The organism is Cupriavidus basilensis OR16 (assembly GCF_000243095.1).
Taxonomy (GTDB): Bacteria; Pseudomonadota; Gammaproteobacteria; order Burkholderiales; family Burkholderiaceae; genus Cupriavidus; species Cupriavidus basilensis_D.
The window spans coordinates 1-99387 of the sequence record NZ_AHJE01000050.1 but is presented as its reverse complement, the minus strand read 5'-3'; the positions used below and the strand labels follow the sequence as shown (position 1 = coordinate 99387).

Sequence of the window (99387 nt, the reverse complement as noted above, 5' to 3'; positions counted from 1 at the left end):
GAGCGTTCGAAGGGAAAAGCTACCCGGCGATTTGACCTCTCCAGCCAAGACGCTGCCCCATAACGACTGCATTTGCTCTGATGATACGGATGCAGCGCTATCCCTCCAACGGTACATCCAGTCATCATTGATGCTCTCAGCCGGTACTGGGCTATCGTCGCGTGAAAGCGTCGCTTCAGCGTGCAGTAGCGCCTTGGCCACATTGACCTCCTCGCGGATGGCATTGGCAGTGCGCGCATGTGTAACACTGCTTGCCAGAGAGTCAAGGTCAAGCGTGGGTTCCACCTTCCCATCAGGCTTTGGAGCCACCGTACCGATAAGCCGCATCGCCGTGCCCGAACCACTGATGATTTTCAATCCCTTCCGAATGTCGTCAGCGTCCTTCTCCGCCTGTGCGAGGAGCAGCGTCTCCTGCCTACGGACTTCTACCTGGGCTAGCCCCTCGCGCTTAATCTGCCAGGGCTTCAATAGCGAACCAATCGCCCTGTCCGCGCACGACTCCCACAGCTTGATGATGAGCTTCTCCCCCGGAATATCCATGTGTTTGCCCTTCGGTCCCGTTAGTTGATTGCAATGGTCGTATGCGCAGCCAATGTTCCGTAACTTGGAATCTTAGCGCACCAGCCTGGAGGGGAGCGGCCAGCTTGAGGAACGCTCAGGGGTGTCTGAATGGCACTACAGAGCCGCTGGACCAAGCCATCAGGGTGGCGTAGAAGGTCTCCAGCAGGGTGAGCCTGTGGGGACAGCTCCGCCCTACTCCCTTGAAGCCCTGAGCATGGCCCTTGAGAACTCCAAATCCTCCCCCCTGAGCAAGGACCATGCAGCGAACATTAGCCGGTCCTTCCTCTCCCACTGGCTTGCATGCAGGACACAGCGCGGGAAGACCTCGGAGTAGGCCAGCCAGAGTGGCCGGTAGTCTTCCGCATTGCCGAGCCTGGCAAGCCGGTACTTCTCCTCAGGGCTGAGCCGCTGCATCAGGCAATCGATGGTGTCTGCGTCTTCAACCTGTCTCGCTACCTGCCGCTGTTCGGCCACCAGCCAGGCTCCCGCAAGCCACACTGCGACGCCTGCTGCTGCCCAATAGCTCCACGCCTTCACTGCCATGCCCCCCCCGCTTGGATAGCCCTGTACCTGCGCGCGATTCTAGGGGCGATGGCGCAGCGTCGGATGAGAACTCATACCCTCACGAAGAGGGATTCATCCGGTCATGGCTAATGTGTACGCGCACGGGCGTCTAATCGACTGCGCGCGTCTGGTTGGCGCGGGCGCGTACGCTGGCGCGCGAGGGGGCACGGGGGGAGTTCCGGCTTGGGGGCTTATCAGTAGGGTTCTCGGATTTTTCTGCCAAACATTTCGGACCCCTCCCGCCGCGCCATCACCCCACTACAGGCGGACTTACACGGGAGAGCCCGCGCGGTACGATAGGTACTCATTCGTGAACCGAGAAATGCCATGTCGTTCCTGCACAAGCGAGAGTATCTGGATGAAGGTGATATTGTCGTGGTCAACTGCTCGCACCAGTGCAACATCCATTTGACTGATGACAGCAACTTTCAGAACTATCGGGGTGGCAGGCAGTACCGTTACTTCGGGGGCTTCTATAAAATGCTCCCGGCCAGAATCGAAGCACCCCACGCGGGCTACTGGAATATTGTCCTAGACCTCGGAGGCGGCCAGGCCACGGTAAGGCACTCCATCAGCATCATCAAGCGGGGCTAGAGCGCTGTCATGGGTAGCGCTGGGGGTGCATCAAGTTTTCCGCATTACTGATTGCGGGCGTGCTGAGTTTCCACTATATTGAGTTGGCTCACCGGTTTAGCCGCTGAGGAACATCACAGGTTGTCAACACGAATCGTGCCGCGCAAGCAGACCGAAATCGATGACAGCAACCAGACTGCGAGCTGCGCCATGCGTGCCTCCATGTCTATACTGAGATGATACGTCATTTCTAACATTAAGCGGCCAAAGCCCATGCAAATGGGTGAGATGATGCGAAGAGCGTTTGTGTATATCCGGGGGAGTGGCCTATAGGAATGCCGCCAACCTTCATTCCCCCGGTTTGCTAGGACTTTCAAATGGGTTTCAAGAAGAGAAGTTCGGATTGGTTCAGGCGCAGAACGTATCTTCACTTTGACTTACCCATTGGCCGCGAAGCCGCGACAGCATTGGTCACTGATCCTGTACGCGTAAAAACTCATGCTTTTTACCCACTAATTACCTTTGATATCCACACCACCAAGGTAAAGTGGGACAAGAAGAGTAGCAAGCTGATTTCCTCTCCGAAAATCCGCCCTATCCGATACGCGGCACACCTCGACAGCCATATCTACAGCTATTACTGCGAGCGCATCTCTGCCCTGTACGAGCAATACCTGAAGAAATGCTCCTACGAAAGCTCGGTACTTGCATTTCGCAAGCTCAACAAGAGCAATATTGACTTCGCAGCAGACGCCTTCCTTGCGATCAAGACCATGGGGAATGCTGACGCAATTGCGCTAGACATTTCCGACTTCTTTGGTAGCCTAGACCACGGAATTTTGAAGAGGTCATGGGCAAAACTTCTCGGCCAAACCACCCTCCCTGCCGACCACTACAACGTATTTAAATCCTTGACACGGTATGCCTATGTGAGCAGAGATTCCGTATATGGTCGGTTCAAAATCTCGGTCCACAACCCCAAGGCTAGCAAGAAGAGGATTTGTGAGCCTGAGGATTTCCGCTATGTAGTTCGTGCAGGCGGCTTGATCTCTCGGAACGAGGAGCCCAAAGGCATCCCGCAAGGTTCACCCATCAGTGCATTGCTGTCCAACGTGTACATGATGGACTTCGACTTGGCTATGGCCGGCGCGGTAGACAGTGTCGGGGGCAAGTACTTCCGATACTGCGACGACATGCTGATCATAGTCCCAGCCGGTAAAGGTCCCTCACTGAAAGCCCTTGCTGAAAGCCAGATTAAGAACTTCGGTCTAGAGATACAGGCCAAGAAAACGGAAGAGCGCACATTCACCAAGACCGGAGCAATCATTACGGCAAATCGCCCACTCCAGTATCTCGGATTCCTGTTTGATGGTCAGCGCATCCTACTTCGCTCAGCATCTCTAGCGAGATACTCCGAACGTATGAGGCGCGGTGTTCGCCTGGCGAAAGCCACTGCACGAAGTAGAAATGAGAAGCGCAAGGAGCGGGGAGAGGCAATAGTTCCGCTCCGACTTCGCAAGCTGTACAAGCGATATTCGTACCTCGGTCGCAGGAATTTTATCTCATACGCCACGAAGGCAGCTCGAACCATGGATGCCGAAGGCATACGGAAGCAGATCAAGCCTCTATGGAAGCGGCTCGCGACTGAGATAAAGCCAAGCCCGTAAGACCTCGACACCATGCCCGTAACGCGGTCTATATACGAAGCCACCGAACACGCTAGGGCCTGGCTCCAGCGGATACACCGCATCGCTAGAATCTCCCTCATGGGTCCCGTTCTGGGTAGCGTATGGGGCTTCCCGCCCTTCGTATCGGGAATCACCAGCCCCCCCTATAGGTCTACATGCTGTCGCTGGATGGCCCCGCGCTATCCACAACAGCCACCCAGAAGTACATCCACGTATCCGCTACCGGACTTCGTGAGCTGGCCAATGTCCTCACCAAAGCGTCTAGCGCGCCCTTGAACACTCCCCCCCTGATTCGCTACAGTCACCCTCGGATGAGCCGCTGGGCTTGTCCAAATTCTGTCCAAGTCAATCCTAAAAACCACTGGACAAGTCAGGTTGATAGCCTAGGTAACTCATTGATTTATAAGCACTGCGCCTTTCTCCGGGCACATGTGCAAGGCGGCTGACCAGACGATGGCGATGGGAAATACGCTGCCGATGGAGATGCACGGCGGGCATTCCGGTCCAGGCTTCTCTACAGCCCCACGTTAGCGACTGTCCCAGGCGTCCTCAGCTTGGGTACAATCAGGGCACATCAGGAATGGGACAACTCCCGTTCACGCTTCACTGCGAGACGCGCCAAGAAACAAAAAGGGCCACCCAAAGGCAGCCCCAGTTGTTTGCAGAAAAATGACTGCTCAGCCGTCAATACCCTGCGACTCCAGGTACTCGTCATACGTACCCAGGTAATCGGTCAGCGTGCCATCGTTGCGCACTTCAATCACACGCGTGGCCAGGCCACTCACGAACACGCGGTCGTGCGAGACGAAGACCAGCGTGCCGGTGAACTTGTCCAGCGCGATCTGCAGCGACTCGATCGATTCCATGTCCATGTGGTTGGTCGGCTCGTCGAGCGCCAGCACATTGTGGCGGCCCAGCATCAGCTTGCCCCAGATCATGCGGCCCTTCTCACCGCCGGACAGCACCTTGACTGACTTCTTGATGTCATCGGCGGAGAACAGCAAGCGGCCCATGGTGCCGCGCAGCGACTGGTCATCGTCACCGGCCTGGGTCCACTGGCTCATCCAGTCGATCAGGTCGCGGTCGGCGGGGAACTCCTCGAAGGTGTCCTGCGGCATATAGCCGACATTGGCGTTCTCGGCCCACTTGATGGTGCCGCGATCGACTTCCACGCCGCCCTTGACCGTGCTGCCCAGCAGGCTGCGCAGCAAGGTGGTCTTGCCGGCACCGTTCTCGCCGACGATGGCCACGCGCTCGCCCGCCTGGATCGCGAGCGACAGGTTGTTGATGACCTTGCGATCATAGGTCTTGGTCACGCCCTCGGCTTCCACGGCCAGGTTGTGCAGCTTCTTGTCGAATTCGAAGCGGATGAACGGGTTCTGGCGCGACGACGGCTTGATGTCCTCGACCTTGATCTTGTCGATCTGCTTCAGGCGCGAGGTGGCCTGGCGGGCCTTGGACTTGTTGGCCGAGAAGCGGCGCACGAAGTCCTGCAGCTCGCCGATACGATCCTTGGCACGGGAGTTGGCCGCCAGCTGGCGCTCGCGCGCCTGCATGGAGGCTTCCATGTAGTCATCGTAGTTGCCCGGGTAGACCTTGAGCGTGCCGTAGTCCATGTCGGCCATGTGCGTGCACACGGAGTTCAGGAAGTGGCGATCGTGGGAAATGATGATCATGGTGGAATTGCGCTCGTTGAGCACTTGTTCCAGCCAGCGGATCGTATTGATGTCGAGGTTGTTGGTCGGCTCGTCGAGCAGCAGCACGTCCGGGTTCGAGAACAGGGCTTGCGCCAGCAGCACACGCAGCTTCCAGCCCGGCGCCACGTTGCTCATGGTGCCCTGGTGCTGGTCGGTGGGGATGCCCACGCCCAGCAGCAGCTCGCCGGCGCGCGCTTCGGCCGTGTAGCCGTCGTACTCGGCATACTTGGCCTCCAGCTCGGCGGCCTTCATGTAGTCTTCGTCGGTGGCTTCCGGGTTGGCGTAGATGGCGTCGCGCTCGGCGGCGGCGGCCCACATCTCGGTATGGCCCATCATGACCACGTCCAGCACGCGCATGTCTTCATAGGCGAACTGGTCCTGGCGCAGCTTGCCCAGGCGCACGCCCGGCTCCAGCATGACGGTGCCGGCGGATTGCTCGAGATCCCCGCCCAGGATCTTCATGAAGGTGGACTTGCCGCAGCCGTTCGCGCCGATCAAGCCGTAGCGGTTGCCCTCGCCGAACTTGACCGAGATATTCTCGAACAACGGCTTGGGGCCGAACTGCATGGTGATGTTTGCGGTAGAAAGCACGTCTGGGACCTTGTATGGATGATGAGGCGCGAAAAATGAGGCGCGAAAACTCGCGCTTGCCCTGGGGCTGCCGCCTGTGAAGTGCCAAGTGCCGGCCAAGATGCCAAGCGCTTAGCCACGAGGACGGCACAAAGCCAGGCATGGCAACCTGGCGGCGCATTGGCGCGGGGCCCGGGCAGGGAAATCGGGAAACAACCAACGATTTTACCACTGGCGGGCAAAGGAACGAAGCGCTAAGCCTCAGATGTGGGCGGAAGGCGCCGCTTTCAACACCGGGTAGCCCGACAGCGACAGCGAAAATCCATCCGCGCGTGCGCTCAACTGCGCCTGCCCGCCAACCGGCAAGGTCAGCTTGCGCGGGCAATGGCCAAATGGCAACCCGGTGAGCACCGGCACCGGCAAGCGCTCCTGCAGGTACGCCACCACCGCGGGCAGGTCGTAGCCGTTGTCGTAGTCGGTGACGCGGTAGTTGGAAAAATCGCCCAGGAGGATGGCGCGCTGCGTGCCAAGCACGCCGGCCTGGTCCAGTTGCAGCAGCATGCGCTCGACCCGGTACGGCGGCTCGTTGACGTCTTCCAGGAACAGGATGCCGCCCTCCACTGCCGGCATGAACGGCGTGCCCAGCAAGCTGCATAGCATCGCCATGTTGCCGCCCCACAGCGTGCCCGAAAGCTTGCCGCTAAATGGCTGGCCACCGGCCTGCGGTGCTTCCACCTCGATGATGTACGCTGGATCACGCAGCACGCCGTTGAAGTGCTGCCACATGAAGGTGTCGACCACCTCCGCGCCAAAATCCGCCAGCAGCATCGGGCCGGCAAAGGTGACGCCGCCGGTGGCGGCCAGGTAGGCCAGCTGGAAGGCCGTGAAATCGCTATGGCCGACGATCGGCGTCTGGCTGGCGCGCGCCTGCTCGGCGATGCGGGCGAAATCCACTTGCTCCAGCAGCCGCGCGATGCCATAACCGCCGCGCACCGCCAGCGTCAGCTCGTGCGCCGCGCCGGTGCCGATGGCATGCAGGTCGGCCAGGCGCTCGGCATCGCTGCCGCCAAAGCGCAGGTAGCGGCGCGCCAGCACATCCGGGTTACCCACATGAAAGCCCTGCCCCTTGAGCCAGGCACAGCCGCGCGCGGCGATGGCGATGTCGTGCGGATAACCGGAAGACGCGATCAGGCGGACTTCGGTGGCTGGCGTGGGCGTGGGCTGGCTCATGCGTCGGGGCTTTGGCTTGGGTCGGTGTCGGTGGAGGCAGTGGTTGCGCCAGTGTCGCAATGGGCGCAATGGGCGCAGGCAGGCGCATCGCTTGCCCCCGCATCCTGCGCGGCTTCCTGCTCCGCTTTCTGTGCGGCCTTCTGGGCCCGGCGCCGGCCGCCGAAGAAATCCTTCAACATGCGCGAGCACTCGTCGGCCATCACGCCGCCGGCAATGGTGGTCTGGTGATTGAGCTGCGCCTCGCCGAACAGGTTGAGCACGCTGCCCGCCGCGCCGGTCTTGGGATCGGTGGCGCCAAACACCACGTGGCGAATCCGCGCATGCAGGATGGCGCCGCTGCACATCACGCAGGGCTCCAGCGTCACGTAGAGCTCGCACTCCGGCATGCGGTAGTTGCCGATCACGCGGGCGGCGGCGCGCAGCGCCTGCATTTCAGCGTGAGCGGAAGGGTCAACCGAGCGGATCGGCAGGTTATGGCCGCGCGCGATGATGGTGTCGTTCCACACCACGACCGCGCCCACCGGGACTTCGCCGGCGGCTTCGGCCAGGCGCGCTTCGTCGAGTGCGGCCTGCATGTAGCGGCGGTCGCGCGCAAGCGCCGGATCCATGGGGAGATCCGGGCTTTCCAGGCTGGCCTCGAGCGGGAGGGTCGGCTCGGTCATCGCGGTGGCATCATCCGGCGGGTCAGTCCTGCGCCGGCAGGCTGAAGGCGGCGCTGACCTCGGCCCAGCAGTTCGGGGTCTCGAACAGGACCAGGCGGGTGAGCTGCAACTGGTGGCCGAAGCAATCCTTGAACACCGGCGCGAGCATGTCGAAAGCGATCTGCGCCAGGTTCTCCACGGTGGGGATGGCATCCAGCACCACCGTCTTGTGCCCGTCCATGGTCTGCAGGAAGTTCAGCAGCGCGGTATCGCCGCGATGGATCAGGAAGGCATGGTCCCACTTGGATACCAGATGCTCCGTCGCCAGCGCCTTGATATCGCTGAAGTCCAGGATCATGCCCTCATCCGAGGCACCTGCGCGATGCAGCACCTCGCCCGACAGCGTCAGGTCCAGGCGATAGCGATGGCCATGGATATTGCGGCACTGGCCGCCATGGTTGGGGATGCGGTGGCCGGAGTCGAATTCCAGCCGGCGGGTAATGGATACTTGCTTGTTCATGTGGACCAATGGGTGCCGAGGTGTGCCGGCTCATACCGGCGCGATTTGCGCGATCTGCCTACCGGATGCCGAGCAACTTGTGGGTCTGCAGCGAAAGGCGCCAGAGCGGAATTCCACCGCCAGCGCGGTATTTTGCCGTGCCAGCGGGCCATCCATGGCCTGCACCAGGAAATAGCGGAAATCAAGGCGCTCATATGCGGCGAAGTCCTGGCCATCCTGCGGAATCACCACCTTGAGCTCGTCGCCGCGCGTGACCACCAGCTCGGAGCCCATCTTGGGGCTCACGCAAACCCAGTCGATGCCGTGGGGCACCGGCAGCGTGCCATTGGTCTCGATGGCAATCTCGAAACCACGCGCATGCAGCGCATCGATCAGCGGCGCATCCAACTGCAGCAGCGGCTCGCCGCCCGTGCAAACCACCAGCGGGCGCCCGGCGGCAGCGCTATCCACGGCCTGCGGCCATTGGGCCGCCACCTTGTCGGCGAGCGCCTCGGCGGTGCGGTACTTGCCGCCCTCGGTGCCGTCGGTGCCGACGAAATCGGTGTCACAGAACTGGCAGACCGCGCTGGCACGGTCTTCCTCGCGGCCGCTCCAGAGATTGCATCCGGAGAAGCGGCAAAACACCGCTGCGCGGCCCGCGTTGGCGCCTTCGCCCTGCAGTGTGTAGAAGATTTCCTTGACGGCGTAAGTCATGCTGGCTGGTAAAGCTGTAGTAGCTCTTGTAGGTGGTGCTGTGGGGTGGTGCGGTGATGCAGTCATCATGCGCCACGGCGGCAAGGCATGCTGGCCTGGCCGTGTGGCGGCCAGCGCGGGCAGCGTCTCGACCGTTGCGGCCGCTGCGCGGCGCGCGGCGAATACCCGGCGGGCAACTAACAACTGGCGACGAACGGCGGCTCAATGGTCAGGCTCAATGGTCAACCGCATGGCCAAAAAACCGCGGCCAACTCGCTATTTTCGCACAGGAGCGCAATCTGCTCCAGCCGCCTCCTTGATTTCCCCTATTGCCAAGGCCCAGCTTAGCCGCAGGCCTGGGCCCGCGCCGGCTAAAGCTGCGCCCAGGCCACCTCGCGCAGCTTGCCGCCGACGAAATCCAGGAAACTCGCGATGCGCGCCGAAAGCTGCGTGTTGAGGTAGTAGACCGCGTTGATCGACTGCCGCTCGTCGATGGTGTCCCTCACCAGCACCTGGACCAGGTCGCCACGGCGCCGGTCCGTGTCGGTCATGAAATCCGACAGGCAGACCAGGCCCTCGCCCGCCAGCGCCAGCTGACGCAGGGTTTCGCCGCTCGATGCCGACAGATGCGGCGTGATCTGCACCTCCTCCCCCGTGGTGCCGCGCAAGGGCCATCGATTCAGCGATTCCGGCTGGTTGAAGCCGATCAGGCTGTGGCCGGCAAGGTCCGCCACGCGCTCCGGGCGGCCCCGCGCCTTGAGATAGGCCGGGCTGGCCAGCACGCGCACCCGGCTGCTGGCCAGCGGCCGGGCGTGCAGCGTCGAATCTCGCAGCGGGCCGATGCGGATTGCCACGTCGGTGCGATGCTCGAGCAGGTCGATGATCTGATCATTGGTGTTGAGCTCCAGCTCGATTTCCGGATACGCACGCCGGAATTCCCCGATCAGCGGCACGATCACATGCAGCATGAAAGGTGATGCTGCATTCACCCGCAACCGCCCCGCCGGCCGCTGCCGGCGCACCGCCATCTGCTCCTCGGCCAGTTCCACCGAGGCCAGGATGGCGCGCGCATGGGCCAGCAGGGCATCGCCCTCCTCGCTCAGCGCCAGCCGGCGCGTGGTCCGATGCAGCAAGGTGGTGCCCACCTTGTCCTCCAGGCGGCTCAGCGCGCGGCTGATGCCGGAGACGGTCTGCCCCAGTTGCTCGGCCGCAGCCGTGATGGACCCGCTGTCCACCACGGTGGCAAAGGCCTGCAGTTCTTCGAGTGTGATCTTCATTGTTGAATACTAATCAAATATCTTATCCAGATCACCCACTTAATCCGCAAAAAAGACAGCGGCAAACTGCGTCCATCCTAATTCCGGACGCTCCTGGAGCCCACCATGCCCATTGCCCTGTTCGCGCTGACCATCAGCGCGTTTGCCATCGGGACCACCGAATTCGTCATCGTCGGCCTGATCCCCACCATCGCCGCGGATCTGCACATCACCCTGCCGTCGGCCGGCCTGCTGGTCAGCCTCTATGCGCTCGGCGTGGCCATCGGCGCCCCGGTGCTGACCGCCCTCACCGGCCGCCTGCCGCGCAAGGCGCTGCTGCTGTCGCTGATGGCCCTGTTCACGCTGGGCAACCTGCTGGCATGGAAGGCGCCGGGCTATGAATCGCTGATCCTGGCGCGCATCCTGACCGGACTGGCCCACGGCGTGTTCTTCTCGATCGGCTCGACCATCGCCACCAGCCTGGTGCCGAAGGAAAAGGCCGCGAGCGCCATCGCCATCATGTTCACCGGCCTGACCGTGGCGCTAGTGACCGGCGTGCCGCTGGGCACCTTGATCGGCCAGCATTTCGGCTGGCGCGAGACCTTCCTCGCGGTGTCGGCGCTCGGCCTGGTCGCCTTTGTCGGCAGCCTGATGTTCATCCCGGCCAATATCCGCCATGGCGCCCCGGCCTCGTTGCTGCAACAGGCAAAGGTACTGGCCGAACCGCGCCTGCTGCTGGTCTACGCCAAGACTGCGATCGGCTACGGCGGCTCGTTCATCCCTTTCACCTTCCTGGCCCCCATCCTGCAGGACGTATCAGGCTTTAGCGCTGGCGCGGTCGGGCTGGTGATGCTGGTGTACGGCGTATCGGTCGCAGCCGGCAACATCTCCTGCTGCTGGCGATCGTGCTGTTCGCACTGACCTTCACCGCGCCACACCGCTGGCTGGTGATCGCCACCGTGCTGGCCTGGGGCGCGGTCGCCTTCGGCAATGTGCCGGCCCTGCAGGTCTACGTGGTCAAGCAGGCCGAACGCTATACGCCGGGCGCTGTCGATGTGGCTTCGGGCCTGAACATCGCGGCCTTCAACCTGGGGATTGCCGGCGCGGCCTGGGCCGGCGGCCTGATCGTGACCCACATGGGCCTGATGCATACACCGTGGATCGGCGCGCTGGTGGTGCTGGTGGCGCTCGGCCTGACCGTGTTGAGCGGGCGCCTGGACCGGCTCGAAGCGCAGCCCGCGGCCGGTGGCAAGCTGGCCGCTGGCGGGGCCTGAGCCCAGCACGCCTGGCTGGCTATTACGGTATTACCGCGGGGATTCAAGCGACGGCATGCCGACCCGGCGCCAGAAGCCAAGGTAGGGCAACAGGCTCAGGACCCCGATCATCGCCAGCCCGGCGCCGACCCACAGCGGCGAGCGCAAACCGTAGCCCGCACCGATGCCAAGCCCGCCCAGCCAGGAACCCACCGCCAGCCCGATATTGATGACCGACGTATGCACGGTATTGACCAGCGGACCAGGATGGGCGGCCCGCATGGCGCGGGCCATCATGGCCGGGTTCATTGGCACGCCGGCCAGGCCGATCATGATCAGTCCCGCCACGCTGACAACCTTGTTGCCGGCGAAGCTTGCGAAGATGGCTAGCGTGATCGCCAGCACAATCAGCCCGCCCAGCAGGATGGGCATCGTGTACTTGTCGGCAAACCGGCCCACGATGGCATTGCCGACCACATTGGCGATGCCATAGACCACCAGCAAAACCGGCACCGCGCCGGCCGGAAAGCCCGCAACTTCCGTAACGATGGGCGCGAAAAAGCTGAACGCGGCAAAGGTGGCGCCGATGATCAGCGCGCTGGTGGTGAAGGCCGCCCACAGGTCGCGGCTCCTGAACGCCGCGAGTTCCGCGCCGAGGCTGGCGCCTTGCGCCTTGCGCGACGGCGGCACCATGGCGGTAATGATGGCCCCGCACAGTATCGTCAGCGCCACCACCAGCCAGAAACTGGCGCGCCAGCCAAAATGCGCGTCAACCACCGTGGCAATCGGCACCCCGCAGACGGTGGACAGCATCAGCCCGCCCAGCACGATCGAGGCAGCGCGGCCGCGCGCTTCGGGACCCATGATATCGGCGCAAATCGCCAGCGCCACGCCGAAGCAGGCCGACCCGGCCACGCCGGTCACGACCCGGGCCACGGCCAGGGTGCCGTAGCCCGGCGCCATGGCGGCCATCGCCCCACCGACGGTGTAAATGGCCAGCAGCCATAGCAGCGCCCGCTTGTGCGGCACCTGCAGCTTCAGCAGGCCAACGGTCAAGAGCGGCCCTCCGACCACCATCCCCGCCGCATAGAGCGAGATCAGGTAGCCGATCTCGGTCACCGTCACGCCGAAGGCCGCGGTCAGGGACGGCATCATGCCGGCCACCATGAACTCGGACGTGGTGAGCGCAAAGATGGTTGCGCCCAAGATGTAAATCACTATTGGCATTGCAGAATCTCTCCGTGAAAGCGTCGTCCCGAATCTCGGGCAAAATTTTTGCCAAATCTTTACCAATCAGTACAAAATAGACCAAAGAAAAGCGGTCACGTGGACCGCGGACCCACCACGCCAAGCCGGCGCGGGCAACCCGAATCTATCTACAACCGCGCCATCGTCCCCTCCAGCACGTCATGCAGGAAGGCACTGTCGGCCATGGATTGCCCCAGGACACGCAGGCCGTAATAGCTGCTCATGAAGGCGCGGGCCTGCTCCAGCGCGGGCCGCTCGGCGGTGAACTCCCCGGCACGCTGCCCCAGCGCGAAGACATGGCAGAGCGCACCCTCGAGGCGCGCGGCGTAGGCGCGCGTGATCTCGCTCACGGCGGGATCCTTGCGGCCGCGCTCCATGGCGGCGAACAGCGCCATGCAGCTACGCCGGTTGTCGGCCTCGAGGTCTTCGCCGATGCCCCATTCCAGCAGGCGCCGCAACCGCTCCCTGGCCGTGCCCGGACCGTTCAGGATGCCGTTCTGCGTGTGGATGGCGCGTTCGTGGTAGAAGCGCAGCGCCGCCATATAAAGCGCCTGCTTGTTGCCAAAGGCGTTATACAGGCTGCCGCGGCCCAGGCCGGTGCGCTCGCACAGTTCCTGGGTGGAACTGCCCTCATAGCCGTGCGACCAGAACACGTCCATCGCGGCTTCGATGACGTCCTCACCTTCGAATTCACGGGGCCTGCCGCTCATGCCAATGCCTCTCCATGGTGACTGCGCGTGCAAGCGCGTGCCGCCACGACAGACCGAGGTAGTCGCGCTTGCCGATCTGCACACCCTTATGGCGCAGGATGTCGTAGGCGGTGGTCACGTGGAAATAGAAGTTCGGCAGCGCAAAGCCCAGCAGATAGGATTTGCCGTCGAAGGTGACGGGCTCGGGGCGCAGCTTGAGCTCGATGGTGCGCGTCTCACTCCCCTCAAGCTGGGCCGGCTGGATGGCTTTGAGGAAAGCCACGGTCTTGGCGATGCGCTCCTGCAGTTCCGCGAAGGTGGTCTCGGTGTCGGCAAAGGCGGGCATGTCGACGCCCGCCAGCCGCGCCGCGCAGCCCTTTGCGGCGTCGCTGGCGCGCTGCACCTGTGCCGACAGCGGGTCCATGTCCGCCACCAGGCGGGTCTGGATCAGGTCGGCCGGATCCATGCCCTGCGCCTGCGCGAATGCGGCGCCCTTGTCCAGGATGGCCGACAGGCTGCCGAAAGCCCGGATAAAGGCCGGGATCGATACTTCATACATCGAGAGTGACATGGGGGTGTCCTTGGATGGTGATTGCCAGACGCGGCGGGTCGCGCGACACGGCGAGGATAAACCTTCCGGCGATTTCTCGCCCGCCGGCCGCTGGGGGCCGCGGGCGGGCGCAAACCGGCGAGCGGGCATGAAACCGCATGGGTAACCGAGCCGGCGCGTCTCTTGCAAATCGGATGACGTTCAACCCATCCCGGGGCCATGGCGCCTGCAAGCCTCAGGCCGGCCCCCGCCACTCGCGGACAAAGCCCTCGGGCGCCGGCCTGCTGGCCGGGCGCACTGCTTCCTTGGGTGTACCGACATACAGGAAGCCAAGCAGCGTTTCCTCCTCGCCAAGGCCGAGTGCCTGCCGGACGCTTTCGTCATAGCTGTTCAGGCCAGTTGCCCAGAAGCCGCCGTAACCCAGGATATGCAGGGCGTTGAGCATATTCATGGTGGCCGCGGCCGTAGCCAGCAACTGCTCGATCTCCGGCACCTTGTGCCCACGCTCCACGTGCACGCCAAGCGCAATCAGCATCGGTGCAGCCATGGCCTTGACCCGGAAGCGCTCGCCATCGCTTTGCGGGTCGCGGGCCTGCGCCGCCCGCACGAACACCTCGCCGAGCGCGGCGCGCGCCTCGTCGCGGATCACGATAAAGCGCCAGGGCTGGAGCTGGCCATGATCCGGCGCCCGCAAGGCCGCCTCGAATACCAGGTCCAGCTCCTTCGGCGACGGCGCGGGCGCACCCAGCGGCCACGGCGATTGCCGCGTCAGCAGGAAACCAAACGCCGTCCGCTGCGCGTCGGAAAGCGCCAGTTCGGCCAGATCGGCCAAATCGATATCGGCTGACATTACATCCTCCCCATAGGGTTCCATGGCACGCTTGGCGCGCCGGTCATTCCTGCTGGCTCGCTTGCGGCGTTTGCGCGCCGCGCACGAACTGCATGGCCTGCGGCTGCTCGACCAGCACGCATTGCTTGCCCGTCCGCGTGCAATGGTCCCGCACGCGCCAATAGGCATTGTGGCTGACGCAGCCTGCCTGGCAGATCACCAGGTCGGCTGCGATCAGGCTAGCCTCCAGTGCCGCCCCGTCGTCGGGATCGGCGGCGTCGCCGCCATCGTGGTGCAGAAACCGGCCACCTGCCATCTCCACCACACGCTGCGCGACCGCAGGCGCGTCCACAGCGCGCGGCCGCGGCCACGCCAGCTCATGCGTCCATGGCGGATCGGCACCGCGCCATCCTCGCGCGCATAGGCCAGCGCCGTGTCGCGCACGATCACCGCGGCGCGAAGGCGCATGGCCTCGGCCTGCAAGCGCGCGATCTCGGCGCCCTGCGCAAGCAGCAGTTCGCTGCAACGCGCCTGCGCATCGCCATATTGCAGCATCAGCACACCATGCTCCTGTGCCAGGCATTCGAAGTCCCGGGCCTGGGTCATGCGCTATACGCGCTGGCGGCGTCCGGTGCGGGCGTGTGGGCGGGTTGGAATACGGGCATGGGAGGCCTCAAGTGAAAGCCGGGCATGGCGGCCAGGGGCGCGCCGCCAAGATCCGGGCGGTGTCGGTCCGGAGAATTATAAATGAGAATCATTATCGTGACTTAGGCATTGGGAACGCATGGCGAGCCGCCTTGGCTCGCGCCGGCCTTGCGTGGTTCCGTCGAAGCGGCACTGCACGCTAATCATCCGGGCACGATGGCCGGGCTCTGCCGTTGCGCCGATAGGGCCAGCGCCCGGTTGGCCTCTTGATTTAAGATATCCCCTCCCCCTCCGGATGAGGCGCACATCGCCTCGACGACATGAACGTCCCTTTTCCGATTCGCAAGGAGTGTCCGCCCGGCGCCTGCACATGCGGTCGCGAAGCGCTGCTGGACGACCCGCAATCCGACATGCGGATCCTGAAACTGACCCGGGAAGAGGAAAAGCGGCTGATCGCCCGCCTGGAAAGCCTGTCGAGCCTTGCCGAACTCAAGGACATGGAAAAGCGCATGCATGCGCAACTGGGCATCGTGCTGACCATCACGCCCAGCATCCACGAAGTGCGCACTGTGCGCGGCATCAGCATCCAGGTCGAGGAGCAAACCGGCTTGTGCCGCAAGACCAAGCAGGCTATTCCCGCGGCAATACGCCGTTGCCTTGAGACAAAGCCCGATATAGCGTACGCGATCCTGAACGCGAACGACTTGCTGGACGGCGCCTGAGGCCGCCCCCCCCCCACTGATCACTGCGCCACGATCTTCCTGTCGCTGGCGATATGCTTCCACTGCGCAAGATCCTGCCTCATGCGCGCGCCGAATTCGGATGGACTCATTGCCTTGGGCACCGAGCCGTCCGGTTCCAGCACGACACGCACATCCTGCGAAGCGGCGATCTCATTGATCTCGCGGTTCAGCCTCTGGACCAGCGGCGCGGGCGTGCCGGCGGGCGCGAGGACACCGACCCAGATCTCGATCCCATAGCCCGGCACCGATGCCGCCAGCGAAGGCAATTCGGGAAACGCCGGGTTCGGCCGCGGCGAGGTCACCGCCAGCGCCCGTACCTTGCCGGACTTGAGCTGCGTCACCAGCGAACTGTAGTTGGACATCATGACGTCGATCTGCCCCGCGGCCAGGTCGATCATCGCGTTGGAAGCCCCTTTGTACGGGACATGCATCATCTGGACTTTCGAGATGTCGCACAGCAACTCCGTCGCCAGCTGCGCCAGCGAACCGATTCCCGCCGAGCCGTAGGTCAGCGCGCCCGGCTTGGCGCGCGCTGCCGCAATCAGCTCGGCCGGCGACTTGATCTGGGTCGAGGACGAGACCGCCAGCAACAACGGCCCCTCGGCGACCATGGACACCGGCGCGAACGCGGCCAGCGGATCGTAGGGCGAGCGAGGCTGGGTGGCGGCAGCGGTCAGGAATGTCGATGACGTCAGTAGCAGCACGGACCCGTCCCGTGGCGCCTTGGCAACCGAATCGGCACCAACGACGCCGGCCGCCCCGGGCTTGTTTTCCACGATGACCGTAGTCCCCAGGCGCTTTGCCAGCCCCGGCGCGATCGCACGCGCGATCACGTCGTTGCTCGCGCCCGCCGAGAACGGCACGACGATTCTCATCAAAGGCGGCACCTTGGCATCGGTCTGGGCCGCCACCATGGTTACCGCGGACATCGCGGCAAGCAACAACGCAATGTGGGCTAACGTCTTTCGCATTCGGCGCTCCTATCTCAATGGGTAGAGCAGCATGGCTGTCAGGAACAGGGTGCCGGGTGTCCACCCGGGGTCCCGCGGAATCCGGCGATGTCCTGCCTAGGCAGGGATATCAAGGTCCAGCAGCGGCGCGTACTGCTGGGCGCCAAAGATGTCGCCATCGCCGGCGCTGCCGCTGGGGCGGGTGCGATAGATCGTGAACTTGATGGCATACGCAGGATCGTATTCGACGAAATCCGAGATCCGTTCGAGCGGAATCGCGTAAAGCGCGGCCATGCTTTCCCGGCTCAGCACGCGCGAGCGCTTGACCCGTTCGTACTCGGCCGCCTCGCGAAAGATGATATCGAAGGTGATCTTGTTGACGCCCGCGTTCTTGCTGCGGATGGTCTTGGCGAGTTGATGCAGTTTTTGCGTTGTCATCGTTGTCGTCGTCGTTGTCGTGGTCATCGTGGTCTTTTGCGGCTCCAGGCTCAGACGCCAACTTCAATGAGGTGGGTGGGGAACAGCGCCATGGGGTCTTGCACCTCCACCGTGTGGTTCAGCGTCCAACGGTAGGCCGCGCTGGCGTGCAGGACTTCATCCAGCGGGAACGACACCGAACCGGCCGTGCCTTTGACGTCAGGCAGCCGCGCATAGAACATCTGGCGCAAGCCGATCATCGTCACCTCCTCAGCCATCTCGCGGGTCGGGGCGACCCCTTGCACCAGCACGCAGAGCTCATGCCCCGGCCGGTCGCGCAGCGGCTCCAGCTCGCCCATCACGCCATCGCGGCCGTACACGTTGTAGTGCAGTTGATAGCCGCTGTCGCCAAAACGCGCGCGCACCTGCTCGCGCGCCCACGCAATCACCCGGTCCACATTGGCCACGGTGTAAGGGTCGCGGATGCCGCACAAGCCGACGAAGCGCTCGCCCACCTTCCCTGCCCCTTCCAGCTTGACCCGGACCGTTTCCGCCTCGATAAAGCGCGAGCCCGTGATGCGCGTGGTGCGATCGCCCATCTGCTCGTAGCGGCAATGCGTCATGTCCAGCTTGCCGCCAGCGACGAACTCCTCGAACGGATTGGAGCGCTCGTACATTGCATGGCCGGATACCGAGGCGACGGTACAGCGCTGCTCTGGATGCATCGCCGTGACCTGGACGTCCTCGTGCGAGATTACGCCCATCACGGTCTCCTTGCCGCCATAGGGCTCGGCACAGAACGACGCGCACTCGAGCACCTTGCCCAGGTAATAGGAATGATCGGCGGAAAAACCGTGGTGTAGCGCCGGCGCGGCAAAGACCGCGGCATCCGAGCTGCGCCCGCCGATGATCACGTCGGCGCCCTGGCGCAGCAGCTCTACATAGGGATGGACACCGGCCATGGCGACGATACGGTCGGTCGCATCGAGCTCGCTTTCGGTCAGGTCTGCAAAGCCGTCGAGCCCGCTCACCGCCCTTCCCGCCCGCATCGACTCGCGCAGAAAGGCCTTGTCCACCTCGGAATAGAAGTAGCCGACCCGGAACTTCTTCAGGCCATGCCTGGCGGCCAGTTCGCCGATGATCCGCACGTACAGGTCCACGCGGCTGTTCGATCCCGTATCGCCGGCCGAGCCGATGATCATCGGCACGCCAAGCCGGCGCGACGCCAGCAACATTTGCTCCAGATCGTGGCGTTGCCACGCTTCGGGACTCGTCGAGACCCAAAACTCTCGGTGCGCAACGGCGCGAAGCCGAGATGGCCATTGGGGCAAATGATCTTCAGGGACTGCATGCAGGGTTCTCCAGATGGTGTCTTCCCCGAGCCGGGCTTGACAGATCATCTACAGCAGGTTGCATGCCAACTTGCAGGGCAGCTAAATACTCTTGTTTTTCAGTGAGTTAGCGAATAATTGGTTTGCGTGATGCGTGGCTCACACGCAACTCGGAGCCTATCATGCGTGAAATTCACGCATTCCCTGCGTCGTTTCCCGCCTGCGAAGCCGCCAAACCCAGCTTCATCATCTGGTGCCGCAGCGCGTGCCGGCTCAGCCCCAGCCTCTCGGCCGTCGCGCTGAAATTCTGCTGGCACGAGGCCAGCGCCTGCTCGATCAGCCCGCGCTGGAAACGCGCCGTCGCCTCGTGATAATCCTGCCCCCGATCCAAAGCCGCATGCCCGTTCATTGCAGCCAGCGGCAACACCGCATCATCCTGGGCATCCGAGAGGCGCTCCACGTCGCGCAGGATGCGCGCCGGCAGATGACACGGCCGGATGCAATCGCCTTCCTCGAGCAGGCAGATGCGCTCCAGCAGGTTCTCGAGCTCCCGCACGTTGCCCGGCCACCGGTACGCGCGAAAGATACGCTCCACCTCCGGATCCAGCCGCTGGATATGGCTGCCGTACTGCGCGTTGTACTTCGCCAGCGCGCTGCTCGCGAGCAGGAAGATATCGTCGCCGCGCTCGCGCAGCGGCGGGATATTGATGGCGATCACCTGCAGCCGGTAGTACAGATCCTCGCGAAACTTGCCGGCCTTGACCTCGCTCAACAGGATCTTGTTGGTCGCGGCGATAAAGCGGGCATCCACGCTGATGGGACGCACCGCGCCGACCCGGCGGAAACGCCGCGTGTCCAGCAGCGTCAGGATCTTTGACTGCATCACCGGATCCAGCTCGCGGACTTCGTCCAGGAAGACCGTGCCGCCATTGGCCGCCTCGATCAGTCCCTCCTTCCTGCTGACCGCGCCGGTGAACGAACCGCGTTCATGGCCAAACAACTCGGATTCGAGCAACTGGGCCGGAATCGCAGCGCAATTGATATCGATGAACTCGCGCCCGGCCCGATTGGATTGCGCGTGGAGCATGCGCGCCACCAGGCTCTTCCCCGTCCCGGTCTCGCCATAGATCAGCACGGTGCTAGCCTGGCTGCGCCCGACGCGGGCGACCAGTTCACGCAGAGCGACGATGGAGGAATGCTCCCCAACGAGCTGCGGGCGAGAAGGTTCGTTCATCATGGGATACGAGAGCCGGCGCCGGGGCGGAGGACGCCCCGGCGCCGAGAGGTTGAGGCCGGTCATCTGCGCGGAAGATTAACCTATTCCGGCGCGGCGACGGGGGTCCGGCGGATGGGTGCCGGCGCCACGGGGACAAACACCGCGGCGGCAAGGGCTGGGACAGATGGGAGTGCTGGCTTGCGCGTGGTCCGGGTTCACCACCTCCCGGCGACGGCCGCGACACTCCATAGTAGTTGATGTCGAGTGGCCCCGAGCCGTGGATCTGGACGACGGTCGACGTCTTGGAAAACGCATAGTGGTGCGCCTTGCCCGGCAAATAGTGGAAGCCCCCCGTCTTCAGCGCATGTGCCTGGGCGGCGTCCATATTGTCGCCTGCGCCAAGATAGAGCACCCCCGAGATAACAGTCAGATACTCGGATTGGGTGTGCCAGTGGGGCGGTATCTTGTAACCGGCCGGCGTCTTGAGCCGAATCACGAACGGGCCTTCCTTGCCGGGGTCGCCATAGAGCACCGCGAGCTTGGCACCCTTGGGCAGCGATTCGGGTGCATCGCCCCATTTCACGGCAGATGGATTGACCATCTCCATCCCGCCCATGGCAGGCTCTTCGGCGCAAGCCGGCATGGCGGCGCCCAACGAGAGCAGCATGCCCGCCGCCAGTGGCGCAAGCTGCAGGGAACACGTCTTCATGGTCTTCTCCTTCTTGCTTCGGCGCCTGCCCGTGGGCGGCAGGTAGCGGCCGCCACATCGCTTCCGAGGGTACCTTGCAATCATCGTAGTCAAGCGCGCGGGGCTTACAAGCAAACCGCAGCATATACCGGCAAATCTAACGATGCCAGTAGCCACCTTAAGTCGACAACTTCTGAAAGCAGAAAGGACGAAACCCGCACCGTGGCGCGGGTTCCCGGGTGGTTCGCTCCTCGAGGCGAGGGTGTCGCTTGCCTCTTCTTGAGCGTTCAACCTCGCTCAATGATGCGCAGGAGCGCCTGCAGCAGGCAGACGCACATTCCACAAAATGACGCGCAGTTCCATGAGCAGGCTGTCGGGGCGAAGCAAGCCGCCCAGAATGCCACGAATCGCAAATGGCGCCGGACCGGCCGCGATGTCCGCCCCCAGGAGCGCCGCGAGCACGCAAGCCAGCAACAGCAGCGCGGCCTGGCGACGCGCGGCGACCGCACGGTAGCGCGTCCTGAGCGATGGACGCGAGGCCCGGAACTGCATGCTCATGCCGGCGCTCCGATTGACGGCGGGGCGCAGGCTATGCTGACGGCCAAGGCAGCGCTGGGGAGAACCAGGCTGCCGTGGTCCTCGCCCTCCAGCAGACGGAACTCGGCCCGCAATCCCTGCACGCCCTGCAGGCTCTGCGTGAGGGCGCGAGCGGAGCTAACCTGCTTGCGCGCCTGCTGGCGGCGCGCGCGTTCCGGATCCGCGTTCGGCATGCCTTCTTCAAGGCTGCCTGCCGTGATCAGCAAGCCGGCGGACTGCTGAAGCGGCGACGCCTGCCGCACGAACTGGTCCCGGAATGGCAGGATGGCGCGATCGCCCCACCAGATGGACGGGCTGGCCGCGATGTAGCTCTGAAACATGCGGCTGCGGGTGAACAACGCGTACAAGGTCAGCAATCCGCCATAGGAGTGGCCGAACAGGATCTGCCGCTGTGGATCGATGGGTAGCTGCCGCGCCAGCCACGGCTGCACATCATGCTCGAGGAAGGCCAGGAATCGATCTGCGCCGCTGCGGCTCGCTCCGGGCGTCGGGCCAGGCGTCGCGGCCAAGGTGTAGTCGTCGGTGCGGCCCTGCATGTCGTAAGGGGCATCCGTGGCATATCCCAGCCCGACCACTACCGGCGTGCTGGCCTGCGCGCCATCGGGGCGCGCGGCACGGTTGCGCGCCAGCTGCGCGAGCAAGGGAAACAACGCGTTACCGTCCAGCACGTACAAGACGGGATATCCCTGCTGCGGCGCGGGCTCCGGCGGCAATGCGACGAAAATGCGCCGGCGTTGCCCGGCGATCGTCACGTCGAGCTGCCGGCTCGCTGGGACCTGAACGGGCGCCGAGGCGGCGAGGCTCGGCAAGTCACGGGACGAGGCGCTGGATTTCATGAATGTGACGCAACCGGAGAGCGCGCTCCCCAGGCCCGCCGACAACAGCGTGCGGCGCGTGATGGATGCGGATATGGATACGGATATCGGCATGTCAAAGCCCGAGGCTCCTCCAGTACTCGCCCTGCAGCGCGACCGGCTGGATGCGAGCGGTGCCGGCGGAGTTGCGGACGCTGCGGCCTGCCAGATCGGTGACGGTCTCCTGTGCCTGCGCTGCGCTGAGCGCGCAACACAGCACCACCGCGCAGATCCGCAACAAAAATTTGCTTGTCTTTCTCACGCTCACCTCGATAATGCTAATGATTCTCATTTAATTCTATCCTGAAAGGGATGTGCGATGTGGCGCCGTTTGTTTGGCAAAGCAACGAAATGGTTTGCGCTGCCCCGCCGGATACGCGGCCGGCGCCGCCAAGCTCAAAAGGGTAGGCAGCATGGATGCGCTCGAAGACCGTCTTCCTGATCCCAGCAAGCCAGGATTTGCTGCACACATTGCCAAGATCCGTGAAGTGCGACCAGGCCTGCAAATGCACGCCGATGACGCGACGGACGAATTCGATGGCACCGCCTCCGGGCGCTGCGCCCCCGGCCTACACCTGGTGCTGCTGCTCGAGGGAAATCTGGACCTGTCGTATGGCAACCGGCGCGTGGTACTGACGACCGCCTGCCCACGCAGCGCACACGAGATTTCCCATGGGTGGCCGAGCTGCGCTCAGGCATTCCTGATGAACGCCATCGAGCCCGAAACCTTCAGCCGTCGAATCCATAGAGGAAACTATGCGCGACGACTTAGTTTCGTCATCTCCGACCAATGGCTGCAGCACCTCCAGGAGGCCAGTTGTGCGGCGATGCCGGCGCGCTTGCGTTCCCTGCTGTCCTCCCACCTGCTGGCGCAGCCTTGGCAACCTACGCCACGCGCGATAGCCCTGGCCGAGCAGATCGTCCGACCGCCTGCCTATGAACCGATCTTGCAGGCCATTTACCTGGAAAGCCGCATGCTGGACTTGCTGGCAGAGGCATTAGCGCCGCCCCGGGGCAGCCAGAGCATCATCCACAACATTGCGCAGACGAATACGACAGGCCTTAGCCCAAGAGGGTATTGCCGCATGGCGGAGCTGCGGGCATTCCTTAGCGGTGCGGCAGCCAACCAGCTTTCGCTCGAGGATATGGCGCGCCAGATGGGCATGAACGCCAATACCATGCAGCGGCAATTCCGTAGCGCCTACGGCACGACCATCTTCGACTTCTTGCGCGAGAGCGCCCTTCAGCGAGCCCGGCTGGCGCTGGAGCGCGATGCCCTCAGCATCAAGCAAGCGGCGGCACTAGCCGGCTACACCAGCCCTGCAAATTTCGCCACTGCCTACAAACGGCGTTTCGGGGTAACACCGAAACTTGCCCAGCGCAGCGGTCAGCGTTGAAGACAGGCGCGCAAACAAGTTCGTTTCTTGCGCAAACACTTCGCATGCTTTCAACCTAGATAATGCAAACGCGAATGCATCTCATTACCTAAATTGAAATCATGTCACATTCCTTACCCTGTTTTGCCCTCAAGTCCGCGGTGGCTGCCGGCGTCCTGGGTGCATCCAGTGCCTGGGCGCAGATACAGCCGGCGAAGCCATCAGATGGCGACGTAACGCTGGGGACCGTGGTCGTGACTGCCAGTCAGCGCGAGCAGGCCATCCAGGAGGCCCCGGCCAGCATTTCCGTGATCACTCGCAAGGACATCGAGGCCAGACCATACAACTCGCTGGCCGACATCATGCGTTCCGTGGAAGGCGTCAGCGTGGTGGGCGCCGGCCCGAACGACCAAGACATCGCGATCCGCGGAATGCCGGGCGAATACACGCTGATGCTGGTGGACGGCAAGCGCCAGAACACCCGGGAGACGATGAATCGGAGCACGGCCGGCGTTCAAGGCAATCTGCTACCTCCGTTGAGCGCGATCGAGCGCATCGAGGTGGTGCGGGGCCCGATGTCGTCCCTGTACGGCGCGGATGCGATGGGCGGCGTGATCAATATCATCACGCGCAAGGTCCCCGAGACATGGGGCGGCACAGTCACCGTCGGCGGCGTGTTGCAGCAGGAGAAAAACCAGGGCGACACCCGGAGCATCGATTTCTGGGTCGGCGGCCCGGTCAAGAAAGATGTGGTCGGCTTGCAGGTATCGGGCAAGGCGTTGCATCGCGGCGAAGACAATATCTATTACCCGCTCAATGGCACCAGCGGGGCAAACGGTCAACGCGACCTCAGCTTTGACGTCAAGCTGGCGGTCAAGCCGGCGCGCAATCAGGATTTCAGCCTGAACGCGGGACGAGAGCAACTGACCTATCTCAGCACGCCTGGACGGAGTATCGCGGCCGCAACGCCACGCAATGCGCCGACGACCATCGTCGAGACTCGCCATGCACGCGAGTACTGGGGCGTCACGCACGATGGGCGATGGGACATCGGCAACTCCACCTTGTCCCTGTATGGAGAGCGGGGCACGCAGGACCAATGGACGGCATCGGGCCAGACTCCGATCAGGCCCGCCATCACGGACACGGTGCTCGAAGGGAAGCTGGAGGTGCCATGGGCAGGAGAACGCAATATCCTGACCGCGGGCGGTCAGCATATCTGGGCCCGGCTATCCGGCGTGGGAAGGCAGGATGCGGTACCGAAGGGCCATGCGCCGAATTCGGACAACATCAAGCGCGATGCCTGGGCCCTGTTCGGCGAGAACGATTATTTCGTCAACAGTAGATTCACGCTGACCACCGGCGTGCGGCTCGACCATGACGATCGATATGGCAGCCATGTCAGCCCGCGCATTTACGGCGTATACAAAATCAGTCCAGCATGGACGATGCGCGGCGGCGTGTCCTCCGGCTTCAAACCCCCTACTTTGCGTCAGAGCACCGCTGGCTATTGCATGACAACTGGCGGCGTGGCGGGCGCTGTCCCCGGCACCTTGTGCGGAAACGCGAACCTCAAGCCCGAAACCAGCCTCACGCAGGAGCTGGGCGTGCGTTACGACCAGGGCAGGAGTCAAGTCAGCCTCACCCTATTCAACAACCTGCTCAAAAACAAAGTAACCAGCTACGACACAGGGGTCGCTGACCCCAACTCCCCTGGCCGCAATATCTACGCGTACAACAACATCGACAAGGTCAAACTGTACGGCCTCGAACTTGGCGCCGGCACACATCTGGCCACGCAATGGAAGATCTCCGGGTCGTACACGATGACCCAATCGCGACGCGAGGGCAAAGCGGAAAGAGCATTCAATGGCAGCTCGCTGAACGGTTACCCATTGGATAAGACACCAAAACACAAGCTCAATATGCAGGTGAATTGGACACCCCTGCCCCAGTTGAATCTCTACGCCGACATCAACTACATCGGCAAGGAGCAATGGGCAGCATTCCGCAATGGCGCCCAGGGCGTACGCGAAAGACCCTCCACCACCACGCTCGATCTAGGCGGCATGTATCGCATATCCAAGAATCTCGCGATCAATTTTGCCGTGCTGAACCTGACCAACAAGATGGTGCCCGTGGACGAGCGTAGTCGCGCCAACGGCTTGAGCGGCAACTGGATGGTGGACCAAGGCCGCCGCTTCGCGCTGAGCCTGACAGCTCAGATGTAAAGAGCTTCTATCGCACACACGATCTGACTTCTGATGATTTTTTTAGTGACGCGATCCAATCAGATTGTTCACATGCGGGAGGCCACCAAAGATGTCGAACTTGTGATCGCCATGTTGCGAGACGATGAGGCGTCGCATCAAGTCTGGCTGGATGTCGATAGTGGTGCGCTCGCGGGTATGGCATCCGACACTGTCGCTGATCGTTAGGGCAGCCTCAGTATGCATCCAACATCCCTTAGACTGACCATTACGACCGCCGAGAGCTGAATGACCGGAAAGGGACGAGTAGATGCCTGTCGGAGACCAGCGCTCCCACATCAACGCCTTCTGGGTTTCCGAGTAGTAGATCCGCCGTCTTTGCTTCATTTGCAACACCCCGCTCACAGAGCCTCTAGGGTGTTGCATCGACCGGTTGAATCCACAGCCATTTTCGGTCGGTCAACCAGGCAAACCAATGACCGTACCGGCCGACGAGAAGGCGATCGGCAACGTCAGCTTGGATGACCGCTCACAGCCGCTCGCCGGACCTGCGGCAGGCGGAGGCCAGCGGGCCGCAATTAAGACCCGCGTGGATTCTCGGCGCCGCAAGCGCCTATCCAGTGCCGCCTTTAACCGGCAATCGATAATACGGACTTCCCAATCTGCTGTCGTTGGAAAACCACTGGTCCAAAAATCAGTCTATTGAATGTCTTAGGGCCTCGAAGCTACGGCGCACACAGTCTGTTAGTCGATTCGCCAGGAATCCCACTGGAAAATGGTCCGATGTCACGGCGTAGCTATTGAACGGAACCACTTCAGAAAAAGGGATCTCGACAACATTTTGCATTCGAAGCGCTCGGGAATCTATCGGACTTACGATAGACGAGCCGAGGTCCTTGCTAACCATCGTGCAAATTGTCGAGGCGTATGGCGTCTCGATAGAGAGATGCCTGAGGTCATTAGGGAAATGACGATCTATCTGGTTTCGGTTTGGGCTACCCATGGGCAGCGATATGAAGTGTTCATTCTCAAAATCGCTTGGATACACGACATCATGCGCGGCCAGCCTATGCGAACTATTGACAATTACCACACCCCGAGCAGTATTGATCAGTTCAAAATCCAGGCTCGGCAAATCAGTGATAATAGAGCAGAATCCAACATCACAAAAACCAGTCGCCGTCCATTTTGCGACGACATCGGACCGCCCCAGATTAACCACAATCGGTATGTCTGGAAACATACTCCTGAAAATCTGAAGGGCGTCCGGCAACACGCAGTGTGCAATCGAGCCTACCGCGCCAACGCGGAGCAAGCCGGTCCCTCGGCGGCGAATCGAATCCGCGCTTTCTCCCAGGGACTCCAGGCCGAGAAATGCGCGTTCCACGTCGGCATAAAACGCCTCCGCTTCCGCCGTCGGGACCAGCCGCGTCCCGATTCGTTGGAATAGTGTGAACCCAACTGTCTGCTCCAGGAGCGAGATCCATCTACTGACATTCGGCTGAGAGGTGTGGAGGAGTCCGGCTGCCGTGGTCATCGAACGCGTCGTCATCACGGCCCTGAACGCCTCGACTTGCTTGAAGTTCATGTGAGGTCCTCAAAAGCACACATTTTGGCCGATCCGCTCCGGCCGCGCGCACCGGATCCTATCATATCAATTTTGTATGAATAGCAGTAAAACGCTGATTTGACGCATGGTCCGCCTCATTCCAAACTTGTCGTACCCTATTAACAGAGTGCTGCCATCATGGAATCGAAAGTTAGCCGCCGACTCAAACAACCTCCCGCGAAAGAGGTTATTGATTACATTTTCCAGCCCCGCACGACCAGGGAATTCTTCGCGAAAAATTTCGCGATTCTGACTCAAATCAATTTCTCTCACCTGTTGATGCTTAACGACCAAGGCATTCTCGACCGGGAGACGTCGATTCAACTGGCCAATGCTCTGATAAAGATGCAGGAGGACGGCCCCGAAGCGGTTGAGCTCGACGCAGCGCGAGAGGATGCTTATTTCAACTACGAAGCTCATCTGATTAGGCTGGTAGGTCAGGACATCGGTGGTCGCTTGCATACGGCACGCAGTCGCAACGATATGGGCGCCACCAACGATCGTATTCGCGCTCGTGATTTCATTCTACGCATCAGTCGGGCATTGACCGATGTCGCTGGCGCTGCGGCGGCGCAAGCGGAGAGGTTCGCCACCTATGTGATGCCTGGCTACACGCACATGCAGGCTGCGCAGCCCATCACCTATGGGTACTATCTGTCGGGACTGGTCGATGCCTGGTCCCGGGATATTGATCGCCTCATGCACGTCCTGGAAACGACAGACAATTGCCCACTTGGCGCCTGTGCCTTGGCCGGCACCTCGTTCCCCATCGATCGGGCGTCGACCAGTTCGCTGCTGGGCTTCTCCCGGCCCATGGCGAACTCGCTGGACGGGGTTGCATCACGCGATTTCGCATTGGAACTGAGCGCGGTGCTCTCGATCATGATGATCACTTGCAGCCGGATGGTGCAGGATTTCTACATCTGGTCGACGCCGGAGTTCGGATTCCTGTCGTTCCCCGACAGCATTTCCGGCACGTCCAGCATCATGCCGCAAAAGAAGAATCCGGTCGTTCTGGAGTATCTGCGGGGAAAGACATCCTATCTGATCGGACTGACGTCGGCCGCACTGACGGCAGTCAAATCTACCCATTTTTCGCACTCGGGCGACAGTAGCCGGGAAAGCACGAGGACGTGCTGGGAGAGCTGCGAGGAGGCCGTAAAGGCTCTCGAACTGATGAAACTGCTTGTGGAACGCGTTGAGCCAAATCGGCTGCGCATGGCAGACCGTGCGGCGCAGGACTTCTCGGCTGTCACCGATCTGGCAGACCTGCTGGTCCGAAAAGCCGACCTCTCGTTCCGAGACGCGCATCACATCATTGGCGCTGTCGTTCGGCAAGCGCTTGATCAAGGAATCCCTGCTACGGGGATTACTGTCCAAATGATCGATGCCGAAGCGCTCGAACAGGTGGGGCGAAGGGCCTCCCTATCGGAAGACGATATCGGCGAGTGCCTGGATCCGGTTCGCAACGTTGCCGCGCGCCGGTCGTATGGCGCACCGGCTCCGGATGGCGTCCTCCAGCACATTGGCGAGCAAAAGCGCTCACTCAAACAGAAGACAGATGCAATCGATGCGGTTGGTCACCGGCTCGTCGAAGCACAAACGTTGTTGGAACGACGTACCCGCGCGCTCGTTTCCCCTGAGTCCGAGCAAGGCGCGTAGTTCCTACGCCTATTCACCGAGGAATCGAGCGATGTCCAAGTTCGTCGTAGTTCTCGCCTTTGCCATGGGTGTCGTTTCGGCAGCAAACGCTGAAACCTACCCGGACAAACCAATCAATCTCGTAGTGCCGTTCGCGCCCGGCGGCACCGTCAATCTCACAGCGCGCCTTCTTGCCACACGGATGTCGGCAGTGTTGGGGCAGCCGGTTGTTGTCGACAACAGGGCCGGGGCCGGAGGGAACATCGGAGCCGCCTACGTTGCGCGCGCGAAATCCGATGGCTATACGCTCTTGTACGCAACGCCGGCAAATCAAGTGATTCAGCCACTGCTATCCAAGAACCTGCCTTTCTCGCCGTCGAGAGATTTCAAGCCGGTCGCGCTATTTGCTACCGTCCCAAATGTGTTGGTGGTGTCAGAAAACACCCCTGCCAGGAATATGGCCGAATTGCTGCGGTATGCCAAGGCAAATCCCGGAAAGCTGAACATGGGATCGGCCGGGATGGGGTCGGCAAACCACATGGTCGGCGAACTATTCATGCTCAGGACCGGCACGGCGTTCACCCATGTTCCCTACAAAGGTGCTGGCCCTGCTACTGCGGATCTCCTGGCGGGTCAGGTACAGGTGCTCTTTGTCAATCTCCCAACGGTGCAACCCTATATCAAGCCGGGCAAGGTTCGCGTACTAGCCATTGCGAGCAAGGAGCGAAGCCCGGCGATTCCTGACATTCCGACTTTCGACGAGTTGGGTATCAAGGATGCGAACACAGAATCGTGGTCTGCCCTGATGGCTCCGGCTAATACGAGTCCGCAAGTGATCAAGAAACTCCAGGACACCGTGATCTCGATTGCGAACGACAAGTCCACGATCCAGCAATTGGCTGCTCAGGGCGCACGCCCTTTGCCAGGTACGGCTGCGGACCTCCAGAAGCTGATCAATGAAGACACCAAGCGTTGGACTGAAGTCATTCAGCATGCGAAGGTCCAGATTGACTAGCCGCCGCGGATGAATCTCTTCGGCATCGTGCTGATGGGTTAAGCACGCGGTATCACTAAGTCTAGGGACCACGCCTGCGGCATTGCAGGCGTGGTCAGCCGCGTTTTCCGACGACGCCCGTCCCATCGAGCAAAGATCAACACGCAGCGCGGCACGGAATGCCTTGCGTAATCCTGAGATGTGTCAAAGAAATGCATGGCCTTACCAACAAGTGTTCGACTCCGGCCGTTTGCTTCGCTTCGGAGAGTCTTCTGCTGCACTTCGAACAACCATGTCGCGGCGCCGCACCCATCAGAATCGATAATTGAGGCCCAGCTTGAAGGTTTGCGCCGAGACATTCCCCGTACGGATCAGCGTGTCGTAACTCGCCTGCAAATCCAGCGACTTGCGCAGCGGCAGCGCTAACGACAGGCCGGCGCTCAACATGCCACGCGACGACGTCGCGCCCGGGATCACGAAACCGGTGCCGTCGGCGGACGTCACCGCCACCTCGCGGCCCGTCCCCAGCGTCTCATAGGCATACCCCAGGCGCGCCTCGATCAGCGCTGGCCGCTCGGCCTGCATGAGGAGCGGGTAGCCTACGGTCAGGCCCACATACGGCTGCAGGCTGCGCAGGTTCTGCGCTCCCACCGTCAGGCTCTGGCTGGTGGGGCCGGTTTCGCTGAAGGTCTGCCCGTGGAAATACTGGTAGCGCACCCCCGCGCGCGGCGTGACCACCAGCGCGCCCGCCGGCAGCGGCACGGCGGCCTGCACGCCAGCATGCAGCTCCTGCCCATGGGCGCTGCCCTCGGCATTGCCCAGGCCGGCGAAGGACCGTTTGGATGACAGGAAGTCATAGGCATAGCCCAGCGTGCCCGCCAGGTTGACAGGGCCTAACGCGCGGCCGCCATAGCCGGCCACGCGCAGCGTGTCGAGCGAGCCCCTGCTGCCCGTGCCATCTTCGGAGACATCCCCGTGGCTATAGCCGGCCGCGACACCCAGCGTCCAGTCGCCAAGCGGGTGGTCGAGTCCGGCCAGGAACCCGTAGCGGCGGTCGTCGTAGCCGGGCGCGTCGTGGTTGCCGTCGACCCGCGTGATGTTGCCGGTAGCCTGTGCCCAGCCCTGCTCGCCCGGCCTCGCACACTGGATGGGCCAGGCAGGCGCATCCGCGCATGCCCCACCGAGCCGATCGAGAAGCACGCCATTGATGCGCTGGCCTTCGCGAACGACGGCCGAGCCCAGCGCGCCGAAGACGGTCGCGTTGCTCGGAGCGACCACCATCGGGTTGGCCGCGATCAAGGCAAGCTCGACCGCGCCGGCGCCCATCGCCACGCTCTGGGTGAACCCTTGCGGCGTATTGCCAGTGACCGTTGCGAATCCGCCGTTGACGGCGCCGGCATTGATGATGCGGTAGGTCGTTGTCCGGTATGTGCCCGGGCCATACAGGAGCGACAGCGTGCCAGCCAGCGAGGCGGTACCGCCCACGGTCAGCTGCGAGGCTGCCGTGGGACTGACATCGATCATCAGCTTGCCGCTGGGCGCCTGCGCGTAGTCACCGGCGACGCTGAGCACGCCGATGGAGCCCCCCGGCCACACGGCGCCGTAGTTGGTGACGCTCGCGCCCACGGTCCCGTGGCCGCGCAGCGTGCCGTTCGGGTCGACCAGGACATTGCCGGCCACGCGGGCGGTCGGATGGCCTTGGTCACCGACTTCGAGCGTGCCACTCTTGACCGTCGTGTCGCCGGTGTAGGTGTTGGCGCCTGTCAGCGTCAACGTGCCGGTGCCGGACTGCACCAGCGCGCCGTTACCGGAGATTGTGCCGCCGAAGGTGATGTTGTCGCTGCGGTTGAAAGCCAGCGTGCCTTTGTTGACGACATTGCCCGTGATGGCGCCAGAGGTACCGCCGTTGCCGACCTGCAGCGTACCGGCGTTGATCGTGGTGCCGCTCGTTGAGGCCAGCACGCCCGTCAACACCATCGTGCCCGACGACGAAGACAGGTTCACGCTGGAGCCGGAGACATTCCCGCTCAGCGCCATGCCGGCGCCGGAAGACAAGCTGACGGCGCCGCCGCTGAGGTTGCCATCGGCGCTTAGCAAGCCGCTGCCGGCACTCAGCGCCAGATCGCCGGTACCGGTGGTGATGCCGCTGGCGGGAAGCGTCAAGGCGCCGCCTGCGGTCAGACTGACATTGCCGTGATTGCTGCTGGTCAAGGCCGCAACGTTGAGATTTCCGGAACTGGCTAGCGACACCCAGCTGCCCGAAGCCGACACCGCGCCGCCGAACATGTTGCCGGCGTTGGTCAGGATGACCGCGCCACTGCCTGCATTGAGCGCGCTTGAACCGCTGATCGACAAGGCGCCCGTCTGGCTGATATCGCCCTGGCTGGTCGCGTTGAGTGCACCGCCGACAACCCCCGTACCGAGATTGAGGCTACCGCCACTGGTCGCCGTCAACGCGCCGGTGTTCACCGAACCGAGGGTCAATGCGCCGCCGCTGGTCAGTTGCGCGTTGCCGCCGGCCAGGTTCACCGCACCGATGAATACGTTGCCGGCATTGCTCAGGGTGATCGCGTTGCTGCCCGCGTTGAGGGTCGTCGCTCCGCCAACGATCCATGAAGCGCTCTGGCCGATGCTGCCGCCTGTGGTGGTGATCGACAGTGAGCCGGTGACGTTGATTGTGCTGCCCGCGCTGAACGTGCCACTTGTGGTAGTCACGCTGTTCAGCGCCGTCGAGGCACCTAGCGCACCGGCGAAACTGACGGCGCCCATCGTCGGTGCGGTGAGATTGTGTGCGCCGTCCACGGCCGAGTTGAACGCGATGTTGCCGCCGTTGGTGTCGGACGCCGCCACATCCGCGCCCAGCGTCACCGCGCTGTTGTAGGTCTGCCCTCCGCCGGTCGTCACGTTGCCGTTCAGCGTGGTCGCCACGCTGTCGGTCAGCGAGCCGACGCCCACGGTGCCGAGCATCAGATGGTCGCCGCCGGTGTTGTTGCCGGTCGCAGTCAGCGCGCCGCTGCCGGAAATGCTGCCGGAAATGGTCAATGCGTTGCCGTTGGTATTGATCGTCGTCGCGCCGTTGACGATCAGTGCGCGACTGCCGGACGAGCCGCCGGTGACATTCAACCCGAGGGCACCTGCCGTAATCGTCGCGGTAGCGCCGGTCGCCACGTCCACAGCACCGTTCAGGACGGAGCCGCTGTTCAGCATGAGCGAATTGGTGCCGCTGGTGAATGTGATGGCGTCAGCCTGCGTATGACCATCGCCCGACATGCCGCCAGCAATCGTACCGCCGTTGATAACCGTGAGACCGGCGCCGATGACCCCGGCTCCTCCTGCGCCGGTGACCGTCGACGAGCCTCCGAATCCGGCGCCTCCGCCATTTCCGCCGATGATGACACCCGAATTGACGAGGATGTCGTTGCTACCGGAAACCTTCATGCCCGCGCCGCCGTCGCCGCCGCTGGCGCTGGCGGTCGAGGACGCCGTTCCACCATCCTGGCTCAATCCGCCACCGCCACCACCGCCGCCCGCGACGGTCCCTGCGTTATTGAGTGTCTGAACGCTGCCCGTCCACGAGACGCCCGCTCCGCCGACGCCGCCGTTGGCAACATTGTTCGTGACGAGACTACTCATACTGGCTCCGCCGCCACCACCGCCACCGCCTACGATCGTGCCTGCCGCGGCATTCGAGTAGTTGCCGCTCGTCCCGCTCAGGGACAGGCCCGTGCCGCCGGCGCCCCCGTTGGCACTTCCAGCCGTGCCGCCGCCAAAGGCACCGCTCGTCCCGCCGCCGCCCCCGCCGCCACCTACGATCGCGCCGGTATTGCCACCACTGCCGCCAGCGCTGGCCGAGGACGCTCCGGCAGCGCCGTCTTCCGCGGCCGTGTTGGTACTGTCCGAGGCTAGTGATGTACCGCCGCCTGCGCCCCCTGTGCCGGCAAGCGTTCCGGCCATGCCGGCGCTGCCTCCAGTCAAATAGCCGCCGCTGCCGCCATTTCCGAAAGTGCCGGCCCCCGTTCCCGCACCGCCATCCGGACCGGAAACAGCTTGGACGCCTTGCCCCCCCGCGCCATCGGCCAAGGCCGCGCCGGATGCAAGCGTCATGACGAGCGCGCAGGCAATCATGCGGGCGTCCGCAAGCGCATGGCGCCCGCGCCCGCCTTTGCCGCGCGAACGGGCGCTTTCCGAAACAGGCTGCAAGATATCCAATACGGGATTCCAGACGACTCGATAGACGCGATTCATTTGCTTCTTCTATTTTCCCGAATGCTGCGCCAGCAGCGCGGCGCGCGACTTCCCCGTGCCAATAGACGTTTGCCTCCGCTACACCGAGAGGCACCGTGACCACAAAACGATCTGCCCTGATCAACCCGCTATGGCGCAGCCGACATCTGCTCAATAGTGGTGTCGATCGTGCCGGCGAGTTCGCGCAAGGCAAGCCGGAACGCTGCCTCCGCGAGCCGAAAGCCACAGGCAAGACGGTGTCATGGCGCTGGCTATGAGATGGACTCCCCGTACGACGCGCTCCGTTGTTGTTCTCTATTCCCCTGTCTTTTGGAGACTGACAGGCAGCGTCATCCGCGTAGCGATAGTAGGACACCGGACCCCGACCACAAATACCTAAAAACTGGTAGGAGCTGACCGGTATCACAAGCCCCGGTTCGCGTGAGGATCGACAGGTTGGCAGTACGAGATCGAGGTCCAGCCAATCCCGCAAACGAGGTATTGCGCCTTGCGCGCCCCCGGCTAAGCTTCTGCCGAAGTGCGACAGAGTCTTTGCTTGCAGTAACCCCAGGCTTGCCTTCCCATAAAACACACATGCGTTGCCAAAGTGAGCGGACAATCAGCAACGCCCCGATGTATACTGCCGAACTCGCCCATGACGAACGTCTCCTCAAATCCCGACGACTCACTGCTGCCCGGCCCGATACTGATCGTCGAAGACGATCCGCTGACGCAGATGCGCTTGCGCGACTTGCTGATGTCGCTGGGCTACGCGAGCGAAACGTTGAAGTTTGCCGGCAACATTGCCCAAGCCCAAGCGCTTATCGCCGAACAGCCCATCGCGATGGCGCTGGTCGACGTCGGCCTGCCGGACGGGAACGGGATCGACCTCATTCGCGTTCTCCACCAGAGTGATACGGCGTTGCCGATTCTGGTAATCTCTACGTGGAATACCGAACAGACAGTCGTGACGGCACTGCAGGCTGGCGCGACCGGCTATTTGCTCAAGGAGCGCGACGACGTCGAGATCTCGCTGTCGATCCGCAGCGCGCTGCGCGGCGGAGCACCGATTGATCCGTTTGTCGCGAAACGGATTCTTGAACTGATCGGTACCGGGGGAACACTGCTCGCGAATCAAACGGCCAGGGCATCGCGACAAGCCGAGACGTCACCGCTTAGCGCACGCGAGATCGAGATTCTCTCGCTGGTGTCCAAGGGGTTGACCAATCGCGAAATCGCCGATGTCCTGTCACTGTCGAAGCTAACGGTCGGATGCCACATCAGAAATATCTACAAGAAGCTCGCCGTCAATTCACGCACGCAGGCGATCTTCGAAGCGCGCTCGTATGGCTGGCTGCCATAATTTGCACGTGCGTGCTCACGCCTTCATCGTGGGCCGCGGCACCAGCAACCCAGCCGGCTGAAGCGCTTTCGTTCGTCAACGTCCAAGCTGTTCGCGCCTACCCGCTGGACGCACAACCCGCAATCCCCATCGAGCAGGATCACCCTCCTGCCGCCGGTTGGGTCGACGTCAAGCTTCCCGACGTCTGGTCGACGCGCTGGCCTGAATTTGATGGCGTCGTATGGTACCGGCTGAGCTGGCAACAGGCGCGCGTCGACACGCCTGCCGCAGTCTTGCTCGACTACCTCAATTTGTCTGGTGCGATCTATCTGAACGGCACCCTTCTCGATCGCGATGCCCACCTCTCCGAGCCGCTGTCGCGCGCCTGGAACATGCCGCGCTATTTGCTGCTGCCGTCCGCGCTCCTGCATGAAGGCACCAACACGATGCTCGTGCGCGTGTCCGGGTTCGCTATCTATCAGTCCGGATTGGGAAGCGCGACAATCGGGCCTCCCGCGCTCCTGCAAGCACGATCTAACTACGCTCGCTGGATTCGGATTGATTTGCAGTTGTTCAGTCTTGCGGTCACCGCCACGTTGGGATGTTTCTTCCTGTCGATGTGGCTGATGCGACGTCGGGAAACCGTCTATAGCTGGTTTTCCCTCATGTCGCTTACGTGGTGGATTTTCGGCTGCAACCTAACCGCGACCAGCCCCTGGCCGTTCGCGGGCACGGACGGATGGGAAATCGCCAACGTCATCGCATTCTCGGTGTACTGTACCTCATACACCGTCTTCACCTTGCGGTTTTGTGCGCGGCGCTGGCCGCGCTTCGAGCGTATTCTTTGGCTCATCGTCATCCTTTCCAGCGCGGTACAACTATGCGTGCCACACCAGCGGATTCATGACGTACGAACGGTGCTGTATATCGGGCAGGCCATCCATTTCTTTGCGACCAGCCTGGTCTTCATCTTCTTCGCGTGGCGACAAGGGCGCACCGAGCACCGTATCCTCGCCTGTTGCACTGCGGTTTTCGTGGTCGCCGGCGTTCACGATCTACTGACCTTTCTCACGATCATCGGCGGTTTTGTTTTCTACACTGCGCTAACGTCGCAAGGAGGCACACTGGTAAGCAGTATCGTGGCGCTCGAACGCGCACCCCAGGATGTCCCACCTCAACGCTTCTTGTCCATCCTGAAGGAATTGCGTGACGATCTGCGCCTTATCATCGACTCGACCGCAAGTCAGCATTATGGAGAGACAACGTTGGCCGAGCAGATCGCGCCGCTGCGGCACCGCCTGACGCGTCTGCTCGAAACACAAGGCATCGAATGTCGCTGGCACCCTTCCGGCATTGAAGCCTGCATGCTGCCGTCCGCTAAAAGCACGGAGATCATGCGAATCGTGCAAGAGGCGTTGACGAACGTGTTCAAGCACAGTCGCGCAAGCCAAGTCGAAATCGGGATGCGCTATGACGAGCAGGGCTTACGAGTCACCGTCCACGATAACGGCGTGGGCTTCATTCCCCGCGGCGATGGAGAAGACCATGGAACGGGCATGCGCAGTATGCGCGCGCGTGTCGGCAGGCTTGGGGGCATCTTCGATATCCAGTCATCGCCAGGTGCGACGCTCCTCATGGTGCAACTTCCCCCGTTTTCCGAGTAGACGTGACAGGGCAGGCCGCCTTTGCTTCATTTGCAACACCCCTCACTGCTCACGCAGACTTTAGTGTTTTGCATCGACCGGTTGAATGCTCAGGCGCTCACCGGACGCCCCGAACTCGAAGGCTGAGTGTGCACGCGGCCCGCGCGGCCAGCTCCTCCATTGACCTGGGCTGGTACTCCAATGCATCCGCATTACCTTGTCGACCCACAGCGAAATTGCATCTCGCTACGCCACCTGCGCTGTGATTGACCGCTGACCATCATGTGCCGGCTTTGGTGACGCGGCGGCAGCCTAAGCCTCCCGGGTCTGCTGGAAGAACGCGAGGGGCACTTCCGGGCCCCATATCCACAACTGATCATCCGTTCCCTCGACTGTCATTGCCGGAACTGTGTTGTCGTAGAGGTCACCGTCGGCGTAATGCTCAACGCGGAACCCATCCGGATCCCACCAGTAGTCGAATACCTGGCTGCCAAGGACATGGCGGCCGACGCCCCAGTGGGCCTTGTAGCCCTTCGCCTTCAACCACTCATGCCCCATATGAACCGCGTCGAAATCCTGGACCTCGAAGGAAACATGATGGACGTTCGTGGCCTCCGCCTTTGCGATCAGGAGCGTGTGGTGATCAGTAGGCGTCGCGCCCTGATCACAACGCATGAAGAAGCCGAGGTATTCGTCCGTGGAGCCGGATTGCAGCATCGAGTCTGAAACAATCATGCCCAGATTGCGAACAGCCCAGTCCCTCGCCGCCACGGGATCAGGTACGGCCAAGGCGATATGCCCCAGGCGAAGCACCTGGCACGGCCCGCCACGGGGCCGTTGTGGTACGTTGAAGCGCGCCTTCCGGATGCCCTCGTTAAGCACGCACGGCGGATGCACCGGCAACTCCGCGACGTCCTCGATGCCGTGAACCAATTCGAGCCTTACCCCGCCCGGCAACTCGACGTCAACACACAGGCCACCACCCGGACGATCAAGTTCACGAATCCGCGACGCCCCCTCGAAACGCATCGCATGCGTCAGATCTTCCACACTGCCCACTTCGAGACCGATCGCCTTGAGCGCCGGTTCGGCGGCTTGTTCTGCCACATAAAGATAGGGACTGGATAGCGCCCCTCTGAAATAGGCGGCGCGCCCAGGCCAATCTACGGGAACAAGGCCAAAGTCGGCCATGAACCCCCGCGTCTTGGCTAGGTCGCTAACCCCATAGACCACATATTTTGCACCGCGAATCTTGATCACAACGGTCTCCTTTCGAATATTCTTCTTTGGCTACGGCGGGCTGGGAATCAGGATAGTCTCCAGATGCCCGCCTGCCGACTTGGCCAGTGGTCTCTAGTTCCTTGCGACTATGGGCGTTGTCACCGCCACGATGCCTTGCACGGCCACTTCGACGACCGATCCGGGCTTGGCGTAGATGCGCGGATTGCGGCCAAAGCCGACACCCGCTGGTGTCCCGGTAGCGATGAGGTCTCCGGGCTGCAAGCTGATCGTCCGCGTGATGAATTCGATGATCTGGGAGACAGAAAACACCATGTCGGCCGTGGTGCCGTCCTGCATGATTTCGCCATCCACTCGGGTCGTCAACCGCGTGTTCGCGAGATCCACCGAGTCCGCGATAGCAATGATCGATCCGATAGGGCCGCTGCTGTCGAGATTCTTGCCAAGACCCCACTGGCCAGTGCTGAGCGTCATGCTCTGAAGCTGGGAGGCCCGTCCGCTCAAATCATTGAAGACCGTGTAACCCAGTACCCCGCCCAGCGCTTGGTCCTCATCGGCTTCAAGCAGCGGCTTCCCAATGATCGCCGCCAGCTCGACCTCCCAATCGACGCCGTCGGGCTCCGTCGATGGCACCGGTACTGCGGTGCCCGACGTGACCAGCGTCGAAGCCCAGCGCGCAAACAGATTGGGGAAAGGGGGCGTCGGCAGCCCGCCTTCCTTGCCATGCTCAACATAGTTGATTGCTACACAGATGATCTTCGCACTGGCTGGAACGGGTACCGCCAAGGTAACGTCGGCCTGTGCCAGAGAGCCCTTGCGCAGTGTTCGTGCCTGCGCCAGCCAGCCATCCGTGTCCTTGTAGAAGTTGCCCAGGGACGTCAAGGGGGTAATGAGGCCATCTGCCAGGACGCCGACGCTGGCTTCAGTTTCAATGCCGGCGTTGGAGGGACGATAGGCAATCAGGTGCATGAGAATTCTCCGTGGGTTTTGGAATTGCCCTACTGCAATGCGGCAGGGACGGGGGCCGCACGAGCGCGGCAGCCGCCAATCGATGGCGAGATATGCGTGATCAGCGAGATAAGCGATGTGAGAGGCGGCTATATATGGTCCTGCGATCGACGCCCAGATGCTGCGCCACGCGATCCACCGAACAGGTGCCAGACCGCAACATGCTGCTCGGCTTCTCGCCACAGATCATCAAGGATCTGGCACTCAGCAATGCCCAGTATGGCTTTCTGGTCGGCGCGGTCTGGGTCCTTAGCTTCGGCTTCATGGCCTTGTTCATGGGAACCCTGGCGGACCGCTTCAGCCGTACCCGCGTCATCGCGGCCGGCGTACTGATCTGGAGTCTCTGTACCTGGGCCTCCGGGCACGCGCAGAGCTTCGAGCAGATGGTCGTCGCGCACTTTTTCGTCGCCAGCCGTGAGGCGGCGCTGGTGCCTGCGGCGGTGGCCCTGCTGGCTGAACTCTTCGCCGAGAAGAGGCGGGGCACGGCAATGGGGCTGTTCTTCATGGGCATCCCGCTGGGAATCGGCTGCAGCTTCCTGCTAGCCGGCGTCCTGGGCGCCATGCACGGCTGGCGGACGACGTTCTACGTACTGGGCGTCATCGGCACCGCCATCGCCTCGCTGCTCGCGCTGCTAAAGGAAGAGCGCAGCCAGCTCGCACCGCAGGAACGTGGCGCCGCCTTCGTGCCGCAGGTGTTAGCGGTCTTGCGAATCGTGGGCGGCGATCGCGCACTGCGCTTCATGATCGTCGGCTTTGTAATGGCACACTTGGTTTTTGCCAGTCTGTCCTTCACCCAGTTGTGGCTTGTCAACGAGCGCGGCATGGGCGCGACCGGCATTGCCACCAGGATAGGCGCGCTGCAACTGGTGTTTGGCACGCTTGGCGCGGCGGTGGGCGGTGTAATGGGCGATATTGAAATACGGCTGGTAGTCGGGCGATCTTGCACGGTGCGCTTGTCGTCTCCCTGTTAGGTCAGCGCATCGAGGAGCGCCTTGGCTTGCATCCAGTCGGCGGTGGCAAATCCTTCCGTGAACGCCTCGTGTACACAGGCCAGTGTCTGCCTTGCGAGTTCCGGCTTGCCCTGCTGCTGCCATAGCCGCGCAAGGCTCAGCGCCGCCCGCAGTTCAAGGGACTTTGCGCCTTGCCGTCGGGCGATCGCGATGGCTTGATGAAAGTACGCTTTGGCGACGTCGCGATTTGTAGTCAACTGGGCTTGCGTGCTCGAGCACAGGAGCAGTTCCCCCTTGAGCCGATGCAATTCCGCTTCATAGTAGCGTTCCACCGTGTTGCCCACGATGGCCAACGCATCGTCCAGCACGTCGAGACCCGCCTGGGCCTGTCCGTTGCTTTCATAGCCCTGGGCCAACAGGGCCAGGAAATAAGGCCGTCCATGCACCGAGCCAGTGGCCTGGTAAGCGGTCAGGCCCTCGCACATCTGAACGACGCCCTCCTCGCTGCTTCCCTGCTCGGCCAGCGCCCAACCCCGCAGCACGGTTGCCCATGCCAGCCAGTATGGAAACCCTTGTTCGGACGCGAGGGCGATGGCAGCTTCGGCGCACTCTCGCGCATGCCGCGGCTCGCCCAAATACTGATGCAGCGTGGCTGCATGGACTAGGGCGAGTGCCAGGCTGAGCGGATGGGAAAGCGTCCGGGCCAGCCCCAACGCCTCCTGGCTTCTCTCCCTGCTCTGATCCGGACAGCCCAGATACCACAGGGCCCATGTCAGGAAGCTGAGTCCACGGACCCCGGGATCTTGCCCGTAGAGTTCGGCATGGATGGCGTGCTGCCCGATGGCATAGTGGACAAGACCCTGCTCCAGGTGCGCCCGCGCCTTGCCAAACTCGCCCATATAGAGCGAGGTTCCCCCCAGTGCGATACGTGCCTGTCCGAGCAACACTGGATCTTGCGCATCCTCGGCCAGGCTGAGCATCGCCTCACCTAGTTCATACGCCTTCCCGTGCTGCGCACGCATGGCGGAGAACATGCGCAATCCCAGTTTCACCTGGAAGAGCTGTTGGGCTTCGCCGTCCTTTTCGCACAAGGCTAGCGCCCGGGTAAAGTTCGCCTCCACTTCCGATGAAGCATATCCTCTCGCGGCAATCAAGGCCTGGCCAAGCGTGACGCGCAATGCAAGCTCCGGGCGCGCGCGTTCAGGCGTGTCGGTGAGGCGCGTCAGTAGTTCCAATGCCGCACTGAGTTGACGGATCGCATCAAGATGCGTGGAACGCTCAAGGGACTGGCGCCCGGCGCAGTGCAGATACTCCACCGCCTTGGCGACATTGCCGCTGAGACTGTAGTGATGTGCCAGCTCGCTGCAGTGCTCTTTCAACTGATGTTGGAAGAGCACCTCGATTGCCCGCCCAGTGCGTTCATGCAGCGCACTGCGCCGTTCCGAAAGCATGGAGTTGCCGGCGACCTCCTGGGTCAGGCCGTGTTTGAACCCATACTCGACCTCCGGGTAGGCTGGTCGCTCATGGATAAACCCGCCGGTCTGGAGGCCTGCCAGCAGAAGGTGCAGGCGATCTTCCGGTTGCCCGCAGACCTGCCGGACCAGACTCAACGGAAACTCCTTGCCGATCACGGCCTCGGCCAGCGTCTGGACGACCTCCTCCATGAAAAAGGGGTTGCCCTCGGTCTTGTCCAGGACGAGTTGTTTGAGCCGCCCGACTCCGGGATCATCGCCCAGCAAGGCACTGAGCAACCCTTGTGCCTCGGCTGGCCCCAGGGGATCGAGCCGAACTTCGACGCAGTTGTCTTTGTGCGCCCAAGCCAACTGATACTCGGGCCGGTAGTTCACAAGAAGGAGGATCCGCGCGTCTGCCGAGCGCTCGACAAGGAAGGCAAGGAACGCTTCCGTCTCACTATCCAGCCATTGCAAGTCCTCGAACACGACCTCGACCGGTTGATTGCGGCTCTCGCGCACCAGCAGGCGGGTGATTGCATCGAATGTGCGTTCGCGCCGGAGGCTGGCGCCCATGTCCGCCAGCTTTGAGCCGGGCTCGCTGATGCCAAGCAGATGGAGCAGGTATGGCAAGACATCTTCCAGGCTGCGGTCCAGCGTGAGTACCTTGCCCGTGACCTTTTCGTGCATGCGCCGAGTGTCGTCCTGTGGGGTAATCGCGAAATAGCTTCTCAGGAGTTCGATGAGCGGCAGATAGGCGAAGGCTTTGCCATGCGACACTGAGAAGGTCTCAAGCACCAGAGAGCCGTGCTGCGAGCGCGCCTTGAACTCGTGAAAGAGCCGCGACTTGCCGACCCCCGCCTCCCCCACCACCGCGACAATCTGTCCCTGTCCCGCCATGGACTGATTCAGCGCCCGGTATAGCGACTCCAGTTCGGCCTCACGACCCACGAAACGCGCCAGGCCGCGCTGCGCTGCCACTTGCGGGCGCGTGCGCAGCGCACCAAGCCCCAGCAGTTCATAGACCGCCAGCGGCTGCGGGATACCTTTGACCTGGGCGGCTCCCAATTCCTTGAACTGGAAGTATCCCTCTGTAAGCCTGTACGTGGATTCGCTGACGAGAACAGACGAAAGCGCGGCCATCGTCTCCATCCGCGAGGCAATGTTGATGGTGTGCCCCACCGGGTCGTAGTCGGTGTGCAGGTCGTCCTTGCGGATCGAGCGTACGACCACCTCACCCGTATGGATGCCCACCCGGATCTGTAGCGAGATGCCCTGATCCAGGCGAAGTCGGTCACTGTGCCGGCGCATTGCCGCATCCATGCGCAGCGCTGCGTACAGCGCGCGCTGGGGGTGGTCCTCATGGGCAATGGGCGCGCCGAAGAGTGCCAGGATCCCGTCGCCCAGTGATTTCGCCACATAGCCCTCGTAGTGGTGCACCGACTCCATCATCAGCTCAATGACGGGGGTGATCAGGCGGTGCGCCTCTTCCGGATCCCGATCGTGGATCAGGGCAGTCGAGCCGGCCATGTCGGCAAACAGGACCGTAATGGTCTTGCGTTCGCCGCCGGCCTCTCCGCGCGCCTCCCGCGCCACCTGCTCGGCACGGATGCGTTCAGCCAGGTGTGGCGGGGTGTATTGGATGGGTGCAGCGGACAACCCCTGCGGCAATTCGCTGACCGGTGCGCCGCACGCATTGCAAAAACGGGCGGCCAGACTCAATTCATGGTCACAGCGTGGGCAGATGCGTGCCAGTCTGGTACCACACCACTCGCAAAAACTGGCTCCGGCGGCATTCTGTAATCCGCAAGTTGTGCATCGCGCCATGATTCCTCCGCCGACTTCCCGCGGACGATTAAACGCCTCATTGCCTCTCGTGACAAGACCGACCCGAGTCCTGATCGCGGACGACCAGGCGATCATTCGCGCCGGCTTGCGCGCGTTGCTTTCATCGCATAACGACCTCTTGATTGTGGGCGAAGCAATCCAACGGGTTCGAAGCTGTCGCGCTGTGGCAGGAAACTACTCCCGACGTGGGGCTGTTCGACCTAAGTATGCCCACGCTGGACGGGGTAGAAGCGCTGCGCCGGATCCAGGAGCAGCAACCCCAAGCGGCTGTCATCAGGCTGACGGCATTGGCACGCGACGTCGACATCGAACGAGCGGTCGGCGCCGGTGCGCGCGCCTATCAGTCGTCGCGGGATTTGTTTGGTTGCACCCGGCGGTTTGTCGACGCTGGTCTCATGCATCCCCCTCCCCCGCCCAAAGCCTTCGGACGGCCTTTCCGGTCCGTTTCGTTCGCCACAATAGTACATTTTTTATCGTTATAAATCATATAGTTAATCAATATTTAAGGAAGTTAATGCGAGCATCTTTGACAGTCAAATGTCCAACTCCTAGGATTGACCTCGTGATCTCGTTCTGCATCCAGCGTTGAACGTAACCAGTAGCTCGACCCAACCGTCGCGCGCTTTGCACTCGCCGACGCGAGCTGCCGGACCAGGCCACATACATCCCTTTCGAAGTCATCTCACGGAGCCATCTCATGCTTGAGTGGAAACAGGAAATTCAGGACATCAGTTCTCGCCTCAAAGAACTGTCCACGCGCACGCCGGACACCATTCGCGGTTTTGGGCTTATCGCAGGTGCGGGCGCCAAAACCGAGCAACTCGGCGCGAAGACGCGTGAACTCATCGCGCTCGCCGTCGCAGTCACCACGCGCTGCGATGGTTGCATCGCCTTCCATGCAGCCGAGGCCGTCAAGCTCGGCGTGTCCGACGAAGAGATCGCAGAAGCGCTCGGCGTCGCCATCAACCTGAACGCCGGCGCCGCCATTACGTACAGCACGCACGTGCTGGATGCCATCGACGCGCTGAAGCAAGCCTAACCGCTACACCCTGACAGGATCCCATCATGACCAATCCCAAGCTTGAAGTGCTGACTCCGCAAAACAGCCAGTTGATTTTCATTGACCACCAGCCGCAGATGGCATTCGGTGTCCAGTCCATGGACCGGCAGGTGCTGAAGAACAACGTCGTCGGCCTCGCCAAGGCGGCGAAGATCTTCAATATCCCGACCACCATCACGACCGTGGAAACGCAAAGCTTCTCGGGATTCACCTACCCGGAACTGCTCGACGTTTTCCCCGGCCAGCCCCTGCTCGAGCGCACTTCAATGAATTCGTGGGACGACCAGAAGGTTCGTGACGCGCTGGCAGCGAACGGTCGCAAGAAGATCGTGGTCTCGGGCTTGTGGACGGAGGTTTGCAACAACACCTTCGCACTCAGCGCCATGGCCGATGCCGGGTACGAAATCTATATGGTGGCCGACGCCTCAGGCGGCATTACGAAGGACGGACATGACTTCGGCATGCAGCGCATGATCCAGGCCGGCGTCGTACCCGTGACGTGGCAACAGGTGGTGCTCGAATGGCAGCGCGACTGGGCGCGTCGCGATACGTATGACGCCCTCATGAGTGTGGTCAGGGAACACTCCGGCGCATACGGGATGGGCGTCGACTACGCTTACACCATGGTGCACAAAGCCCCACAGCGAGCGGTCGGCTCTCACGAGATCGTGCCTCCGGTTCCGGCCAAGTAATCGGCGGCCCTCCGTCTCATTTGGTGGCCCGCGTCCGGCCCCATACGGCGTAATGGTGTGGCCGGACTGTCGTGCCCAGAAGCTACAAGAGAGAGATGCCGATGAAGATCTATCTGTTCTCATTAGGTGCCGGCGTTCTGGTCGGCGTCATCTACTACCTGATCGGCGTGCGGTCGCCGGCTCCACCGCTCGTTGCACTGGCCGGCCTGCTCGGTATTCTTGCCGGAGAGCAGTTCATACCGATCAGTCAGCAGTATTTCCGTGGCGCCATCCACTCAACGGTGAAGCGGGCATCAGATGACGCAACCGCGGCGTCCGGCACATTGCAGCACGGCGTCTTCGGCACTACGGCTGTGCGCAAGACTGCAAAGAACGAGGAGACCCGGTTCTTGTTTCCTTCGGCCAAACCCCCGCGCCTGATCCTGCGCAACGGCAGGATTACCACGCTTGACAAGGCGAGGCCAGTCGCAACTGCCGTTGCCATCCACGACGGACGATTTTCAGCTATTGGCGGCGACGCCGAAATCCTGCCTCTGGCAGGACCGGCAACGAACGTGATCGACCTCAAGGGACGGTCCGCGTTGCCAGGACTGATCGACACCTACGATGAAACCATCAGCAGAGCGCTGGATGTGTTCGAAAAGGTGAATCGCGATATTCCCCTGAGCGGACTGAACTGGTTCTTCGATCATGCCGAGACCATCTCGGAGCGATCGATGGACCGTATCGCCGCCCTCGGCGGCGGCATCGCGGTGCAGCATCGCATGGCGTACCAAGGTGAATACTTCGTCGAACGATATGGCGCCAAGGCTGCCGAGGCGACGCCGCCTGTTGCGCGGATGCTGGAGAAAGGCGTGCGAACGTCGGCCGGGACCGACGCGACGCGCGTGGCGTCATACAACCCCTGGGTGTCTCTAGCCTGGCTGGTGACAGGCAAGACCGTCGGAGGCCTGCGCCTGTATCCGCAACAGAATCTCCTTGACCGTGATACCGCGCTGCGCATGTGGACAGAGAAGGTGGCATGGTTCTCGAACGAGGAAGGCGCCAAGGGTCAAGTCATGGCCGGTCAATTGGCTGACCTGATCGTTCCGGACCGCGACTTCTTCACCTGTCCTGAAGACGAGATTGTGAACACGACCTCGGACCTGACGATCGTTGGCGGCCGCGTTGTCTACGGGGCAGGCGATTTCCAGCATCTTGACCGCGATGCCCCACCGCCGGCGATGCCTGACTGGTCTCCCGTCCGAAAATTCGGTGGCTTCGGCGCCTGGAAGGACTCGGACGGCAAGCGCGAACGTGCATTGCAGCAGGTGGCCGCAGCGTCCTGCGCGTGTGCAAAAACCTGTGCGGTCCATGGGCACGACCATGCCCGCTCCTGGGCAAGCAATGCGCCGACATCCGACCTGCGCTCGTTCTGGGGTGCGCTGGGCTGTGCCTGCTGGGCGGTGTGACATGGAATATCGTGCGCAAGTCAATCCGCCTTGGGTTGCCGCCCTGCTCACGCAGCCATGGCTGCTGCCTGCGGCCCGTGCCATGCTTGTCTCCGCCTACGTCATAGGTGGTCTGACCAAGCTGTTCGGCTTCCACGCCGCCGCGCTCGAGATGGAACACTTCGGATTGCACCCGGGGGGGTTGTGGGCCGTGGCAACCATCGTTGTCGAACTTGGCGGCTCGGTCTGCGTAATCTTCAATCGATGGCTGTGGTTGGGCGCCGGTGGGCTGGGTGTGCTGACGTTGGTCGCCATGCTCGTGGCCAATGACTTCTGGAATCTGGCAGGAGACGCGAGGTTTATGGCGTTGAATGGATTCTTCGAGCACCTCGGCCTCATAGCGGCGCTGGTCATGGCGACCATCCTCGCTGGAGCGGCGCCCCTCCCCGGCAATTCCGCCCTCAACCAAAACTGGAAGGAATTTCATCAATGAACCTGAATATTCGTTCCGCCGTTGTCAAGGCGGCGCTCGTCGCGGGCCTGGCTGTGTCTTCTCTTGTGCTGTCCGTTGCGTCGGCAGCGTCCGCCAGCGCGCCACCGCTCGCTGTTGGCCCCCAGTACGACACGACCCACGTCTACGTGGCGCCGGAAAATTTCGACAAGTTTACGGACAGCTTCGTGGCAACCTTTGGGGGCCACAAGTCACAACAGGGCGTGTTCCAGGTTACGCCGACGCCCAGTCAGACGATGTCGCAACTCGTCTTTACCCCGGTTGGCACGGTGTCCGTGTTCGGCTTCAAGACGCCCGTCCCGTATCCCTTCGGAAGCGAGCGAACCGGCTATCTTGTAAAAGACATGGACGCAGCCGTCAGGTCCGCCCGGGAGCACGGTGCGGACGTCAAGGTTGCGACGTTCCCGGATCCGATCGGCCGCGACGCCATCATTACGTGGCCTGGCGGCGTCAACATGCAACTCTACTGGCACACCCAGGTACCCAAGTATGACGCCCTCGAAACCGTCCCGGAGAATCGCGTCTATGTGTCACCCGAGCGCGCCGATGCGTTGATTCGTGATTTTGTTGCCTTCTCCCGCGGCAAAGTCGTGTCTGATGATCCGCATGCGGCCGGCGTTGAGATCGGCAATCCGGCAGGCACGTATAGGCGTGTGAGACTCGACTCCGGCTTCGGCAAGATGACGATACTGGTGACCAACGGGCATTTGCCGTACCCCTTCGGCTACGAAATGACCGGCTATGAAGTCAAGGATCTCGCCGTCACGCTGGCGAAGGCGAAAGGCGCCGGAGCAGCGGTGCTGGTGCAGCCGTTTACGTCGGACCAGCGCGAGTCTGCGCTGGTTCAGTTCCCAGGCGGATACATCGCAGAAATCCATGCAACGGTCCGGTGACGGACGACGTATTACGGAAGATGAATGATGAGACGTGATGACACCCTGCTCGCGTGTATAGCTGGCTACGTCGACACCCTCAGTGTCGTGCGACACACTGGTCATCGTTTGCGGGATGCTCGGTGCGGCGGCGATGGGAGTACAAAACGCACGCGACCGTTTGATCTCGCGGCAGGGGCATGTGCCCAACACCGTCAAGGCGGAACACGTGACGCAAATAGTGCTGGACCTTTTCGAACTGCTGTCGCCAGCGAGTTCATCCGACACGAAAACCACCTCGCGCGAACGCCTGGAGAGAACTGTCCCCGCGGTCTCGTCGTTCGCATGCGGAGCTGTGGGCGGCGCAATAGGTTACGCCAATGTGGGATTCTGGGCACTACTGCTGCCCGTCCTCGCGCTCCTGTGGCTGACGTTCAATGCGTCAAGACGGCAACAAGGCGTGACCGCTTCTCAGACCCTCATGGATGGCGGCAGCGAGCAAAGTCGGACGGCAAGCCCAGCCGGGCGCTAGCTTCGCAACGAGTACGACCTGCGGCGACCAACACTTGGCGCGCACCCAAAAGTGACACAGGAGTGAACGCCATGGCTCGCGCATTGTTCCACCCCCTCTACGAAATGAATGCTCTCTCGTGCCTGGTCATGAACTGTGTTGTTCTGACGCTAGCCTGCGCTGGAAATGCGTATGCGAAGCAAGCCCAAGAAGCGAGCATAGAGCGTGTGCCTGCTTGTTCCGCCAGGCGCCCCGAGGTACTTTTCAATCGCTGGCAGGAAGATTGGTCGGTGCTTGCGGATCCATGCGTGCCACGAGAGCCGCTCGACGGCTTGAAGTACATCCCGCTTGGCGGGGATCCCAAATCCTATCTGTCGCTGGGTGCGAACTTGCGGGAGCGCATGGAAGTCAACAATGCGCCGCTCTTCGGACTCGGTACGGCACGCAACGACACCTATGTCATCCAACGCGCGCAGATCAGCGCCGACGCGCGTATTGGCCCGTATTTGCAGTTTTTTGCCCAGATCGAGGATGCGAGGCCGTTTGGCAAAGATGCGGTCGCGCCCGTAGACAAGAATCCGATGGACCTGGAGCAGGCCTTCGTGGCATGGGTCAGCCCGTTGGGTCCCGGCACATTCAAGTTTCGCGTCGGACGCCAGGAAATGGCGTTCGATCTGCAGCGGTTCATTTCCGTGCGCGATGGTCCGAATGTACGGCAGGCTTACGATGCGGTCTGGGCAGACTACGAATACGGAAAGTGGCGCTTTATCGGCTACCTGACGCAGCCCGTTCAGTATCGCGATGTGGAGGTATTCGACGATGTCTCCAACCGTCGCCTGACCTTTAGTGGCGCGCGTTTCGAACGCAAGGATGTCGGCCCCGGCGACCTGTCCGGCTACTACTCCGCCTATAACCGCTCCAGCGCCAATTATCTGGATGCGGCGGGCGGTGAGCACCGCAATGTTTTCGATCTCCGCTACTCTGGAAAGGCCGGCCGCATCGATTGGGATGTCGAGACGATGTACCAGTCCGGTCATGTCGGAAACAAATCCATCAATGCGTGGGCCGTGGGCTCCATCGTCGGCTACACGCTTGACATGCCATGGTCACCGCGCCTGGCGCTGCAGGTCGATGGGGCTTCGGGTGACAAGCATCCAGGAGACGGAAGCCTGGGCACGTTCAATCCCCTGTTCCCCAATGGCTACTACTTCACGCTTGCCGGCTATACGGGCTATGCAAACATCCTTCACGTCAAGCCATCGATCAGGGTCAAACCGAAGAGTAACCTGACAATCCTGGGGGCAGTCGGATTCCAGTGGCGTCAGACTACGGCGGACGCCGTGTACCAACAGCCCAATGTTCCTGTGCCCGGTACGGCCGGAAGAGGCAGCAAATGGACAGGCGCCTATCTGCAACTACGTGCTGACTGGGCCATTACCGCGCACCTGACTGGCGCGGTCGAAGCCGTGCATTTCCAGGTGGGCGACTCGATTCGTAGCATCGGCGGACGCAATTCGGACTACGTTGGGGTGGAGCTAAAATACGGCTGGTAGTGGGCCACTTTCCACGGTAGGTGAACATTTTGTCCAGCTTGTGATCCAGTAATGGCAGTCGTCCCTCTTGGGGTCGGCTCGGCACCCCGTGCGAGCCACGTGTACCATGCGCCTCAAATCTGGAGCATCGACTAGAAGAGGATCCGATCCATGAACATGGTTGAAATGCTGCAAGCGGCGGGCATTGACGGCCACAAGGCCGACTTTTACCTCGCCTCACTGGAACTGGGCGAAGCAACTGTTGCTGCAATCGCACAAAAAGCAGGTATCGGGCGAACTAACGCCTACGAAGTGCTGGACAGGCTCGTAGCGTCTGGCTTCGTATCGACGATCCAGAAAGGCGCACGCTCTTATGTAATTCCACAGGATCCGATCATGCTGTTACGCAAGATCGAATCTCAGCGTCAAATCATTCAGGAAGTTCTCCCTCAACTCCGCTCCATTCACAATTCCTCTGGAGGAAAACCGAAAGTCCGATTTTTCTCGGGATTGGAGGGCATCAAGACTGTCATGAGTGAAACGCTGGAATGTCAATCGAAGAATCGAAGGAAGTCAGCGCGATCATGTCTAACAGCGAGCTGTTCCGTACCCCAGGCTTTGACTTCATCAATGATCTTATCGCCCGTCGCGCGAAGGCAGGGATCAATATGCGCGTCATTCGTACTGGGCCGGGCGATTCTCGGGATTTATGGCGATCGTCAAAAAAGGACCGGCGAGAACTTCGGTGCGCACCGGAGGACTTTGAAATGGGTGTGACAACTTATCTATTCGACGACAAAGTGTCCATCATTTCCTCACGTGCCGAACACTATGCACTGTCGATCCAAAGCCCGGAGTTCTTTGCTTTTCAGATGAGCCTCTTCGAAATACTCTGGAGCGTTAGCGCTCCAGTTAGTGCAAGCTAAGCCCAAGGTTTGACTCGAGCCAGCGCTCGCTCTTCTGGCAACACGCATCGTGGATGCGTGCATTGCGCCTGCCGCAGCGACCGCCGCCCTGACCGTCGCTCTGACCGTCGCCCTGACATGGCAGTGGATCCGCGCAATCTCGGCCGTAAGCGGCGCACTTGGCGGAAGCCCACTGCCGCTCCTGGCCCATAGTCACTAAGGGCTCGGACGATTCATCGTCAAATCAGACACAGCCCGCTATCCAAGACGACACGAGCACTCTGTGGAGGACGCGGAGTATCCGAAGCGACCTGAAAGGTGCTTGTCATCAAGCGCCTTATGAATTACTTAAACCGCTTTCGTTCACCATGATAGTACAATATTTCTTCTTATAAATCATATATTTAGTACGTTTCTTGAAAATTTTGCTCGCATAATTTTGACGTGAAAATGCCTGCCTTCTAGACTTCAGTCACCAATATCCACTGGGACTGTGCAGAGGAAGACCATGTCAACACTATCGTCAACTATTCAGCACTCGCAGAAGCACGAGCGCCTTGTGATCGTCGGATCTACCCTCGGGACGCTCTTCGGCCAGCCGTCGATCGATAGTGGCTACCCCCTCTTTCCTGCCAGCGAATCAAAATGAGCTTTCATATCGAGTATCCCCGCACGATCCCAGCCCAACGGCCGGGAGAGTTTGCACCGGCCGCCCCGAAGTTCCACGTCGGGTGGAACGCCCCCCTTACGACCGTTGTGTCGGACTACATCGCAGTGCAACGTACTCCGGCGGACTTCGGTACGGAACGCGCATTCTTCAAAAGGACTCGCGACGCCTTTGCAAGCGCCTGGGGCCCGGATTGCTTCGATGAGGTGCGACATAGCGACGAAGCCGGGTCTACCAATTCGATTGTCATTGCGTACTGGACCGACATTACACGGTACGCGATCTGGAAGCACCAGGATGCATTTAACACCTGGCTCGCCTCTCCAGAGCGAGAAAAGGAGAATGTAGGCTACTGGCGTGAAACGCTTACGGTGCCTTATGACCGCATCGAAACCATCTTTTCAGAGCCTTACTATCGGGCCGGGCTCGCTCGCACAAAGGGCAGCGAACTGGAGCCCATGTATATCGCTGGCTATTTCGGTGCGATGCGCGACCGGCTGCCGATTTCTGCAATCGATCCTCTCGCGTCTCCTTACGGCGAATCAGTCCCCCAAGGCGAGTTCCTGGGCGCTTCGCGAGCCCGCATCCGGATTGATGTTCCGCCCAACGTCGTGAACATTCGCTCTGGCCAGTACTGGGAGAAGGCAGAAGGCGACCAACTTGACGACTACTGCACCAACCTTCAGCCCAAGCTTGAGACGGGGATGGCCTACCTTAAGGACCATGCCGCAACGACAGGCTGTTTGTCACTGCGTGCACTGGTTGCGGTGGATCAAGAGGGCAACGAGCTGAAGGAAACGTCAAAGCACGGATACTTCCTTTCGCTTGGACAACTTGAACGATGGGCTGCTGAACACAAGAGTCATCTTGACATCTTCAAGCACGCGCTCGCGATGCGCCGGAAGTATCGGGCCGCACGCAGCGTTGTCACCTGGCATGAAGTCTTCGTTCTCGGTACGACGCCGTCTTTTGAGTACGTGAACTGTCACGCCGGCACCGGCTTGCTCCGTTTTGCCCACGCTTGGGGAAAGATCGTCGCCGCGATCTGATGTGGACGAACACCATGACAACCAAAAGACCTACTCTTGGCTCCCTGAAGATCCGGAAGGCAATGCACTTGTGCAGCAATGGTTCTCGTTAGCTGCTGGGCAGATCTCATTTGGCCCATGTGCGGCACGCCGCCTCGTTGTCTACGACGAGGAACTTGTGCCGATGGCCAGTGCAATCGATATCAGCCAAAGACTATTCACGGTCGTGGAGTCCATTCTGTCAAAGCGAAAGTTTGCCATCGGGGATTGCCTTTCGCGGGCCCCGGACGTCGCGGACTGGAAACCTGTCAGAGGGCCATCCGATACTTCATCGGCTCGACGTCAGTTCCGCAGTTCGCGGCGCAACACCTTGCCGACAGTGGACTTGGGCAGGCTGTCGACAAATTCGATCAGCTTCGGCACCTTGTATGCCGTCAGCCGACCGTGCAGCGCGCGGCCTTGAGGACGTCAATGAAGGCATCCATGTCGCGCGGATTGGGCACGAGCCAGTTGTGGGCGCCGATCGAAAAGCAAGTGAGGAAGTTCACCGTTAGCGCGAAGATGTGGTACAGCGGAATTGCCGTCACCACGACTTCGCCACCCGGGACAAGGTTGTCCGGCGAGATCGCCTTGAACTGCATGACGTTCGCGATCAGGTTGCGGTGCGAGAGCGCCGCGCCCTTGGACAGGCCAGTGGTTCCACCCGTGTACTGCAGGAAGATCAGGTCGTCGCCGGTCACTGCCACACGCTCCAGCGGCAGCTTCGCGCCTTGCGCCAGCGCTGCTTCGAATCCGACTGCGCCGTCGATGCCGCCCTGCTCGGCTGCACCGACGAGAATGACTTGCCGGATCGCCGTGCGCGGCATCACTTCCGCCACCGTGGCCGCACCGCCACCGAACACGATGATGGTCTCCGCCCCGGCATCACTGAGCTGATGCTCCAGTTCGCGCGCCGTATAGAGCGGGTTGACGTTGACCTGGATCGCGCCTAACCGCGCGATCGCGATCAGAGCGATCGGGAACGCGATCAGGTTCGGCAACATCACGGCGACGCGGTCGCCCTTGCGCACCCCTGACTCCGACTGCAGGTAGGCCGCCAGTGCCCGCGACTGCTGATCGACATCGCGATAGGTCAGCGTGCGCCCGAGGCAGGTAAACGCGGGGCGCGCGGCATGCTCGCGCATGCCTTCGTCGAACAGCTCCACTAGCGATGGGCAGGCGTCGGGATTGATCTCGTGCGGAATGGCGCCATAGCTGGCGAGCCACGGTTTTTGCTTCATGTTGTTTTCAGTCTCCTGTTTGGGTGATGGCCAGGTAGATGCCTTGCCGCGTTGCCAAAGCATGCCCATAACGCCCACAATCCCGTTGCTACATCACGTCAGAATTTTGTCATTTTCTGATAGCCGTGCGATCTTCACTTTTGACTTGCCGGAGAAGCGCACTTCGCGGCCACTGCGCTACCGGCGCCCTTACGCACCACCCACCAGCCGAACGTCGCCGCGGTGAAATACATCAACAGGCTGTAGATCGCGGCCGGGAGCGACATCGTGCCGTTCTTGAGCACGACCAGCGCCAGGTAGATTGCCAGCGCGCCGTTGTGGACGCCAATCTCGAACGCGATAGCGCGGTTCTGCCCTTCGGTCAGGCGGACGGTCTTGCCGATAAGGTAGCCGACCAGCAGGCTCGCCAGGTTGAAGACCAGGCACGCCGCGCCCACGATCTGGAAGTTGGTGGAGATCACGACCCATTCCTTCACCACGATTGACACGATCAGCAGCACCAGAATCAGCGACGACGCGATCTTGACCGGCTTGTCCATCGTTTTCGAGAAGCTCGGCAGCTTCGCATGGATGAACATGCCGATGGCCACCGGCGCGAGCACCAGCGCGATGACTTCCATCGTCTTCTGGAACTGCAGCGGGATATAGGCCTGACCGCCCATGAACTGGCTGAGGGCGAAGTTGACGATGGTCGGAATCGTCACGATGGCCAGCACGCTGTTGATGGCGGTTAGCGAGATGTTCAACGCAACGTCGCCCTTGAACAGGTGCGAGAACAGGTTGGCCGTGGTGCCGCCTGGCGATGCGGCCAGCAGCATCAGGCCCACCGACAGTTCGGCCGAAACGCCGAAGGCCTTGCAGATGAAAAAGCACAGTGCGGGCAGCAACAGCACTTGCGCCAGCAGTCCCATGGCGATGGCCTTGGGCTGGACGAGGATGCGCTTGAAGTCTTCAAGGCGCAGGTGCAGGCCCAAGCCCAGCATAATGATGGCCAAGGCCACCGGGAGTGCGATCGTGGACAGCCCGCTTTCTTGCATGAGTGTCTCCTGGTTATCGTTATGTAGCTGGGCCCTGCGTTATCGAGCGGCCTGGTTTTTGTCCATTGCTGCTTTGTAGACACCGTTACGCGGCCGGGCGAACACGTGGCGCACCATTGGCTCGAACTCGCTGATGGGCAGCGTTTCACTGACCGTCCAGTGGTTTTCCTCGCTCACGAACGGCTGCAGCAGCGTCGCGGCCACGTTGGGGTGGTGCTTTGGTCTAACCGCGTGAAGCGGCTCAGCGGGCTTTGAGTGGGGTTCGCGCTCATCGTTGTCTGCGCATCGTTGTCTCCATTCCATGCAAATGCTCAGTTCTTGTAGCTGGGGTCGATCCGGTCCAGCTTGCGCAGCACTGCCGGCCAGGCGATCTGCGCACCCTGCCCGGAGGTTCCCGTGCGGACCACTTCCCGTACGTTGCGCTGAATGTTCGGGTCAACGCGAATCAGCTCGCCGCCGGCCTGTGCCGAGATCTGGATCTGGCAGCAGGTCTCGAGGAAGTACATGGACACGAATGTCTCCGCCACGCTAGCGCCTACCGTCAGCAAGCCGTGGTTGCGCAGGATGAGATAGTTGTTGTCGCCCAGATCGGCCTGGAGCCTGGGCTGCTCGTCGGGGCGCAGCGCAATGCCTTCATAGTCGTGGTACCCAAGGCTGTGCAGCACCAGCGTGGATTGCTGGGAGATCGGCAGCAGGCCTTCGCGCTGTGCGCTCACTGCGACGCCGGCGCGGGTCGTGAACCCGGCGGGGTTGACCGGGAACGGCGACTCGTGGAGTTTGTTGCATTGCGCATCCACCTTGATCAGCGACGACGCGGTGATCTCGTCGAACATCAGCCCGTAGGGATTGATTAGAAAGTGATGGTCCTTGCCTGGAACCCGCGCACTGATGTGGGTGACGACCAGGTCCGTCCAGCCGTAGAGCGCTGTCGCGCGGTAGAGCGCGGCGAGTTCGACGCGCAGTTGCCACTCTTCGGGGCTGGTGTGGGCTTGGAGCGAAGGGATGTTCATGCTGGGTCCAAATAGTTGATGAGCAGTAAAAGTCAGGATTGAGCCGGCGCCTGTGCCTCGGGGTTGAGGCAATTGGCCAACGGCGCGCCGCGCAGCGCGCCAACCAGGTTCTGGAAAGCCTCCCGCGCCATTTGCTGGTGTGTCTCGTGCGTGGCCGCGCCGAGGTGAGGTGTCAGCACGACGTTGGGTAACGTCAGTAATTCGGGGTGCACCTTCGGCTCCCCCTCGGTCACGTCGAGCCGCCGGCGGCGGCAATGCGGCCCTCGCGCAGGGCGGCGGCCAGGGAGGCGTCGTCGACGACGCCGCCGCGTGCGGTGTTGACCAGCACGGCGGTCTTTTTCATCAACGACAGCTCGCGAGTGCCGACGAGGTGGTGCGTGGCAGGTCCATAGGGCACCTGCACCATCACCGCGTCGCTTTGGGCGAGCAACTCGTCAAGCGGCAGCCAGCACACGCCGAGCGCTGCTTCCTCCTGCTCGCTCACGCGGCGCCGGCTGTGGTAGCACACGTTCATGTCGAAGCCCCGGGCGCGCCGGGCCAGCAGCGCCCCGATGCGGCCGAGGCCGATGATGCCCATGCGCCTGTGGTGAACGTCCTGGCCGGGCAGCGGCGAGAGTTGTCCGACCCAGCGGCCGGCACGCACGAAAGCGTCGGCCTCCACGATGCGGCGCGAAGCTGCAAGCAGCAAGCCGAAGGCCATGTCGGCAGTGGCGGCGCACACCGCGCCGGGCGTGTGGGCCACCCGGATACCGCGCGCGGTGCAGGCCTGCAGGTCGATGTGGTCAAAGCCCGCGCTGATCGTGATGACGAACCGCAGCCGCGTGCACGCCGCGAGCAGCGTGGCATCGATGCGATCGCCGGGGATGGCGAGCACGCAATCGGCATGCTCGAACAGCGGGGCCAGGTCGCCGCCTTCCTCGCGCTCGGCGGGCATACGGACCTCGCCGAGTTCGCGCAGGATCGCCAGCGAGGCGTCGGGGAAACGCCGCGAGAGGGCGATGAGGGGCTTGTGCGCGGCGGTCGTGCCAGCGCTCATTTCAAGTCCTTCCTAGGGCGGGCCTTTTGAGGCCTATGTGACAATTCTTTGATCCCATGCGACACTTCGTGGATGACGATTCATCACAACCTCGTTCGCGCCGCGGCATTGGAGCGTTACTCGTCCCTGGTACAGTCGCTCGGCGGAGATCCGCACGCGTTGCTCGCCAAAGCAGGCCTCGACGTAAGCTCGCTCAATGACCCGGATCGGTACCTGCCCTATCGAAACGTGCTGCAGGCCATCGAGATCGGTGCCATGGAGTTGGGCTTGCCCGACTTCGGACTGCGCCTTTCCGATGCGAAAGACCCCAGCTTTCTGGGGGTGCTGTGGCTGGCCATCCAGTCGGCCCGCAGCGTTCGGGACGGCATTCTGATGGCAGGCCGGCACATGCACTACCATGCGCCGGGTATTGCCGTTGAGGTGCGCGAGGCCCACGGATCGTCGCACGAGCAGGTCGGATTGCGCTTTCTGCTGCCGGACCTGCCGCTGCTGCCCCAGGCAACCGAGCACGCAGTGAGTCACATCTGCAAGGTAGTTCGCATACTGTCGGACGGAGAGGTAGGCCCCGCGGAGGTTCACTTCCGCCACGCGCCGGCGGGCAGCAAGCGCCAGTACCTGGAACACTTGGGGCTGGTCCCCTGCTTCCGGTCAACGTTCGACGGCATCCTGGTGGAATCGGTCGCGTGGCGCAGACAGCTTCCCCGACAGAACGATCAGCTCCAGGCCTTCGTCGAGCGCTACCTCGTCGCGGCGGCGCCGCGGGTAAAGGCTTCGCTGACCGACCATGTGCTCCAGACCTTGCGCACCCAGATGAGGCTGGGACCGGTCAACCTCGTGGTCGTCGCGCGCGTGCTGCGCCTGCATCCGCGCACCCTGCAACGACGGCTCCAGGAGGACGGGCAGACCTTCGAGATCCTGAAGGACACTGCGCGATGCGAACTTGCTGGCCAACTGCTCGCGCAAGCGGACATCGGCCTTTCGCAGGTGGCGCAGTTGCTGGACTTCGCGGACCAGTCCGTGCTGACCCGAGCCTGTCAGCGCTGGTTCGGGAAGCCACCGTCGGTTGTTCGTCGTGAGTCGCTGGCACGCAGCGCGGATCGCTGAGTCGCCCTTCGAGCCAGCCCTTCTTCCCGAAAAGGCGGATAGCCGTAAGTCGATCTGCGGACAGAATATGCGTCCGCCCGAGCCTCCGCAAAGCAAGCCATTTTTCGTGTACCTGCTCGCACTGCTGCCTGCTGGTCCTCGCTCTATTCCTGCTGCCGCAGGCGCCCTCCCCACCGACAGTGGCGAGCGATTCGGTGACGCCAAGTGAGAGGCGCAAGTCCTATGGACGTCGCCATTTCTTGTAGCGTTTTGGGCCCCAGCGGATGCTGATTCCAATATGCAACGTGCCGGTGTGGATGTTCGTGTGGATGGGATAGCACCGGCACCGACACGTTCTCGGGCATCAGCGTCGCACGAGTGTCCGACCATCGATCCAGGCATCGACCATGTCGGCCCGCTCCTGCAGCATGTGGCGCCGCTGATCTGCGTACTCGGCCTTGTTGTAGACCGAGCGCGACGAACGTCCCTCCTCGTGCGCCAGGCACTTCTCGATCCAATCGCGGTTGAGCAGCGTCGATCCGGTATGGCGTAGGTCATGGACGGTGAACGGCTCCAGCGGCACACGGTGACCGGCATAGGCCCTTACCGTCGCTTTTACCGTCAGAAGCGCCCACCTTTTGCTGGTGCGGAAACACCTGGCGGCGCGGGGCCGGCGGCCCCGCTTCCAACGCCGCCGGGTTACTGGCTCAGCTGCGTTACCTTCAACTGTGGGTCCGCCGCAATTGCCTGCTCGCTGAACGGCAGCCGCACCCACCGCTTGGCGGAATACTCCGCCATCTGGTCAAAGGCATGCGCAGACTGCTGATCTACAGACTGGCCGTACACCAGCAGCGCCTCGGCGACCGGCCCTTGCTCGTCAAAGCCTACGGTCTGCACGTAGCTGGTCCCAAAGTAGACCTGCAGCCCCTTGTCCGACACCGGGGTGCTTTGCAACTTGTTGAGCACGCCTTCGTATTCCTCACCGCCGTGCAGGGCGATGCGTCCAGTCGGCGCCGTGGCGGCCTGCACTTGGCCCAGCGGCGCATCCAGCGCAAAGCCGGCAGTGCGCATGGCTTGCACGGCGTCCTTCAGTGCCTTGAAGACCTCGGTGCGTACAGACTCATCGCGCATGCGCAGTCCGCGTGGGGTGTTGACCGGATCGGTGGAGTTGAACTCGATGGCGTAGACCTTGGGGATCTTGCTGGCGCGCATCCAAAACTCGCGGAACAGCGGTGCGGCGCGGCTATCGAGGTTGCTGTGGCGGTCCCACTTGCGCAGCGCAGCGCAGCCGTCGCTCAGGTCGGCGTCTTTGGTGCCGAGGCAGGCATTGAGCAGGTCATCCAGCACGAGTTCGCCTGAGAGGTTGCGGTCGCGGAACAGCACGGCCTGCAGGCCGGGCACGTCAAAGCGGTTACCGGGCAGGCCGTCCTCGCCCGAGAGGCGGCGGCCGATTTCCATCAGGCCAACGCGTGTGCGCAGGCGTTGCGCAACCTCGGTGGGACCCAGCACTGGTGAGAAGCCGGTCAGCTTCTGGCTGGGGTTAGACAGCCACGAGCTGTCATTGCTGTTGGCGACATAGTCATCGCGTACCAGCACGGGCATGGCGTTGGGGGCCGTCAGCCCCGGTACTGGCGATGCCGCGTCCACCGTCCAGTTGCAGCTAGCCCGCGTGCCGTCCAGCAGGACCATGCCGGTGCCCTGCATCAGCTTGGTGGCCAGCGCGGCGCTGTCGCCGGCCGGCGCGCATTGCTTGAGCATGGCGGCCGATACGTTGGGCGCGACGGATACGTCGGCAAACATGGCGCGGCCTTCGCGGTCGGTGGCAATGGTGTTGACCCACGGAATGCCCAGGCGGCCAATGGCGGTGCGGATGCCAGCCACGTCGCGCGCGCGGCCGATATCCAGCCAGGTGTCGACCGAGCGCGTGTTGTTGCGGTTGGCGTCGCGCAGCGTGTAGGCTTTTTGCGCGGACCACGGCAGGCCGGCCGATGGCATGGACAGCACCGGGCCGTACTCGGTCATGTAGAAGGTGTGCGAGCGCTGCTCGGTACGGCCGTCGGGCAGTTTTGCCGCATAACTGACGGTGCGTGGGGTCATCTTGCGCGGCGCGCCGTCCACCAGGTAGGTGGTGGGGTCGCCTTCGGCCAGTTTCAGTTCATACAGCGTGAAACGGCGGGCGGTGGACACGGTGTGCGTCCAGGCCACGTCCTTGTTGAAGCCGATGCTGATGATGGGGAACGATGCAATGGACGCGCCCATGACGTCCAGCTTGCCCGGTACGGTCAGGTGCGCTTCAAAAAAACGATTGGTGGTGGTCCACGGAAAATGCGGATTTCCCAGCAGCAGGCCGCGCCCATTCGTGGTGGCTTCCTTGCCAAAGGCCCAGCCGTTGCTGCCGATCGGCGGGTCCAGCAGCTGCAGGTCGTTGTTGACGGCTTCGAAGTCGATGTTGGCTACGTCCACCGCCCCCGCCTGCTGCACGGTCTTGGCACTGCCCGCAGCCCTGGGCGGCACGGCGGCGACAATGCCCGCTGCCAGCGCGCCGGCGCTGGCTTGGATGCTCTTCTCCTCGGCCAGGCGGAACATGTCGATGGCGGTAACGGGCCGCACCCAGTCAGCGTTGCGGCAGCCAGCCGGGCGTTGGGCGGGCGGGGTATCGCGCAGGTAGCGGTTGTAGCCGGCGATATAGCCGCGCAGCAGTTCGCGCGCCTCTGGCGAGGCCTGCGCGTAGCCGGCGCGCAGGGCGTCGTCATCGATGATGGCACGGAAGAATGGGTCGGATTCGCTGTTCTTGATGCGCTTGAATGACACTTCGGTACTTTCGTCGGGGCCGAACACGCGCGAGCGATCGCCGCTGACCGTGACGACCTGGTCGGCCATCAGGCAGACGTTGTCCTGCGCGTATGCGTAGCCCATGCCAAAGGCCAGGCTGGCGTAGTCGTTTGCCTTGATATGGGGAATGCCATAGGCGGTGCGGCGGATCTCGGCGTTGAGTCCGCCTTCGCTCCAGTTGGCGCTGTCGCTGCCTGCGGTGGCGCAGCCGCCCAGGGTGGCGGCCGCCAGCACGGCGCCGCCAAGTGCGGTCGCGCCGCGCACGATGCGTTGCTTCATTGTGTTGTCTCCTCGTTCTTGTGTGTGTGGGCCCATGGAACGTTGCGCGCCAACAGGCGACGCGCCATGGTGCCGCTGACATGGTCGGGCATCGGGGCCGTGACAGGTAGAGCGGATTCCGCCACAATTGGTGGCATTCCCGCCATCGGGTAGGCACTTTCCCAATTACAATCCACCGCGCCATGTCGGACGTCTATCTACTGTGCTACCCCTCGGCCGTTGTCTCCGCCCTTTCCACCGCGGTCGACATGCTGGACATTGCCAACACCCTGGCCTCTATGCAAAGCCGGCGGCGCGGCACGGCGGCGCCTTTTCGCTGGCGGCTGGCGGTAGCCGAGCCGCAACGCTGGCAGGCGCTGGCCAGCGTGCTGCGCTGCCCGTGCGTGCCGCTGGAAGAACTGGCCGGCGCAGGCAGGGACGCCATGGTGGTGATCGCGCCACCGTTGTTTGATCACATCGCCGGGCTTGAACATATGCTGTCGCTATTGGACCGCGAACGCACCGCCATTGCAGCAGTTGCTAGGCGCGGCGCGCTGGTGGTGGCGCCGTTCACGGCAGTGGCACTTCTGGTAGCCATGGATTTGCCGGCGCAGCGCAAGCTAGCGGTGCCGTGGCTGATTGCCAACTGGATGCGGCAGTGCGAACCCGCGCGACGGTTGCAGGCCGACCAGCCAGTGGTCAAGAGCGGCAACCTGCTCAGTTCCCGCGCGCTGGATCGCATGCATGCGCTGTTGCGGCAGGCGGTGGCGCATACCGCCGGTAACGCCCTGGCCCGCACGCTGGGCAACGCCCTGCTGGACCAGCCCGAGCGCGGCGAGGCAGTCAACATCTGGCTGAAGACTGGCGATGCCCCGCGCCTCAGCGTGGCCCTGCGCGCGCGCCGCTACCTGCAGCAGCATCTGGCCGAGCCGTATGACCTACCCCGGCTGGCAGCGGTGGCGTCCACCAGCGAACGCACGCTGCTGCGGCATTTCATGAAGACTGTGGGCATGTCGCCGCTGCAGTTCCTGCACCGTTTGCGGGCTGAACGCGCCTGCCATCTGCTAGAAGTCTCCACGCTCAGCCTGACCGCCATTGCCGAACAATGCGGCTACCAGGATATGTCCGCCTTCCGCAACCTAGTGCGCCGCCATACGGGCCAGACGCCGGGCGCGCATCGGCGCGCGCATTCGGTGCGGGCGGAATTGCGGGCGGGGTGAATACCATGGACAGGCGCCTCAAGCGGACATTACAACCTTGCCGCCACAGATGAAATTCGCCACTAAAGGTTATGTTAAGTGAATCGGTGCGTGGCTGGAGGTAACAACGGCCTCTGCTTTAGCTATGCTGCGGACCAGTTCTACTCGTTGACGATGTAAGTGGTCCTCAGCGCATCGATCCAACTCGCATTAACCTCCTTATTGCGACAGATCCTTTCGTTTCGATCTCCGCACGACAGGCGGCCCGCCTGTCGTGCGTACTGGCGCCACCGCCACATTGCTGTAGCCCACGTCTGCGGGACCGCAGCGCAGGCGGGAATAAACCACCCTTGCCGAGCGTTCTTCCTCTCGGCAATCAGGATGTGTGGCGAGTCGACACAAGTAGGGCCCGTCGGTTCCTGTCTATAATTGAGTCACATTCAACTAAAGGAAGTTCCATGGCCATTTCCCTGTACGCCACCTCTGTTCCGCTCTTCAAGCAAATGCTGAACAGCGTTAGCGCTATTCTGGCCAAGACGGAAGAGCATGCTGTTGCGAAGAACATCGATCCAAGCGCAATACTGCAAGCCCGCCTGTTTCCTGATATGTTGCCCTTGATCCGCCAAGTGCAGATTGCCGCCGATTTCGCCAGGGGCGTGTCTGCACGTCTTGCCGGTGTGGAAGTTCCCAAGTACGAGGACACCGAACAGACTTTCGCGGATTTGCAAGCGCTTATCAGCAGAACTCTGGCTTTCATCGAAAGCTTCACGTCGGCACAGATCGATGGCAACGAGGAGCGCCAAATCGTTACGCGCCCGGGCACGCCGAAAGAGAAGAAATTCACTGGCCAGTCGTACCTGCTGAGTTACGGGCTTCCCCAGTTCTACTTCCATGTCACCACCACGTACGCGATCCTGCGCCATAACGGTGTGGAAATTGGCAAGCGTGACTATATGGGTACGTACTGAGACTCCCCTCCTTTCGGGAGGAGCTGCGGTTCGCTGTAACTTTGCGTGGTTGTGGCTTTCCCAAGGCGCCGCACAAGCACATCAAGCATCGCGTGCCCATGCTGAACCAAGGTTGCGGGCTGGCGCGGGGCTAGCGGATACTAAACGTGGGTGACTTGCGAGCGTCGCCAAACTTCTTCTTGGACGTTTGGCCCTTAGCCTGTGCGGCTGGGGGCTTTTTTCTTTTGACGGTGTCTGTGTCGTGGTGCCGACCGGGCTGCCATTGTTGGAACCCGCCCGCCAGGCGGTTAGATGGAAGCCAGAACGGACAAGGGACGACAACGCAGAACGTGATAACCCCTTGATTTGAATGGTGGGCCTCCCGTGAGTCGAACACGGCACCAACGGATTATGAGTCCGCTGCTCTAACCAAGCATGAGCTAGAGGCCCGATTGGCCCGGAGCCCCTGCGGCCCGAAGATTAACCGGCTTGACACGATCGATCATTGGGGGACAGCCGCATTTTGACGCCGTGGCATCGACCTCATTCAGGAAGACTTGCCTCCGGACCTCTTTGTATCAGTGCCCATCGTCGATGCTGTTGGTCTCTACGCGCCCAACAGCATAGTTTCATGATCGTGAAATTAACATTCGCCCATGGGCTGCCCTTGACGTTCGCGGTAGCGGTCCCTTCCTTTCGCCAACCTCACCTGCTCATGCCGGGGCTTATGCGGAAGATAGCGGTGCATTCTCGGACGGGGCGGCCGGGGGGCCGTTCATTACCGATTTCGCCGACCCCTCATCACGCCCACTTCTTCCCTAGCGCCTCCAGACCAGCCTTTTGCAGGTCTTCCTGGCTCATCACAATGCGGAACTTGCAGTTGGCCTGGAAGTTGAGGAAGAAGGGCTCAGCAAAAGCGGGAACGTCAGATGGATTTTCGACGTTGATCAGGAATACCCCGCAGCGCATTCCGCCTTGCTCGGTAAAGTACGCTGCCTCCGGCTTGATCGTTTCCAGGATACGCTCAATGACCTCGCCCACCTTCCCGCCCCTGACGAGAACGTTGAAGGGCTCATGAGGGAATTCGACTGTGAGTAGCATCTTCATGATCCACCTTCTCCTTACCTTACATAGTCGCTGCCCGGTAGCCAGACTTTTGCCTCAGGCGCTCCTGCCGTCGAACGTTGTCGCTGGCGGTGGGTGGGCAAACCGACGCCGCAGCTCGCCGGGGCGCCGATACTACAAGATAGCACCGGCCACTGGAAAAGCTAGTTGGCGGCCCGTCCAAGGGCGCCGCGGACATTCTTGGACTCTTGAGCACGCAATCCTCCTTGGCACAGGCACGGCAGAGCGACAGCGTTGTCAGGCCGAGTGGCGTTCGGCGCGGCCTTGGCTGCTAGCCGACTCCGACTTGATGGGGCGCTTGTATTCGGAACCGGATCGCCGGCTGGGTCAAGCTCGAGGCTTGGCCGGGATTCTGGGTGAGACGCTCATGCCGTCTACTCCGATGACGCAGGTTCGAAGATGAAATTCGCGGCCGCGTAGCTGGCGTTGCAGTCCCAGACTGTCTTGCCGTCGCGGAAGAAGGTGCACCAGCGGCCACTGGTACACCCTCCGCACAGTACATTCACCTACGTCCGGGCAAACGCTCCCCCAATATTGGGGGATCAAAGAACGCAGACCGGCCGTACACTGCTTCCAACATGTGCACTGCACCATAAGGCCGCTATGAGCATCTCCCTGCTGGGCTTCCTCGTCTTCGAAGCGCTCTGGTTCTTCCCATTCCGGAAGGTTTTCCGGACGGCTCGTTTCGAGTCGGGCTACGAGTATCTAGCCCTGATACCTATTTTTGGGCCTCTGGCCTGTGTCTGGATTCTCGCATTTAGACCTTGGCCACTGAAGTCGAGACTGGTGCGCACGCTGGCACCCTAGATGAATAAAGCCACCCGAAGGTGGCTGTACTCTGGCGGTTCGGTTCTACTGCGGTCGCTTTACCTGTGGAAGCGACTCTTGGAATCCGTGGAGCAAACAGCCGACGAGCGCCGGGCCGTAATTGCCATCCGGACTATCTGGGATCTTCCATTCGAAGAAACCATCCTCGGCAAAGGTTGCGTTCCCCTGATCCTCGATCAGGATCACGTGGAACGGAACCAGCCGCATCATCTCATCCGCGCCTAGAACGAAGCGCGAGAATTGGTACCGCCCCACGAGGTGTCCATCCCACTTCGCAAAGCCGAACTGAGCATAAACGCGACCGAAGCTAGTATTGAGTTCGAAACTCTCTCTCTCATCACCCGGTAACGCTGGGCCTTCCACCGCGGAGCGGGCCAAGAATCCCTCTTGGGCAAGACATTCGCCCACGAACCTCATGAACCGCCTCGCCTGCGCGCGAAGCATCTCGGCACGCATGGCATTTTTCCTGGCGGCGTCGCCCTGCTCTTTTGTGGCTTCCATGTCAGCTTCATGATGGTGAAGTGACGCCCAGTCTCCGACGTGCTGGCAGTGTCTGCAATAGCCCTTCATGGGGGAATGTAGATCCCCGGATCGAGGTGGCGTGGCGAACCAATAGGTAAGGAAATCCCACAAGAGCAACCTCGGCCCACCGCAGGCCGAGCAGCACCGCAGGCCTGCTCGCGCGCCCGTTCCCTCTCGGTCAAGAATTGGGCACGTAGCACCACCAACTGACGGCCGGCCGCCTCCGGCTCCGCCCGGCCTCCATCGGGCTGCAAAAACTAGATCTTGCCCAGTGTCAGTCAACTCTCGGTCAGCCTTCATTTTTCCCCTGGGATTGGATACCGCGCCAAACCGGGGGCCGACTAAGCGGCAAGGCGGTGGTCTACATCTCCGGCGATGGAGGGGGGGTACCATCGTTCAGCATACGACCGGAGCCGGCGCGCATTTGAGGTGGCTCCTTGGCCTCTCCGCGCTTGTCCGGTCGTTTGCCCCCGTTTTGGCGCGCTCTCCAATTACTGGATGACAAAATGCACTATTATAAGCATCAAATGATGCTGTGATTTGTGCTGATACTTACGGAGGTTCCCATGCGTACGACTATTGCGCTTGATGACGACTTGATCGCCAAGGCTCAAGCCTATACGGGCCTGGAGGAAAAAACGGCACTTGTGCGCGAAGCACTAAAGGCCTTGATCCAGCGTGAAGCCGCGAAACGACTCGCGAATCTTGGCGGTAGCCAGCCGGGCATCAAGGGGGCGCCGCGTCGCCGGCAGGACGTCGAATGATTCTTGTCGACACGTCGGTCTGGATTGACCACATCAACGCTTCTGACCCTATGCTGATCAGCCTGCTTGCCGAGGGGTGTGTGCTGGCTCATCCATATGTGATAGGCGAGATTTCGCTCGGTAGTCTGCGTGACCGGGACGTCGTGCTTGGCGCGTTGCTCGATCTGCCGCGCGCGCCAGTTGCATCGCCGGAGGAGACCTTTTATCTGATCGAGCGCGAAGGCTTGTTCAATCGCGGAATCGGATATGTCGACACGTCACTGTTGGCGTCCGCGCGCCTACAACCAGGCATCACCATCTGGACGCGCGACAAGCTATTGAAGAAAGTTGCCGATGCACTCAATCTCGGCGCGGTGCTGGCGCACTAGATACCGGAAGAGTGATCCCCGTGACGGAGTAGCTGGCGCCCCAGCAGACTAGCCACAAATTAGCGCAGCGCTGTTCACTCCGCACCCTACTGCCGCCCGAATTCGCGCGAACCGTTGATTCGGTTGGCGACTCGAGCGCCCCCCCCGGTTACTTGGGCATCCCTTCATACATGCTGGTGACGTCATCCATCACCTGAAGAATACGCTCGCTGGTCGTGGCGATGTTTCTCAACTGTTCCGCGCGACTGACCCCGGTCTGATTGAGTGCCTCTTCAAAGAACAGCCACTGAGAGCCGGCAAGCTGCAGTTCGCGACGGATTGCCTCTGTGTTTTGCGGTGCCGCGGCGAGGAGTTCCTGCGCGGCTGCGAATGCCCTGGTAGCCGTGTCCAGATCCTGCGCCATCTGGGGGGAGGTAATGCCCCAGGCGCGGAACATGCTGATCTTGGCGATTCTCTGAGAGAGCATCCGCTGGCGGCCGGCAACGTTGATCAGCTTACCCATCATGGTGCCAGAATGTTTCTCGAGCAGGAGGGTTCCCTGTTGCGCAAGCTTCAGCACGTCTTCGCTCATTTTTGCGATTGCTTTCGCGCTATCGAGATTCGGATCGCCACCGGACAGCAACTGCTTATAGGGAATCCATGTCTGCTCGAGCTTGGCGTAGGTGTCCTTGATCTCCGGCGTGGGCGCGAACGCCTTCAGCTCCATGAGCTGCTTGTCAAAGAGCGCCACGGACTGTTCGAGGACCTTCTTCGAACGTTCGACTTCAACACCGAGGCCAGCCTGGCAGTAAGCCTTGGCCATGCGCTGAGACAGCATGCGCTGGCGGCCCGCCTTGTTGATCGCCGCGTTGATCGTTAGCGTGTCGGCCGAAGCGGTCCCGGCCAAGGCCAGCGCCAGGACGCTGCAGGCAATCAAGCAGAAGGAACAGAGGTAACGTTTCAAGGGCGTCTCCGCGTTAAATTTTGATTGGATCTTTGGACGCATCGCTCGAGCCGACGACGTGTCGGATCAGCTGATCCATCTCCTTGATGATGTCCGCAAGCACCAGCGTGATCACCGCGAACTCCCTGCCGTACTCTCCCGCCCGTGCCGCCGAGATGCGCGCATTCATTGCGACGATGTTCGCCTGCATCGAAATACCGCTGAGGCGCTCGACGAGGTCGGTGTGGCGTTTGCGCACTGCGGCCTCGCAACGGTGCATCTCCTCTTGGTAGGCCTGCGTGACGGTCTGCAGCAGTTCAAGCACTGGCGTGGCCTGCGCCACCAGCACGTCGAGGGACGACGCTCGCCGGCTGGTGTCGGCCAGTGGTACGTCTACCGCCGTTCTGACCTGGGCGATGAATTCACGGATACGCGCGTCAGCGCGCGGACTACCAAAGTACAGTTGCTGCAAAGCGCCGGAGAATGCGCCGGGCAAACGCTCATTGCCCGTTACGAGATCCGAATGCGCCGACTCGAACGTTGACAGGCACTTGCCTGCGATATCGAGCGCGGCAGTGTCCCCCCGCGAAGCGAGCAATATCTGGAGGACGATCCGTTGCGATAGCATGCGCTGCCTTCCGGAAAGGTTGATCAATCCGCCGATGGTTTCGGCGGACACTTCGGCCTCGGGTGACTGAGTAGAGAAAGCGTTCATGCCATGCCTTGCAGGTAGTGTCGACGCAGACGCGCACCGCGCTGACCGGCAAAGAAAAAGCGCCCCGAAGCGAGATGCCTGCAAACCGGTTGTCCGGTTCGTGACCATTTCGCTTCGGGGCGCCGTTGCCCGGGATGCTCCTTTTCGGAGCGTGTCATCGCGACTTGCCAGATTGGTTCAAGGCCGCCGTTGGCCTGTGTGTCGCATAGGCAATATCCATGCCATAGATTACGGAAGTTGCATCACGCTGCGGGCGCACGAGAATGGCACGGCGGGACCGACCCACGCACCGATCCCGTGCCAGATGCCTCATCACGACGCGTGCGTTGGGGCATGGCCAACTGCTCACGGGTAGCTCTCGGCTTGATTAGAAGGGCTTTGCCTGCCGCATCGACCCCATGAACGGCAAACACGTCTTTGGCCAGATCGATACCCACTATAACAATGGACTTCGGACTTCCCCTCCTGTGGTCGTGATGGCATTTCGACACGCCATCATGGCACCTCGATGCCGACTTGCGGCTTCCGCCGCAGCCTCGGGGCGGGGAAGTCCCTTCCATTCGATTACCCAAAATTCTGATCGGTCTGCCCATCGTGGCAGGGCCACGACCTCTCTCGGTGGCCCGAGCTCAGCGCGCCTTTACCGTCGCCCATCCCAAGCAGTTGCGCTCCTCGCACGGTGCTCCGTGGCGCCGGTGGCTCCTGCATCACTGCGACCTGCTCGCGGGTGCGCTCCGGGTCCATCGAGAATTGGGTACGCAACTCATGCAATTGCCACTCGGGCGCCTCGACCTGGCGAGTTCCCTCCTCATAACGCGCCGCGCGGCCCCGTGCGCCTAGCGCTCAGCGTCCAATTCCCGCTGTAGCGCCGCACTTGTTCGCTGGGCCGCCTCAAGTTCGGCTTCCACGACAGCTTTTTCTTGTTCGGCCACCACCACCGCGGCCCGCGCCTGGTCACGCTGCGCTTCCGCCTCGCTCGCCTGCCACCGCGCTTCAGCCCGCAAGGCGGTCAGTTCGCCGGCGGCGGCCTCGTTGGCGGCCTGCTAGATCGACAGGACGGCATTGACGGCGATCGCCTTGAGCGCGTCCGGCAGCTCGGGGTGCGCGATGGTCACTTGCATCCTGTCGCGCAGGTCCTGTCAGAACTGCGCCAGCACTCGCGAGTATCGGAGAACTGCGCACGGACGACCCGTGGTTGTCGACAACAAGACAGGGGCGGCAGGCAACCTTGGCGTGGATGCCGTAGCCAAGGCAGCGCCAGATGGCTACACGTTGACCGTGGCCCTGAGCTCCAACCTGATGATCAACCAGTTCCTGTATGCGAAGCCGCCATACAACCCGGGCAAGGATCTGGCGTTGATTGCAAAAGTCGCGGACGCCCCTCTCGTGCTTGTCGTGAACTCGCATCTCGGCGTCAACAACCTTGCGGACCTGCACAAATACGTGCAGGCGCACAAGGGCAAGATGTCGTATGGATCGTGGGGGGGGCGGGACCATCTTTCACCTCAGCGCGAGCCGGCTCAATGACCTGCCTGAAGGCGACATGGCGCACGACGCCTACCGCGGTGAAGCGCCGATGATCAACGACCTCGTCGCAGGGAATATCCAGCTTTCATTCGTCACCGGTGCACAGGCGCCACAGCCCGATATCCGGAAGCGCATCCTCGACCTCGGACCAGGAGCCATTGCAGGCGCAGCAGTACACGCATACCGTGGCACTCGATCGCCATGTGAAGGGCTACAACAGCAACGCCGGCTCCATCGATGTGATCTGGTCGCGCCGACGTGAGGACGAAACCGAGATTGAACGCCGCGCGGTCCATTTCGACATCCATCGCATCGGCCAGGGCTGGCGAGTGGTCACCGTGGCAGGCACGCTGACCGACCGCACATCGCTCAGCGAAATCTGGGAAACCGTTTAAACGAGGAGAAGAAAACATGACGCAATCCAACGATGCAGCGCTCGTTCTCTACGAGCTGCGCCAGGGCGTCGCCATCGCGACGCTCAACCGCCCGCCGCAAAACCGCCTGAATCGCCCGCTCTATGCCGAGCTGGAGGCCAGCCTCTGCCTCACGGAAAGCAATAGTGCTAACAGGAAGAGCCGCCGGAGATGCGCACGGCAGAGGTCCCTTCCCGGCAAGTTTGAGTCATTCGAAGTCGGTGCATCGGATGACCGAGTACGCCGAATGAGACGATCGCAAATTCGGCTCGAAACGCCGTTCTCGGGCGAAGAGCGGCCGTTCATAAGTTGCAACTGGCAAGCGTCAATAAGAGCTTCCGCAGCCTTGCGTCATCGCTCGCCGCGCAGATGACGCACGCCAATCAACAAGACGACGGCGGACGCGACACTGGCGAGTGGCAATAGCTGCAAGGCGGGCGCCAGGCCCAGTCGGTCTGCCAATACTCCCGTTACAACGGAACCTGGCGCCAGCCCAAGAATGTTGAAGGCAAAGGCGAGCGTTGCCATGGCTGTACTGTGAATCGCCTTGGGCGTAAGATTCGCAACCATCGTACCGCTCGGGCCAACAATGCCAGCGCTAAAGAACATCGCCAATGCAATGAGAGTGAGTTGAGCTGAGCCGGCACGAAACTGAAATGCCGTGAACAGCAATGCTCCACAGGCCAAGTTATAGGTGATTGCCAACAGTATTTTCCGTCGCGGAGAACCACGTCCCAGACGATCGGAGAGTGCGCCGCACAGGGGCATTCCACATGCGCCGCAAAGGACAAAGATCGCGGCGACGCCGCCTGCCCGGCTCAGTGGCATGTCATAGACGCGATTCAGGAAACTGGGCAGCCAGGCAAGCAGGCCACCGTTGATGAATAGCTGCAGCCCGCTGCCGATATAGACGCAGATCAACACCGGGGAGGAGAACAGGTCTCTCAGCACATGCCTGACGCGGACGGTTGCCCGCGATTCAGTCTGCATAATGCCGGTTGCTTGACCTTTCTCCCCTTCGATCCGCGACGGCTTGGCCACCATCATGTAGAGCAGGGTCAGCGCGATGCCAAAGATCGCCATGCCGACGAACGCACTCCGCCAACCGAACTGGCTTGCCAGTGTACCGCCGAGCCCGATCCCCATTACCGAGCCGACCATGCTGCCCGCGAAAAATGCGCCAGCTACCGTGGAGGTGTGCCGGGCCGGAAACATGCTGATGAGAATGGCCATGCCGACGCTGGCGTAAGCGGCTTCGCCGACCCCGACCAGAAAGCGCGCCGACAGCAACGTGAAGTAGTTGTGCGACAGGCCGCAGAGCAAGGTTGCGATGCTCCAAATTGCCGCCATGATGGTCACGCTGCGTACGCGCCCCCATCGGTCTGCGGCAAGCGAGAGTGGGAACGCCAGGATGCCAACAGCCAGCGAGACAATGCCGCTGAGCGCCCCGAGCTGAATGTCGGACAGGCCCCATTCCGCCTTTATTTGCGGAAAAACGGCGTTGAGCACCTGCCGCGACATATAGTCGGACAAAAGCAGTCCGAATGTCAGCGCAAAAATGACCCATGCATAGCCGCGAATGGATCGCGGCTGCGCACCGTCAGAGCATGCAGTTTCCTGAATAGTCAATGCCACAGTTTTGTCTCCTATCTTTGCTGCTGCTAATGTCATCAATGCGCAGCTTTCTCTTTGCGTCTGGTGTCCGCGACGGCGAACGCCTGGCTTTACCATAGCCGCTCGATTCACCCTGCCGAGGCTCTCAGGGAAGTGAAACCTGCCCTGTGCTCTAGCAGCCATGCCGCTGGACGTCCGGTCCGGACGTCGCAGCCGAACCACGTGGACGCTAGCGCTCGAACTGCCCGAGAAATTCCAGCAGCAATTCGTTGACTTGATCAACACGTTCTTCCGCCGCGCTATGGCCCACGCCGGGGAGCATCACCTTCTTCTTCAGTCCGGGTAGATAGGCCTCGAGCTGGTCGTAGAGACCGCGGATTTCGATCGGTTCGAGGGAAGGATCGGCAGCGCCGCCGATGAACAGGCTCGGCTGGCGCACCACCGCGCCGTCCAGGAACGCTGTGATTTCCCAATTCCGGTCGCGACAGCGGTAGTAGTTCAGGGCACCGGTAAATCCTGTGCGCGTGTATTCATCGACGTAATAGTCGATCGCCCGTGCGCTCAACCATGATGGGAACTCCTTCGGCTCATTGAAGGCGTTGAGAATGGGCTCACCGGGTTCGATGAACAGGCGCCAGCGTTCGGCGCCGACTGCACTGCCGGAGACCGAGTAGAAGATGCTGCGCAATGTCTTGCGTGGATCGCTGGCCAACTCGCGATCCGGCTTACCGATCTGCTGGAAGTACAGATGGTGGAACACCCTGCCCTTCGCCATTTCCTGCAAGCCGACGGTTGGCTTGACCTTTCCGCGCGGTGGCACCGGCGTATTGAGCATCACGAGGCCACGGAACAGATCCGGCCTCAGCATGGCCGCCGCCTGCGCCACCCATGCGCCCAGGTCGTGCCCAACGATTACCGCGGATGTTTCACCCAGGGCCGCCATCAAACCAACCATGTCTCCGACTGCCTGGCTCATGTCGTAGGCTTCAATGGAATCTGGCCGATCGGATTGCCCAAATCCCCGTTGATCGGGGACGACGACCCGAAAGCCGGCGTCGGCCAACACACCGATCTGGCGCCGCCACATGTACCACAGGTATGGAAAGCCATGCAGCAGGATGACAAGCGGGCCCTGTCCTTCGTCGATGTAATGCATGCGAATGCCGTTGACGTCGGCAAAGCAGTGGTTGAATGCGGCGGGATCGTCGGCATCCACTTGCCTGAATGCGGCCTCCGTCCGTCCGATGTGCGTTATAGCGCTTGCGTCCATTGCCTACCTCCATCCTTTAATATCTCGGCCTCTAAGGTAGTCCTGACAGACTGATCTGCGCTAACCTTGTCAGGACATAACCTTGTGAAATTGGGACAGCTACATGAATACCCTGACGCGAAGTGCCAGCCTTACCGACTATGAGCACGTGGCGCGCTCCGTGGGGCTTGATCCCTTTCGTATGCTGCGCATGGCCAAGCTGCCGGCCAAGGTTCTCGACGATCCGAATGCAGGAGGCCTTCGGACTGTTGCTCGCGGAAACGAGAAGCCTGGCCAACCTGGGCATGCTGGCGCTGGCGATCCGGGAGGAGCCCACGCTGCGCGCAGCCATGCAGTCTTGCGTCCGCTATATGCGACTGCACAACGCCGGCGTGCAATTGCGGCTTGACGACGCACGCGACGTTGTGCGGCTGCATGTGGGCGTGAATATGCAGGGCCATGGCGTCTGGCGCCAGGCTATCGAAATGGCAACTGGCGTCGTACTGCGGATGTTTAGCATGCTGACCCGCAATGCCTTCCGGCCGGCAAAGATCACTTTCACCCACGAGCGGCCCGCCAGCCTTGCAGTGCATCGCCGCGTGTTGGGCACGGCAATCGAGTTCTCACAGGAATGCAATGCCATCGTCTGCCGCGGGCGCGATCTGGATCTGCCCATCCCTGCAGCAGACCCGACGCTGAATCGCGAGGTGAAGCGATGGCTGGACGTGCAGTTGGCCAGCCTGCGCGACGAGCCGACGCAGCGGGCGCGCCAGATCGTCAGGATGCTGCTGCCAAGCGGACTGTGTTCCGTCGATCGGGTTGCCCAGCATCTTGGCATGCATCGGCGCACCCTGAACCGGCATCTCGCGGCGGAGGGTGAGAGTGTCGCAGCGATCATCCATGCGGTACGCGCTGAACTCGCCAAGGAGTATCTGGCCAACAGAAAGCGCAAGTTGTATGAAGTCGCCGATCTTCTCGGCTTTGCCTCTGCCAGTGATTTTTCGCGCTGGTTCCGCGGCCAGTTTGGCGAGACCCCTTCGGATTGGGCCGCCCACTACCGCGAGAGCAAGGCGGCAGCCGGACCGGTCTCACATAAGTAAGCAGGCAGCTTCGGGGCCGGCTCACGCGCGCCTGCGTCATCCGGCCGGCCGCACTCCCTGAACCAGCCGCGCTCTACACGTTCCTGACGTTCCCCACCCGACCCCGCGATCGCCGGCATTGTCGCCCTGATTGCACGAGAGCGTTATCGCTATCCGCTTCCGGCTAAGCGGTTCGGCCTCGTGTCCCAATTTGCCTAGAAATTGTCCTGCAATGCCTATGGCATTGCGGCCGAACTCCCTATTATGAATCCCGTGGCAGCGACGAAACGATGCCCCTGCCCTGTTGACAGGGGCCAGCTACATCTGCCGGACGCGCATATGCACGCCGCCGCACAAGCAGAGACTGGAGACAACATTCAATGACAGCAAGCGCCGTAACTCAAGACACGACTTCAAACGCCAAGCCCATGGCATCGGCCGTTATCCGGCCATCGGTGCGCAAGCATTCCATCAAGGTGGAGCTTTGCACGCCCGCCATCGGCGCCGAACTCAGCAACATCAGCCTGGCGGATGCCGCCCAGGACCCCGACACCATTGCCGAGATCCGGGCGCTGTGGCTGAAGCACAAGGTGCTGTTCTTCCGCGATCAGGACATCTCGCCGATGGAGCAACAGAACTTTGCCCTGCAATTCGCCGAACTGGAAAGCCATCCCCTTGCTCCCAGCCATCCTGAGGCGGACAAGTTGCTGATGCTGTACCGCAATCTCGACCCGAGCAAGCCCAAGGGCTTCGTCGAAAAAGCCAGCCGCGAAAACACCTGGCATGCCGATGTCACCTTCAAAAAGGCGCCGCCCCGCGGCGCGGTATTGCGCTGCGAACTGGGTCCGGAGACCGGCGGCGACACCATCTGGTCCAACATGGTGATGGCCTACGAAAAAGATGCCGATCGCAGAACGCCACGCGATGGCCGCGAAAAACCCCGGCGTCGAACACCCGGTGGTACTCACCCATCCCGAGACGGGCGAAAAGGTGTTGTTCGTCAACTCGACGTTCACGACCCATTTCTCGAATTTCTACAACTTCGAGGACGTCCGGTACGGCCAGGACTTCATGCCGGAGGCCCATCATCTGATGAACTATCTGACCTCTCAGGCAGCGATTCCGGAATACCAGGTACGTCTGAAGTGGCGACCCAACACGGTTGCCATGTGGGACAACCTGCTGGTTCAGCACTACGCAGTGGCTGACTACGGCAGTGCGCCAAGAAAGATGCTGCGCGCCACCCTCACGGGCACCCCGCTGGCCTGAGCCGAGCAGTTCCCTCTGGTGAATTCAGGGCATCCGCCCATAAGAGACGGGCAGCCCTGTCAGTTCACCAAGTTTTGACCTCAAGACCTAAGCAAACCAATAGAGACAGATATGCTTTACGAACACGTCGACACCGCAGTCATCGATGGCGAATCGCTGCCGTGGGTACCGTTTACCCCGTATGCAGAAAACGTCTTGATGAAGTATTTCAAGCTTGACCCGATCCGGGGTGAAATCATCGTACTGATGAAAGCGCCGCTCGACATGCAACTGCCCAAGCACCACCACACCGGTACGGTCATGGTCTACACGATCGAAGGCAAGTGGAAATACAAGGAGCACGACTGGGTCGCCGGACCCGGCAGCGTCGTGTACGAGACCGCCGCCTCCACCCACACGCCTGAAGTCGTCACGGAAGGCGGAGACGGATATATGGTCGTACTGGTGCAGATGACCGGCGATCTCGCCTTCCTCGACGAGAACGACAACATCGTCGCGCTCGAAAACTGGAAGACCGCGCTGCAGCGCTATCTTGCCTATTGCGAGCAGCATGACATCAAGCCGAAGGACCTCACGGCCTTCAACTGATCTGGATTTCACGGGGACGCCCGATATCCCCTCGGGTCCCCGTGCCATTCCGTGCGTCGCCCGCAAGGTGCAACAGACGGTCCGGCGATTGACTCCGACACCACGCGGAGTCATCGCTGTTCATAGGCGCCGATAAGATGGCGGCGTGCACCGAGCACGCAGCTCGTTCCGCATCGCGATCTCTCCCGCCGCCAGAGCCGTCACCTGTCGCAACGACCCAGGAGAGCGGAAACACGCACACGGTCTCGGTTCGCGCCTTGAAGCGGAACCTGACAGAGGGGTACGGCCATCTGCTCGCTCCCCGATTACAGACATTTCGAACGGAACGACGCCATGAATGGCTTGATGATGCAAAAGCAGTTGTTGATTTCCTCCCTCATTGTGCATGCCGACCGCCATCATGGCGATACGGAGATCGTGTCCCGGCGGGTGGAGGGCGATATCCATCGCTACACCTTCCGCGATTGCCACGGTCGCGCGCGCCAGATGGCCAGCGCGCTGACCCGCCTCGGTGTGAAGCACTCCGATCGGATCGGCACGCTGGCATGGAATGGCTATCGCCACCTGGAGTTGTACTTCGGCGTCTCCGGCATGGGTGCCATTCTGCATACCATCAACCCTCGCCTGCATGAAGACCAGGTCGCCTACATCGCGAATCACGCCGAAGACCAATACATCTTCTTCGACCTGACCTTCCTGTCGTTGATCAAGGCCGTCGCCGGCCGCTGCGAGACGGTCAAGGCGTTCATCGCCATGACCGATCGCGCCCACATGCCGAAGGACGCCGGCATTGACAACCTGCTGTGCTATGAAGATTTGGTCCAGCAGGGTTCGTCCGAGTACGCTTGGCCGATCCTCGACGAGGACGCGGCCAGTACGCTCTGCTACACCTCTGGCACGACGGGCAACCCGAAAGGGGCCCTGTACAGCCATCGCTCATCGCTGCTGCACACCTATGCGGCCGCGCTGCCTGATGCGCTGAATTGCTCGGCGCGCGACGTGATCCTGCCAGTTGTGCCGATGTTTCATGTCAATGCCTGGGGACTTCCGTACATCGCGTGCATGGTCGGCGCCAAACTTGTATTCCCCGGGCCGGCTTTGGATGGAAAATCGCTATATGAACTGCTCGAAACCGAGCAGATTACGCTCTCCGCCGGCGTTCCGACTGTCTGGCAAGGCCTGCTTGGTCATCTTGAGGAAACAGGACAGCAATTCTCGAGCATGAGACGCACCATCATCGGTGGCGCGGCCTGCCCCCCGGCCATGTTGCGCAAGTTCCAGGAAACCTACGGCGTAGCAGTATTGCACGCCTGGGGGATGACTGAATTGAGCCCGATCGGAACCGTCGGCACCATGAAGGCCAAGCACCTTGAGATGTCGCCGGCAGAGCGTTATGCCATGCAATCCAAACAAGGTCGTGTAGTGTTTGGCGTCGACATGAAGATCGTTGGCACTGACGGCATGGAGCTGCCCTGGGACGGCGCGACTTCTGGTGACCTGTTGGTGCGTGGGCCATGGGTGGTGCGCGACTACTTCAGGAACGAGGGGGACGGTCCGCTGCTGGTGGATCGCGAAGGGCAAGCATGGTTCCCGACTGGCGATGTGGCCACCCTCGATGTCGATGGCTTCATGCAAATCACCGACCGCAGCAAAGATGTGATCAAGTCTGGTGGCGAATGGATTGGCTCGATCGACCTTGAGAACATAGCCATGGGTCACCCTGCAGTATCCATGGCAGCGTGCATCGCGGCCCGCCATCCGAAGTGGGATGAGCGACCGCTGCTCATAGTGGTCAGGAAAACAGGAACCGAACTTTCCCGCGAGCAGCTGCTTGGCTTCTACGAAGGGAAGATCGCGAAGTGGTGGACGCCGGACGATGTGGTCTTCATCGACACGATTCCATTGGGAGCTACGGGCAAGATCCAGAAGAACCGCCTGCGGGAGCAGTTTGGCAACCATCTAATGGCCAAGGCAGCCGGCTAAGCGTTGTCGCGGCCATCTCGCTGCCCTGTTCAGAGCGGGCACGCGGCCGCTGGCTGAAGGATCGCGAGGCGCACACACGGCAAGCCTCGCCTTCATGAACGACCGCTCAGCGGCACGCAGCAACCGCTCAAGCTACGTGCGAGGGACCAATTGTCGGCCGACTCGGCCGTTCTACCCTGAACCGCCGTTCTGACTCAACTCACCGCGATGACCGCTTCCGTAGTGGAACCGCCTTTCGCTCATCGAATCGAGGGGCGAGCAGGAGCCGCTGTTTTCATTGGCGTCGTACTGCATCCGACATCCTGAATGCGAGTCGACGCGGACCTTAATCGACACAGAGTCTTGCTCTCGTGAATCGCTGCTGCGCAGTTCTATTCGCAGGCGTCCCAAAAAATCCCTTTCTATCTCGAAGGCTTCTCACATCGTTGACCTTATCGCAACGCAAGACACATTTTGTACCGGTCTACGCGAAGTGGTACGCACGTACGTCGCGATGGTCGAATGCCATGCGTCGTACGGCCACCGGCTAATCGAGCTGGCGCGAGCGTGAAGACGCGCGCGCCAGCTCCGTGCCGGACGCACGCGACACGCTGGGCGCCGTATGTGATGCGGTTAGATCGACTCGTTCAGGTGCGGGGGCCGCAATGCGCAGCATGCTGACCACGGCAGCGGCAGCCGCGAACGCGGCGGCGACATAGAGCGCGATCGTCGGCCCGTGCTCGGGTGCGACGCCGAAAATCAGCGCGACGAGCGCCGTGCCGAGCGTCTGCCCGATCAGCCTCGCCGTGCTGAGCATGCCGCCTGCGCTGCCGCTGCGCTTGCGCGGCGCCGACGACATTAATGCGCGGTTGTTCGGCGCCATGAACAGGCCAAAGCCACCACCGCACAGTGCCATGCGCCAGACGATGTCAACCGTGCCCGGGTGCGCGCCGATCGTCGCAAGCGACAGCAATCCGGCCGCGAACAGTGTGAGCCCGATGCCGCCGAGCACGCCGGCCGAGTAGCGGTCGGACAGCGCGCCGGCGAGCGGCGCGGCGACCACGATCACGAGCGGCCAAGGCGTCATGTAGAAGCCCGTCTGCACCTGCGAGAAGCCGAGCGAATTTTGGAACCAGAACGGTAGCGCGACGAACGCGAGCATCTGCGACGTGAACGACGCGATCGACGTGCAGATTGACAGGGCGAAGACTGGGATGCGCATCAGGTCGACGGGCAGGAGCGGCGCCGGTTGCGATAGCTGCCGCTTCACGAAGAAATAGCCGACGACGGACGCCATCGTCAATTCCGCAACGATGAACGCGCCGCGCTCGCCGTAGCCGAGCCCGTCCGCGGCCATGATCAGCAGCCCGAACACACATGCATTCATCAGCGCGCTCAAGACATCGTACGGCGCGTCGTGTAGCGGATTGGCGGGCAGCGCGCGCAGGCAGCCGAGCACCGCGGCGATGCCGATCGGCACGTTGATCGCGAAGAGCCACGGCCATGGTGCGACCGACAGCACCGCGGACGCGACCGTTGGCCCGGCCGCCACCGACAGTGCGACCACCATCGCATTGACCGCCACGCCGCGTCCCAGCATCGACGGCGGATAGATCGTCCGCACGAGCGCCGCGGTGACGCTCATAATGCCAGATGCGCCGAACCCCTGGATCACGCGCATCACAGTGAGCGTCGGCAGCGAGCTGGCGAGTGCGCAGCCGAGCGACGCGACGGTGAACAGCGCGAGGCCGGCGATGTAGATCCGCCGGTAGCCGACGCGATCGCCAAGCGACGCGAGCGGCAGCAGCGTGATCGTGATGGCGAGCTGATATGCATTGACGATCCAGATCGACGCGGCGTTGGATGTATGCAGGTCGCGCGCGATGGTCGGCAACGCGACGTTGGCGATCGCGCCGTCAAGCATGGCGAGTATGGTACCCAGTGAGACGAAGACGATCGCCCAGTAGCGTTGCGGAAGCGGCAGGCCCATATCGGTATTCATGAGGGGGACCGCGTCAATCTGGGGCTGTAACACGGCCATGTGGCTTCCTTGTGGTGAAGGTGCGGCAGGTTGAATCGCGCGCTTACTTTTTTTCCCGTCGAACTAGGCCGATCGATGCTTGTGAGTATGGGCGCGGCACGTATCCCTCCGCTTGACAATGCATGACAGACATTTGACATTCCGTGCCAATCTTCTACTCAGTTCTCCGATGTCGTCACTTGTCCGCACTGCAAGCCTGAGCGGTTCGATTCGCATTGCGTATCCTTGCAATTCATTTCGAGGGTCACGCCGCAGTATTCGAGGTTGCAATCCAGATCAGTTGAATGCCGTGAGGTCTTTCGGCATGATGCCGTTCTGCTCACAATAGGCAAGATAGCGCTGCAGCCCGGTCTTCCAGTTTTCGAGCGCGACGATGTTGTCGTTCCCGTCGAGGAAAAGGAGATCGCCGGTCATCTGAATCCCGCTGCTTCAACCGGATTGGGTATCAAAGACGAAGTTGTTTTCTCGGCGCCATTTATATACTTGGATTGATCAGATATTTCTCGCCGGTAGCATTTTTGGCGTAGGCTGCGATCATCTCCGGCTGCAGCGCCTGCGCCAACGAAATTTCCTTCGAGAATTGACTGGCGAATGTCGAGCGCGACGATGTTGTCGTTCCCGTCGAGGAAAAGGAGATCGCCGGTCATCTGAATCCCGCTGCTTCAACCGGATTGGGTATCAAAGACGAAGTTGTTTTCTCGGCGCCATTTATATACTTGGATTGATCAGATATTTCTCGCCGGTAGCATTTTTGGCGTAGGCTGCGATCATCTCCGGCTGCAGCGCCTGCGCCAACGAAATTTCCTTCGAGAATTGACTGGCGAATGTTGTATTCACCTCTTGGGCTACCCGTTCTCTCAGTTTCTGCACGGCGGCCGGTCCCATTTTCTGTAGAAACGGAGTCAGTAGCCAGCCACCCATCCCCCAGGCCATGCCAAAAGTTTGGGTGAAATTGACGGGCCTACTGTCCAATCGTCCATAGAGGTAAATTTGCTTGTGAGTCATGGAACCATAGAAGCTGTAGCTTTCTTTTTCTATTAATTTCAATGCACCCTCCATGCATGACAGAATTTTTCCGGCCAACTCACCGCCACCAGTTGCATCGAAGCCGATAGTGGCGCCGGTCGCTGCGATCGCTTGAGTCAAGTCCCGAAGGAAAGTGCGAGAACTGGAGTTACATACGTACATCGCACCGTCTGCCCGCAGGATTTCTTCCTGCTCTACTTTGCGAACAATGTTGACCAAGCCGATGTTGTCTCGTAAGCAAAGCCGATTCAGCATCCGCCCAAGGCTAGATGCTGCGGCGGTATGGACCAATGCTGAATGGCCTTCACGCCGCATGGTTTCGACCATACCTAGTGCAGTGAGTGGATTGATGAAACACGACGCACCTTGAGCTGCAGTTGTTCCTTCTGGCAGCACCAGGCAAGCCTCTGCCGGAACGCATCGATACTGCGCATACATGGAGCGGCCCAACACCGCAACCGTCTTGCCTAGCAACGCTTGCGCTGCGTCGGAAGATCCCACTCTGATCACTACACCGGCGCCCTCATTACCGACCGGTAAGGATTTATTTAGGCGATCGGCTAGGGCTCCCATTGCTTGGTTAGGTATGCTGGCAGTAAATACTGGAAGATCCACCGTCCCCGATGCTTGCGCTGTGTCAATGTCGGCACCTGCCAACAGCAGAGCAAGATCAGAAGGGTTGAGCGGCGTGGCCTCGACACGTATGACTACTTCGTCAGGCGCTGGGTCAGGGATGGCGAGGGTAACGAGCGAGAGCTCAAGCATGGCATCTTGCCGAACCATGGAACGTAATTGAAGACCCGAACGGGAGATTGAGTTACTCATATCATTCCTTTTTAAACTTTACTGGACTTTCAGCGATTAAATAAAATTCGATTACTGATCTTGAGTCTCATGGAGATGGCGCCGGAGGATCTTTCCCACCGTGGATTTCGGAAGCTCGGCGATGAATTCGATGGCCTTCGGCACCTTGTAAGCTGCAAGGCTTTCCCTGCAATGCAGAAGCACCATTTCTTCTGTCAATTCTCCGCCGGGCGTGCGAACAATGAAGGCCTTGACAACCTCGCCACTCCGAGCATCTGCAATGCCTACCACTGCGCATTCCCCGACACCAGCCAATCGAGCAATCACTTCTTCGATTTCATTGGGGTAGACGTTGAAGCCCGAAACGAGAACCATGTCCTTCTTCCGGTCCAGGATACGTACGAATCCCCTCGCATCCATGGTGCCGATATCTCCGGTACGAAAGTACCCTTCTGCCGTGAAGACATCTGTGTTCGCTGCCGGTTGGTTCCAGTACCCACGCATCACCTGGGGGCCCTGGACACATATCTCACCTTCCGAGCCGATCGGGAGCGCTCGCCCTTGCTCATCGGCAATGATGAGATCGGTGGATGGGATTGGGAGGCCAATGGAGGCTGTGAACTTCGGGTTCGCCCAGGAATTGACTGAGACAACGGGCGCCGTCTCGCTCAAGCCGTAGCCCTCCAGAATGTGCCTGCCACTCCTGAATGGCACTGCCGCCGCCGATGGCGAGCTTGATCTGGCTGAAGTCGACCTCCTTCAGTTGCGGCAGAGCCAGCAGGCTGGAGAACAAGGTATTGACGCCCGTCACTACCGTGATCTTCGCATCTGTGAACGCAGAAGCCAATTGATCGGGGTCGCGCGGGTTCGCCACCAGTACATTGCGCGCGCCAAAGCTGGCAAAGGTAAGGAAATTTACCGTCAACGCGAAAATGTGATAGAGCGGCAATGCCGTGACGATCGTCTCGCGTCCCTGGTCCACCGCTCCGGAAAGCATCGCGCGCACTTGGAGGACATTGGCTATCAGATTGCCATGGGTGAGTTCTGCGCCCTTGGAGACGCCGGTAGTCCCACCCGTGTATTGCAGAAGTGCGAGGTGACTGCGGGTCACAGTGGGTCTTTCCACGTGCGACAGGGTCGCCCCCTGTTCCATCACCACCGCAAACGGCGTTACATGCAAGCTGTCCAGCATGCCCGGAACTTCGCCGCCCACAACAACCAATCGCTCGATCGCCGAACCATCAAGCGCGGCGCGAGCCACTGAAAGCACCGCGTACGCCACCACTAGAACGCGTGCGCCCGAGTCTCGCAACTGGTGGCCCAGTTCTTGTGCGGTGTACATCGGGTTAACACTGACTTGAACAGCGCCTGCGCCCAGTGAGCCGAGTAGCGTGATCGGGAAAGCCAATCCGTTCGGCAACATGACTGCCACGCGATCACCAGGACGAATTCCGGCGTTAGTGAGCCACGAGGTCCAGGCGCGTGACCGCGTCAGCAATTCTGCAAAGCTCAAGGACTCGCCGTCTTCTGTGATAGCGACAGAATCAGCGTGTGCAGCCGTCATGCGCTCAACCAAATCGTTCACGTTGATGTAGGCGCTGGAGTCAATCGTTTCCGGAACACCGGCCGGGTAGTTGGAGATCCAAGGACGCTCCACGGAAGAATCTTTCATATTTTATCCGTTTTCAAAATCAAATCGGGAGCGTTTGATAACCAGGAAAATTTCAGATCTTGCTGGAATTTCTCTTAAAGAAACGTCTAATAAGAGGCGACACAGGATATCTACGCAAAAAATATATTCACTCGGACCTTCATCACTTCTACTCGTCCTGGCTCAATCAGGTTGAGCTGTGGTTCGCCAAGATTGAGCGCGCCGTGATCGCACGCGGGGTGTTCACCTCGGTGCCGGATCTCAACAGGAAGCTCATGCGCTACATCCGCAAATACAACGAGCAACCCAAATCCGTGAAGTGGAAATACTTCGATCCAACAAGGCGCATCACTCCCGATTCAATCGTTACAGTCCACTAGGGTCCAAGGGGGCGCTGCCCGAGGAATCCCAAGAGCAATTCGTTGACTCGACCAACGCTCTCTTCCGCCGCACCGTGGCCTACACCAGGCAGCAGCACCTTCTTCTGCAATCCCGGCAGATAGGCGTCGAGCTGATCATAGCGACCTCGGAATTCGACTGGCTCGAGGGAAGGGTCGGCCGCGCCGCCGATGAACATGCTCGGCTGGCGGATCACCGCGCCGTCCAGAAATGACGTGATCTCCCAGTTCCGGTCGCGGCAGCGATAGAAATTCAGCGTGCCGGTGAACCCCGTGCGCGTGTACTCATCGACGTAGTAGTCGATCGCCCGCGCGCTCAACCAGGACGGGAACTCCTTCGGATCCGTGAAGGCGTTGAGAATGGGCTCGCCAGGCTCGAAGAACACGCGCCAGCGATCGGCGCCAACGGCGCTGCCGGAGACCGAGTAGTAGAGGCTGCGCAAGGTCTTGCGCGTATCGCTGGCCAACTCGCGTTCTGGCTTGCCGAGCTCCAGGAAGTACAAATGGTGGTGCATCCTGCCCTTCGCCATCTCCCGCAAGCCGATGGTCGGCCTGATCCTTCCGCGCGGGGGCAGAGGCGTACTGAGCATCACGAGGCCGCGGAACAGATCCGGTCTCATCATGGCTGCTGTTTGGGCCACTGATGCGCCCACGTCGTGTCCGACGATTGTGGCAGATGATTCGCCCAGGGCTGCCATCAGGCCAACGACGTCTCCGACGTGTTGGCTGACGTCGTGGGCTTCAATCGCATCCGGCCGGTCGCTTTGCCCGTATCCACGCAGATCGGGGGCGACGACACGATATCCGGCCTCGGCCAGAGCCAGGATCTGACGCCGCCACATATACCAGAGGTACGGAAAGCCATGCAGCAGGATGACGAGCGGACCTTGCCCCTCGTCGACGTAGTGCATGCGAATACCATTGACTTCGGCAAAGCAGTGATTGAAGGCGCCGGGGTCGTCGGCATCCACTTGCCCCCATGCGGCGCGATGCTGACCGGCCTGTCTTGCAACGTTCGTTTTCATTGTCTAGTCCAATTTTGAAAGTTCTTGGTATCGATGTCAGCCCTGATTCCGGGCGCCAGGCTCGACAGCGGGCTCATTGGGCCTCAGCACCGGAAAGCTTGAATGCCGAATGAAATTTCGCGATTTCACTCTCAACAAACTTCGCCGTGCTCGCGGGCATCGAATCACTGACGGGACTGATACCGTACTCAATCCACCTTGGTGCCGCTTTGCTGCACCAGACGTGCCCAGGTCACCATGTCGGCACGCCATTCCTTGTCGAAGTCCGCGCGCGCTATCGGGTTGGATTCCAGGCCCAAGTCCGAGATGCGCGTGGTGACCTCGGGCTGGCGCAGCACGCGGGCCGTCGCCTGGGCGATCTTCTGTGCCTCGGCCTCCGGCATGCGCGCGGGGCCGAACAGGCCGTACCAGCTTTCGGTGTCGAAGGCGATGCCGCCCTCCTTCAGCGTGGGCACTTGCGGCAGCGCCGACGAACGCTTGCCGCCGGTCACGGCCAGTGCCTTGATCTTGCCCGCGCGGATTTGCGGCAGTGCGCCCGCCAAGTCCACCATGGCCACCTGGATCTGCCCGCCAATCAGATCCTGCATCAGCGCCGCCGCGCCCTTGTAGGGTGCGTGTACCATCTTGATGCCGGTCAGCGTGCGAATGCTCTCCATCCCAGGTGGCCGGCTGAGCCGATGCCCCAAGAGGCATAGACCACCGGCTCGCCCGTGCGCTTGGCCAGCGCCACCATCTCGGGCACGGTGTTGGCGGGATAGCTGGGGTTGGCCGCCACCACGTTGCCGCCATGGGCGATGTGGGCCAGGGCGATGAAGTCCTTGGCCGTGTCGTAGCGCAGGCCCTTGAACAAGGCCGGGGCGATGGCCATCGTGGCGCTGGGGCCCAGCAGCAAGGTGCGCCCATCCGGCGCGGCGCGCGCCACCTGGGCTGCGCCGATGGTGCCGGTGGCGCCGGTCAGGTTGTCCACGATCACCATGGTGCCCAGTTCCTTGCCCAGCCCCTGGGCCAGCAGGCGGCCCATCACGTCAGTGCCGCCCCCGGCCGAGAAGGGCACTACCAGCCGGATCGGCTGGTCAGCCCGAACGGCCTGCCACGGCGCGACGGCCAGCAGGGCTGCGCTTGCCAGCATGCGGCGGCGCGAGAGGTTCGTGTTGTTCGTCATTTCACTTGTCTCCTTGTTGCTAGGGCATTGGCCTCGTCACCAATCTCATGCCGTCACGTGGTTTGTACTGACCCGTCCTTGCTCAGATTGATCAGGTATTTCTCGCCCGTCGCATATTTGGCGTAGGCTGCGATCATCTCCGGCTGCAGCGCCTGCGCCAACGAAATTTCCTTCGAGAATTGACTGGCGAATGTCGTATTCACCTCTTGGGCTACCGTAACCGTCGCGCGGCGACTTGAGCAGCTCTTGCATGCCGATCAAGCCCGACGCACCCGGTTAGTTTTCGACCAAAATCGGATGGCCAAGCTGGGACGTGGTCTGGCGGCGCAAACTCGACATGGATGGCTAATGGGCCAGTTCCCCCTGTACCGCCGAAACGTCGAAAATCGGTGGCCGAGGATTCTTCTGCCAGGCGACCGTGTCCTCTAGGCGATCTTGGTACGAAGCTGGAAAGTGTTGAAAGAAGCCGGTGTTGAGCCATAGCCGCAGAAGAAGGCGCCGCCGGCTGGGATCCGGGTCGTCTTCGTAGTCTGTGCGCGAATGCAGCGTGGTGTGGTTGCTGATGAACTGCATGTCACCGCGCGCCAACTCCATCGACAGGTGCATCTTCTCGTCATTGCACAGCCGGTCTATCAAATCGAGCAACTCGACCTGCGCGTCGCTCAGTCGCGGCACATCGGAGAAGCGCTGCGCGGACTCGATATAGGTCCGGTTGTAGCGAACGAACAGATGACCACCTGTGCGGGCAAACAGCGGGATGGAGTAGTGCGGCCCCTTGCCATCGGGGGCTTCGCCGCGGCGATCCATGACAAAGTCCTCGTAGGCCAGGCGCAGCAGATCCGGGCGCTGCTTGAGCAGCTCGTTGTGGATCGCCGTGGAACTGACGATGCGGGATATGCCACCGACGCGGGCCGGATGAATGCATAGCGATCGATGTCAAAGCCGCGCAGCAGGACGAAGCCACGCCCCTGCAGGATCTCCTGTTGCACGGCCTGCAGCTTGGCGCCCAGCGGCCCGAGGTCAACGTCCGAGCGGCGCAGCCCCGGAATGCCGAGGCCGGCAGATCGCGCATCGCACACCGCGCGATGCAGCACCTCGTTGTCCTGCGGGTCCAGCCTCACGATCCATTCGCTGGACTGGCTCATGGTGTCGCCTCGCCAGGCGCTGGCGTGTTCGTAGGGACGATCGCTGAAGGTCATGGTGTCTCCTGGTTTGGTTGTTAACGGACTCAAGCATAGGGATTGCACCATTGAGCAATAAACAAAAACGGACATATACTGAACATATTCGGTCAGAACGGGTAAACCATGAAGCCCCTCTCGCGCAGTGCCTCCTTGACCAACTACGCCGCCATGGCGCAAGCCGCCGGACTCGATCCCCTGGCGATGCTGCGCGAAGTCGGGATCGATCCCGCCTGCCTGAAGGACCCGGACCTCAAGGTGCCTTCCGAGGCCATTGGCCAGTTGCTGGAGCGCTCGGCCGAGCGCTCGGGCTGGGAGGATTTCGGCGTGCGGCTGGCCGAATCCAGGCCGTTCCTCGTGCTGGGACCGCTAGCCTTTCTGGTGCGCGAACAGAGCAACGTGCGCGCGTCGTTGCAGATGCTCTCCAGCTACATCCACCTGCACACCGAATCCCTTCAGCTTTGGCTGGAAGAGGACGCGCGGCAGGCACGCTTGTGCTTTGAATACGTGGGGCGCCATTCGTCCACGCGCCAGTCGCTGGATCAGTCGATCACAGTGGTGTACCGCTTTCTCAAGCAGGCGCTGCCCGAGGGATGGGAGCCCGATCGCGTCTGCTTCATGCACGAGGCGCCGCGCGATCTGCGGGTCATCCGGCGCGTGTTCTCGAACAGGGCAAGCTTCAAGGAGGCGATCAACGGCATCGTCCTTAAGCGCGCGGACCTGGAACGCCCGCTGTCAACCAGTTCCCAACTCGGACGCTATGCGCATGACTACGTGCAAACGCTGAGCATGGGTACCCCGCGATCAACCACGGCCCAGGTGCGCCGCCTGATCCTGGCGGCGCTGGGAACCGGCCACTGTTCCCAGGTCACCATCGCCGCACAGTTGGGAATGGACGTGAGGACCATCCGCCGCCACCTGGACCGCGAGGCCACCTCGTTCAATGCTCTGATGCGCGAGGTCCGGCGCGAACTCGCTCCGCGCTATCTGGCCGGCCCGCCGCGCTCGCGCTACGAACTGGCGATGCTGTTGGGTTTCAGCGCGCCCCAATCCTTCACGCGCTGGTTCCGCGGCGAGTTCGGGGTACCTGTCGCGAGCTGGATGTTGGACGAGGCTGATGTGAGCAGTGGCGGTTCTCACGCCATTCATGATGTCAGAGGCAGGAGCTTCCGGTAGCTGCCGATGGGTCCAGCAGCACTCAAAAAGCGCTTGAAGTGGCTTCAGCCGAGGGACACGCTACGCTGGCGCCCAATGTTCCACGACGCCCCACCGCCGCGTACCGTCGCTGCGATTTGCTGTCCTAGGCGGCGCTCAGTCACTGGCTTCCATGGCACCAGACTGAATCCCATGCCGTCATCGAGCATGGTGTAGCGGCCTCTAGCGAGCATGATGCTGCGCCGGTAGATGCCGGCCACGCGCGGGCCTTCGGCCACGGGGCGGTGCTCCAGGCCGGTTGCCGCGGAAATGTCTTTGGCGGTCTGCGCCAGTTCCCGGTCGCGCAGCGTCGCGAGCAGGTTTCTGGCGAGGATCACGCGCTGGCCACACCGCTGGGCCAGCCTCTGTTCGGCCAGAAAGTCGGCGCGCTGTTGCATGGCTTGCTTCGCCTCGCCGCCAAAGCCCAAGTCGCCCAGGCCGTTGCCGCCACCAATCGTCAAATAACGGTGCCGTGGAGAATGTCACGCTCGAATTGCCCCAGGGTGACAAGATCGACGAAAGCTGGCTACCAGAATCTGAATATTTCGCCGAGCTAGGGGAGCTGGTCGCCGGCAAGCCGGCCTGGGGACTGATTTCCGGCGCATTGGGTAGCAAGACGCGACGGACCAAGTTCGTGGATCGTTATTTCTATGGTCAGCGCCCCTTCGGCAGCGAAGGCAAGGTTGGCTCGGACACCGAAGACGATACCGAAGTCGAATCTGAAGAGGACATCGACAACATTGTGAACGGGCTATTCTCCTGCCCTTCCGCAGTGGCGGAAAGTGATGACGGCAGCGACGATCAGGAAGATGATGCTGCCCCCGAGAAAGAGAAAGGCCCAAAGGGTTTCCTCGGGTGGCTCAGCGCGAACGCCGAGGTCAACGCGAGCCGTTCTTCGGAGCAACGCCAAGCCTTGTGGCAACAGGCCGTTTCCGATTACGAAGCGGTCAAGGCGGAGGCGCGAAAGGCATGCACCGACGCCGGCTGCATTCGCGAGCTGGTCCAGGCCATTCCGGGACAAAGAGCAAGCCCTGACGCAAGACGCCACCAGCCTGGCAAGCACTTGCCAGGCCGATCACCTGCTTACGTGGCTGCATAGTGGTGTCATCGGTCGCGGCGATGCCATTGAACTGGCCGAGCCTTGGCGCATTGAAGGTTGGTGGCAGGCACGCGCGCGCGTCTTCATCCAAGCGCTGAAGCTCCATCAGACGTTCTTCGAACTGGAGGCGTCTCGGATGCGCTCCAACTTGTTCCTGATCAATGGCCTGTTGACTGGCTCGCGCTTCCAAGGTCTTTCGCACGACGCCATCCGTTCAGCTTGGGCTTCGCTGTTCATGGTCGTTCCTGTATTGAGCAGTACCTTCGCGTCGTTCGCCCGTTCATTCGGCTCTTTGGGGGCCAGCGAGATCGGCTGGCTGCTGGTGGATGAAGCCGGTCAGGCTCCCCCGCAAGCGGCGGTGGGCGCGCTATGGCGGTCTCGGCGTGCGTTGCTGGTGGGCGCCCCCCTGCAGCTCAAGCCCATCGTCACCGTGTCCGACGCGGTGCTGGAACACATGCGCACGCGCTACCGTGTCGATACGCACTGGCTCCCCAACCGACAATCCGCACAGACTCTGGCCGACGAGGCCACTCCATGGGGACGCATGGCCGGACCAGCCGATAACAAGACTTGGGTCGGACTACCGCTGGTCGTGCACCGCCGCTGTGACAAACCCATGCACGAGTTGGCCAACCGCATCGCTTATGACGGCGCGATGGTGTATGGAACGCTTGCACCACGCCCCGACAAAGAAACGCGCGCTAGCCTGTTGACGGGATGGATACATGCCAGTGGCACTTCCGAAGGAAACTGGGTGCCTGCTGAGAGGCAAGCGCTCAAGGCACTGCTTGCGCTATTGCACGAGAATGGCGTGGAGGCCAAAGACATTTCGGTCATCACGCCCTTCAAGGCCGTGCAGCAGAACCTCAAGCGTATGCTTGGCAGCAAGATGGTGTCCGGCACGATCCACACGATGCAGGGCAAGGAAGCGCCGGTCGTGATCATGGTGCTGGGCGGCAACACGACCGGCTCGGGAGCCCGCGACTGGGCAGTTTCGGAGCCCAATCTCCTGAACGTGGCGGCGACACGAACCAAGCGGCGCGTCTATGTAATCGGCGACAGAAATGATTGGAAGAACCGGGCGTTGTCCTGTGATGTCATGGATCTGCTGCCACTCCGGACCATCTCCGCACGCGAGCAGAAACAGATGCCAATTCCTCATTAGCCGCCCAGTGGCGTCGATAGAGCGGCCTGCAGCCTGTTTGATCCGTAGTCGGTGGAGCACCGGCAACGATGCGGGGCTGTTGCGTTGACTGTTGAAACAAGGCGCGATTGAGGCGGATGCCGTTGTCGATGCCTTGCACCGGACGCGTGGTCTGGCGGCGACCGTTAGCGGCGCGGGCGGACAAACCGCCTTTGATGAGGTTTTCCTGCGTGCGGTTGAACACGCTCCACAGGTCGCGGTGGTTGTCGTCCTGGCGGCGCGGCATCAGGATTTGCGATTCCGTGATGGGCGCGGGCTTGTCCTCGTCGTACTCCAACGCGAGCGCGGCGCGCCTGATCGAAGCCGTGCAGGACTTCGTAAGCGCCCTCGATCACCTGCTCGGCCACGTTGCCCTTGTGGGGTACGCGCACGTCAACCACCGTGTCGCCGCACACAAGGCCATTGCTGCAAACGAACCGGAACATCCCGGCCAACATCTGGCAGCTGCTGGTGCCCTGCTTACGCGCAAGAGAAAAAGATGGACATCTGCCGGAGCTTTGAAAAAGCTGGCTTCAGCAGTCTGCGGGGTGTCCATCCTATTAGCAGAAAAACGGACAGATCGACCGTCGGCGTGTCCATCTTCCGCCGCAAGTTTTGCATGGTCGTAAGCCCGATAAAGCCGGGCTTACGACCATGCTGGAGCGTGTGAAGCCATCGCGCGTCAAGGATTCGCTATGCCGGGCTTGGCCCGCCCTTGACCCGCCCTTGACCCGTTCGGCGGTGTCACAGAACCACGGTCGAGAGTGACGCTGATCGACCCGCTGCGGACCTTCGACCTGCTCCGGAAGAGACATTAACCAGGAAGTTGGTACTCAACCGCAGCCTTGGACAAGGCGCGCGAACAATCTCACTCCGTGCAATTCAGCATCCACTGAACACCGAAACGATCGGTCAATTTGCCATAGTACGCCCCCCAAGGCTGTATGCCTAAGGGGGTTGTGATTGTCCCGCCAGCAGCCAAGGCTTGAAAGAGCTTGTTCGTGGAATGTCGATCGTCCATCGCCAGCAAGTGCGCTGAGCCCCGCATGGGCTCAGCGTCATCGTTGTCCGAGGCATAGAAGATCAGGCCTGGTCCCTCGAACTTGGCGTGCATGGCCCCTCGAACTTGGCGTGCATGACTCGTCCGCGCATGGCCTCGTTCTTTGCAGGCATGCCATCAGCACCGTAGCGCAGCACCTCGACGACACGGCCGAGACCGCATCGCGTATAGAAAGCCAGTGCTTGATCACAGGTCGTGGTGAAGAATAGATAGTTCGATAGTTGCATGATGGTGTACCTAGAAGGAGCCAGGCTGCGACACTGTCGTCCTCGCTCCGAGAGATCGCCTTGCTATCCCGGCCATGTCAGGTCGCAGCAGCCCCTTCGCCAAGCTGCGCATTGGTAAGGGCCATCCCAGCAATGGCCCAAGCCCCATCGACAGCATGCACCACATTGACCCAAATGCGTTCCTTCGGATGCTGCGCACCTGACAGTTCATGGATGATGCGCGTGGCTTCGTCGATGTACCCGACTTGAACCTCGCGGTCGGCAAATGCGAAGGACGGAACCTTCCATTCGACGAAGGCCACAGAGGTCTCCTTCGATCCGGAGTACGTATGTTCCTTCGGCAAGACGTGGATCTAACCAACGATGTTCGGCGTCGTCGATTCATTTCCAGATAGTCCGTGCCACTTGAGCATGGCATCGGACAGGCGGCGGAACGCGACTCTTTCTTGGCCTTTGGGAAGAACGCCCTCGGTGAGGGTGAGCGTTAGCGGCATGAGTTACTCCAGGAAAAGGAAAGGGCGTCGAACTCGCGCGCTGCCTGCAGCATGTCTGTTTCACGTAACGATCGTTATCCTATAATAAATAACGATCGTGTTTTGAGCAACTACAATCGTCAGCTTCTCAAGTTGGAGGAGTGCCTCATGGTGTCAAGATCCGAGCAAAAAATTCAAACGCGGCAGCGCATCCTTGAGGCGGCAGGGCGGGTGTTCCGAAAGGGTGGATTCGACGGGGTCGGGGTAGACGGCTTGGCGAAGGAAGCAGGCGTGACGTCGGGAGCGTTCTATGCCCACTTCGACTCCAAAGCGGAAGCGTTCCGGGAATCGGTGGCACTGGGCATGGCTGAATTGCGCGGCGGCGTGCAGTACTACCAAGCGCGGCATGGACGCGCTTGGTGGACAGAGTTCGTGCGCTTCTATCTGGGCGCCAAGCGTACGTGCGATTTGACGGAGAGTTGCACGCTGCAGACCATGCCGACTGAATTGGCGCGATCGGATGAATCCTCTCGTGCATCGTTTGAGACGGCTTTGCGTGACGTTGCACAGGCGATCGTCGATGGTCCCACCTCACCGGGTGCACCGCGGGACATTGGAGCGGCTTGCGCAGCACTCTCTTCGCTTGTCGGTGCCGTCACGCTGGCGCGTGCTGTGGGGAGTGAAGCCTTCGCTGATCAGATCGCTCTAGGGGCAGAACGCGCATTGCTCCGGGGGGGCGGCAGGAAGCGATCAATCAAGGTCGCCTAAGCGAGGACTCGAAGACGCACGTTCGGGGTACATCGAGAGACCCGGCCGAACGTCGCTTTGTAGCCGATCTGCGCTGACCCGAATATGGCACCATATGTTCTGCATCCATACCGCTCTGATCGATGCCACAAGGGACGACATGACGTAAGCGGAGTCCTTGCATCCGAAGTGCGCAGCAGCCGTTACCAGCGCCGCAGAGATGCCCGGGTTGCCGGCAGCATACACGCATGCGAGGTAGTCCGACAGAGCATCAGCGACGCCCTCAGCGACGCGGAGGTCATGCTCACAGGTCGACAGGAAGTGCTGGTAGATCCGCGTCGGGATAACAGGGTATTGTGAGCGTCCAGCGCGCTGCGCGAAGCGTTCAAGCAGAGGCTTATACAGTTGGGCCAGCGGCACCCGCAGCCCTGTGGTCTCGACGCCCATACGGTGAAGCTTCACCAGAATCGAATGAAGGCGTTGGGCCTTCATCTCCATTTCTCAGGATTCGCCATGCCTCTCACGGCCCCCCGCCTGCCATCGCGACACGCTTCGCATGCCTACGGCGTCCCCCGCATTTTTTCGTATGGTTGACGTGATGCGCATCACGGCGTTGAGCCGCGCTCACCTTGTACCGGCGGATTGCCGAAGGCAAGTTCCCGCCGCCTGTTCGCCCCGGAGGGCGCGCATGCGACTGGGCGCCAGCCGCGCTGCAAGCCTGGATCGACGATCCCGAAGGTTATGTGGTTGCCGGACCGACCAAGCACCGCGGGTCGGCTCAGATGGGCGGCAGGCCGTGATCCGCCATCCAGTCGCTCGGGACTTCGCCTATGGCTGACGGCCAACAATAACATCAATTTGCACGATAACAATAGCCATGTTATCGTGCAAATTGCTAAGTTATGAATCCCGATTGCCGTGCCCACCCTTGCCACCAGCGTGCAGAACTACTTGCATGAAACGCTCGGCGTCTCCACGTCGGGACACAAGCCATGGGCGGGCGAGGAGAGCCTGCCCTACTTTCTGCGCGACGCCTTCGATTTCCGGCAACTGGATATCCTTGACCACAAGGTCTTGCTGGCCCTGGAACGAAATCCAGACAAGCCGTCCATTGGCGATATCCGGAATCGGTTGGACAAGTTGCGATCGGTAGCGGGACAGCCCGTGGTCTATGTGACGGAGTCACTCGCCTCCTACGAGCGCAAGCGCCTGATCGCGCAAAAAGTGCCGTTTCTTGTTCCTGGCAACCAGCTCTATCTGCCCGACTTGGGGCTGGACCTGCGCGAGTACTTTCGCCAGCGCCCCAACTCGGCGGACGTTCCACTCAGCCCTTCGGCGCAGGCCATGTTGATCTCGGCCTTGCTGCGCCCTCGCTGGGAGGCCGAATGGCGTCCTGCAGAGACGGCCGCTCTCCTGGGCTATACACCTATGACACTCTCGCGCGCCGTGCGAGAACTGGTGGCGGCAGGACTCGCACAGGCACACAAGGCCGGCCGGTCCCAGTACCTGAGCATGGCGTACTCACCGCGTGAGATTTGGGAGCGAGCACTACCCCTGCTGCGCAATCCCGATTTTCTCGGTCGGATCGCACAGGCGTATGGACTCAAGGATGGAGAGACTTCATGAGCGGGCTTGATGGTTGCGAGGACAGCGGCGCAAGATTGCCGTCGGCTGGAACGAATGAGCGTCGCCCAAAGGGCTTCAAGAGATTTCATTTGGGGGGCCTCTATGGGGGCCTCTATGGGGGCCTCTATGGGGCCTCTAAAGACATGACAAAAGATAAATTCTTTAAAATCAACGTGATAGATTACTTATGAGAATCGCAACCTGGAATGTCAACTCGCTCAAGGTCAGGCTACCGCAGGTGCTGGACTGGCTGACCGAGCAGGAAAAAGCCGGCACACCGATCGACGCCCTGTGCCTGCAGGAGCTGAAGATGCCGGACGACAAGTACCCGCTGGCCGAACTGGAGAGCGCGGGCTTGCACAGCGTGTTCACCGGCCAGAAGACGTACAACGGCGTGGCGATCCTGGCGCGCAATGCCACCATGGCGACGCCCACCGACGTAGTGCGCAATATCCCCGGCTTCGACGACGCTCAGCAGCGCGTGGTGGCCGCGACCTATGGCGACGTGCGCCTGGTGTGCGCGTACTTCCCCAACGGGCAGGCGCCAGACTCCGACAAGTTCACCTACAAGCTGGGCTGGCTCCAGGCAATCACCACTTGGCTGCAACAGGAAATGGTGAAGTACCCTAAGCTCGCGCTGCTGGGCGACTTCAATATCGCGCCCGAAGACCGGGATGTGCACGATCCCAAGAAATGGGAGGGGCAGAACCTGGTCTCGCCGCCGGAGCGGGACGCGTTCCGGGCACTGGAAGCGCTTGGGCTGACCGACGCTTTCCGCCTGTTCGAGCAGCCGGAGAAAAGCTTCTCCTGGTGGGATTACCGCATGTTTGCGTTCCGCCGCAACGCCGGCCTGCGCATCGACCACATCCTGCTCTCGCCGGCCTTGCGCGCGGCATGCAGCGCCTGCGTGATCGATCGCGTGCCGCGCACCTGGGAACAGCCGTCGGACCACACGCCGGTGGTGGCCACGCTCGACCTGGGCTGAGGCGCCGAGCCAAAGCGCCATGGGCCGAGCCAGCGTTCACGATATCCGGGTAGCCACTGGCTCGCTTCCAGGCAGCAGCGCGGCTACACTTGCGGGCATGAAACCGGCTACCTTCCGCCACCGCAACCTCCCCCACCTGCTGCTGCAAGCCCGCGAAACACTGATGGCGGGCTTCCGGCCCATCCTGCGTCAGCACGGCATGACCGAGCAGCAATGGCGCGTGGTGCGCACCCTCAACGAGCAAGGCGAGATGGAGCCCAACCAGCTCGCCGATGCCTGCCTGATCCTGAGCCCGAGCCTTACCCGCATGCTGTCGAGCATGGAGGAAGCGGGCTTGATCCTGCGCTCGCGCTCCACCACGGACCAGCGCCGGCAACTGATCTCGCTCACCGACAAATGCCGCGCCCTGATCGCCGCCATGGAGCCGCTCATCGACCGCCGCTATGAAGAGCTCGAGCTGATGATCGGCGCCGAGCGCTTGGGCAAGGTCTATGGCGCGATCGACGAATTGCTGGAGACCCTCGGCGAACGAGATCCGCGCGCATGACCGCCCCGTCTGCGCAGGCCATGACAGGCCGGATGCTGGGGCGCCTGCTGCCCGCATGGCGTCACCGCGTGAGCCGCGCCTCCTTGCGTGCGGACCTGGTGGCAGGCCTGCTCGGCGCGGTGCTGGTGCTGCCGCAGGGTGTGGCCTTTGCCACGCTCGCCGGCCTGCCGCCGCAGTACGGCATTTACGCGGCGGTCATTCCCTGCATCGTGGCTGCGTTGTTCGGCTCCAGCTGGCATGTGATGTCCGGCCCGACCAACGCCAACTCGCTGGCGCTGTTCGCCATGCTAAGCCCGGTGGCATTCGCCGGCAGCCCCGAGTACATCAACCTGGCGCTTGCCGTGACCATCATGGTCGGCTTGCTGCAACTGGCCGTGGGCACATTGCGCCTTGGCACGCTAGCCAATTTCATCTCGCCCTCGGTGCTGCTTGGCTTCACCTGCGGCGCGGCGACGCTGATCGGGCTCTATGCCCTCAAGGACCTGTTCGGGCTGGCCGTGCCGACGGGCACGAGCGCCTTCGGCGTGGTGCGCTTCCTGCTGGACAACGCCGACGCCATCAACTGGAGCGCATTCACGGTAGCGGCGATCACGCTGGCGGTGACCATCGCGGTGAAGCGCGTCTCACGGCGCCTGCCCTTCATGCTGATCGGCCTGCTGGCTGGCTACGGCGCTGCCCTGCTGCTCAATGCGCCTGGCTGGAGCGCGGGCGCGCGCCACGTCAATGTGGTCGGGCCGATTCCGTCGGCCATCCCGTCCTTCCACCTGCCGAGCATCTCCTGGCAGGCGATCCCCGACCTGCTGGGCATCGCCGCCGCGCTGACCATCGTGGCACTCGGCCAGTCGATCTCGATCGCCAAGGCGGTGGCACTGCGCTCGGGCCAGCACATCGATGCCAACCGCGAGTTCATCGGGCAGGGCTTGTCGAATATCGCGGGTGGCTTGTTCTCCGCCTATATCTCGTGTGGCTCGCTGAACCGCTCGATGCCCAACTACGAGGCCGGCGCGTGCACGCCGCTGGCCAGCATCTTCTCGGCCTTGCTGCTGGTGGTGCTGGTCACGGCCAGCGCCTCGCTGCTGGCGCAAATCCCGCTGGCCGCCATCGCCGCGATGTTGCTGCTGGTGGCCTGGGGCCTGTTCGATTTCAGGCGCCTGCGCCGCATCGCCAGCCTGAGCCGCACTGAATTCGCCATCGCCATCAGCACCTTTGTCGCCACGCTGGCCATCCGCCTGGAGATGGCTGTCTTGCTCGGCACCATCCTGTCGCTGGTGGCCTATCTCTACCGTACCTCGCGGCCGGCGGTGCGCAGCCTGGTGCCCGACGCGGATGACCCCGAGCGGCGCTTTACACCGCTCGACGAACTGCATCGCCCGCAACCGGAATGTCCCCAGCTCAAGCTGCTGCGCATGGAAGGCGCGATCTACTTTGGCGCTGTCCAGTACGTGACGGACCGCTTGCACGAGGCACGCAGCACCCATCCCGGCCAGATCCACCTGCTGGCCATGACCAAGAGCATGAATTTCATCGACCTCGCCGGCGCCGAAATGTGGGAAAGCGAACTGAGCGAGCGGCGCGCCACTGGCGGCGACCTGTATTTCCACCGCCCGCGCACGCAGGTGCTGCAGACGTGGGACCAGACCGGATTCGCGCTAAAGCTGGGCGAGGGACACATCTTCCCCACCAAGCGGCAGGCGCTGCACACCATCATCGCGCGACTGGATCCCGCAGGCTGTGCGCAATGCCACGCACGCATCTTCGAAGAATGCGCAAGCCGCCCGGGCGGGCCTGGCTATCAAGCAAAACCGGCTTGAGCGCGACTCACGCAATCAGCGAAATCGGCGAGATCGGGAAGTTCAGTAACGAGCGGGGGGAATAAAAAAGAGAAACGCCGGCGGGAAACCGGCGTCAGGCGGCGAGAAGCCGCAATGACTTGAAGCGGTAGCCCGGGATCGGACCGATGACCGGCCCGGACTGAGGCCCGCTTCAGAGCGGCGCCACATGGGCGCGCTTGACTACCACGGGCTGGGCAGCGCCCTGCTCGATCAGTACCACCGCGGCACGCTCGATGGTCTCACGCCCGGCGCGGAACGCTTCTTCCAGCGACAACACCTGGTCGGCACTGAAGCCTTCCCACAGCGCTTCGCGGGTCACCACGCAAGTGACCGGTTGGCCGTCGACAACGGCGTGAAATAGCAAGCCTTCATTGTTGATATCGTAACGCTCTTGCTCTTGGAACTTGATATCCATCGGTAAAGCCCTCCATTGCAAGTGAAGAATCATCCTAACATGGGTCGACCCGACTCGTCCGCAAAGGCCTACGCCTCGCTCGCCTCCAAGCAAGACCGCCGCAGCCCCGGGCGAGTTCCCGCTGCGCGAGTGCCTGAGCCTGGTGCAAAACGCTGTGACCAAGACTGCCCGGGCGTTGCGGGAATCATGGCGAACTCGCTGGTGGCATTGGCAATGCAAGCTCGCCAAGGAAAAATTTCGCAGGGGGTTTGACAAACTCAAAAACGATGATAGAATCTCTTTCTTCGTTGGGGCGTTAGCTCAGTTGGTAGAGCAGGCGGACTCTTAAGTCCGTAGGTCGAGTGTTCGAGTCACTCACG

Annotated in this window: 88 protein-coding genes, 1 tRNA gene and 16 pseudogenes; 46 read left to right on the top strand and 59 right to left on the bottom strand. The window is 61.6% G+C overall.

The annotated features are described in order from the left end of the window. Both OR16_RS19365 and OR16_RS19360 read right to left on the bottom strand, forming a co-directional pair. The coding region (locus tag OR16_RS19365) for a DUF2806 domain-containing protein (RefSeq protein ID WP_006159641.1) at window positions 1–540 on the bottom strand (540 nt) is incomplete at its 3' end. Between the two features lie 213 nt (window positions 541–753). Beyond that, window positions 754–1104: a hypothetical protein gene (locus tag OR16_RS19360; protein ID WP_141639889.1), complete on the bottom strand. Its 351-nt coding sequence runs from the start codon at window positions 1102–1104 to the stop codon at window positions 754–756. Window positions 1105–1452: 348 nt separating this feature from the next. On the opposite strand from OR16_RS19360, the gene OR16_RS19355 reads away from it, so the two are divergent. Next, complete coding sequence (locus OR16_RS19355) at window positions 1453–1719, top strand: DUF1883 domain-containing protein (protein WP_006159639.1); 267 nt, start codon at window positions 1453–1455, stop codon at window positions 1717–1719. 356 nt (window positions 1720–2075) lie between these two features. Next, window positions 2076–3365 carry an antiviral reverse transcriptase Drt2 gene (gene drt2, locus OR16_RS19350; RefSeq protein ID WP_006159638.1) on the top strand — a complete coding sequence of 430 codons (1290 nt, stop codon included), beginning with the start codon at window positions 2076–2078 and terminating at the stop codon, window positions 3363–3365. Window positions 3366–4063: 698 nt separating this feature from the next. On the opposite strand, the gene OR16_RS19345 is transcribed toward drt2, so the two are convergent. The 6 genes and pseudogenes from OR16_RS19345 to OR16_RS19320 all read right to left on the bottom strand — a co-directional run bounded on the left by OR16_RS19345 (window position 4064) and on the right by OR16_RS19320 (window position 9993). After that, window positions 4064–5674: an ABC-F family ATPase gene (locus tag OR16_RS19345; RefSeq protein ID WP_006159637.1), complete on the bottom strand. Its 1611-nt coding sequence runs from the start codon at window positions 5672–5674 to the stop codon at window positions 4064–4066. Between the two features lie 240 nt (window positions 5675–5914). Further along, window positions 5915–6883, bottom strand: a complete 969-nt coding sequence (gene ldcA, locus OR16_RS19340; protein WP_006159636.1) for a muramoyltetrapeptide carboxypeptidase — start codon at window positions 6881–6883, stop codon at window positions 5915–5917. After that, window positions 6880–7545 carry a tRNA adenosine(34) deaminase TadA gene (tadA, locus tag OR16_RS19335; RefSeq protein WP_006159635.1) on the bottom strand — a complete coding sequence of 222 codons (666 nt, stop codon included), beginning with the start codon at window positions 7543–7545 and terminating at the stop codon, window positions 6880–6882. The genes ldcA and tadA overlap by 4 nt, the downstream gene beginning before the upstream one ends. 22 nt (window positions 7546–7567) lie before the next feature. Continuing rightward, entirely contained in the window at window positions 7568–8044 is a 477-nt protein-coding gene (gene queD / locus OR16_RS19330) for a 6-carboxytetrahydropterin synthase QueD (protein ID WP_006159634.1), read from the bottom strand. Between the two features lie 58 nt (window positions 8045–8102). Beyond that, window positions 8103–8737: pseudogene (gene queE, locus OR16_RS19325) on the bottom strand (7-carboxy-7-deazaguanine synthase). 350 nt (window positions 8738–9087) lie between these two features. Further along, entirely contained in the window at window positions 9088–9993 is a 906-nt protein-coding gene (locus tag OR16_RS19320; RefSeq protein WP_006159632.1) for a LysR substrate-binding domain-containing protein, read from the bottom strand. Between the two features lie 105 nt (window positions 9994–10098). Here OR16_RS19320 and OR16_RS19315 point away from each other — a divergent pair. After that, window positions 10099–11246, top strand: a pseudogene (locus OR16_RS19315) (MFS transporter). Between the two features lie 30 nt (window positions 11247–11276). On the opposite strand, the gene OR16_RS19310 reads toward OR16_RS19315, so the two are convergent. From OR16_RS19310 to OR16_RS40490, 5 genes and pseudogenes are all read right to left on the bottom strand, one after another. Further along, window positions 11277–12452 carry an MFS transporter gene (locus OR16_RS19310; protein ID WP_043420335.1) on the bottom strand — a complete coding sequence of 392 codons (1176 nt, stop codon included), beginning with the start codon at window positions 12450–12452 and terminating at the stop codon, window positions 11277–11279. Window positions 12453–12601: 149 nt separating this feature from the next. After that, on the bottom strand, window positions 12602–13183 hold the full coding sequence (locus OR16_RS19305) for a TetR/AcrR family transcriptional regulator (protein ID WP_006159630.1): 582 nt from the start codon (window positions 13181–13183) through the stop codon (window positions 12602–12604). Beyond that, window positions 13164–13733, bottom strand: a complete 570-nt coding sequence (locus OR16_RS19300) for a DUF1993 domain-containing protein (protein ID WP_006159629.1) — start codon at window positions 13731–13733, stop codon at window positions 13164–13166. The genes OR16_RS19305 and OR16_RS19300 overlap by 20 nt, the downstream gene beginning before the upstream one ends. Before the next feature lie 214 nt (window positions 13734–13947). Further along, the gene (locus OR16_RS19295) at window positions 13948–14562 is read right to left on the bottom strand and encodes a nitroreductase family protein (RefSeq protein ID WP_006159628.1); all 615 of its coding nucleotides are present in this window, start codon (window positions 14560–14562) and stop codon (window positions 13948–13950) included. A 43-nt stretch (window positions 14563–14605) separates the two neighbouring features. After that, a pseudogene (locus OR16_RS40490) lies at window positions 14606–15147 on the bottom strand (DUF2325 domain-containing protein). Between the two features lie 359 nt (window positions 15148–15506). Here OR16_RS40490 and OR16_RS19280 point away from each other — a divergent pair. After that, window positions 15507–15908, top strand: coding sequence for a hypothetical protein (locus OR16_RS19280; protein WP_006159627.1), 402 nt, complete (start codon window positions 15507–15509; stop codon window positions 15906–15908). A gap of 20 nt (window positions 15909–15928) precedes the next feature. Here the strand turns inward: OR16_RS19280 and OR16_RS19275 are convergent, their stop codons facing one another. The 8 genes from OR16_RS19275 to OR16_RS19240 form a co-directional block, all read right to left on the bottom strand. Further along, window positions 15929–16900 (bottom strand): tripartite tricarboxylate transporter substrate binding protein, encoded by a 972-nt coding sequence (locus OR16_RS19275; RefSeq protein WP_043420333.1) that lies wholly within the window; start codon window positions 16898–16900, stop codon window positions 15929–15931. A 96-nt stretch (window positions 16901–16996) separates the two neighbouring features. Next, on the bottom strand, window positions 16997–17317 hold the full coding sequence (locus OR16_RS19270; protein ID WP_006159625.1) for a DUF4387 domain-containing protein: 321 nt from the start codon (window positions 17315–17317) through the stop codon (window positions 16997–16999). A 50-nt stretch (window positions 17318–17367) separates the two neighbouring features. Further along, window positions 17368–18531, bottom strand: a complete 1164-nt coding sequence (locus OR16_RS19265; RefSeq protein WP_006159624.1) for an acyclic terpene utilization AtuA family protein — start codon at window positions 18529–18531, stop codon at window positions 17368–17370. A 289-nt stretch (window positions 18532–18820) separates the two neighbouring features. Then, window positions 18821–19864, bottom strand: a complete 1044-nt coding sequence (locus OR16_RS19260) for a sigma-54 interaction domain-containing protein (protein ID WP_006159623.1) — start codon at window positions 19862–19864, stop codon at window positions 18821–18823. Beyond that, window positions 19800–20552 carry a cupin domain-containing protein gene (locus tag OR16_RS46025; protein WP_006159622.1) on the bottom strand — a complete coding sequence of 251 codons (753 nt, stop codon included), beginning with the start codon at window positions 20550–20552 and terminating at the stop codon, window positions 19800–19802. The genes OR16_RS19260 and OR16_RS46025 overlap by 65 nt, the downstream gene beginning before the upstream one ends. A gap of 276 nt (window positions 20553–20828) precedes the next feature. Next, window positions 20829–21089, bottom strand: coding sequence for a hypothetical protein (locus OR16_RS19250; protein WP_006159621.1), 261 nt, complete (start codon window positions 21087–21089; stop codon window positions 20829–20831). Further along, entirely contained in the window at window positions 21086–22057 is a 972-nt protein-coding gene (locus OR16_RS19245; protein ID WP_006159620.1) for an alpha/beta hydrolase, read from the bottom strand. The genes OR16_RS19250 and OR16_RS19245 overlap by 4 nt, the downstream gene beginning before the upstream one ends. Before the next feature lies 1 nt (window position 22058). Then, window positions 22059–22274 carry a hypothetical protein gene (locus OR16_RS19240; RefSeq protein WP_006159619.1) on the bottom strand — a complete coding sequence of 72 codons (216 nt, stop codon included), beginning with the start codon at window positions 22272–22274 and terminating at the stop codon, window positions 22059–22061. A gap of 121 nt (window positions 22275–22395) precedes the next feature. Between OR16_RS19240 and OR16_RS19235 the strand changes: the two genes are divergently transcribed. Both OR16_RS19235 and OR16_RS19230 read left to right on the top strand, forming a co-directional pair. Beyond that, the gene (locus OR16_RS19235) at window positions 22396–23379 is read left to right on the top strand and encodes a helix-turn-helix transcriptional regulator (protein WP_100227932.1); all 984 of its coding nucleotides are present in this window, start codon (window positions 22396–22398) and stop codon (window positions 23377–23379) included. Between the two features lie 101 nt (window positions 23380–23480). Continuing rightward, entirely contained in the window at window positions 23481–25589 is a 2109-nt protein-coding gene (locus OR16_RS19230; RefSeq protein WP_043420331.1) for a TonB-dependent receptor domain-containing protein, read from the top strand. 673 nt (window positions 25590–26262) lie between these two features. Here the strand turns inward: OR16_RS19230 and OR16_RS19225 are convergent. After that, window positions 26263–27156 carry a LysR substrate-binding domain-containing protein gene (locus tag OR16_RS19225; RefSeq protein ID WP_006159615.1) on the bottom strand — a complete coding sequence of 298 codons (894 nt, stop codon included), beginning with the start codon at window positions 27154–27156 and terminating at the stop codon, window positions 26263–26265. A 159-nt stretch (window positions 27157–27315) separates the two neighbouring features. Here OR16_RS19225 and argH point away from each other — a divergent pair, with 159 nt between their 5' ends. Beyond that, window positions 27316–28839, top strand: coding sequence for an argininosuccinate lyase (gene argH / locus OR16_RS19220; RefSeq protein WP_006159613.1), 1524 nt, complete (start codon window positions 27316–27318; stop codon window positions 28837–28839). A gap of 31 nt (window positions 28840–28870) precedes the next feature. After that, the gene (locus OR16_RS19215) at window positions 28871–29833 is read left to right on the top strand and encodes a Bug family tripartite tricarboxylate transporter substrate binding protein (RefSeq protein ID WP_006159612.1); all 963 of its coding nucleotides are present in this window, start codon (window positions 28871–28873) and stop codon (window positions 29831–29833) included. A gap of 291 nt (window positions 29834–30124) precedes the next feature. Here OR16_RS19215 and OR16_RS43570 read toward each other — a convergent pair whose 3' ends face one another. Continuing rightward, window positions 30125–33766, bottom strand: a complete 3642-nt coding sequence (locus OR16_RS43570) for an autotransporter outer membrane beta-barrel domain-containing protein (protein WP_237717119.1) — start codon at window positions 33764–33766, stop codon at window positions 30125–30127. 165 nt (window positions 33767–33931) lie between these two features. Then, window positions 33932–34057 (bottom strand): annotated as a pseudogene (locus OR16_RS48310) (ESPR-type extended signal peptide-containing protein); the annotation flags it as partial. A 95-nt stretch (window positions 34058–34152) separates the two neighbouring features. Between OR16_RS48310 and OR16_RS44125 the strand changes: the two are divergent. The 3 genes from OR16_RS44125 (at window position 34153) to OR16_RS19195 (ending at window position 37042) form a co-directional block, all read left to right on the top strand. Further along, a complete protein-coding gene (locus tag OR16_RS44125) occupies window positions 34153–34314 on the top strand; it encodes a hypothetical protein (RefSeq protein WP_158001376.1) in 162 nt (53 codons plus the stop codon). Window positions 34315–34691: 377 nt separating this feature from the next. Then, window positions 34692–35399, top strand: a complete 708-nt coding sequence (locus OR16_RS19200) for a response regulator transcription factor (RefSeq protein ID WP_006159609.1) — start codon at window positions 34692–34694, stop codon at window positions 35397–35399. 11 nt (window positions 35400–35410) lie between these two features. Then, a complete protein-coding gene (locus OR16_RS19195; protein WP_006159608.1) occupies window positions 35411–37042 on the top strand; it encodes a sensor histidine kinase in 1632 nt (543 codons plus the stop codon). 291 nt (window positions 37043–37333) lie between these two features. Here the strand turns inward: OR16_RS19195 and OR16_RS19190 are convergent, their stop codons facing one another. Together OR16_RS19190 and OR16_RS19185 are read right to left on the bottom strand one after the other, a co-directional pair. Continuing rightward, a complete protein-coding gene (locus OR16_RS19190) occupies window positions 37334–38281 on the bottom strand; it encodes a VOC family protein (RefSeq protein ID WP_006159607.1) in 948 nt (315 codons plus the stop codon). A 93-nt stretch (window positions 38282–38374) separates the two neighbouring features. Then, window positions 38375–39229 carry a fumarylacetoacetate hydrolase family protein gene (locus OR16_RS19185; protein ID WP_006159606.1) on the bottom strand — a complete coding sequence of 285 codons (855 nt, stop codon included), beginning with the start codon at window positions 39227–39229 and terminating at the stop codon, window positions 38375–38377. A 200-nt stretch (window positions 39230–39429) separates the two neighbouring features. On the opposite strand from OR16_RS19185, the gene OR16_RS19180 reads away from it, so the two are divergent. Then, window positions 39430–40239 (top strand): MFS transporter, encoded by an 810-nt coding sequence (locus OR16_RS19180; protein WP_006159605.1) that lies wholly within the window; start codon window positions 39430–39432, stop codon window positions 40237–40239. Here OR16_RS19180 and OR16_RS19175 read toward each other — a convergent pair. After that, window positions 40236–43496: an adenylate/guanylate cyclase domain-containing protein gene (locus OR16_RS19175; protein ID WP_043420328.1), complete on the bottom strand. Its 3261-nt coding sequence runs from the start codon at window positions 43494–43496 to the stop codon at window positions 40236–40238. The two genes, OR16_RS19180 and OR16_RS19175, sit on opposite strands and share 4 nt — an antisense overlap. 143 nt (window positions 43497–43639) lie before the next feature. On the opposite strand from OR16_RS19175, the gene OR16_RS48305 reads away from it, so the two are divergent. From OR16_RS48305 to OR16_RS19130, 11 genes and pseudogenes are all read left to right on the top strand, one after another. Continuing rightward, a complete protein-coding gene (locus OR16_RS48305) occupies window positions 43640–43999 on the top strand; it encodes a response regulator (protein WP_006159603.1) in 360 nt (119 codons plus the stop codon). A gap of 215 nt (window positions 44000–44214) precedes the next feature. Further along, complete coding sequence (locus OR16_RS19165; RefSeq protein ID WP_006159602.1) at window positions 44215–44556, top strand: carboxymuconolactone decarboxylase family protein; 342 nt, start codon at window positions 44215–44217, stop codon at window positions 44554–44556. A gap of 26 nt (window positions 44557–44582) precedes the next feature. Then, complete coding sequence (locus OR16_RS19160) at window positions 44583–45269, top strand: hydrolase (protein WP_006159601.1); 687 nt, start codon at window positions 44583–44585, stop codon at window positions 45267–45269. Window positions 45270–45364: 95 nt separating this feature from the next. Continuing rightward, window positions 45365–45544 (top strand): annotated as a pseudogene (locus tag OR16_RS46020) (DUF1427 family protein); the annotation flags it as partial. Window positions 45545–45868: 324 nt separating this feature from the next. Beyond that, window positions 45869–46720, top strand: a pseudogene (locus tag OR16_RS46015) (amidohydrolase family protein); the annotation flags it as partial. A 1-nt stretch (window position 46721) separates the two neighbouring features. Continuing rightward, complete coding sequence (locus OR16_RS19150; RefSeq protein ID WP_006159599.1) at window positions 46722–47192, top strand: DoxX family protein; 471 nt, start codon at window positions 46722–46724, stop codon at window positions 47190–47192. Then, complete coding sequence (locus tag OR16_RS19145; RefSeq protein ID WP_006159598.1) at window positions 47189–48103, top strand: hypothetical protein; 915 nt, start codon at window positions 47189–47191, stop codon at window positions 48101–48103. Before OR16_RS19150 ends, OR16_RS19145 begins: the two co-directional genes overlap by 4 nt. An 82-nt stretch (window positions 48104–48185) precedes the next feature. Then, window positions 48186–48614: a DUF1275 family protein gene (locus OR16_RS48300; protein ID WP_006159597.1), complete on the top strand. Its 429-nt coding sequence runs from the start codon at window positions 48186–48188 to the stop codon at window positions 48612–48614. Between the two features lie 71 nt (window positions 48615–48685). Beyond that, the gene (locus OR16_RS19140; protein WP_237717118.1) at window positions 48686–50146 is read left to right on the top strand and encodes an alginate export family protein; all 1461 of its coding nucleotides are present in this window, start codon (window positions 48686–48688) and stop codon (window positions 50144–50146) included. Window positions 50147–50296: 150 nt separating this feature from the next. Continuing rightward, window positions 50297–50902 carry a TrmB family transcriptional regulator gene (locus OR16_RS41530; protein ID WP_237717117.1) on the top strand — a complete coding sequence of 202 codons (606 nt, stop codon included), beginning with the start codon at window positions 50297–50299 and terminating at the stop codon, window positions 50900–50902. A 773-nt stretch (window positions 50903–51675) separates the two neighbouring features. Continuing rightward, window positions 51676–52746, top strand: a complete 1071-nt coding sequence (locus tag OR16_RS19130; RefSeq protein ID WP_006159594.1) for a phenylacetaldoxime dehydratase family protein — start codon at window positions 51676–51678, stop codon at window positions 52744–52746. Window positions 52747–53165: 419 nt separating this feature from the next. Here OR16_RS19130 and OR16_RS19125 read toward each other — a convergent pair. From OR16_RS19125 to OR16_RS19110, 6 genes and pseudogenes are all read right to left on the bottom strand, one after another. After that, window positions 53166–54005 (bottom strand): annotated as a pseudogene (locus tag OR16_RS19125) (AMP-binding protein); the annotation flags it as partial. 134 nt (window positions 54006–54139) lie between these two features. Further along, window positions 54140–55042 (bottom strand): bile acid:sodium symporter family protein, encoded by a 903-nt coding sequence (locus tag OR16_RS19120; protein ID WP_006159590.1) that lies wholly within the window; start codon window positions 55040–55042, stop codon window positions 54140–54142. Window positions 55043–55081: 39 nt separating this feature from the next. Further along, window positions 55082–55246, bottom strand: coding sequence for a hypothetical protein (locus OR16_RS44120; RefSeq protein WP_006159589.1), 165 nt, complete (start codon window positions 55244–55246; stop codon window positions 55082–55084). 107 nt (window positions 55247–55353) lie between these two features. Continuing rightward, the gene (locus OR16_RS19115) at window positions 55354–56052 is read right to left on the bottom strand and encodes a class II aldolase/adducin family protein (RefSeq protein WP_006159588.1); all 699 of its coding nucleotides are present in this window, start codon (window positions 56050–56052) and stop codon (window positions 55354–55356) included. A 32-nt stretch (window positions 56053–56084) separates the two neighbouring features. Then, entirely contained in the window at window positions 56085–56264 is a 180-nt protein-coding gene (locus OR16_RS41525) for a hypothetical protein (protein WP_141639888.1), read from the bottom strand. 17 nt (window positions 56265–56281) lie between these two features. Next, window positions 56282–57088 (bottom strand): NAD(P)-dependent oxidoreductase, encoded by an 807-nt coding sequence (locus OR16_RS19110; RefSeq protein WP_006159585.1) that lies wholly within the window; start codon window positions 57086–57088, stop codon window positions 56282–56284. A gap of 72 nt (window positions 57089–57160) precedes the next feature. On the opposite strand from OR16_RS19110, the gene OR16_RS19105 reads away from it, so the two are divergent. Next, window positions 57161–58192, top strand: a complete 1032-nt coding sequence (locus OR16_RS19105; protein ID WP_043420326.1) for an AraC family transcriptional regulator — start codon at window positions 57161–57163, stop codon at window positions 58190–58192. 311 nt (window positions 58193–58503) lie between these two features. Here the strand turns inward: OR16_RS19105 and OR16_RS19100 are convergent. Continuing rightward, window positions 58504–58754 (bottom strand): annotated as a pseudogene (locus OR16_RS19100) (tyrosine-type recombinase/integrase); the annotation flags it as partial. Between the two features lie 116 nt (window positions 58755–58870). Further along, window positions 58871–61282, bottom strand: a complete 2412-nt coding sequence (locus tag OR16_RS19095; protein ID WP_006159582.1) for an acylase — start codon at window positions 61280–61282, stop codon at window positions 58871–58873. Window positions 61283–61464: 182 nt separating this feature from the next. Here OR16_RS19095 and OR16_RS19090 point away from each other — a divergent pair, with 182 nt between their 5' ends. Both OR16_RS19090 and OR16_RS19085 read left to right on the top strand, forming a co-directional pair. Further along, window positions 61465–62481 (top strand): GlxA family transcriptional regulator, encoded by a 1017-nt coding sequence (locus OR16_RS19090; protein WP_006159581.1) that lies wholly within the window; start codon window positions 61465–61467, stop codon window positions 62479–62481. A 437-nt stretch (window positions 62482–62918) separates the two neighbouring features. Next, a complete protein-coding gene (locus tag OR16_RS19085) occupies window positions 62919–63428 on the top strand; it encodes a DUF1993 domain-containing protein (protein WP_006159580.1) in 510 nt (169 codons plus the stop codon). Window positions 63429–63778: 350 nt separating this feature from the next. Here the strand turns inward: OR16_RS19085 and OR16_RS19080 are convergent. The 3 genes from OR16_RS19080 to OR16_RS19065 form a co-directional block, all read right to left on the bottom strand. Further along, window positions 63779–63857 (bottom strand) — tRNA-Ile (locus OR16_RS19080). A gap of 351 nt (window positions 63858–64208) precedes the next feature. Next, window positions 64209–64514 (bottom strand): hypothetical protein, encoded by a 306-nt coding sequence (locus OR16_RS19075; protein WP_006159579.1) that lies wholly within the window; start codon window positions 64512–64514, stop codon window positions 64209–64211. 870 nt (window positions 64515–65384) lie between these two features. After that, a complete protein-coding gene (locus OR16_RS19065; protein WP_006159577.1) occupies window positions 65385–65861 on the bottom strand; it encodes a hypothetical protein in 477 nt (158 codons plus the stop codon). Between the two features lie 587 nt (window positions 65862–66448). On the opposite strand from OR16_RS19065, the gene OR16_RS19060 reads away from it, so the two are divergent. Together OR16_RS19060 and OR16_RS19055 are read left to right on the top strand one after the other, a co-directional pair. Beyond that, entirely contained in the window at window positions 66449–66646 is a 198-nt protein-coding gene (locus OR16_RS19060; RefSeq protein WP_006159576.1) for a type II toxin-antitoxin system VapB family antitoxin, read from the top strand. Further along, entirely contained in the window at window positions 66643–67014 is a 372-nt protein-coding gene (locus tag OR16_RS19055) for a type II toxin-antitoxin system VapC family toxin (RefSeq protein ID WP_006159575.1), read from the top strand. The genes OR16_RS19060 and OR16_RS19055 overlap by 4 nt, the downstream gene beginning before the upstream one ends. A 148-nt stretch (window positions 67015–67162) precedes the next feature. Here the strand turns inward: OR16_RS19055 and OR16_RS19050 are convergent, their stop codons facing one another. The 3 genes and pseudogenes from OR16_RS19050 to OR16_RS48295 form a co-directional block, all read right to left on the bottom strand. Next, the gene (locus OR16_RS19050; RefSeq protein WP_006159573.1) at window positions 67163–67957 is read right to left on the bottom strand and encodes a type IV pili methyl-accepting chemotaxis transducer N-terminal domain-containing protein; all 795 of its coding nucleotides are present in this window, start codon (window positions 67955–67957) and stop codon (window positions 67163–67165) included. A 13-nt stretch (window positions 67958–67970) separates the two neighbouring features. Then, on the bottom strand, window positions 67971–68651 hold the full coding sequence (locus OR16_RS19045; protein ID WP_006159572.1) for a methyl-accepting chemotaxis protein: 681 nt from the start codon (window positions 68649–68651) through the stop codon (window positions 67971–67973). Window positions 68652–68989: 338 nt separating this feature from the next. Beyond that, window positions 68990–69097: pseudogene (locus OR16_RS48295) on the bottom strand (IS110 family transposase); the annotation flags it as partial. A 745-nt stretch (window positions 69098–69842) separates the two neighbouring features. Between OR16_RS48295 and OR16_RS19035 the strand changes: the two are divergent. From OR16_RS19035 to OR16_RS44605, 3 genes are all read left to right on the top strand, one after another. After that, window positions 69843–70178, top strand: coding sequence for a Bug family tripartite tricarboxylate transporter substrate binding protein (locus tag OR16_RS19035; protein WP_006159571.1), 336 nt, complete (start codon window positions 69843–69845; stop codon window positions 70176–70178). 158 nt (window positions 70179–70336) lie between these two features. Further along, window positions 70337–70573 (top strand): hypothetical protein, encoded by a 237-nt coding sequence (locus OR16_RS19030; RefSeq protein ID WP_006159570.1) that lies wholly within the window; start codon window positions 70337–70339, stop codon window positions 70571–70573. Between the two features lie 16 nt (window positions 70574–70589). Then, complete coding sequence (locus tag OR16_RS44605; RefSeq protein WP_081488826.1) at window positions 70590–70964, top strand: hypothetical protein; 375 nt, start codon at window positions 70590–70592, stop codon at window positions 70962–70964. On the opposite strand, the gene OR16_RS19025 is transcribed toward OR16_RS44605, so the two are convergent. Both OR16_RS19025 and OR16_RS19020 read right to left on the bottom strand, forming a co-directional pair. Then, the gene (locus tag OR16_RS19025; protein WP_006159568.1) at window positions 70943–72226 is read right to left on the bottom strand and encodes an MFS transporter; all 1284 of its coding nucleotides are present in this window, start codon (window positions 72224–72226) and stop codon (window positions 70943–70945) included. The two genes, OR16_RS44605 and OR16_RS19025, sit on opposite strands and share 22 nt — an antisense overlap. 208 nt (window positions 72227–72434) lie before the next feature. Further along, window positions 72435–73475, bottom strand: a complete 1041-nt coding sequence (locus tag OR16_RS19020) for an alpha/beta fold hydrolase (RefSeq protein ID WP_081488825.1) — start codon at window positions 73473–73475, stop codon at window positions 72435–72437. A gap of 227 nt (window positions 73476–73702) precedes the next feature. Here OR16_RS19020 and OR16_RS19015 point away from each other — a divergent pair, with 227 nt between their 5' ends. From OR16_RS19015 to OR16_RS19000, 4 genes and pseudogenes are all read left to right on the top strand, one after another. Further along, window positions 73703–74554 (top strand): AraC family transcriptional regulator, encoded by an 852-nt coding sequence (locus tag OR16_RS19015; protein WP_006159566.1) that lies wholly within the window; start codon window positions 73703–73705, stop codon window positions 74552–74554. A gap of 449 nt (window positions 74555–75003) precedes the next feature. After that, window positions 75004–75802, top strand: a pseudogene (locus OR16_RS42940) (TauD/TfdA dioxygenase family protein). Between the two features lie 111 nt (window positions 75803–75913). Then, on the top strand, window positions 75914–76390 hold the full coding sequence (locus tag OR16_RS19005) for a 2,4'-dihydroxyacetophenone dioxygenase family protein (protein WP_006159562.1): 477 nt from the start codon (window positions 75914–75916) through the stop codon (window positions 76388–76390). 333 nt (window positions 76391–76723) lie between these two features. Continuing rightward, window positions 76724–78373 carry a 3-(methylthio)propionyl-CoA ligase gene (locus tag OR16_RS19000; protein ID WP_006159561.1) on the top strand — a complete coding sequence of 550 codons (1650 nt, stop codon included), beginning with the start codon at window positions 76724–76726 and terminating at the stop codon, window positions 78371–78373. Between the two features lie 625 nt (window positions 78374–78998). Here the strand turns inward: OR16_RS19000 and OR16_RS18995 are convergent. From OR16_RS18995 to OR16_RS18985, 5 genes and pseudogenes are all read right to left on the bottom strand, one after another. Further along, a pseudogene (locus OR16_RS18995) lies at window positions 78999–80354 on the bottom strand (MFS transporter); the annotation flags it as partial. A gap of 315 nt (window positions 80355–80669) precedes the next feature. Continuing rightward, the gene (locus OR16_RS41495; protein WP_006159559.1) at window positions 80670–80807 is read right to left on the bottom strand and encodes a hypothetical protein; all 138 of its coding nucleotides are present in this window, start codon (window positions 80805–80807) and stop codon (window positions 80670–80672) included. After that, window positions 80804–81040, bottom strand: a complete 237-nt coding sequence (locus OR16_RS43560) for a hypothetical protein (RefSeq protein WP_141639887.1) — start codon at window positions 81038–81040, stop codon at window positions 80804–80806. The genes OR16_RS41495 and OR16_RS43560 overlap by 4 nt, the downstream gene beginning before the upstream one ends. A gap of 61 nt (window positions 81041–81101) precedes the next feature. Further along, a complete protein-coding gene (locus OR16_RS18990) occupies window positions 81102–82244 on the bottom strand; it encodes a zinc-binding dehydrogenase (RefSeq protein WP_043420325.1) in 1143 nt (380 codons plus the stop codon). A 51-nt stretch (window positions 82245–82295) separates the two neighbouring features. After that, window positions 82296–83895, bottom strand: a pseudogene (locus OR16_RS18985) (AMP-binding protein). A gap of 149 nt (window positions 83896–84044) precedes the next feature. On the opposite strand from OR16_RS18985, the pseudogene OR16_RS18980 reads away from it, so the two are divergent. Then, a pseudogene (locus tag OR16_RS18980) lies at window positions 84045–84254 on the top strand (IS630 family transposase); the annotation flags it as partial. On the opposite strand, the gene OR16_RS18975 reads toward OR16_RS18980, so the two are convergent. The 4 genes and pseudogenes from OR16_RS18975 to OR16_RS18965 all read right to left on the bottom strand — a co-directional run bounded on the left by OR16_RS18975 (window position 84251) and on the right by OR16_RS18965 (window position 87380). Further along, window positions 84251–85297: an alpha/beta hydrolase gene (locus OR16_RS18975; RefSeq protein ID WP_100227925.1), complete on the bottom strand. Its 1047-nt coding sequence runs from the start codon at window positions 85295–85297 to the stop codon at window positions 84251–84253. The pseudogene OR16_RS18980 and the gene OR16_RS18975 sit on opposite strands and share 4 nt — an antisense overlap. A 188-nt stretch (window positions 85298–85485) precedes the next feature. Further along, window positions 85486–86273 (bottom strand): annotated as a pseudogene (locus OR16_RS40480) (Bug family tripartite tricarboxylate transporter substrate binding protein). Window positions 86274–86512: 239 nt separating this feature from the next. After that, window positions 86513–86662: a hypothetical protein gene (locus OR16_RS44115; RefSeq protein ID WP_158001375.1), complete on the bottom strand. Its 150-nt coding sequence runs from the start codon at window positions 86660–86662 to the stop codon at window positions 86513–86515. A 142-nt stretch (window positions 86663–86804) separates the two neighbouring features. Next, window positions 86805–87380 carry a TauD/TfdA family dioxygenase gene (locus tag OR16_RS18965; RefSeq protein ID WP_081488824.1) on the bottom strand — a complete coding sequence of 192 codons (576 nt, stop codon included), beginning with the start codon at window positions 87378–87380 and terminating at the stop codon, window positions 86805–86807. Between the two features lie 413 nt (window positions 87381–87793). On the opposite strand from OR16_RS18965, the gene OR16_RS18960 reads away from it, so the two are divergent. After that, window positions 87794–88816: an AraC family transcriptional regulator gene (locus OR16_RS18960; protein WP_158001374.1), complete on the top strand. Its 1023-nt coding sequence runs from the start codon at window positions 87794–87796 to the stop codon at window positions 88814–88816. Between the two features lie 44 nt (window positions 88817–88860). On the opposite strand, the pseudogene OR16_RS18955 reads toward OR16_RS18960, so the two are convergent. Next, window positions 88861–89289, bottom strand: a pseudogene (locus OR16_RS18955) (DUF3363 domain-containing protein); the annotation flags it as partial. A 17-nt stretch (window positions 89290–89306) separates the two neighbouring features. Between OR16_RS18955 and OR16_RS44895 the strand changes: the two are divergent. Together OR16_RS44895 and OR16_RS44890 are read left to right on the top strand one after the other, a co-directional pair. Continuing rightward, window positions 89307–89933, top strand: coding sequence for a hypothetical protein (locus OR16_RS44895; RefSeq protein WP_202801089.1), 627 nt, complete (start codon window positions 89307–89309; stop codon window positions 89931–89933). A gap of 136 nt (window positions 89934–90069) precedes the next feature. Beyond that, the gene (locus OR16_RS44890; RefSeq protein ID WP_050983019.1) at window positions 90070–91098 is read left to right on the top strand and encodes a DEAD/DEAH box helicase; all 1029 of its coding nucleotides are present in this window, start codon (window positions 90070–90072) and stop codon (window positions 91096–91098) included. Between the two features lie 94 nt (window positions 91099–91192). Here OR16_RS44890 and OR16_RS41485 read toward each other — a convergent pair. The 5 genes and pseudogenes from OR16_RS41485 to OR16_RS45990 all read right to left on the bottom strand — a co-directional run. Beyond that, window positions 91193–91592: pseudogene (locus OR16_RS41485) on the bottom strand (DUF932 domain-containing protein); the annotation flags it as partial. A gap of 392 nt (window positions 91593–91984) precedes the next feature. Further along, window positions 91985–92137, bottom strand: coding sequence for a VOC family protein (locus tag OR16_RS47740; RefSeq protein WP_337459850.1), 153 nt, complete (start codon window positions 92135–92137; stop codon window positions 91985–91987). Window positions 92138–92199: 62 nt separating this feature from the next. Continuing rightward, window positions 92200–92403, bottom strand: coding sequence for a hypothetical protein (locus tag OR16_RS46000; protein ID WP_237717116.1), 204 nt, complete (start codon window positions 92401–92403; stop codon window positions 92200–92202). Window positions 92404–92480: 77 nt separating this feature from the next. Next, complete coding sequence (locus OR16_RS45995) at window positions 92481–92705, bottom strand: hypothetical protein (RefSeq protein WP_006159549.1); 225 nt, start codon at window positions 92703–92705, stop codon at window positions 92481–92483. Between the two features lie 51 nt (window positions 92706–92756). Beyond that, on the bottom strand, window positions 92757–92897 hold the full coding sequence (locus tag OR16_RS45990; protein ID WP_237717115.1) for a hypothetical protein: 141 nt from the start codon (window positions 92895–92897) through the stop codon (window positions 92757–92759). 102 nt (window positions 92898–92999) lie between these two features. Between OR16_RS45990 and OR16_RS18935 the strand changes: the two genes are divergently transcribed. The 7 genes from OR16_RS18935 to OR16_RS18905 all read left to right on the top strand — a co-directional run bounded on the left by OR16_RS18935 (window position 93000) and on the right by OR16_RS18905 (window position 98592). Next, window positions 93000–93644 carry a TetR/AcrR family transcriptional regulator gene (locus OR16_RS18935; RefSeq protein ID WP_006159547.1) on the top strand — a complete coding sequence of 215 codons (645 nt, stop codon included), beginning with the start codon at window positions 93000–93002 and terminating at the stop codon, window positions 93642–93644. 608 nt (window positions 93645–94252) lie between these two features. Further along, window positions 94253–94423 (top strand): helix-turn-helix transcriptional regulator, encoded by a 171-nt coding sequence (locus tag OR16_RS48290; RefSeq protein ID WP_423739665.1) that lies wholly within the window; start codon window positions 94253–94255, stop codon window positions 94421–94423. A 118-nt stretch (window positions 94424–94541) separates the two neighbouring features. After that, window positions 94542–95249 carry a hypothetical protein gene (locus tag OR16_RS18925; RefSeq protein WP_006159545.1) on the top strand — a complete coding sequence of 236 codons (708 nt, stop codon included), beginning with the start codon at window positions 94542–94544 and terminating at the stop codon, window positions 95247–95249. Beyond that, window positions 95246–95440, top strand: a complete 195-nt coding sequence (locus OR16_RS18920) for a hypothetical protein (RefSeq protein ID WP_043420323.1) — start codon at window positions 95246–95248, stop codon at window positions 95438–95440. Before OR16_RS18925 ends, OR16_RS18920 begins: the two co-directional genes overlap by 4 nt. After that, a complete protein-coding gene (gene xth, locus OR16_RS18915) occupies window positions 95437–96234 on the top strand; it encodes an exodeoxyribonuclease III (protein WP_006159544.1) in 798 nt (265 codons plus the stop codon). The genes OR16_RS18920 and xth overlap by 4 nt, the downstream gene beginning before the upstream one ends. 97 nt (window positions 96235–96331) lie before the next feature. Beyond that, a complete protein-coding gene (hpaR, locus tag OR16_RS18910; RefSeq protein WP_006159543.1) occupies window positions 96332–96781 on the top strand; it encodes a homoprotocatechuate degradation operon regulator HpaR in 450 nt (149 codons plus the stop codon). Further along, complete coding sequence (locus tag OR16_RS18905) at window positions 96778–98592, top strand: SulP family inorganic anion transporter (protein WP_006159542.1); 1815 nt, start codon at window positions 96778–96780, stop codon at window positions 98590–98592. Before hpaR ends, OR16_RS18905 begins: the two co-directional genes overlap by 4 nt. A gap of 172 nt (window positions 98593–98764) precedes the next feature. Here OR16_RS18905 and OR16_RS18900 read toward each other — a convergent pair whose 3' ends face one another. Next, window positions 98765–99028: a DUF1488 domain-containing protein gene (locus OR16_RS18900; protein WP_006159541.1), complete on the bottom strand. Its 264-nt coding sequence runs from the start codon at window positions 99026–99028 to the stop codon at window positions 98765–98767. Window positions 99029–99387: the final 359 nt, after the last annotated feature.

Excerpts from the sequence above, each read along its gene's own strand:
- OR16_RS19360 (WP_141639889.1), bottom strand. The coding sequence starts at position 1,104 with ATGGCAGTGAAGGCGTGGAGCTATTGGGCAGCAGCAGGCGTCGCAGTG.
- OR16_RS19355 (WP_006159639.1), top strand. The coding sequence starts at position 1,453 with ATGTCGTTCCTGCACAAGCGAGAGTATCTGGATGAAGGTGATATTGTC.
- drt2 (WP_006159638.1), top strand. The coding sequence starts at position 2,076 with ATGGGTTTCAAGAAGAGAAGTTCGGATTGGTTCAGGCGCAGAACGTAT.
- ldcA (WP_006159636.1), bottom strand. The coding sequence starts at position 6,883 with ATGAGCCAGCCCACGCCCACGCCAGCCACCGAAGTCCGCCTGATCGCG.
- tadA (WP_006159635.1), bottom strand. The coding sequence starts at position 7,545 with ATGACCGAGCCGACCCTCCCGCTCGAGGCCAGCCTGGAAAGCCCGGAT.
- queD (WP_006159634.1), bottom strand. The coding sequence starts at position 8,044 with ATGAACAAGCAAGTATCCATTACCCGCCGGCTGGAATTCGACTCCGGC.
- OR16_RS19320 (WP_006159632.1), bottom strand. The coding sequence starts at position 9,993 with ATGAAGATCACACTCGAAGAACTGCAGGCCTTTGCCACCGTGGTGGAC.
- OR16_RS19310 (WP_043420335.1), bottom strand. The coding sequence starts at position 12,452 with ATGCCAATAGTGATTTACATCTTGGGCGCAACCATCTTTGCGCTCACC.
- OR16_RS19305 (WP_006159630.1), bottom strand. The coding sequence starts at position 13,183 with ATGAGCGGCAGGCCCCGTGAATTCGAAGGTGAGGACGTCATCGAAGCC.
- OR16_RS19300 (WP_006159629.1), bottom strand. The coding sequence starts at position 13,733 with ATGTCACTCTCGATGTATGAAGTATCGATCCCGGCCTTTATCCGGGCT.
- OR16_RS19295 (WP_006159628.1), bottom strand. The coding sequence starts at position 14,562 with ATGTCAGCCGATATCGATTTGGCCGATCTGGCCGAACTGGCGCTTTCC.
- OR16_RS19280 (WP_006159627.1), top strand. The coding sequence starts at position 15,507 with ATGAACGTCCCTTTTCCGATTCGCAAGGAGTGTCCGCCCGGCGCCTGC.
- OR16_RS19275 (WP_043420333.1), bottom strand. The coding sequence starts at position 16,900 with ATGCGAAAGACGTTAGCCCACATTGCGTTGTTGCTTGCCGCGATGTCC.
- OR16_RS19270 (WP_006159625.1), bottom strand. The coding sequence starts at position 17,317 with ATGACAACGCAAAAACTGCATCAACTCGCCAAGACCATCCGCAGCAAG.
- OR16_RS19265 (WP_006159624.1), bottom strand. The coding sequence starts at position 18,531 with ATGTTGCTGGCGTCGCGCCGGCTTGGCGTGCCGATGATCATCGGCTCG.
- OR16_RS19260 (WP_006159623.1), bottom strand. The coding sequence starts at position 19,864 with ATGATGAACGAACCTTCTCGCCCGCAGCTCGTTGGGGAGCATTCCTCC.
- OR16_RS46025 (WP_006159622.1), bottom strand. The coding sequence starts at position 20,552 with ATGAAGACGTGTTCCCTGCAGCTTGCGCCACTGGCGGCGGGCATGCTG.
- OR16_RS19250 (WP_006159621.1), bottom strand. The coding sequence starts at position 21,089 with ATGAGCATGCAGTTCCGGGCCTCGCGTCCATCGCTCAGGACGCGCTAC.
- OR16_RS19245 (WP_006159620.1), bottom strand. The coding sequence starts at position 22,057 with ATGCCGATATCCGTATCCATATCCGCATCCATCACGCGCCGCACGCTG.
- OR16_RS19240 (WP_006159619.1), bottom strand. The coding sequence starts at position 22,274 with ATGAGAATCATTAGCATTATCGAGGTGAGCGTGAGAAAGACAAGCAAA.
- OR16_RS19235 (WP_100227932.1), top strand. The coding sequence starts at position 22,396 with ATGGATGCGCTCGAAGACCGTCTTCCTGATCCCAGCAAGCCAGGATTT.
- OR16_RS19230 (WP_043420331.1), top strand. The coding sequence starts at position 23,481 with ATGTCACATTCCTTACCCTGTTTTGCCCTCAAGTCCGCGGTGGCTGCC.
- OR16_RS19225 (WP_006159615.1), bottom strand. The coding sequence starts at position 27,156 with ATGAACTTCAAGCAAGTCGAGGCGTTCAGGGCCGTGATGACGACGCGT.
- argH (WP_006159613.1), top strand. The coding sequence starts at position 27,316 with ATGGAATCGAAAGTTAGCCGCCGACTCAAACAACCTCCCGCGAAAGAG.
- OR16_RS19215 (WP_006159612.1), top strand. The coding sequence starts at position 28,871 with ATGTCCAAGTTCGTCGTAGTTCTCGCCTTTGCCATGGGTGTCGTTTCG.
- OR16_RS43570 (WP_237717119.1), bottom strand. The coding sequence starts at position 33,766 with ATGGCCGGAACGCTTGCCGGCACAGGGGGCGCAGGCGGCGGTACATCA.
- OR16_RS19200 (WP_006159609.1), top strand. The coding sequence starts at position 34,692 with ATGACGAACGTCTCCTCAAATCCCGACGACTCACTGCTGCCCGGCCCG.
- OR16_RS19185 (WP_006159606.1), bottom strand. The coding sequence starts at position 39,229 with ATGCACCTGATTGCCTATCGTCCCTCCAACGCCGGCATTGAAACTGAA.
- OR16_RS19180 (WP_006159605.1), top strand. The coding sequence starts at position 39,430 with ATGCTGCTCGGCTTCTCGCCACAGATCATCAAGGATCTGGCACTCAGC.
- OR16_RS19175 (WP_043420328.1), bottom strand. The coding sequence starts at position 43,496 with ATGGCGCGATGCACAACTTGCGGATTACAGAATGCCGCCGGAGCCAGT.
- OR16_RS19165 (WP_006159602.1), top strand. The coding sequence starts at position 44,215 with ATGCTTGAGTGGAAACAGGAAATTCAGGACATCAGTTCTCGCCTCAAA.
- OR16_RS19160 (WP_006159601.1), top strand. The coding sequence starts at position 44,583 with ATGACCAATCCCAAGCTTGAAGTGCTGACTCCGCAAAACAGCCAGTTG.
- OR16_RS19150 (WP_006159599.1), top strand. The coding sequence starts at position 46,722 with ATGGAATATCGTGCGCAAGTCAATCCGCCTTGGGTTGCCGCCCTGCTC.
- OR16_RS19145 (WP_006159598.1), top strand. The coding sequence starts at position 47,189 with ATGAACCTGAATATTCGTTCCGCCGTTGTCAAGGCGGCGCTCGTCGCG.
- OR16_RS19140 (WP_237717118.1), top strand. The coding sequence starts at position 48,686 with ATGGCTCGCGCATTGTTCCACCCCCTCTACGAAATGAATGCTCTCTCG.
- OR16_RS41530 (WP_237717117.1), top strand. The coding sequence starts at position 50,297 with ATGAACATGGTTGAAATGCTGCAAGCGGCGGGCATTGACGGCCACAAG.
- OR16_RS19130 (WP_006159594.1), top strand. The coding sequence starts at position 51,676 with ATGAGCTTTCATATCGAGTATCCCCGCACGATCCCAGCCCAACGGCCG.
- OR16_RS19120 (WP_006159590.1), bottom strand. The coding sequence starts at position 55,042 with ATGCAAGAAAGCGGGCTGTCCACGATCGCACTCCCGGTGGCCTTGGCC.
- OR16_RS19115 (WP_006159588.1), bottom strand. The coding sequence starts at position 56,052 with ATGAACATCCCTTCGCTCCAAGCCCACACCAGCCCCGAAGAGTGGCAA.
- OR16_RS19110 (WP_006159585.1), bottom strand. The coding sequence starts at position 57,088 with ATGAGCGCTGGCACGACCGCCGCGCACAAGCCCCTCATCGCCCTCTCG.
- OR16_RS19105 (WP_043420326.1), top strand. The coding sequence starts at position 57,161 with ATGACGATTCATCACAACCTCGTTCGCGCCGCGGCATTGGAGCGTTAC.
- OR16_RS19095 (WP_006159582.1), bottom strand. The coding sequence starts at position 61,282 with ATGAAGCAACGCATCGTGCGCGGCGCGACCGCACTTGGCGGCGCCGTG.
- OR16_RS19090 (WP_006159581.1), top strand. The coding sequence starts at position 61,465 with ATGTCGGACGTCTATCTACTGTGCTACCCCTCGGCCGTTGTCTCCGCC.
- OR16_RS19085 (WP_006159580.1), top strand. The coding sequence starts at position 62,919 with ATGGCCATTTCCCTGTACGCCACCTCTGTTCCGCTCTTCAAGCAAATG.
- OR16_RS19075 (WP_006159579.1), bottom strand. The coding sequence starts at position 64,514 with ATGAAGATGCTACTCACAGTCGAATTCCCTCATGAGCCCTTCAACGTT.
- OR16_RS19065 (WP_006159577.1), bottom strand. The coding sequence starts at position 65,861 with ATGGAAGCCACAAAAGAGCAGGGCGACGCCGCCAGGAAAAATGCCATG.
- OR16_RS19060 (WP_006159576.1), top strand. The coding sequence starts at position 66,449 with ATGCGTACGACTATTGCGCTTGATGACGACTTGATCGCCAAGGCTCAA.
- OR16_RS19055 (WP_006159575.1), top strand. The coding sequence starts at position 66,643 with ATGATTCTTGTCGACACGTCGGTCTGGATTGACCACATCAACGCTTCT.
- OR16_RS19045 (WP_006159572.1), bottom strand. The coding sequence starts at position 68,651 with ATGAACGCTTTCTCTACTCAGTCACCCGAGGCCGAAGTGTCCGCCGAA.
- OR16_RS44605 (WP_081488826.1), top strand. The coding sequence starts at position 70,590 with ATGACGCAATCCAACGATGCAGCGCTCGTTCTCTACGAGCTGCGCCAG.
- OR16_RS19020 (WP_081488825.1), bottom strand. The coding sequence starts at position 73,475 with ATGGACGCAAGCGCTATAACGCACATCGGACGGACGGAGGCCGCATTC.
- OR16_RS19015 (WP_006159566.1), top strand. The coding sequence starts at position 73,703 with ATGCAGGAGGCCTTCGGACTGTTGCTCGCGGAAACGAGAAGCCTGGCC.
- OR16_RS19005 (WP_006159562.1), top strand. The coding sequence starts at position 75,914 with ATGCTTTACGAACACGTCGACACCGCAGTCATCGATGGCGAATCGCTG.
- OR16_RS19000 (WP_006159561.1), top strand. The coding sequence starts at position 76,724 with ATGAATGGCTTGATGATGCAAAAGCAGTTGTTGATTTCCTCCCTCATT.
- OR16_RS41495 (WP_006159559.1), bottom strand. The coding sequence starts at position 80,807 with ATGACCGGCGATCTCCTTTTCCTCGACGGGAACGACAACATCGTCGCG.
- OR16_RS43560 (WP_141639887.1), bottom strand. The coding sequence starts at position 81,040 with ATGACCGGCGATCTCCTTTTCCTCGACGGGAACGACAACATCGTCGCG.
- OR16_RS18990 (WP_043420325.1), bottom strand. The coding sequence starts at position 82,244 with ATGAGTAACTCAATCTCCCGTTCGGGTCTTCAATTACGTTCCATGGTT.
- OR16_RS18975 (WP_100227925.1), bottom strand. The coding sequence starts at position 85,297 with ATGAAAACGAACGTTGCAAGACAGGCCGGTCAGCATCGCGCCGCATGG.
- OR16_RS44890 (WP_050983019.1), top strand. The coding sequence starts at position 90,070 with ATGCGCTCCAACTTGTTCCTGATCAATGGCCTGTTGACTGGCTCGCGC.
- OR16_RS47740 (WP_337459850.1), bottom strand. The coding sequence starts at position 92,137 with ATGGACGATCGACATTCCACGAACAAGCTCTTTCAAGCCTTGGCTGCT.
- OR16_RS46000 (WP_237717116.1), bottom strand. The coding sequence starts at position 92,403 with ATGCAACTATCGAACTATCTATTCTTCACCACGACCTGTGATCAAGCA.
- OR16_RS45990 (WP_237717115.1), bottom strand. The coding sequence starts at position 92,897 with ATGCCGCTAACGCTCACCCTCACCGAGGGCGTTCTTCCCAAAGGCCAA.
- OR16_RS18920 (WP_043420323.1), top strand. The coding sequence starts at position 95,246 with ATGAGCGGGCTTGATGGTTGCGAGGACAGCGGCGCAAGATTGCCGTCG.
- xth (WP_006159544.1), top strand. The coding sequence starts at position 95,437 with ATGAGAATCGCAACCTGGAATGTCAACTCGCTCAAGGTCAGGCTACCG.
- hpaR (WP_006159543.1), top strand. The coding sequence starts at position 96,332 with ATGAAACCGGCTACCTTCCGCCACCGCAACCTCCCCCACCTGCTGCTG.
- OR16_RS18905 (WP_006159542.1), top strand. The coding sequence starts at position 96,778 with ATGACCGCCCCGTCTGCGCAGGCCATGACAGGCCGGATGCTGGGGCGC.
- OR16_RS18900 (WP_006159541.1), bottom strand. The coding sequence starts at position 99,028 with ATGGATATCAAGTTCCAAGAGCAAGAGCGTTACGATATCAACAATGAA.